The sequence below is a fragment of the Algicola sagamiensis DSM 14643 genome, from assembly GCF_000374485.1.
In the GTDB taxonomy this organism is placed as follows: domain Bacteria; phylum Pseudomonadota; class Gammaproteobacteria; order Enterobacterales; family Alteromonadaceae; genus Algicola; species Algicola sagamiensis.
This window is the reverse complement of sequence record NZ_KB894502.1, coordinates 57,672-155,304: the sequence shown is the minus strand read 5'-3', so window position 1 is coordinate 155,304 and position 97,633 is coordinate 57,672. Positions and strand designations below refer to the sequence as shown.

Below are 97,633 nucleotides of genomic sequence, written 5' to 3'. Positions count from 1 at the left end.
ATTCGAACGACAAATCCAATCGAGTCCGTGTTTGCGACGGTTCGTTTAAGAACCACGAAAAGTAAGCATGGTGGCAGTCGAAAAACGACACTGGCGATGGCTTATAAGCTGCTGGTAACCGCACAAAATAAATGGCGTCGATTGAGAGGCTACCGCCTTCTAGCTGATGTCATTGCAGGGATCGAATTCAAGGATGGAGAAAAAGTAACGTCGGATGATCAACAGGATGCTGCATGATCATGTCATACACCAGATTTGACTATAGCTCGCATTCACAGGTTTAATTACCCAATCTTTTTTCAGACTTGACTCTTAGATGCCTACATCTAGAAAATAAAACTTTTTCATTGGAAACGATACCCAGTATAATGCTATAGCTTTCTGGAAGTGAACCATTCGAGATTCTTGGTTTAGACAGGAAGCGTCAGTTTAATTTTATTATTGGTGGAAGTACGCTCTAGCTTTGCTTGCACCTACTCGTAACACAGAATGGCTTCGTCCATTCATTTTTAAACATGACAGGTTTTAAAATGAAATTCTCCCAAAAAAAACTGCTTTTAATCATCGCTGGCTCATTGGCTACAACTCCGGCTTTCTCAGCAGACTTAGATTACTTTGTTGGCGCTGACGTTGGTGTTCGTTTAGATGGGGACTTGGAAATATCCCGTAACGGGCAAGAGCAGAAAGAAGAAATGTCGACCTCTGCTGTACTTGGCTTTCATGGTGGATTTGTCTATGACGACAGCCATCGGGTCACAGTCGGCCTTGATTATCGTGGATTGAATGATGATGACAAGGATAGTGATAGCGATAGACAAGTGACGACACTATTTACCAAATATGATTATATGCTTCCTATCAAAAATGATCTTTACTGGACAGTGGGAACGAAACTTGGATATCAAAGACAAGATGGCGAGGATAAAATCAAGGACTTAAATGGTGGTATTGTTGGTGTTCAAACTGGTTTAGACTTTGCTTTTGACAGTTGGAAACTGGGGACAGAAGTTGCTTATTTACATCACTTAGAAGAAGCAAAAGGCTTTAATGGGGATGGGGAAGAAGTAAAATTTAATATTGGTGATGAAGTCCTTGTGATGTTCACATTCAACTATTATTTCTGATCGCTAGCAGCGTGATTTTAGAGCCCTCACATTGAGGGCTCTATTATTTTTCACATCAGTGATATCCGCCTAGAACCCACAAGCTGTAGATTCAACTGGGTTCGTACGAACCTCTTCTAACGCGTTATATCTGTTTTTAAAGTTTGCGAATTTTGTCTTATTCGTTCGGTTCGAAGTAAAAGCCTGCTGTAGACCTTCTTCCGCCCCAACAGCCAAGCCATTATTAGCACTTAAGTAACGGTACCAGTCATTTTCCGCTAGCTCAGCTTCTGTTTTTGATGCACCAAAGTAACTCCGCGTTTGTGGCAAATAAGAGACTTCTGCTGTTGCGATCTCAGGCCACTCTGCCAACTGCTCATTAAATAAAGGTGAGCAAGACTCACATGGCATCTGATTAATATACACAGTTAGCTCACCACCCGAGGTCAAATCGCCACTTAAAATATCTTGCTCAATTCGGCGCATCGCTTTGATCTCTGCATCATTTGCACGTGCATAAGAAGCAGCTCGAAAGTAACGCCCAGTTTGTGCATACTCTTCCTCTGTCATTTTTCCTGTTACAATGCGTTCGTTTTCTCCCATTTGTGCTTCAATGCGCGAAGCAAATGCACGTTTTTGTTCTTCACTCACGACACCTTTAAATGGGACGGGCGTTTCACCACTAAATGAGTGGTAAATTCGAGTCACTTCTTTGCCTCTTTGCAGATATCGGTATTCAAATCTCGCGATAGATTTTTTATTGATTTGTCGCAAAGCTGGGTCGACATTTGCTTTGACAAGAGTTCCACCAGTTGCCGAGAACTCTTCTCGATAAGCGGCACCGAATGAGTCTACAATTCGGTCAACTGTATGATTCAACTGGCCTGGTGCCAAACTAGTCAATTCAGTCACTTTGGTTAAATTGACCTGTGCTGCAAAACTAAAAGTAGAAACCCCAGATAGTAGTAACGTTGAAATAACACGTTTATAATTTTTCATTAGACTTCGCCCTTACTCAATCTCAGCAGTACAAATATTGGTTAAAAATGATTCTTGGCTTGCCGCCAGCTCTTCTTCTGTCCAAGCTTCTTCAGCCGCAAATTCTGCTGCACTTGAGCTGGTAAAAAATTCGACCGCTGCAAGGCCATCCATGACCAGCGCGATAGGCATCATGATCTCAAATAAATGAGCCAATACACCTTTTTGCTGGTAGTTATGTTGTGGGAGAGGAACAATCGCTTTTTCGTATTCGCTGGTATACCAAGACCATAGCCCTCTATCGGTCATATCAACGAAACACTGATGATTTGTATGTTGGGAGCCTACATACTCAAAATTGGTCGAGCATGGGACATTAAAAAAGTAGCCGAATCTATCTCGAAGTGCAGAAGAAAGGCGGGCAAGACGAAAATGAGTTCGAAGGTAGTTTTGATTTTGTGCGTAGGGTTTTACTTCAACCTTAATCGCACTGTCCAGAACCTGTGCGAGATACTCTCGATCACTTGGCCATATATTTTGCAATACATAAGTATTTCCCATAAAACGAGACAACACATCCATCCGGATCCCGTTTGCTTTCCATTGATCTTGGGGAATGGTCTCACTTCGATCACGCAAGATTTGCACAGCCAAAGCAAGCTTTGCCACTAAGGTATGAATATTCTCGCTATACCGATTACTTTCAGCCGCATAAATATCATAGGCTTTATGGAAAATGTCAGGGTCAACTTGTGCCTTGACGACACTCGCTCTGACCGCTTCATTATCCCGACGACTAAACGTCGCGCCATTGACATTGGGATTCAACTCTTGTTCCGTAAAACTTTGTGGTTTTGCTTTAGTAAAACCAGCTTCACGAGTGATCAGCTGATATGAATTGTTTTGGTTATTTGACACCTCATAGTACGCTTGAAAATCAGACCAGGCAGTTTGCCAAGCGATATCATTGAGCACCCAGGCGTTATCATTTTTCAGGTCAGAGTAATTCGAATCAGGCTCATTTAAAAACAATGTTTTGAGTTGATCATCGGAAAACTTTGCGCCTTTATCATGGTAATGAAGTGCCTTCGTAAAGGTATCTGCTTTTATATTTGATGCCTGAACTTCGCAATGAAACAGACTGATGACACTAAGCGCAATAACGGTTTTATTCATAGTACTTCTCATTTGAATGATTACAGGTAAATAAGGAGTAATCAAAATAATCCCATATAAATAAATATGCAACACTTATGATTGATTTTTATTTATTTTTTGGATAAAAAGTTACATATAAAATACTTTATGTTGAATTTTTGGAATCAAAAATACGCTTAAAAATAAGCTAAAATGGCTACATAAAAACATACAAATAATGAAGACAAAGGCCCCTCAGAACACTTGCAACTAAAGACTCAAGAGCAGAAACCCTTTGTAAAAAATAAATAAACTTGATTTTGAAAAAGAAATATTGAAAAGAATGGTTCTCTCTTAAAAACGCACCTATCGTAATTTTATCGCGACCTTAAAAACGGATACATTGAATTAGGAACACGCTCTTACCTATCACCTTAACTCTTTCGCAACATTTAACCCTACCACAGCCCCAAACCCAATAGGAATAAACATGCAAAATTTGTTTTCCTGTATTACTCTGCTGGCAGATTGAAAGTCAACCAAACTCAGTGAAAACATTCGGTGCCAGGGATTTTTGAGCCGGCATGGCATTATCCATATTTGCAATGCCCGTCCCATTTTTCGCAGAGAAAGTGATGTCGGATGTCATTGGTAACCAGCAAGAGGAAAGTATTGAAAAGCACAGGCAACGCTGCGCTTTTCATATGGATGTCATTTTGATTCGTTGATTTCCATCCAGCGACAAATCGATGAAGCAACTTCAGAGTGCTCATTTCTGAGGCCTTTGATCACTCCTTGCCTATCTTGTTGTGTCTTATTTTGACTGAGCTTCCAAGTTCCCTGAAGTGACTTAATATCGATCTCAATTCCTATCAATCCCTTTAGCTGAACCGCAATAAAATCACTGGGTGCATCAGATACTTGCCAAGGGTTCTGACGATTCTTTTCTTGTTGATTTGTCAACGCATTTAAGTGTGATAACTTCCAGTCATCCTCATGGAAAAATCTTAACGCTCCCCTTGCGTGAACTGTCATATAATTCCAAGTGGGAACCACTTTTTCGTGTTCAATTTTTGAGGGGTACCAACTGGGAGAAATATAATGGTGCATCCCTTGAAAGATCACTAGTATAGGCGCAAAGGGGGTCAGGTGTTTTTCAATCTTATTTCCCTTCGCAATATGACTCCTTAGTACGCCTTGGTCAGATAAATCACGGTGAAGCACAAAGGGCAAATGATCTGCAATAAGTTGCCCATCTTGCATAGAAACAAGGGTACCAAACGGGTTGTTTTTTATCATGTCATGCATGAATAACGTTCGTTCCTCACGGAATACTTTCGGTTGAAACATCGATAACTCCTTCAGTGGTCACCGCCACACTCAAATACCTAGCACAACATCACTTTTAGGACGTGCACAACACGGCAACACCTTTCCTTCATTGATAAATCCTGTGGGTTCATCAATATATTCAATACTGCCTTGTAACAATTCACACTCACATGCTCCACAACCCCCTACCCGGCAACTATGCTCTGCATTGATACCAATCTGTTCTGCTAACTCAAGCAATGTATTTGCTTGCTGGTTCCAAGTTGTTTCCTTTCCAGACTCTCTAAAATACACCTTATGCGCTAATTCATGATGGTGTTGACGAATAGAATTTTCGACTTGCTGCGCGCCAAATGATTCTGAAAAAATCTGTTCAGATGAAACGCCTAATTCATTGAAAAGATTTTTAATATCCGTCATCAATATCTGAGGGCCACAAATATAGACTTCATAATCATCTAGAGGGAGAAGTGTTTGAATCAATGCTCTGTCTATTTTTAGTTCACTATTGAATTGATTTTCTTGTCGGTCTTGTGGTCTTGGCTTCCGATAGATAATGTGTGTTTTAAAACGACCCGATGCATCTTTGGCTAATTGTTTCACTTCATCCTGAAACAAATGAGACGCCCCATCTAAGCATGCGTAAATCAACCATACTGGCCGCTTTGCTTTTAGTGCTTGATATAACATCGGGAGCAAAGGTGTGACACCAACACCTGCACCGACAAATACAATGGGCCGATTGGAATCAGACTGGATACAAAACTTTCCTTTTGGTCTTGATATAGCAACAGACATACCCACTTGCGCTTCTGAATGGAGCCAGTTGGACACAATGCCGTAGGATGGACCTTGTTCATTCATACGTTGCTCTCGTTTGACGGTCACTCGATAAATACCTAAATTATCAAGCTCTGGCGTATTCGATATCGAGTAACAGCGTTGTAAGGTTTGATCATTCATCTGTACTTTTAGAACAATATATTGACCAGCGATATAGCTCGGGAGTCGTTGTCCTTTCTCAGGTCGAAGCAGAAGAGAAACCACTGAATCATTTTCCTTTTGTTTTTCAACTATCTGAAAATCAACAAATTCATCCATTATTTTTTACCTCTCATATCCCAAACTATCGTTAGGCTTCGTATTGTATTGATCGGTAAGTCTGTTGATAGAACCAATTTTAAAAAAATGGTCAAACCAATATTTGGTGAGGTGATTTTTCAACAAAATCCATTACAGATAATTTAAACAAATCATCCATAGGTTTCGCTAAAAAGTTATCGGATCGTGGAGGTTAAAAAAAGCCGAAGTCAATGACTTCGGCTTTGAATTATCTTTTTCGACAAAACTCAACTTTTTCTGTCACTTGCTCAATGCCTTTTAATGGCTGTCGCATCCGATATTGCTTAGAATCAATAAATTCTTGCGCCTCGGATTGAGAGCTAAATCTTTTGGCCGCTTCAAGTGCACCATAACTGTTGCTTGATGCCGCATAACAACCTGTTGACCAACCTCTGCAATTTAACTTGATCACCCAGTTTGAAACAATTGCAGTTTCACTTTTCTCGAATGAAGGACAATAAACAGCAAGTGCACTGTTTGATAAAAAAAACATTAAAAGACAAATATATTTACTCACAACTGAACCTCTGCTCTCACTCTGTATCGTTCAAAATTAAAAACTGTAACTCGCATAGCCGGATTGCGATTGATGTTGGGTATTTTACATACAGTTTTCTGAACTGATACTGAATATAAACATTTTCCTATAACTTGAGACCCATTCCTCGTTGTTCAATCCAAATATGAGTCCAAAGGTAACGTTTTCAATTTGCGGAAGTGACCAAAGGTAAAAACAACTTCACGCCCAAGCCTGGCTGACAATCAAATAAAACCACTCGGCCATGATGCAAACTTGCGATTGCTTTGACCAGAGATAAACCCAGCCCTAGTCCGCCATCTGTTCTACTTTTATCAACACGATACATCCTTTCAAATACACGTTCCATTTCTGCTTCGGGAATACCGGGTCCATTATCGGAGATTTGCAGGCACAGCTCAGACGCATTCAGGGTGCCACATTGAATGACGATCTGACTGCCTTCAGGACAATAGCGAAGCGCATTTTCAATCAAGTTTGCCACTTGTTGCACCATCAGTTCTCTATCTCCCTGGATGAACAATTCGGCTTTTGGTCGTTCAACCGTTAACGCCATCCCTGCATCTTCTGCAACATCTGTATAAATCTCAGAAACCATACTCAGCACATCGGTAATATCCAGCTTGGTAAATCGGCTGCGACGCACGCCAGATTCAATTTGAGAAATACGTAGCAGCGCGTCAAATGTTGCAGCTAAACGCTGCGACTCCATCAGTGCTTGCTCTAGTTCATATCGTAAGCTTTGCTTTACTTGATCTTCCTTATCGATGCCCTCTTGCAGCACCAATAGGTTATGCTGAAGACGAGTGATTGGTGTTTTTAATTCATGGGCAATATTGGAAGAAATATCACGCATGGAAGCAACTGACCCCTCTAATCGAGAGAGCATTTCATCCATTGCAACAGAAATTCGGGCCAGATCATTATTGGAGGTTTGCTCCCCTGTTCTCGCTGACAGATCACCCTCTGAGACTTCATGGAGTACAGTTTCGATACGGGAAATTCGTTTTTGACTTAAGCGGCTGATCATTACAGCAGAGAGGGCCGTAAAAATAAAAACCAATACAAACGCCATGGTAAACCCAGATGCTAAGATACCCAGTATAAAGTCATCTTCAATTGGGTCATCGTCGGTAAACCCTTGTTTATCTTGACTGAGTTGTATGGATTCGTGATATATTTTTTCGTTTTGTTGGTCGAGTTCGTATTCAACATAAAAGTAAGTTACGCTTGCCATCAACAACAAACTCATTAAGGATATCAATCCAAACATCACACCTTGTTGAACGGCTGAGCTTTTCAGCCAAGTTGGAAGTCGAAAGATAGATTGGGCTCTTGTTAGAATAGAAAACTTCATTTGTCAGACAGCTCTTCTTTTACCTCTAACCGATATCCAGAACCACGAACCGTTTGGATAAGTCGATCTCCAAAGGGCTTTTCCAGTTTATTTCTTAGGCGGCTGATATGCGTTTCCACCACACTCGTTTGTGGATCAAAATGAATATCCCATACATGTTGAAGGAGCATTGTGCGGGTGATCATCCGTCCCGGATGGCGCATAAATAACTCAAGAATACGAAATTCTTTCGGTTGCAAATCAAGCGCCTTCCCTTGTCTCTTGGCCGAGTGTTCATAAAGGTTCAATACAATATCTGCATAAACGAGTTCATCTTGAGATTCGTTCGTTGTAAGATTTGATCGTCTGGACAGTGCGACAACACGCGCAAGTAATTCAGAAAAAGCAAATGGCTTCGTTAAATAATCATCGCCACCTGCTTCCAATCCTTCAACTCTGTCATCAACTCCACCTAGCGCTGTTAAAAATAAAATTGGCATTCCTATTTGTGCTGCCCGGAGTGATTTAACCAAAGACAAACCATCCAACCCAGGAAGCATTCTGTCCACAATTGCTACATCAAAATCCTCGGTCATACAAAGCGTCAATGCATATTTTCCATTATCAACAGCTTCGACTTGATGACCTGCTTCCCGCAGGCCTTTTTCCACAAATTGACTGAGACTCACATCATCTTCAATGAGCAATATTCGCATCATTCTCTCCGGTTATACCTTTATTTTATACTGCAACAGCGGGCTTATCTTCTTCCTTTGACTCACGAGTCGACTCAGCTTTTTCTTGCTGTTGATTACTTTTTTTTGTGAACAAGTAAGCAACACCACCTGCAAAAAAACATGCACCGAGTGAGACAATACTGGCCATAAAAATGGCGATCATGGTCACAACACTCATAGTGATAAAGACAGATGTCACAACGATTGAAGGAAAACGATCTCGCAGTTGCGTTAACTTTTTCATGATTGAGGTTTCTTTTGACTGACTCATACATTACTCCTATAAATCAATACCATTCAAGGTTATTCTGCTGCGCTTAACGTCACTTCTTGCTTGACGCCCATTGGAGTCCGCATTTCAATTTCATACACTGGCTGACCAAGCTCTTGGTCAATATCAACACTGATGATCCGTGTGCCGATTGGCATGTCAACCTTGCTGATGGCTTGTTCAAGAGTCAAGTACTTGCCCTGGTGAACAGCGGTGTACCACTGCGTATTTTCGAATCGCTCCTCTCGTTCATCATCTCTGTCATAAGGGATATTCTGGGTCAAAATGACATCACCAGTTCTGGCATGAACAACCACTTCAAACACCTTACTGTCTTCCTGAATCATCGTCACTTCATAGCGTGGCTCATTCATTTCGTATTCTAAATCAACCTCAATAGGCTCTGCATTGACTGATTTTTTCGCTGTCTGAATGGCATCTGTCGCTGTAATCCAATCTTTCGCATTTGTATGCCTTGGGTCAGCATATACAGCACCAACCAGACAAGCGGCTCCAAGTGTGAATGCAACCAATGCCGGGATATATTTTTTAAAATGTGTTTTACTTTTCATAATCAATACCTCTTTGAATGACTATATGCTCAATGCATTTTCGATGGGGCTATATTACAAAAAGAAAGTTGCCTGAAATTTTCCTGAAATATACATTTTTGTAAGGTTGGCCAAGCCACCATCACCATGCTGGCAAAACGAGCCACATGAATCAGAAATATTGAAACCACGTGGGAAGAGAACATGCCTCAATCCATCATGTTTTTTGCTTGCTGGAGCAGTAAGTCAAGTGCTGGATGCTTAATTTTTCTTTCAGGTGAAATGGCATAAAATCGCTCTGTTACTTCCGTGGTTTTGCCAATGACCTCAACTGAGAATTGTTCTTTGACATAATCTTCGATGCTTGTTGGGGAGCAAAAAATGCCGATTCCCTCTTTACCAAAAAGCTTCATCAGCGCAGAGTCTTCAAATTCACCGATAATATTTGGTGCAATTTCAAGGCTTTCAAACCAAGCAAGCAATAAGTTCTTCTGTACGGATTTATCTCCAGGGATCAAAAAAGGTTGATGATTTAAAGAGTAAGGAAAGTTAACTTTTAGCGCTTCTGCCCACCGCGGCTCTGCAAAGAATGAAAAACCTGACTCTCCTAGAAATTTGCTAAATACCTTCACACTAAACTCGGTGCCAACAGGTTGATCAGAAATAATCAAGTCAATGCGATTGAGTGCCATTTCAGCAATGAGCGTTGGCAAGTCACCCTCTCGACTGACAATCCGCATGGCTTGATACGTTTGAAAGCAAGGCTTTAAGATATCAAATGCCATCACTTTCGGGATGACATCAACAAAACCAATCGTTAACTTTTCAACTTTTTGAAGCGCTTCATGATGAAGGACTAGGCGTAACTCTTCACCTAAACTAAAAATATCTTGCGCATATTGATAAACGACTGTACCAACTTCATTCAATTGAAATTGCTTATGTAAGCGATCAAATAACGGCCTCCCTAAGTAATCTTCCATCGTTGCAATTTGGCTGCTAACTGTCTGAGAAGTCACATTTAACCGTAATGAAGCACGTTTAATGTTCCCTTCTTGAGCAACGACATAAAAATAGTAAAGATGATTGTAATTAATCCGTTTCATAATCAAGCATTTTGTCGAGTTTAAAAAACCATGATCATATTTTATCTGATCTTAGCGCAAAAACATTCGATTTTACCTGATAAAAACGCCTCACTATATTTTGTTTAATGAGCTTGTGAAAGAGTATCTGTCATGACCCATCGTTTTCGCCAAATGATCCAACACGACGCAACAGGTGGCGCTTTGCTCGCCTTTGCCGCATTGCTTGCATTAGTTTTTGCCAACTCTCCTATCAATGAATGGTACAGCCAGTTCTTAAATATTCCTGTAGTAGTGGCGATGGGCGCATTTGAAATAAATAAACCACTCCTGCTATGGGTCAACGATGGACTGATGGCTATCTTCTTTTTGCTGGTGGGTCTAGAAATTAAGAGAGAAATCCTCGATGGTCATCTCTCTTCAAAAGAACAAATTATTCTTCCAGCCATTGCAGCCGTCGCAGGGATCTTAGTACCCGCACTGATTTATGTTGCCTTTAATTACCAAGACCCAATCGCAAGAAATGGATGGGCGATTCCATCAGCAACCGATATTGCTTTCGCTTTAGGTGTATTTAGCTTATTTAGTCGTCACGTTCCGATTTCTTTGAAACTATTCCTACTGAGTGTTGCAATTTTCGATGATATTGGAGCGATCATGATTATTGCGCTTTTCTATTCCCAAGACCTGTCAGCGTTGTCGTTGGCGATAGCGGCAACAGGAATTGCCGCTCTGTTTTTCTTAAATAGAAAAAATGTGAACAGTCTTGGTATCTATCTACTCATTGGGTTGATTGTCTGGGCGTCTGTACTCAAATCCGGTGTACACGCAACCCTTGCAGGGTTTGTTATCGCTTGGTTTATTCCTCTCAAAGTTTTAGATGAAGACAACAAGCCGATGTTACCTCGGCTAGAACATAAGCTTCAGCCATGGGTTGCTTTTTTCATCTTACCTTTATTTGCTTTTGCCAATGCAGGCGTCTCATTCAGTGGACTTACATGGGAGACACTTTTAAATCCAGTCACTGTCGGTATTGCACTCGGACTATTTGTGGGTAAGCAAATTGGTATTTTTGGCTTCTGCTGGGCTGCCATCAAACTAAATCTTGCGACACTGCCTGATGGAGCTACATGGCGACAGTTCTATGGCGTGTGTCTATTATGCGGTATTGGCTTCACTATGAGCTTATTTATCGGAACGCTTGCATTCGAAGCACAAGGCCTAGCCTATCAATCAAATGTAAAACTTGGAGTCCTCATTGGTTCTCTAGGATCTGCATTCCTCGGAGCTTATTTACTTTATCAACCATCAAAAGCGATTTTACCATCCAAAATAGGAGAAACCTCATGAGATTTCTACAAGTCACTTTTACTGTGACCTTGCTGTCATTCAGTTTGGCCTCACAAGCACAGCAAAGTACTGTTGCCCAAAGTGTGTCTGTGAAAAACTTTGTGTATGGATTTATCGAAGGTGCACTGTTAACTGATGAGGCAATTATGAAAGCCAGTGAAAAAACTCAGCCAAATTCTAAGTTTATGCAACGTGTCTATGATACAAGGCTGAGTACAAAAACAGATGTGCCTTATACCTATTACGCGGATTTTTGCTTACCCAGCACACAATCGAAAGAGTTTGTTATTCAATCAGTAATTGAAGCACTTGATGCACAATCTTTAGAACCAAATGGCCTGAATGTATACAACGCACTGAAGCATCGCTTTCCGTGTCTAAAAAGATAGTGAATTCATCCTCAACCATAGGAGAAAATAGACTCATCGAGGCTGCCATCATTAGTGTAATCACTGTATGATGGCTGCCCTCTTTTAGTTATCAAACAGCGCTTTCAACTGCTTCACTTTTTCATTTGAATGTGCGTTAGACGTCACCCCTCAGGATGACATGATTTGGTAAAAGGGTTCTTCATATAGTAGATGAGAAGAAGTGCCGTCCCGATCACTACGGTGTTCGTTTCGATAAGAGATAAAGTGCCAATTAGCCGCAGAAACATCAGATTCCGGCTTCTCGCCTGGCGAAATTCCATTTTGGTTTAATACCATTTCAATCTCTTCGAGAAAATCTTTCACTTTTTTCAGCAATGTTGGCTCATACCCTGCTTCTTTATCCGCTTTTACATACAGTGTCATTTGCGCACCAACCGCGACTCGAGAATCAGAAGGACATCGGCTTAAATCAGTGACTTTCCATTTATCAATGGGGCTATCTTCCGATAACAGCAATGGTAGAATTTTATCCACACCTTCGGCTAACTCTGATTGCGCAAGGCTGATATGAATTTTATCCCCTAAGAACTCACGCGAGTCATTCTCTCGGTTTGCATGTATAAACACATCACCAAAGGGGATATTTGAAAGTCGGTATCCCGAGATGTGGTTTTTATAGCTATCTTTTGAGAAGTCTTGATAACCTTCTCGAACATCTGCCAACTGAAAATGTGATTTAGGTTGATTTTTAGTTTCTTGTATCAGTTGCGGCACATCTTCTTTTTTGACTTCTTTTGGCTGTTTCGGGACTTGCTGCACTGAGTTTTGTGGGAGCACTAACGGGGGTAAATTCAATTTTAATCTAGGCATATTCGTAACGAATAACAAAGAATAGTTTTAAAGTTTTAGATAAATAAAGTGTTAAATAAACAGCCCTGAAAGCTTGGGAATTTTTTTGTGCAGTTCTAAATCAATTTTCCTCTTACACAACGAGCCTCTTTGATCAGAGGCGCCTGTTGAGAACATCGAGAAATAATCACGCTAGATTTTGTCATCGCGCATACTGCTCTACTTTTGCTTAGTCAAAATACATACAACTTGAGGCTGGTTGACACCCCACATCCCTTCTCTTGGTCCTTCTTCATGCTCTTGCATCAGTGAAAATTGTTTTCCATGACGTTCTAAAAAGGCTTTGGCACAATATACTTTCTCTATATCAAATGGGTTGTCATTTGATGGGATCATCTCTCCAACGAGTGCCATTGCAGCAAGATCATCGATCGTCTGGCCATAAAACCTTGATGGGAGTACCTTTTGTTGCAACGTTGCTTGGTTGAACGAGTAGTGATGATTGAGGTCTGCTAAAAGCTCACCTTCTAGCATGAGTTGATTTCTAGCGCGATACAAAGCTCGCAATTGATTTGCCATCTGAGTTGAATGGTGCTGCCTGAAATAATCTACACCGACTTGACCTGCAAACCCTTTTTCTTGATCAGCATAAACAATAAATAACTTACCGCCAGGCTTTAATTGTTCGTATAAAAACCGAAAGAACTGCTTCAAATCAGCTGTTGGATCCGCGTTCGCATCTCGCCAATCAGTTAAATGGTAGATCATGTGGATCCCGAGAATAAGGTCACATGGCGTTTCCAAGTTGCGATGATACAAGTCTTGAATTGGGCATGAAAAAAACTCTCCTTTTCCCATCCCATATTTCTCCAGCCGTTGGATATAATCATTCAACATATCTTGATGCGGTTCTTCAACAGAGAGCTGCGTGCCTTTGGGAGCATATTGATGAATAGCAAGCTCTACGATTTCGCCATTACCACCGCCAATATCAAAAATATGTGGCTGTTGAGGTAATTGTTGAACGAACTGTCGAAGGGAAGGAATAAACTCTTTTCGCTGGTTATTTCCCAAGTATGGATCAGATGTTCCCCCCTGTTGATTAGGCATAAGTACACGTTTGCAGAATGCTTTTAAATACGCTTCGTTATTCGTGATGTTGGAAAATTCTTCTAAAATTTCAGTTGATAACATTGAGTACCTCTTTACACAGACAAAGTTGGCCAATGTACCCATTTCAACAACTCCAAACAACCGAGCAAAGGTGTGAAATCACTCCCTTCAACACGCCCTAAAGCGGCACCTGATACCGCCCTGTTTATCTTTTATTTGACAATTCGTTGAAGGAAGAAGTAACCTCAGTTTGGACCTAAATTGAGATCAACGTAAATAGGGTTGATATCATCATCTTATGAATAGGTGCTTCATATGACGACATTAGGGATCATTGGTGGGTTTGGGCCAGAATCAACCGCTCGTTTCTACTTAACGTTACAGAAATTACACCAACAATCATCACAGCCTCACCGGATGAAGACGCTCATTCATAGTGTACCTGTTCCCTATGAATGGGAGGAGACCGCACTGATTCAAAAGCATGATCTCGGGCGCTTTTTGCCTTTACTCGAACAAGCAGCAAAAGAGCTTGAAAGGGCTGGAGCCAATTTGATTGTGTTACCATGCAATACATTGCACACCTTTATCGATGCCATTCAAAGAGCCGTTTCCGTACAAGTACTCGATTTGTCAGCACTTGTTTTAAATGACATACAGTCTCATCATTTCAAATCAGTCGGATTGCTTGCGACTTCACAAACTGTTGCCGCTGGTGTCTACCATCGGAAGTTCTCACAATATAACATTCATTTGATTGAACCTGACACAGAGATCCAATGCCAGTTGGATGAGTATATCTATGATCGGGTCGCACATTTCATGGATGAACAAAAATCAAATGACAGTATCGCATTTTATGATAAAGCACTTTCAAACATCTTAAGTAAGCATGTTGACGTGGTTTTACTGGGCTGCACTGACTTGAGCGATATTTGGCAAAACCTTCGCATCCCGGTGATTGATACAACAAGTTTACTCGCAAAAGCAGTGTTAGACATCGCAACTGCAGATCATGAGCCCGCGTAAGCATCGAGTTTATTGTGATAAACCCAGATTATCTTTGAAAACGCGACGCTCACATTACCATGGTTCACACCGCACAAAAAATAAGTATATTTACTGGTGGTACCTTGTAGCGCTAAAATGAAAAAAGATGTATATCGTATATGAAGTTAATATGAATAAGTTTCTCCTCATCATTGTATTCATTTCTGCTGGTTGGCTCATTCTCAACAAAACAGGAGAAGTCTCAATAGGACCAGGCGTCTTCGCCGCGGATATGCCAGTACAAAATAACCTTGACTTCCCAAAACAATTCCAAAAAGGTGAATACACGATAACTGAGTTGGCGTCATTTGAAATCAAAGCCAAGATATTAGGAAAAAAGAATTATTTCACAGGACGAGAGTCTGATTTATCTCCCGTTGATTTGGCTCTTGGTTGGGGAAGGATGTCCGATGAAAGTGTCCTTGAGCATTTTGATATCACACAATCGGGAAGATGGTATCGTTGGAAAACAGATGCCTTTCCAATCCCTCGGCGCGAAGTCGAGTCATCCAGCGCAAATATGCATATGATACCTGCCGACAGTTCGGTCAAAGACCGTATTCAATCGACCAAAAAAGGTCAGATTATTCAACTGAGAGGCAGCTTAGTCAAAGTAAGTGCTGATGATGGGTGGTATTGGCGTAGCTCATTAACTCGAAATGATACCGGTGACGGCGCTTGTGAAATCATTTGGGTCACTGATTTTCAGATTATTACACCATAAATAGAATTCCGTATTCATCTATCCGAACAATTCAACGGCCAGCCCCTCATTTCCTACGTAGCTGGCCTCTCGGAGCGAAGACTGTGATGTCAAAAAAAGAACAAGAAACACTCAACCTATACCATAAATTTTACGCAAGTAGACAACTTGAGAAAGTCTCACTTTTTCAAGTTTTTCAGGAAAAAATCAATGCTAATTCTGTGATTTATCCAGGGAGCTTTGTCCATCTCTCCCCTGCTTTTGTTTTTCCAAATGTGGTATTGATTGACGCCAACCAAAATGCCAAACGATATTTTGAATCTGCCGACTATAAATCACTGATTGATAGAAATAAACGATACCCTCAAAAGTCCTCGTTTCAATTTTTCGGCCAGGACTATAAAACAATAATTGATTCATTGGTTGGTCAGTTTGACCTCATTTTATCATTTTATGCTGGCTATATATCTGGCCCATGTAAGTCATACATACGACAAGGTGGGTATTTGCTTGTCAATGATAGTCATGGTGATGCGGGTTTAGCCAACCTTGATCCTGATTATCAACTCGTTGCGACAATCAATGAATCCATGAATGAGTATGAGTGGAATGAATTGAATTTAAACAAATACTTTACACCAAAGAAACCACTTCCAATTAGCATGGACTATTTGCTGTCATTTGGAAAAGGTTTACAGTATCAAGAAATGGCAAGTTACTATCTCTTTCAATACTTAGGGTCTTAAAAAGTAAATAATCCGTCAACTTATCTCATCAAAATGAAAACAAACGTAAATTATTGATTTACTATACATTTCATTCAGCTAACGTTCATATTTTTCAGATTATCTTGCTTCATGAAATTAACATTTTCAAAACAACTTTATCAATTTCATAGTAACAAGAGAGATAAGCCATGAAAAAAGCACAACTTAAACATGTCGCACTGGCAACGATTGCTGCCCTTGCAACCTTCCAAACACAAGCAAACGAAGACAGTACAATCGGTGTGGATCACCTTGCATCCGGATCAAAGTCATATACATTTGACTTTGATCTTGAAAAGCCAGAAGTACGAGAGCGTCTTGCAAGTCACTTAGATCAACTTGATTACGAAGAAATCTGTGGTCACTCCAATGAGCCATTCTTTTGTTACTTTAACGAAGTCATTGATGATGATAACACTTCTTTCTCACTATCCTGTAAAGGCGAACGAGACAACAATGGTAAAGTCGTGCTAGGACAAAGTCGTGTGATTTTAAGTGATAGTGAAACCCGCGCGATCACTTTTCAATTCGAAAGAAAAAGACGCTGGAGAAAAAGCTCTTCATTTATAAAAAGAAACGTGTACTCGCCTCAAGTCGGTGATCAATGTTTCATTCAGGATATGTACGGCGACAACATCCTTAAAGTAGAAATCACTGATGGGACGGAGACACAACCCCAGAGCGATAAAACGCGTGTTTTATCAACCGATTTTTGGTTTTTCTACTCCAATGACCGCTCAGCGATGTATCAATACAAGTGGAAAAGACAAGGACGATTCCCATTTGCTTGGGTCACCTCCGAAGAATTGCCTTCATTTTGTCAGGACACATCCGCTATCAACTATATGGGAGAAAATCAGTGGGTTCCAGCGACAAAGGCTGATGCTGAAAAACTCGCAGGCAAAGAAAACTTCTTGCCTGAAGGGAATTACATGCTCAAAGAAGGTGTATTTTCAATGACAAAATCAGACAATGAAGTCACCTTACAAAAGGTCGAAGGAGAAGATTATGGTATCCCACTTTGTGCTTACTAGAGTCTGTTGATCTTTCATATGCAATGTGAGGCGGTTAACCGCCTCTTCATAAACCATCTCGCCATTAATTTGTATTTACTTGCGTTCGCTGAATATAAGAAATATGGCTATCATAAATTCGCTGATATTCTCCGGATTGCTCGATTTTGTCCAATCCTTCGTTAAATGCTTTTACAAAAGATTTGGATTGAGGGTGTTCCTTTGAAACAAGGATGGCAAGTTTATTTTTACTCAGGATTGGCCCTTCGATACGAAAATCATTCGATTTAAACCCTAACTTACTAATCGCTGACCAGCCTGCAATGGGGATACTCGCAAATAGATCTGCTTTTTTACCAAAAATTGCACGAAAACAAAGGTCACTGGCGCTTGGTTCGTATAGTTGAATCAACTTTTTATCTAGAAACCCTTGGATAGCACTCGGTGTCCACCCTTTTGGTAAACAGACAACTTTTCCGGATATATCTTTCTCAGTTTTAAATTGAATATCAGAATCATACCGAACAAAAAACTGCTCTTCAGAATGAAAAAGTGTCTTCGTTACCAGAAATATTTGCTGTCGTTCATCCGTGACAACCCAAGGGAATGTCCCCAATACTTTATGTTTTTGAACACCTTGATAGCTTCTTTCCCATGGCATATAAATCACCTTTATATCCTGGCCAACCGCTTGTAATGCAGCCCTCGCCAACTGAACGACAAGTCCACCTTGTGGCAAAGTTTTTCCCGTAAAAGGCTCCCAGTCCCCAGATGCGATGACATATTTTTCTTTCGACAATAAAGAAAAAGAAATGAGCGGTAGAATAATGAGCAATTGTTTCAAACACATACTAAGAACACCTCATTCGATTTTTAGATAAGGCTTTTCAAGTATAGTCACTCACCTTTCTTCAGGAGTAAGAAGGCCCTTTATAAAGGCCTTCTTCAATCACCAAATTTATTCTTCACTCTGACCAAAGCCGTATGGATAAACAATCTCGCCTAATCTTCCATCGGCTTTCAGAGATTTTATCGTCACAGGTAGGCGGCCTGTCGGCTTATACTTCCCAAAAAATAAATTGACGGCTTCTGGTAAAGCTGGACCTCGCAAGTGTCCTTTCTCCAGCCCATAATATCCATATGTTGCTACCGCAATATCGCTCTTGTCTTGATATCCTGAGATATCATAAGGCGATCGCATACTGATGAGTATTGTTCGTTTGTGCTGCGCTTTTGCATAATTCAATGCTTCATATGCAAAATCTTCATTGCGTAGCCGTGGTTGCGCATTTGCCCGTAACGCTTGAGGACCCATGCGAGAAGAGTCTTCAAATTTATCTTCGACTGTATGCGCAAATAAGGTCGTGATCGCTTGCGGCAGTTGGTTCAATTGATGATGATAAGGTTTTGTTGATCGCGTCCCAACAATGACTGTATCGGCCACATCCATCGCAGTTTTCTCTTGTTCTAAAGTCGTTTTGCTCATCTTCACAGAAGTGACATCATCTTCTGTAACTCCATGACTTATCAGTGCTTGCTTTAATGCCACGCCTTGTTCGCCCCAAGGGGTTAAAATATGGATTCGGCCCAAATCAGAAACTTCAAGAGGCAGCTGATCTAACCCCTTCAACACCGTGAGCGACTGTCGTGTGATTTTTTGTTCAATTGCTTTATTTTTTTGTGAACCAACCGTGTTACTAATTTGCTTTTTAATTGATGCAAAATCGATGGTTCTATTCCGATTGATGATAGAACGTTTTAATTTGGTTTGAATAATCCTAAGTACAGATGAATCCAGTTCTTTCTCATTCAAACGGCCTTCTTTAACTGCCTCCACTACTTCTGTGATGAGTGTTGTGACTTTCTCTCGGTGAGCTTTGGTGTCAAACTCCACTGGCATGAGCGCAATATCGACATCCGCCTCAAAAATTTTAATCACCATTTCAGTTGAGGATAAGTGGTCACGGATCCCTCGCATGTTTAACGCATCAGTGATGGTCAAGCCTTGATAACCCAACTCGCCACGAAGTATGTCGTGTTGGATTTTTCTTGAAATTGTTGCAGGAACAATTCTATCTTCCCCAGTTTTTGTTTTGAATGTCGTACTATCTAAGGCCGGGTATTGAATATGTGCCGTCATGATCATGTCCGGTGCTGTCCTTTGCTCGATAGCAAGTTTGTATGGTTTGAGATCAGTTTGATATGCAGCTTCTTTTTTCTTATGAACAATTGGTAGCCCAAGGTGAGAGTCCGTTGCGGTATCTCCATGGCCAGGAAAATGCTTAAACGCACCAATTACGTTATGCTCAGCCATTCCTTCCGTGATCCCTCCTGCCAATTTGGCAACCAGGTCAACACTCTCTCCGAATGCTCTGACATTAATCACAGGATTCAGTGGATTGCTTTGAACATCAACCAAAGGAGCAAAATTTACATTAAACCCAACAGCGGATACTTCACTGCCAATAACTCGGCCATAATCCAATGCTAGTGTTTCATCTTTTGTGCCAAGATAAGCTGCACCTAAAGCCATATTCCCAGGCATATTTGTTGCCTGACTTCTCGGTAAGCGAACAACATTGCCCCCTTCTTGGTCAACGGTCATGAATAAGCCGAGTGGTTGTTCATCCGGTACAGCATCTTGCATATCAAAAATAAGCTGAGCAATACTTTCTAATGAAAATTGATTGTCAGAAAAAAGAATGATTCCACCAATCTTGTCATCTTGGATCACCGACCGAACATGCGCATTCATTTTGGTCAACCCTTCCTGACAGTTTGGCTTCGTATCATCACACCAATAGCGAAAGCTCATCATGATTTTTTGCGCGACTTTTTCTTCTAAGGACATTCCCGCCAGGATGCGTTCAGCCTGATTGACTTGCTTACTGTTTGAAGCGCTGTCTTTATCATTACAAGCAGACAACATACTGCTAAGAACAACGATGGATAAAATCGATTTTTTAGAAAGGTACATTCAGACTCCGGCATCGATAAAATAAGTGAGAGTGGTTTGGAGAAAAATTTCCTATGATAATCATAGGCATATTAGATGAACCGAGGCTGAACGGGAGTCATTATGTATGAAGATAAATCATATTTATCATTTCGATTGATAGACGGTAGTTTATTTTTTACACAACCCCTGTTAAAATACACGCCGTTACATTGTTTATCCATTCATTCAGAAAACCGGAGTCGTAATGAAAAAGGCTTTTCTCTTTTTATTCATTCAGTTATTGATCATTCAACCAGCATTCGCAACCCCAAGCAACAGCGAAGAACGCCAACTGATCGAAGAACTCTTATTAATTATGAATTTGGATAAATATTACGACGAAATCATCGACCAATCTCTTTCGATGGCAAACGAGCAAATTTCGAAAGATCTCGACAAGAAAGAACTCTCAGAAAATATCCTCATAATTCATGAAAAATATCATGAAAAACAACGTGTAGAGATTTTAAATGCGTTTGCTTGGGAAAAGGTTAAGGAGCCGCTCATTGATATGTACCTTGAGCTTTTTAACAAAGAAGATATTCAAGGTTTAATTCGCTTTTACCAATCAGATTTAGGCAAAAAAGCGATGTCCACATTACCAGAAATTTCCCGGAAAACGTCGCTGCTCATGCAAAAGCAATCCAGTGAACTCATGCCAATCCTACGTACACTCAACATACAAAAGCATGATGAAATTGAGGCTGCTATCTCACAAGAAATCAAACAGAAGCAGTAGGTTATGATGGCCCAGTTCAATACGCTGGGCCTTAGGTTTCCTTTCAATTTAAGCCAATTCACCTTTCCATCACCTTAAAAATCAGCGATACCTCTTGAACTTTTAGTGAAAATCTATTGTCTCTTTCGTACCGATAAATTTATGAGTTGAGTATTATCATTGAAAGCTAAAAAACTAGTATTTGTGACTGTCACAGTCACTATAATCGCTGGATATTTTATCTGGAAGAACAACTTCTTTGAAATAGATAGTTGCTTGGATAAAGGTGGACATTGGAACAAAGTCCATCAACTGTGTGAGCCTAGCCAGAAATGGCAAAGCTGATAACTTCGAAAAATAGATGAAATCGTTAATCGAACATTAGCATTAGGAGTAACTTTCGCTGTTTCATATGGTTTTTGTCCTAAATTTGCCAAGATGTGGATAGCACAAGAAAATTGGCTCAAATTCAAGAATTGAAATCATCGCATTCTGAAGTAAATTACGCTAAGATATCCCTCGATAACAAGGAGTTACTGTGATTGAAGTGAATGATCTGTGCTTTAGCCGTCATGATGGTGGGAAAAAGCTCTCAATTTTAAATCAGCTTAATTTAACTGTTCCTGCTGGGCAACACTTGGCACTCCTCGGTGATAGTGGCTCTGGAAAAACGACCTTCTTGCATATCTTAGCGGGTCTGTTGCACGCTGACAGCGGATCGGTCAGTGTGAATAAAGAATTGCTCTCTTCACTCAATGAATATGAGCGGACATTGTATCGCCGTAAGATTGGACTCATTTTTCAAAACTACCAACTGCTGGATTGTTTGACCGTCAAACAAAATATCTTTTTTCAATACAAACTCAATTTCCCAAAACAAGAAAACAGCGAATTTGAATCCTTGATCAACGAGCTAGGACTTGAAGGTAAACTCAACTCACTTCCCTATCAACTCTCGGGTGGCGAACAACAAAGAGTGAGTATCGCAAGAGCACTATTCAATCAACCTCAGATCATTCTTGCAGACGAGCCAACGGGCAATCTTGATAAGCAACGCTCAATCCAAGTCGTCGAACTGCTGACTCAATTATGCCGTGTTCGCAAAATCAATCTGGTCATGGTGACCCACAGTCATCAATTAACCGAATATTTTGATCAGGTTAAAGAACTGAGAGATGGTCGCTTTGTATAACGAAGTCAAACTTATTACAGGAACACATCTCGCTTTTTATCGTAGACACCCGTGGCTGATGGCTTTATTTTTACTAGGATTTTGTCTCGGCAGCGCTCTACTCACTGCAATCACAGGTCTGAATCAAGAAGCCAAAAAACGCTACCAGCATTCTTCAGCATTGATTAAAAACCCTATCACCCATTTAATTCAACCCTTAACAGGCAAAGAATTCCTTGATGGCGAGATTTGGCTCCACTTACGCCAACAAGGAATTACAAATGCCCAGCCGGTCTTAAGAGGAAAGTTGAAAACCAATCAAGGGCGCTCCCTAGCGATTCAAGGTGTAGACACATTGATGTGGCTGAATAATCGTGCTTTCAAAAAAAGAGAAACAAGTCGAAAGAAAATACCTGAACAGCTTTCACTCTCGACACTATTGGTTGACTCACAATTTGCACAGCGCATTGATTCAACCAAAATGGATACATTTGAGCTAGAAGAAGAGATACAGCAGCCAGATATTCAATTTGTAGATGAACTCGGGCTTTGGGCGATCACGGATATCGCTCATGCGGATTATTTACTCGGCGCAAAGGGACAGCTCAGCTTCATCGAACTGACTCATTTAACCCAACAACAAATTGAACGAATCACATTATTAATTCAAGGGAAAGCGCAGCTTATTGACGTTGAAAAGCAATCGTTTGATGTCTTATCAGAAGCCTTCTTTTTTAACCTTACAGCGTTGGCCCTTCTTGGGTATATTGTCGCTGCGTTTTTAAGTTTTAATGCTATTAAACTCACTTTATCTGCTCGGAGAAAACTACTTTCTCAAATGCAACTGCTTGGCTGCACAAAGCAGCACATTCAGCTTAGCCTCATGATTGAGCTTGTCATTGTGAGTTTATTGACCGCACTGATTGGTGCCTCTGGCGGTTACTTGATTTCTAATGCCCTTGTGCTTGATGTAAATCGGACTTTGGTTGGTTTGTATCAGTTAGATAGAGCACTCACGATCCATTGGCAATGGTCAAATGTGTTATTGGGTTTTGCACTGAATATATTCGCACTCGCGTTCATCTTAATCTCACAAATCAATCAAGTTGCCAAAAAAGGACAAGCGATCTTTTACTTCTTATTCGCCATTGCGTTAGTAGGTACGCTTTGGTTACTGCACTATGCAGCGACTGAATTTGAAGCCTTATTGCTGTGCTTTTCCCTGCTCATGATTTTTATTCTAAGTGTGCCCAAAGCATTCTCTTATGCCGTGACAGTTCCTTTCCAAATCACGGCTCCACTTGGTCAATGGCTCCACGCAGATACGCGATTTCACATCAAAGAACTGCATATTGCCATCATTGCAATATTAGTCGCCCTAGGCAGTGCTATTGGTATGCAAATCATGGTCAAAAGCTTTAGCCATACGCTCAATGCGCACTTGGAAAAACAGTTAAGCGCAGACATCTATCTCCGTTCCAACCAACTGAACCCTGCATTAAGACAAGCACTTGGACAATTACCGGAAGTGAAGCAAATCAGTATTTATGTCCGCAGTGATGGCAAGGTCAACCAGATCCCAGCACAACTCAGCAGTTTTGGAGAAACCTCCGAGCATTACCAGCATATTTCGCTGATATCTGGGACTCCTGTGACGGAAGATAACTTTCAACTTCACGGCTGTTTAGCCAATGAGCAAAGCAAGATAAAGTACGGGTTAGCGCTTGGCGATAGAATTGAATTCTTACAAAACGAAACGCGCTATCCTTGTCGCATCACAGGCTTCTTTTATGATTATGGAAACCCCAGTATCCTACTGCTGACATTGGAAAAGAGACATCAGGCTTCCAAATTAAATCTAGAAAATATTGGATACTCAATCCAGCTCAATGATAACACTACGGTTGCTGAGTTTAGTGAACGCCTCGTCGATGAATTTAAACAAGGCAGTACGCGTATCTACCCAAACAAGCGTTTTAAACAGTTTGCCAATCAATTGTTCGATGATACGTTTGTGGTGACCAAGGCGCTTAATGGTTTTATTCTCGCGATAGCATTGTTAAGTCTGTGTACCAGCCTTCTCAGCTTAAGTGCAAATCAGCTCAAGCAATTGACGATCTTACGCAGTTTGGGCGTCACTAAACAGCAACTATTACGTATGAAGCTCATTCAAACCACTGGCGTGGTCTTTTTTACCGTTTTATTCGCTATTCCGCTTGGTTTTGCCCTCGGTTTTTCGTTATTAAAGTTTGTGATGCCAATCGCCTTTGGCTGGACTATTCACTTTTATCTCGACTTTAACGCATTACTCATCACCTGTATCACTTTGGTCTCTATATCCGCATTATGCGCCTACTTACCGATTCGAAAATTGACAAGCCTAGAAGCCAGGGAGTTGTGAGTATATGTTCAAAAAGCACTTTGTTATCGCTAACTTGATTCTCGGATTATGTGCTTGTCAGCCTTCTGTAAAACCCGAGCAAACTGCTGCTTATAAAATCACGAGTGGCAAACCTGTGACGAAAAACTCACCGCTCGTCTTTCCCAAAGATCATGGTATTCATGCTGAACAAGGGATAGAGTGGTGGTACCTCACAGCGAATTTACAAAGTGACTCTGGCGAAACCTTCGGGGTACAATGGACACTATTTCGAACATTGATGCCAAGCCATATTCAATCGAAGTGGTGGGATGATCATCTTTATTTTGCGCATTTCGCGATGCAACATGAGCAAAAACATGTCGCATTCGAGCGGTTTTCGCGTGCTAATCAAGCGAAAGTGGTGGCTTTTCCTTTTCACGCAAGCATTGATGATTGGCAACTTAGCAGTATTCATCAAAACTTCTTACCTTTAAAACTCACAGCGGCGAAAGACAACTATGCAATCTCACTCACCTTAAGCGACAGCCCAAGGATTTTACATGGAGAGAATGGCTATAGCCAGAAAACCCAAAGTGGTCACGCATCCTACTACTATAGCTACCCTTTTTTAAACGTCTCCGGAAAGCTCACTTTTGCCGGAGAAAAGTATCAAGTCACTGGCAATGCCTGGTATGACAGAGAGTGGTCTGCCAGTCTGCTCGATAAGCGTCAACTTGGCTGGGATTGGTTTAGCATCGTTGATTCAAAATCTAGTAAAAAAGGACTCATGTTATTCTGCATTCGAGGAGAAGGAAAAAGTTATGATTATTGCAGCGGGACACTTATCGCACCCAATGGTGAATCAACGCCTATTCCCCATCAAAACATCCAACTCTCTGTTGTCGAGACCGTTGTATTCGATAACCGTGAATATCCAAGCCAATGGCGAGTAAAATTGGCCGATAAACCAGACATCATTATCGACAGTATAACGAAAGACTCGCGCAACCAACTCACAATCCCCTACTGGGAAGGCCGAGTCAAAGCAACCGGCGGCTTTGAAGGCAAAGGATATGCTGAATTAACTGGGTATTGAGATTTCATTTTTTGACTCACAAATAACACCATATCATGGATCGTTTTTATCCGTTCCGGTTCAGTATCTGAAATTGAGATTGAAAATCTCTCTTCTAAATTCTCAATGAGCTCAATCTCGATATCATCATGTAGTGTGAGCAAATAGCTGAGATTGCCTTCAAAGCTATCTTCTGGCAATAAAAGAGAAGCATTCACTTGAAACGTCTCTGCCATCACATCCAGTACTTTCTCAATTGTACAGACCTGTATCCCCATGCCAAGAAAGTAACGCGTATATAGCCCCTCTGTGCTTCTACTCTTTCGGCCGGCAAAGATCCTATCGATTTGATTCGCATGTTTATACCGACTCCTCATCACACCAACACTCAGCAAAATAAGAAGGCCAAACAATGCAAGCTCAATCTTAATCAGCATCATATCAGGTAAAGCCTGGCAAATTTCAAACAAAACTTATGTCTCTCCATTACTCATCAATCAATGCAACCTTTTTAAATACAAATCTTGCACATGCTACTTGAAAAACGACAGAAATCAAATTGATGAAAAAATAACCAAAATGAAATTTATAATCAATAATTTACGATTTTTTCATGTTTTTATTTCAGGTTCAGTTTCAGTTCAGTTTGTTCCTTTATAATGCACATCACTTCGAAACTTGCTGAATCCGCCCAGTTACTTGTCTGCTCAGCAAGTTTTGAAGTAAAAAACGATAGCCGCTTCAGAGATCCCATGTTCTCTTGCTCTTCAATCTCCGTCGCGGCTCTCTTATAATAAGAATAAAAGTCCATGGCTATAACGTTTAATCTATAAAATAAAGTTTCATTTTTATCGCTCAAAGTTAAAAAAGCACCTTATTCGCTATCAATTGCATAGATTCCATTCACACTAAGAAATTATTTTCCTATTTTTAGCACCAATTCTTTGACCCCATAGCCATGAGTTGATAGCTTATTGCACGCGGTCCCATTTGTACTGTTCTACATACTCGGCCAAAGAGCATAGACACCCAAATGATCGTACCCTATAATACATCAGATAAAATAATAAACATATGAGATATCAGGAGAAGCAGTGGAACAGAGTATACAGCTGATCATATTTTTTGGTCTTACAGCATTAGTTGGACTCATTACCTATTTCAAATGCCGTCAAGCAAAGCATCATCAAAACGATAGTAAAGACTACTTTCTCGCAGGTGGTGGCCTGAGCTGGGTTGTTGTCGCTGGCTCCCTCATGATGACAAATATCAGTGCTGAACAAATCGTTGGTATGAATGGCGCACAAAGTTTACTTGTCGCTTGGTGGGAATTTGGTGCTGCTGTCGGCCTGATCATTCTCGCAAAATGGTTAATTCCGATTTACTACAAATATAACTGCACCACGACGACAGAGTTACTTGAGAAGAAATATAATGATAAAGGGATCCGGGCAATGGTTTCTGTGCTATTCATGCTTGGATATGCCTTCATTCTTCTTCCTGTCGTTCTATACACTGGCTCTCTTTTCATGAAATCCATGTTTAGCCTTGAGATTTCAGTCACTATGCTTGCCGTCATCTTCGCAATCGTCGGTTCTGTTTACGCCATCTTCGGTGGGCTTCGCGCCATTGCGATTTCTGATACACTCAATGGCGCAGGCTTATTAATTATGGGAATAATCGTCTCTGCATTAGCCATGAACGCGATCCATTGGGACTTATCTGGGATCCCCGCAGACCGACTTACCCTCATCGGTGATAGCCAATCTGATATTCCTTGGCATACCTTGCTCACAGGGATGGTATTTATTCATATTTTCTACTGGGGAACCAATATGGTCATCGCCCAGCGCGCATTAGCAGCCAAATCTGTCGAAGAAGCACAAAAAGGTCTTTATGCTGCGGTTGGAATGAAACTCCTGATCCCTGCGATTGTTTTTTTACCTGGTATCGTTGCCTACAAACTATATGGTGACATTGGTGATGTTGCCTATGGTCGTCTAGTTGGTGATATTTTGCCAAGTTGGCTGTCTGGTGCTTTTGCTGCAGTGATTGCTGGTGCTGTACTCAGCTCATTTAATTCTTGCTTGAACTCTGCCGCTGCACTGTATACATGTGATATTCACCTCAACCTGATCAACCCAAAAGCAGATGTGAAGAAAATTGGTATGCGCCTTTCTCTCGTCTTTGCGATTATCTCCGTCATACTTGTGCCTTATTTTGCAGAGTCCAAGAGCATTATTGACTTACTACAAAAGCTAAACGGCTTGTATTCGATGCCCGTTTTAGCTGCATTTATCTGTGCGATTGCTTTTAAAAATGTCCATGCAAATGCAATTAAGATTGGATTGGTATTTGGTGTTGCTTTGTATGCATTTTTTACCTTCGTTAACAGCCCCTTCCATTTTATTCACTTAATGGCAATTACGTTAGCATCAACCATTGTTGTAACTTTATTCTTAAGCCGTTTCGTGTTTCAAAAACAAGAAAACAAAATACTGCAATCTGCATCTGAGTAATATGACCCGAAGAGCAAGTAAAAGCTTGCTCTTCTCATTTCTTATTGATTTCTTGGCTATCCCTAGCAATTATTGATAGCATCCCGATTGATTGAGCCATTTCTTAATATCAATCTCAAAAACTTCCATCCAGCGCTTTGCTGCATCCTCTTCTTTCATCCCATCTCCAATGACTAACGCTGCAGCCTCTGCGAGCATATCTGATTTAAATTCAACGACTTTCAATAGTTGCATGACACACGCATGTTTTTTAATCCCAGGCCATGCTGCTTTCTTCAACCAGCCATTTTTGGGATTGCCACAATCGTATTTGAGATGTGGGTTGACTCCCCACTTCTGGTCAGTTTCACAATCAGGATGATAATCTGGAAACTCAACAAACTTTCCCGGGATCCGCGTATCTGTCCAGTTTGGCGTCCAGTTAATCGCCATAATGGGCGTCTTTTTCTCGGATGCTAATCTGATTTTTGTATTCAGTTCTTCTTGATCTTTTAAACGCATAATCGTGAAGTTTAAATTAAATGCGCGAATAATATCCGCATCATTATAGTCCCAGGGGCCAGTAAAATAGACGCCCTTCCCTCTTGAGTTGGGACGTTTAAAGATATGGGAGCAATTCAATAACGCTCGCCATTCCGGTAAACCAGGGCACCGTGCCTCGACATATTCAGGGTACCACCAGTCTTCACGCGTTTTTGCTGGATGCTCGCCCATATCGAGAATTTTCCCTTGCTCTACAAGAGGAACAAAACTTTTCTCCATAGATGCCTGCCATACTTCAATTTGCACATGTAGGTGACCTTTCGTCAGTCCGCCCCACTGATTTTGCACCGAGACTTTATGGTAAGTAGGTTGATAAGCGATTTGCTTCAGCATTTCTCCAAATACAATCGAAAGGACACGCTGACTCGTCCAATCATTCATCGTAATTTTGATTTCATTTATCTTTTCAAACTCAGATGCACCGCAGGGTAGTCCACCCAAAAGCATGAGTGTCATAAAAAAGCGATTCGCAGTATCCCTAACATATTTTCGTATTATGAAATTCATAAATCACGTCACTGGTAGCACACCTATAGCGGATAATACATGGGCTTACGTTCAAGTATATGCCGTTTTAACAGAAAGGATAAAATAACGCTTTGATATTAAATTACAATTAAATTCACTACTTATTGATGATTGTCTCATAGTAACTTCAAATTTAATATCAATGGCTTAAATAATAATAAGTAGAGGTGTGCCTATGTGCGGTATCCAACTCAATCCTATTGCAGCAAAGCTGCTTTTTCTCACAAGCTCTCTCACGCTCTTGCCCCTTGCTCAAGCCGATAATACAAAAGACTCCGAAGAAAGTGAGGATATAGAAAGAATAGAAATCACAGGCTCACGTATGAAACGACTCGGTGCAATTGCACCTACACCCGTGACCGTTATTTCCGGCGATGCCATTCGTAGTGCTGGCATCAATAACTTGGGGGATTTACTAAATAATATCCCTTCCTCAACGACCAGTATCTCTCCTGCAACAAGTAATAACTATATTTTTGCTAGCGGATTAAATATCACAAGCCTCCGTGGTTTAGGCTCAGATAGAACACTCGTGTTATTAAACGGGCGCCGTTTTATTAGCGGTTCACCAGGCTCAGGCGGTGTTGATTTGAATAACATTCCATCCGCACTCATCAAGCGCGTGGATATTGTGACGGGCGGTGCATCAGCGGTCTACGGTTCAGATGCCGTTGCGGGTGTCGTCAATATCATTACAAAAAAATCATATAATGGCGTAGAAGTTACTGGTTCAATGGTTGAGCCAGAACAGGACGGTGGCGAAGAAAGAGAGTTATCTTTTACTGTTGGTTCTGATTTCGCTGATGGAAAAGGCAATGCACTATTTAACATTAACTATGCTACCCAAGAAGAAATCGGTGATGACGACCGTGATTTTTTAAGAGACGGAGTCTACGCCATCGATAACCCTTCAGGGGGCAAACCAGGTCGAGTGACATTTACGGGCCGTCGTTTTTATACACTTTATAATAAGCAAGGTGTTTTTAATATTGGGGATAAAAAATACACATTCTCTCGAGATGGAAAGCTCAAAGCGTTTGATTTTGGCAGTGGTGTCATTCCTGGCTCAGCCTCCAATAATCGCTGGCACACTGGCAATGGGGATGGGAGTGACTTTCTTGAAGACGGCTTTGAAAAGACCCCACTTGATAGAACCGTCTACTCTTCTTATCTCACATACCAACTTCACGAAAACCACCAACTCTTCGTAGAAACAACCTATTCCACATCGACCGCACATGGTGAAAGCTCACCTGTGTTCCACAGAGGCAGCAGCGCGAAAACCATCAAGCTTGATAATGCATTTATTAATGCAGACATGTTTGAATTGATGCAGGCAAATAATCTTTCTGAAATCAGTTTACATCGTGCACATTCAGAGTTCGGTGCGCGAGAATATGCACAGGACAGAAAGCTATTTCGAGTTGCAGCAGGCTTTGAGGGTAATCTCACGGAAAATTGGGGTTACAGTCTTTATTATCAAAAAGGAAGAAATAAAAACACCACCAGTTGGCACAATCAGGTCGTGACGGAACGATTTGACCAGTCTTTAGATTCAATCATTTTGAATGGGAAAGCGGTTTGTAGAGATGAGGAAGCCAGAAAAAGTGGTTGCATTGCGTTTAATCCATTCGGACGAAATGTCACATCAACAGACTCAATTGATTGGGTTTCGACAGATGTCACTCGACTGGCGGAAGCCAAGCAGGAGTCTGCTGGCCTATTTATTGATGGTGATCTTATCGAGATCCCATCCGGCATGATCACCGCAGCATTCGGAGTAGAATGGCGTCAGGAGCAATCAGAAACAAAGCCTGACTATTTAATGATGAACAACCTGATTTTCGGGAATAAGTCAGCTGCAACCGTTGGTAAGACAAGTGTTCGCGAAGCCTCAATGGAACTCTCTGTTCCAGTCGTGAATGATGTTCAGTTCGTTGATGACTTAACCGCTGAACTTGCATACCGCATAATGGATTATAGTAACTCCGGCCGTGAAGATGCTTGGAAAATCGGTTTAAACTGGAGACTGAACGAGCAGTTGCGTTTTCGTCTTAATCGATCGAAGTCTGTTCGCGCACCCAATATTTCTGAGCTATTTAACCCAGGCGGACAAACCTTCAACTCTATCAGTGATCCATGCTCACAAAAACGTCTTGATGAAACTGGACCATTTAGGGCAAATTTCATCAAAAACTGTCGGGCTGATGGCATACCAGAAGGTTGGATCCCACCTCAAAGCTGGAGCAGCAGTGTGGCTGGAGAAATTACGGGGAACAAAGACCTTACGCCAGAAATTTCGAACGACTACACCATCGGATTTATTTACACACCCGACTGGATCAATGATTTGACCATCACATTCGATTACTGGAACTTTGATATCTCAAACGCGATCACATCATTTGGTGGCAACTCCATCGTCCGTAACTGCTATCGAAGCAACTCGCTCGCAAACTCTTTTTGCGGCCTGATGCGACGTGATCCGAACGATCATACAATTGAATATTTTAACTCTCGAGAGATCAACCTTGCCTCCTTCAAAACCTCAGGTGTGGATATTGAAATCAATCATACTCAGGAGTTTGGCAATTGGGGCTCACTGGAAACAAACTTCATTGCAACATATGTCGATGAGTGGTCAAGTAATGAATCAGGCTTCTCCAGTGATGTGAATGAAGACGCAGGTGAATATTCTGACCCGTATTGGAAAGGAAAATTGCAAGTTATCTGGCTTTATGAGGACTTACAATCAACTCTAGCGGCCAACTATCGCCATAGCGCAGTGACAGATTTTGGCGAATCACCGCAAACACAGAGTTACTATCACATCCCATCACATACAACCTGGGATGCGACTGGAAAGTATCACTGGGATGATACGATCAGTATGCGATTCGGAATATTAAACCTGCTTGATAAAGCACCACCAAGACATCCAACGGTTTATTACGGACGCGGATACTACGATATTATCGGCAGAAGACTCCTGCTTGGTTTTACGGTAAAACTTTAAGTATCCTCCATCCAAGTGGGCCAATTGAAGTGGATCAATGACTGGTCCACTTGCTTTTCTTGACAGTCAAAGAGCACGTTAGCATATTTTTTCATCAGAAATTGAATAATTTCGTGAGTTTAGCATGAACACCCCTTGAAAATTGTGTATGAAAAAATACACTTTTCAGAGCTTCAACGATCGGTCAACAAGTTAAGGAATAAAATTCATGATAAAGATCGACAAATTGACAAAACAATTTGGGGATTTTACTGCCGTCAACCAATTGTCGGTGGCGTTCTCACCCGGAGAAGTGATTGGTTTTTTAGGTCCTAATGGTGCTGGAAAGTCCACCACAATGAAAATGCTCACAGGATTTCTGGATGCCAGTGCTGGACACATCAGTATTTGTGGTCTCGATATTGATTCACAACTTGATGAAATCAAGCCATTGATTGGTTATTTACCAGAAGGAGCACCCTCCTATGGCGATATGACTGTCGCACATTTTTTAAATTTCATCGCTGAGATCAGAGGATTAAAAGGTCAAGACAAAAAGCAAAAACTTAAAAGTGTCATTGAAAGTGTCGAATTGCACGATGTACTAAATCGCCCCATTGATAACCTTTCCAAAGGCTATAAACGCCGGGTTGGCCTTGCACAAGCCATTGTTCATGATCCAAAGGTGCTTATTCTGGATGAACCAACAGATGGTCTTGATCCAAATCAGAAACACCAGGTACGTAAACTCATCCAAAATCTTTCGAAAGATAAAATTGTGATTATTTCTACTCACATCCTTGAAGAAGTTACGGCTGTTTGCAATCGCGCCATCATTATTAGCGAAGGAAAGATGCTCTTTGACGGGACACCAGATGAATTGGAGGCACGTTCTCGGCATCATCAGGCCGTCACGCTTGAGTTTTTAGGTGAGATCCCACCACTTAACACACTGGAGCAATTAAAGCAGGTGTCAGAAATTCAGATCAATGGAAAAAGGGCGACTGTGTTTCCAACTGAAGAGGATCATTTGTACCAACGTGTGATTGAAATGGCAGAAAAAGACGGCTGGTCCGTTGCTTCCATCTACGCAGAACGAGGTCGACTGGACGATGTTTTTCGCGATTTAACAATGACGGAGAGTGCATAAGATGAATGCGATTAAAATTTTATTTCGGCGTGAACTCAGCTCTTTCTTTTCGACGCCGGTTGCCTATGTATTTATTATCATTTTTTTGATCATGAGCGGCGTATTCACCTTTTATTTGGGGAATTTTTACGAACGAGGTCAAGCCGATCTGCTCCCATTTTTTAATTTCCATCCATGGTTATACTTGTTCCTTGTGCCAGCGATGGCCATGCGTTTATGGGCGGAAGAGCGTAAGTCAGGCACGATTGAGCTTCTGATGACTTTACCCATTACAACCATGCAAGCAATGGTTGCCAAGTTCCTTGCTGCGTGGAGTGTACTCGGCTTAGCCCTAATTTTAACATTCCCGCTTTGGATCACCGTCAATTACTTAGGCAACCCGGACAATGGGGTTATCTTTGCCGCTTATCTTGGTAGTTGGCTGATGTCTGGTGCATTCTTGGCTATCGGTATTTGTATGTCCGCGATGACGAAAAACCAAGTGATAGCCTTTATTCTGACCGTTGTTGTTTGCTTTCTATTTGTTTTAAGTGGTACATCTGTTGTCCTGCAAGCCTTTAAAGGTTGGGTGCCAAGCATTGTGCTCGATACGATTGCCAGCCTCAGCTTTATCGAACACTTTGATGCGATGGCAAAAGGTGTCATTTCCTTAAAAGATGTTGGTTATTTCATGATCTTAATTGTGTCTTGGCTATACGCAGGACTGGTTTTGATTGAACAGAAAAAAGCACAATAGGAGACAAACATGCAAAACAAAATCACGAATTCATTTGGTCTCCTCGCAATTGCTTTTGTCTTCCTTTGTGCAGCTTTACTGAATAACGTTTTATTCGATAAAGTCAGAGTCGACTTGACTGAGAACCAGATCTATACAGTCTCGAATGCAACCAAAAAGCTTCTTCAGGATATTGATGAGCCGATCAATCTGTATTTCTTTTTCTCCGATAAAACATCAGAAGGATATACTGGGATTCGAAACTACGCCTCACGTGTAAAATCCTTACTCGAAGAGTTCGAAGTTGCCTCAAATGGCCATATTAACCTGCAAATCATTGACCCTGAGCCATTCTCTGAATCAGAGGATAAAGCAGATGAATTTGGACTGAATGGCGTGAAGCTTAGTGCTGCGGGCGATAGTCTGTATTTTGGTCTTGGTGGCACGAACAGCTTAGATGACAGAGAAACGATTGCTTTCTTTGATCCACAACAGGAAAGTTTTCTTGAATATGAAATCGCAAAGCTCATTTATAAACTGAGCAATCCAAAACCCGTCCAGATTTCCTTTATTTCTGATTTACCGCTAGAGGGCGGACCAAATCGAATGACTGGCCGAATGGATCCCGCTTGGGCTATCTATGAACAACTTCAGCAGTTGTATCAGGTTGAGTTGCTCGAAAAAGAGAATGCAGCTATTCCTGAAAAAACAGATGTACTTGTCCTGGTTCACCCGAAGAATTACGACGAAGCACTTCAGTATGCAATCGATCAATATGTCCTCAAAGGTGGAAAAGTCATTGCATTTGTTGATCCCAATGCGGAATCATCACCAAGTGCGATGGGGATCTCCAGCCGTTCCAACCTCGCTCAACTCTTCAAAGTATGGGGCGTCGCTTACGACCCGGAAAAAATCGTTGTCGATGCTGAGTCAGGGCTGGAAATTCATCTTCCCAACGGCGGTTCTGGTCGTCATATCGGTTACTTAGGGCTGTCTGATAATAATATTGATAGAGAGGATGTCACTACCGCAAGTTTGGAATTGATCAATGGTGCGTCATTTGGCTCACTGTCGAAGCTTGAAGGTTCAAAAACAAACTTTGAACCTCTCGTCATGTCATCCGTTCACTCAAGCCTGATGGACAGCAGCAAGTACACAAGCTCTGCAAAAGATCCGCAAGCATTACTGACTGAGTTTCAGGATGCAAATACCCAGTATACCCTTGCCGCACGCGTGAGTGGGCCAATCAAATCTGCCTTCGAAAACCCGCCAGAGGGAATTGATCCTGCATCACATCAATCTGAAGCAGACAACTTCCAGGCAATTATCGTCGCGGATACGGATATTCTTTCAGATCGATTTTGGGTCAATCGGAATAACTTCTTCGGCTCCCCTATTCTGGTACCATTTGCAAATAATAGTGATTTAGTGACCAATATTGTGGAGAACTTAAGTGGCAGCGTTGCACTCATTAATATCCGCGCACGCGGACGATATGCAAGGCCATTTGAAGTTGTCGATCAGTTAACATTAGATGCGGAAGCGAAATTCCGACAAAAAGAGCAAGAACTACAAGCACGTTTAAAAGAAACCGAAAGTAAACTGAGCGACCTTCAGACCCAACAAGGAGAAGGGGCAGCTTTGGTACTTACACCAGAACAAGAGTCAACAATTGAGGCATTCCTGAAAGAAAAGATAGAGATCCGTAAAGAACTGCGTGAAGTGCGCCATCAGCTGGATAAAGATATCGATGCACTCGGGACTGTGCTGAAGTTTATCAATATCGCTTTCATGCCTTGCTTGTTGACATTACTTCTTATTTTTGTCGCACGTCAAATTCGCCACCGCCAGGTGATATAAGGAGATCATGATGAAGCAAAAAACGGTGCTTGGTCTTATCGTTGTTGGGGCTATTTTAGGTGGAACAGGCTTATTACTCACAAAGGAAAAGTCTGGTATCGAAAAATTAGCCCACCAGCAACTCTATCCAACGCTCAATCAAGCCTCAACCGATTTGACGAAGCTTAAAATTACGGGTGCAAATCAAGCGCTCGTCGTTGAAGCTGTGAAGGAAGGCGAAAACTGGTTGATCACGAATCTAGATAACTACCCCGCAGATAAAGAGACTTTAAGAAAATTCGTCAGTACAATCAAAGCCGCGAAAAAGGTTGAGCCAAAAACAGCGAAAAAACAGTACTTTGAAAAGCTCGGCCTTAGAGATATTCAAAACCCTCAAAGTCAGGGAATGCAAGTTGACTTATATCAAGGCAGTGAAGCATCCCCTCCGATTCTTCTGGGGTTGAATGCAAAAAACGGGAGCGGACAATATGTCCGATTTGCAAAAGAGCATCAAACCTGGCTCATTGATAAAGTGATACAGCGTCCGGAAAAGCCTGAAGACTGGATCGATAACACACCTTTTCATTTTGCTCTCAAGGATGTGAAATGGGTGAAGTCAGACAGTTTTGCTATCACCAAGCTATCAGATAAAGATAAGTTTGTATTGGATGGAATGGCAACGGGTATGAAGCTAAAATACGACAGTGTATTGGATGCACTCCCCCGGAACGTTGCAGATTTAAATTTTGATAAAATAGTGAAAAAGGAAGACAAAATCTGGGATAATGCGACATCCGTTAACCAGCTTGAACTTGGCTTGTTTGATGGTACTCGATTCCAAATCAAGTTGTTCCAAACAGAGGATGAAAAACAGCTTGCCCAGTTCGCGCTATTAACGGAAGGAAGTGGGGACTATAAAAGTCAAAGTCAGCTTTGGCAAAAGTGGGGATATGAACTCAGTAATTTTAATTTTTCGCAGCTAAATAAAAAGAAAGAAGACTTTATTGAGCCTTTAGAAGAAGCAAAAGAGTGATCAATTTTACCCACTGATAACAACGCCCTGCTTAAGCGGGGCTTACTCATAGAGACGTAAACAAAGAACTGAAATACCACATGAAAAAGAAACACGCCAATTCCAATGGACAAAGTAATGGCTTTTCCGATGCATTAAAAAGCTTCTTCCAACTGGAGTCTGCCTCAGGGATTTTACTCATGGCGATCGCAGTGATTGCGATCATTGCCGCAAATACTCCATTATCCACCTTATATGATAATTTTAACCAATTACTGGTTGCTGTTCAGATTGGCACATTCCAGATATCCAAACCATTGATTTTATGGGTAAATGATGGACTCATGGCTATCTTCTTCTTTTTAGTCGGGCTAGAACTGAAACGTGAAGTCATGGAAGGCGAACTATCCAAGCCCGAACAAGTCGTGATGCCAGGTATTGCGGCCGTTGGCGGGATGGCGATTCCAGCCGGGATTTATGTCGCTTTTAATTACAACGATCCCCAAGCGATCAATGGTTGGGCAATCCCAGCCGCAACTGATATTGCTTTTGCGCTTGGTATCTTAACGTTGCTTGGGCCAAAAGTGCCGATTCAACTCAAACTATTCTTAACATCACTTGCTATTTTTGATGATATTGGCGCAATTATTATCATCGCACTGTTTTATACCGACAAAATATCTGTGGTTGCACTCATCTCTGCAATCATTTGTCTTACATTCTTACTGTTTCTTAACCGAAGAAAAACCATGACAACCTCGCCCTATATCTTTGTTGGCGTCATCTTATGGGTTTCTCTTCTCAAGTCTGGTGTACATGCGACTTTAGCTGGTGTTTTACTCGCGATGTTTATTCCAATCAAAGATATACATCACCCCGATAGGTCTCCACTCAAAGAGTTAGAGCATAACCTACATGGTGTTGTTGCATTCGCGATATTACCTATCTTTGCTTTCGCCAATGCTGGTGTTGCTCTAAGCGGGGTTACAATAGACAGTTTGCTTCATCAGGTTCCACTTGGTATAGCGCTTGGTTTATTTCTCGGAAAACCAATTGGTATTTTTGGTTTTTGTTGGGTTGCCGTGAAATTGAAGCTAGCCCAATTACCCAAAAATATGAACTGGGGCAGTTTATTTGGTGTGAGCTTCCTCTGTGGTATTGGCTTTACGATGAGTTTATTTATTGCCAGTCTTGCCTTTGAGCAAACTGGAGATAACTTCTTATTCCAAGACAAACTTGGGATCTTAATGGGCTCAATTCTTTCTGGTATCGTGGGCTATCTCGTCTTAAGGCAAGCATTAAACAAAGAGATCAACTAACACAATTTCTGCTTATCGTTTAGAATCTTTCTGTAGATATCGTATTGATATCCTGATTGATTCTAAACGAGGAAGCATGTGAAGCTCTTCTTAATTCTAACCTGTATTCTGAGCCTGCCTGTATACGCCGCGATGGATGTCAAAGTCGGCGGCTACCTGTTTCCTCCTTACGTCGAACAATCGGACTCAGGTCATATCCAAGGGATCACTCCTGATCTCATTGCTCTACTCAACGAACACCAGAAAAAATATAATTTTCAATTCGTCTTTACATCCCCAAATCGTCGATATCGAGCACTCAAGCAAGGCCAGTTTGATATGATCTTTTTTGAAATGGCACGTTGGGGATGGGAGAAAGAATCTATTGTCACAACTCAGGTTTTCCACAAAGGTGGCGAAGTCTATATCACACTGGCAACCCCCGGGAAAAAGCAAAACTACTTCGACAACATGGCCACAAAGCGGATCATTGGGATACTCGGTTATCACTATGGCTTTGCCAACTTCAACAGTGATATCCAATTTCTAAAGAAGAATTTTAATATAGAAACAACAGCAAGCAATCGGGACAGTATCAACATGATATTAGCAAACCGCGGAGACATTGCTGTGGTGACTCAATCTTATCTCGAACGCTACAAAATGCGCCAACCACTTAAAGCCGAGAAGCTCATGGAGTCAAAAAAATACGATCAGGTTTATGAATTTACGATTCTGCTTCGGCCTGAATCGATTCCTGATGTAAAAACGATGAACCAGTTTATTGATGAGCTTACAACAACAGGTCAATTACAACTTTTATTGAAAAAGTACGGCATCACCAGCCCCAAAAAGGAATAGCAGACTTGAATAAATTCCGTTATTGTTCCTGATATAGAACCTATAACTTTCAATTTCTTAGGAAATCAATAATGAACAAGCACCCGTTCGTATCTTTACTTTTGCTAATACTCTCTGTATTTATGCTTCCCGCTCACTCGGAAGGCAATAAACTCAATGATGCACTGCATATGCTCGCCGGAAAATGGAAAGGTAAAGTTGAAGCCCGTGACGAAGCAGATAAGAAAAATCGGGTTCTTCGCCCCACCAGCCTCACTGTATCTCCCTCAATACTTGAGAACTTCTGGTCATTTAATTTCGTTTTTTTGGATGCAGTAAATGGTGCAGAAATGTTTGAACTTATTTCCCCAGAAGAAGATAAATTTCTATTTCATTTGACTCGTGTTCAAGGGCTATCCGTTAAAAAAGTGACCCGAGATGTCATCGCGCTCAGCGTTGAGCCAGAAAAAAAAGTCCTACGGATGCGACTGATTGAAGCCAGCCTTTTCGATGATAAACCCGCCATGATCCGATACCAAATCAATCGAGATCAAAATGCCCTCACCATCTATAAAGAAGTCAAGCCATATGGCAATAAAGCATTTCAAATTGAAGAAAAGTTTTTCTTTGAAAAATCTTCCTAATTTTTTGACTATAGTTTCAATATTAGTGACTACTGACTTTTCAAAATAAAATTAAGGATAAATCAATGAAAGGTATCGTGTTTAATATGTTAAATGAAATGGTTGAAGGCGTTTTTGGGTTTGAGTTTTGGGATGAAGTGATCACCGAAAATGATCTGGAGTCAGAAGGGATATACACTTCAGCGGGTACCTATAGTGATGAAGAAATTCTTCAGCTTGTCTCAACCATTTCTGAGAAAAAATCAATCCCCATCCCTGACCTGCTTTATCAATTCGGTTTATTTAGCTTCGACTACTTTAAAAATAATTATGAACACTTTTTTAAACAGGACTCCAGCAAAAAATTTTTAGAATCCGTCGATCCGATTATTCATGTTGAAGTGAAAAAGTTATATCCATCCGCTTTCGTCCCAGAGTTTCAATATCAATACCCTGACAGTAAAACAATGGTAATGACCTACACCTCACCCAGAAAGTTATTTGATTACGCTCATGGTTTAATTGATGCGACGATTAAGCACTTTCCTCAAGAAGCGAATGTTGAGCGAAAAGATGAAGAAAACTGTTGCCACTTCCATATTCGCTATCACTAATTGACTCTATGACCAGCCAAGAAACCATTCACCGTTTATTAGAACGGGAAAGAAAAGCAAGAAAGCACGCTGAGTCGTTGCTTGAAACAAAATCGACCGAGCTGTACGAAGCAAAAATTGCAATAGAAAAACGAAATGAAGAACTCGAAGCAACACTGAAAAAGCTCAAGGACACACAAAGCAGCCTCGTACAGGCTGAGAAAATGGCTTCCATTGGTCGCCTTGCTGCGGCAGTCGCCCATCAGATCAATACGCCGGTTGGCTATATGCAGAGTAATCTAGAATCATTGCAATCCTTCGTTGGTATACAAAATACCTTTTTCGAACTCACAAAATGTCTGTTAACTGATGCTGGTATCCAGGATTTCCAAAGCCAAAGATTTCGTCAACTATTCGTGGATGAAGACGCAGAATTTTTGATTGAAGATGCCCACGAGATGTTGCAAACGTGTCTACAAGGTAGTCAACGTATAGCTAAAATTACCAGCTCTTTGCTCAATCTCACCTCTGTTACAGAGCAAACCAAAGCAACCTTCAATCTTTATGAATATCTTTCACAGTTAATCGATAAATTCAGCCAATCTTATCACCCAGCATATACATTCAAGCTCATCACTAATAAACAGCCAATCATTCAGTGCCAAGAAGATGTTTTTTCTAATGCGCTCCTTGAGCTACTCAATAATGCTATTTACGCATGCAAAAACAGTGAGAAAAAAGAGATCCACTGTGTGATTGATACATCAGAAACGAGCGTTACCATCAGTGTCATCGATTCCGGTTGCGGGATCCACGATAGTGTCAGATCTCAATTATTCGAGCCTTTTGTAACCACAGCAACAACAGAAGATCAACTTGGCCTCGGGTTATGCTTGGTTGAAGCCTGTGCTCAATCACATCAGGGCAATATCTCCGTCGAAGAATCTGAAGGAAAAACGCGTTTTAGCATGACAATTCCCAAGTAATTTTTTTATAGAACAGTTTCGCTCCCACAAAAATCCTACTTGTTATAAAGATCAGAAACGCCTCAAGCTTGCAAATTGTTTTATAGAAAATCCCGTCTACTATTTACCTATATCGGGTAGGGTATATCTTGCCAATTGCATGAAATTCATTGTCTTTATTTGTCATTTAATCTACTTCTCTGGACGATATAAAGCTGCGGTAATGATTGTTGTATGCAACATGATTTACACCCTCAAAAACGCAAAAAATATGACGAGGATAGGCACATGGTATTCAAACCGAATGTTTTGAAGGAGTTATTTGGGGGAAGCGTAAGTTCCCAGAACTTACAACATATGCAGGAACTAGAAGCAAAAGTTTCTGCACTCAATGATTTGCAGACAGTGGTTGAGTTTAATCTCGATGGTACGGTGATCACAGCCAATGATAACTTCTTGAAGCTGATGGGATATCGTCTGGATGAAATTAAGAATAAGCATCATCGAATGTTTATCGATGCTGAATTTAAAAAAAGCGCTGAGTATCACGAGTTCTGGAAAAACCTCGCCCGCGGTGAAAGTACCTGCAAAAAGTCTCGATATGTCACAAAAGGTGGTAGAGAGTTATTTGTTCAAACATCCTATAAACCTATTCTAGATCATGTGGATGGTCGCCCAAACAAAGTCATTATGCATGGGTTGAATATTACAGAACAGGAAAACGAAAGCCGTGCCTATCACGGATTACTCAATGCCATCAATCACAGCCAGGCCGTGATCGAATTCAATATGGATGGCACAATTATTACCGCCAATGATAACTTCCTCAATGCCGTTGGTTATACGCTGGATGAAATCAAAGGTAAACATCACAAGATGTTTGTCAATCCAGAAGAAAGAGACAGCAATGATTACGCAGAATTCTGGAATAAGTTGAATCAAGGTGAATTCCAAAGTGCTGAATATCAAAGAGTGGCAAAAGGTGATCGCCCTATCTGGCTTCAAGCATCATATAACCCAATCTTGGATGATCACAAAGTTCCTCAAAAAGTTATTAAATTTGCCACATTAATCACGGAGCAAAAACAACAATCTGCCAATTTTATTTCCCAAATTGATGCGATTAGTAAATCCCAGGCTGTCATCGAATTTTATTTAGATGGCACGATTATCTCTGCAAACGAGAATTTCCTGAATGCGATGGGTTATACACTTGATGAAGTGAAAGGACAGCACCATCGCATGTTTGTCGATCCCCAATATGCAAACAGCCCAGAATACAAAAAATTCTGGGAAGACCTCAAGCAAGGAAAATTTGATAGTGGTGAATACCAGCGATTTGGGAAAGGAGGCAAAGAAATCTGGATCCAAGCCTCTTACAATCCTGTATTTGATATTCATGGTCGTCCATTTAAAGTCGTCAAATATGCATCCGATGTGACTGATCAAAAAATGCAACGTGCTAATTTTCAAGGACAACTTGATGCCATCAGTAAAGCCCAAGCCGTCATCGAGTTTAATATGGATGGCACGATCATTACAGCGAATGATAACTTCTTAAACGCTATGGGTTATTCACTTGTTGAAATTCAAGGTCATCACCACCGGATGTTTGTCGAAGAAAGTTACGGTAAAAGTCCGGAATATCAGGCGTTCTGGGATAAATTGAACCGTGGCGAATACATGACGAATGAGTTTCAACGCTACGGTAAAGGGAATAAAGAAATCTGGATACAGGCATCTTATAATCCGATTTTTGATATGAATGGAAAACCATTCAAAGTCGTCAAATATGCAACCGATATAACAGCTCAAAAGCTCGAAAATGCGAACACGTCAGGTCAAATCAATGCGATTAGTAAAGCACAAGCAGTCATCGAGTTTAATATGGATGGCACCATCATTACAGCAAACGAAAACTTCTTAAATGCGATGGGTTATACCTTGGAGGAAATTCAAGGGCAGCATCACCGGATGTTTGTCGATAGCAAGTATGGGAAGAGCCAAGAGTACAAGGCATTTTGGGATAAACTTGGCCGTGGTGAATATGAGGCAAACGAGTACCAACGTTTTGGTAAAGGCGGTAAAGAAATTTGGATCCAAGCTTCCTACAACCCTATTTTTGATCTCAATGGAAAGCCCTATAAAGTTGTCAAATACGCATCAGACATCACTGCTCAAAAGATGAGAAATGCGGATGTAGCTGGCCAGCTAGAAGCCATTGGGAAAGCTCAAGCTGTCATTGAATTTAATATGGACGGCACCATCCATGATGCCAATGAGAATTTCCTTAACGCGATGGGCTACTCGCTCGATGAAATCAAAGGACAACATCACCGGATGTTTGTCTCGTCTCGGGTTGCCAATAGCCCTGAATATAAGGCCTTTTGGGAAAGACTCAATCGCGGTGAATATGAGTCAAACGAGTACCAACGCTTTGGTAAGAATGGCAAAGAGATCTGGATCCAAGCATCCTACAACCCGATTCTAGACATAAATGGTAAACCCTATAAAGTCGTGAAATACGCAACGGACATCACCGCGCAAAAACTCCAATTCGCTGACTTTTCAGGTCAGATATCTGCCATTGATAAAGCACAAGCCGTCATTGAGTTTAATATGGACGGTACCATCGTCGATGCGAACGAGAACTTCTTAAGCACTGTCGGTTACACACTCGACGAAATCAAAGGTAAGCATCATCGGATGTTTGTGGATCCAAAATTTGCTGAAAGCGCTGAATATAAAGCTTTCTGGGAAAAGCTTGGACGTGGTGAATACGAAGCAGATGAGTACCGTAGATTTGGCAAAGGCAATCAGGAAATCTGGATACAAGCCTCTTACAATCCAATTCTTGATGTGAATGGTAGACCATTTAAAATCGTGAAGTATGCGACAGATGTCACCGCTCAGAAACTCCAATTTGCGGACTTCTCTGGCCAACTGGAAGCCATCGGCAAGGCGCAAGCGGTCATTGAGTTCAATATGGATGGTACCATTCTCACGGCCAATGAAAACTTCTTAAAAACCGTTGGTTACTCTCTCAAGGAAATTCAAGGTAAACACCACCGGATATTTGTCGAAGATGAGTTCGCAAATAGTGCTGAATACAAGGCATTCTGGGAGAAATTAAACCGGGGCGAATACGAATCAAACGAATATAAACGTGTTGGTAAAGGTGGCAATGAAATATGGATCCAAGCTTCATATAACCCGATTATGGATGTCAATGGAAAACCATTCAAAGTGGTCAAATATGCAACGGATATCACACAACAAAAACAGGAAGCAGCAGAAAGCCAGAAAGTTTCTCTAAGAGCAAATGCGCTGGCTGTCTGTCAGGCCAACGTGATGCTTGCCAACAACAATATGGAAATTGTTTATATCAATGAAGAAAACATGAAAATGCTCAAAAACCGTGAGCGTGAGCTGCAAAAAGTGTTGCCAAACTTTGATTCACAAAAACTCATTGGTACCAATGTAGATATCTTCCACAAAAACCCAAGCCACCAACGTCGTATGATTGGCAACCTCAACGATGTATTTAAAACGGAAATCAAGGTTGAAGAACTGACCTTCGGGCTGATCGCCACACCTTGGCTGGATATGAATGGTGAAAGAGTTGGGACCATCATCGAATGGAATGATCGTACCTCTGAAGTCATGATTGAGAAGCAGATTGATCACTTGGTCGAAAGTGCGAGTCGCGGTGACTTTACCCAAGCAATCGACTTATCGGATAAAGATGGATTCTTTAAAGTCCTCAGCCAGCGCTTAAACTCGCTGATGGAAACGACCAACGAAGGAATCAACGATGTCTTGAGAGTCCTTGGAGCCATGGCTCGCGGAGATTTAACCGAAAACATTACCCGGGATTATGAAGGTGCATTCGGGCAGTTAAAAACTGATGTGAATGATACCGTCAACAAACTGACTGATGTCATCGGTAAAATTCGAGAAGCATCCATCGGTATTCAAAGTAATGCAAATGAAATCGCATCTGGCTCCACCGACTTGAGCGCAAGAACAGAACAACAAGCTTCTTCACTAGAAGAAACAGCATCCAGCATGGAAGAAATGACCAGTACCGTCAAACAAAGTTCTGACAACGCACAGCATGCAAACAGCCTGTCCAAAGAAGCACAGGAAAAAGCAGCTGATGGCGGTACGGTTGTTGAACGAGCCATCAATGCAATGACTGAAATCAACGAAGCAAGTAAGAAAATCTCCGATATTATTGGCGTCATCGATGAAATTGCTTTCCAGACCAACCTTCTCGCACTCAATGCTGCGGTTGAGGCAGCAAGAGCTGGGGAGCAAGGACGTGGATTTGCCGTTGTCGCAGGTGAAGTTCGAAACCTCGCACAACGTTCTGCTTCAGCCGCAAAAGAGATTAAAGACTTGATCCGCGACTCTGTGAATAAAGTCGAAGACGGTTCTCGTTTGGTGAATGAGTCTGGCGAAACGCTCAATGAAATTGTTGATTCTGTGAAGAAAGTAAGTGAAATCATTGCTGAAGTCAGTCAAGCCGCTGAAGAACAAACGATGGGGATTGAGCAGGTTAACCAGGCCATTGCGCAAATGGATAATATGACCCAGCAAAACTCCGCTTTGGTTGAAGAAACAAGCGCAGCGACAGAAAATATGGCGCAAGAATCTCAAGGTATGGTGCAGTTGATGAGCTTCTTTAGTATTGGTCAGGGCCACACAAGCGCAGTGCCAACAGCACCACGAGCACCAGTCGCTTCCGCTCCAGAGCCAGCCATCTCAAAACCTGCAAAAGTAGCGACTAAGAAAGTTGCTCCACCAAAAGCAGAGCCAGCAAACAGTGGGGGCCTTGCCATGCCAGACTTTAATGATAATGATGAAGAGTGGGAAGATTTTTAACCAAAACTATCATTCATTCTTAATATAAACAAAAGGCCTGAAGAACACCCAGTTCACAGGCCTTTTTCTTATCCAGCAACTATTTTTAAAATCCGCTTGATCCTACCTGATGTCGCGATACTATTGTTCTACAAAAAAAGTGTTCTACAGAGAAAAACTAAGATGAGGCATTGCTGTGTCTAACGAAACAATTTTCACCAAAATTATTAATCGCGAAATCCCTGCGGATATCGTCTACGAAGATGAACTATCGCTCGCATTCAAGGATATTAACCCACAAGCACCCACACATTTATTGATCATTCCAAAGCAGCCAATTGCAACGATCAATGATATTACCGAAACGGATAGAGAGGTTGTTGGCCACCTCCATTTTGTTGCCGGGAAAATCGCAAAAGAACTGGGTGTAGACGCACAAGGCTACCGTGTTGTCATGAACTGCAATGAGTATGGCGGTCAAACAGTATTTCATATTCATTTACATTTTCTCGCTGGCAAACCAATGGGCTGGCCACCATATACAGAAAAATTAAAAGCCTAACCAAAGTAAGTCAGTGTGACATGGACAATCCGTGTCTAAACTGCAAAGCTTTCCGGCTAAGAAGCCGTTGAAAAAATTGTGAATGGGTGAGATGTGAGCCGCAGGGTACCCTGCGGCAAACTAAATTAGAACGTCCACCCATTTGGATACACCTTGTGGGTGAGTGACTCCCAAAAGTCTAAGAAGCCACCTTGTAGCCATGGGGTTGGCATAACGAAGTTTTGAAATACTCTTGAATTAGGTTTTATCCTTCTTGAACGATTCCATACATCATAACCTGGAATGTTTGGTCCCCCCATACACGGACCGACAGCAATTCCAACTGTCTCACCATCAAGCTCCATCACATCCGAGATTTGATCTGAAGGTATTCCTCCTTGAGATTCGGGCCTATCAAAACGTCCGAGTTGAATTAAAACCCAAGGAAGGATCTTTAGCGGGAATTCATCCTGAGAAGTAATATATCTTTTTTTGGTTTCCAAATAACTCCAAACGACCAAATGTGAGTTTTTATATTTAAAAAAGAAATCTTTATCATCTGGATCATGAAAGCTTGGGTACGTCCCCAGCAAATTAAATTCTTGTGGAATTTTTGTATGGTGAGTAATTTTTGGTATTTCAACTACATCTTCATTAATCATTGCCTATCCTTCTCCCACCGGTTTTATCACATTGAATATTTCAATTGCACCAGCTTCTTTTAGCTGGGACAACTTTAAGGGTGTATGATCCACATTGAAGGTCTCTACCACACCAAGGTCTTGATCGACATTGGGGTTATTATTTTTGGTTATTCCTGTACCAAGAAAGTCTTCATTCGCGCCCATATTTCCATAAATTGCCATTCTATTCCTGAACAATCCTTCTTCATCTTCAGAAAGATCATGCTCAATTACAAATGCAGCTAAACCTTTTTTATTCCACAATGCATCTTGATCATCTGAATTTCTGTAAAGTTCGCCGAACTCATCCTGATACTCGGGCGTCATTATTTCTTCTACAACACCTTCATCAAATTTATGTGCTAACTTGTTATCCGCAAATTCCACCATATTATCAAAGGTTGGAACGAAGCTGACTGTCCCTGATATTTCTTTTGATTTTTCTGTATCTACGATGAGAAGGCAATATTCTTGCTCAGGTTTGTAATCCAATCCAAGTTTCTTACAAATGATCTCTGGACAGGTATCTGCATCTTCAAGTTGGTCAAATGTTGTTGACCAGTAACGAACTCCTTGTTCTGTTTCTCCATTCAAATAAACAGGCCCGCCCATAAGGCCGCTCAACGGTTCATCAGGACTATCCCATTTGTTGACTAGGAACTCAGCTTCCATAAACCGAACATGATATCGCTCACTGGCGACATCACAGAAGGTGACTTGATGTTCTAGCTCTTCATCGGAGTATTTTGGGCTGTACCCTTCTGCTTTGATTTTCTCTCTTGACTGTGCAAGTTTTTGTTTCGCGTCTGTAAGGCCTGTCGGCTCAACCTTTTTTAGTTCCATTGCAGCGGTATTTACCGACGTGACGATCCCTTTTTCACCAATGATCACCGTCGTATTACCAACAAAGATCTTGCCGCCATGCTCTGTCGAGTCGCCCATTCTGGCAGCAGGCTTTCCATTGATAAAGACACCCGAGGAACCACTATTGATTGTATCTGGCGGGCCAACACAAACGACCTTATCGCCTTTACGCGCAGCAGGGAGACCTCCGATGGATACATCTGGCGAACCTTGTACGATTGGCCCACCGACATGGGGGACGGGTCCGGGTTCAACTTTGGGGCAAACGTGCATATGTGTGAGTGTTGCGGCGGGTTTTCCCATCTTATTCTGACCTCTTCCTTTTGATTTGAGGCCGTATTATTCCATTAAATCAATAAGCTGTGAAGATAAGTAAAAATCTTTTAACGAAATAGTAGTCGCTCTATCTCACAAAGTATCTTTCGATTTGTGCCATGGACAGAAAAAACCCCAGCAATCTGCTGAGGTTTTACCATGTCTTCTTAGTCTTCCATTAACATCTTCTCGAAATACTGATAAACAAGCGCTTCTTTATATGCATAATCCTGCGTATTCTGTCCAAGTGCGTGACCGCCATTTTCTGACTCGAAGAACCAGACTTCATGTCCTTTTGATTGGAGCAATGCCGTCATTTTTCTTGCATGCGCTGGTCCTACAACCACATCACTGGTTGAGCACATCATCAAGACTTTCGGATACGTCGCATCTTCACGAACATTGTGATATGGTGAGTAGGTTCGCATATAGTTCCAAATCTTTGCTGGGTTCCCAAACTCCCCATAATAACCGGCACCTTTCGCAATATACGGTGAACGCTTCATATCTAGCACAGGAACTAAGCTCGCCGCTGCACCATAAAGTTCTGGATGACGCATCAAGGTTGCTCCAACGAGAAGCCCGCCATTGCTTACACCTAAGATCCCAAGCTTACTCGCAGAAGTGATTTTTCTTTTGACTAGATCACGTGCAACAGACTCAAAATCTTCAAAAGACTTATGACGGTTCTTGACCCGTGCAGCATGATGCCATCGTGGCCCATACTCCCCACCACCCCGGATATTTGCAAGCACATAGACACCACCTTTTTCGAGCCAAGCTTTGCCTAGGTGCTTATGGTATTCAGGTAGTTTCGATTCCCCAAAACCGCCGTAACCATAGAGAACAGTCGGGTTTTGGCCATTCAGTGATGCATCCTTTTTCATCACCACAAAATAAGGAATCCGTGTGCCATCATTGGATGGTGTGAAGTGTTGCTCAATTTTATAAGCGGATGCATCGAATGCCGCAGGGAGCTGCTTCAGTAAATCATAACCACCATCCACTGTGTATCGATAGTATTTTCTTGGTGTCAGAAAATCTTCTTCGTAAAAGTAAAAATGATCGGCGTCCGTATTCGCAGTAATCGATGTACTATGTTTTTTATTGATGGTGTAGTGCTTATTTGCAGGTAGCCCTAGGCTTTTTGTTTCCCAGGTTGAAGTGCCAGCGTTCCATTTCAAATACTTCAGTTGCCCTTTCACATGTTCTAAGTAGTTAATCAATATGCCCTGATTGAAGTAACTCAACTGATAAATCGCTTGTGCATTTGTTGGTTTCCAGACGGAGTATACAGACTTGATTTGAGATGCATTATCCGGATTGAGTTGAACACTGACAATTTCTCCAGACTGATATGACTGTCCTAAAACTTCCCAGTTATCCTTCAACGACACAATAAACTGTCCAGACAAATGGCCTTCTATAAATGCACTTGTTGGTAGTGGTAGTTTTGTTTTTTCAAGTTTTACATTGAGCAAGTAATAATCACTTTGCTGGATGGTCGATAAATCCCTGATGAGCATGACTGGTTTCGCTGCTGTATTGATCCGAACAGGATGGCTCATTGCAGAACGTGCCCGACGATAAATATCCGTGGCAGAAGAAAGTGACTGTCCTCTTTCCCACTTTTGTACCGACAACGGGCACTTCGCGAAAGAGATATCTTCTTGACGAACCGTTGGAGAAACAAGTAATGTATTTTCATCAACCCAAGAAGCACGACTCATGGTTGCTTCCGGAATTTGAAAACCATTATCGACAACAAACTCACCTGTGTTTAAATCAAATTCACGAATAGCCGCTTTGTATCCACTGCCTTCTTGGCGAATGCTGAATAAGCATTTCGAAGTACCTTCTAGGCATTCCATTCGTATCAATTTTTGCTTTTTGCCCTCTTTGCGAGATAGCGCATCCATATCTAACACGGTTTCCCACTGAGGGGTTGTTGTCCGGTAACTTGCAATTGTTGTTTTTCTTAGCAAGCCTTGAATATGTTCACTTGAGTCAGTCCATAGGTTGTAAATATATCCTCCATGCTCTCTAGCAATGGTGAGATCTGACTTCATCACCTTTGCAAGATCATCTTTTAATGTTGTGAAATTTTCGCGTCCTTCGAAAAAGGTTTTGGTCAGTGTCGTTTGCTGGATTGCCCATCGGCGTGCATTCTCATCATTTGGAGATTCTAAGCAGCGAAATGGATCTTCTTCTGGCGGAGCCTCACAGATTGGAGTGCTTGCTTGCACATAGCTGATACTACAAAGCATGCCGAGTAGAATTGACCTTGATAGTCGTGTGGCAGTTGTCATGTTATTCATCATTTTTACTTTCTTCGTATTTTTATTATTGAGGTTTTTATCCATCAAAGTTATGAAAAAGAAAAAATTTTCATTCTTTAATGTGAAAAAACCGAATGATACTAAACACAGAAAAATGAACAGAAACTGAATCTAAATCAAAGAATGTTTAAAATACGAATTTGGTTGTATCAAAGGTTGAGACATTTGAATGAGAAATCTTCTCTTCAAATAAACAGTTGAAGACTACACCTGAAACAAGGCAACAGCGTTAGTGTCAAAAGTGAAAAAAGGTCAAGCATGAAAAGGTTAAGAATAATAAAGGCCAATTAATGGCCCCAAATTAAATGGAATGTCGTTGCTTAGCCAGGTGATTTCCCTGCGCCCATAGATTGGAGAACCATGCAGGTCGATGGAGCCAGTTTGCTTCAAATGATGTAAATGACTCAAATCCACCTGTTTTACGAACACACTCATCGATGGTATGAAAATCCTGATATTTGATAGCTTTCTTGTGGGGAAAAGCCCCCCAAAATCGCTCGAACGTTTGGAACCACTTTTCTTCAGTCTCACAGAATGGCTCTTCTATATGGCGAAACTGGTGCATTGTGGGATCGATCATCACTTTTTTCTGACCCAACTCAGCAATCACAACTATATGATTATCACCCCCATTGGTGATTTTGGTGAGTTCAACAGCAGGTGGCATGAGCATAAATCCACGATATTGATACGGTACTCCCAATTCTTTGAGGCATTCACCAACTACCTGAGCTGCATTACTACAATTGTCCTTTGGTTCTTCGATAAAGCGCTTTATTTTTGGATGTTGAAATATCAATTCTTTCAGAACAGAAATATCCTTTTTTGAGACAGTACCAACCTGTGAGACTTGTAGCGGATCCCCATGAGCTGATAAGAACTGACCTTGTGGAACACCCAGCTGTGGAGAGGTTTTCGATATACTTTTGACTGACCCATTTCCTGAGGAATTTAAGGGGGCCTGAACTTTTCGTGGTGAAACGGCTGTAACTGTTGGCATCATTTTTTTCTTATTGATTTTATTGAGTTAAATGTATTGCGTGTATGGAATGGACATGTCTATTTTAGAGACTGGCTTTGTTGATAAAGCAAATAGATCTGATTTGAGTTGTTTTAAGTGAGCAACAAGGTTTTCCAGAGCGATTGCATCGATGGCTTCAAGAGGAATGGATGCACCCAAGATCAAATTTTCACCACTTTGTCCGATCCAAGCCAAATTCATCCTTTCCCGATCTGCATTCATTTTCAACCAGTATTCCTGATCATCGGATTGAATATTCGTCAAAAGTGTTGTGAAAACAGTTAGTAGAGAGGCGTTCTCTGATATTTCGATTTGCCAATGATTCGATTCATGATCAGTAACTTGGATCGCATCAGCGTCAGCTGGTATTTCAACACCCCATCGTTGGGCTAACTCTTGAAAGATCACTTGAATCATCATTTGCACCTCAAAAAACAAATCAGTTCTCATTTGAGACCCCAAAAAAGAGACACAAACTCTATCATAGATTTGTTTGATTTGGATCAGTAAATTGAGAAATTAGTTAATGCTTCGTCACTTCCATGTGCCTTTAACGTAACTAATGAAATGAGTTTTCAGGTTGTTCACAAAATTGAATACGCTCTTCTGAATTTAAAATCGTTTGCAGACGCGTATCTAGCTCCTTCAATGGTCCATCTAAATCGATAGCCCCAGTCCATTGACGAAATCGAGTCTCAAACATAAAAAATGGCACTTCTACATGAGGGAAAGCATGCCAAACAACGGCTTCGCCTTTGGGGGGGGCTTTTTCATCATAATGTGCAAGAGACTCTTCCGTTTGCATCGCACCACAACCAACCCAAAGCAAAAAATCCTCACAAGAACACATGACACACCAGCCCCAATCCTCTGGAACAACATCCGCATCTGGATAATAGGCTTTCAACTTCTCACACAACCATTCAGCCAATACTTGTCCATAGCATCCAGGGTTGGTCTCCTGATCCTCACCCACCTTTATGTCAAACATCATAGACTGAAAGAAATAACCCGCTTCCATCACAACCTCCAATAATCAATTACACTCCTTCGCAACTCACTTCAAATTACTGAATCACTAGTGTGTTAGCTTTCCCTTACGGTGCGTAAAATGCATGACCTGTTGCGCGATTTCTCCCAAATCCCCCACAATATCAACAGCACCTGAGTTAATGGCTTCTTTTGGCATACCAAAAACTGTCGAGCTCTCTTCACTTTGCGCAATGTTGAAAGCACCTTCTTCTTTCATCTGTAACATCCCTTTTGCACCATCATTACCCATTCCCGTCAGGATCACGCCCATAGCATCTCGCCCCACTTCCTGCGCAACTGAGCGAAAAAGTACATCAACAGACGGCTTGTGCCGATTGACGAGCGGTCCATCATGTAGCTTTGTTTTAAAACTGTGACCTTGTCGCACAACCTGTAAATGTGTATGGCCTGGCGCAATATAGACCTGGCCCGGATAGATAGTTTCGTCACCTTTTGCTTCAATCACATGATGACTCAATACATGATTCAATCGATCTGCAAATGGGCTGGTAAAACGCTCCGGCATATGTTGAACAATAACAATCCCATAGCAATAGGCAGCAAGCTGTCTCAACAATACTTCTATCGCTTGTGTTCCTCCGGTTGAAGCGCCAATCACAATTAATTTTTCGGAAGGCATATTGGTAGGGAAAGGCGTAAAGTCTTTGGAACACCCCTTGTTATCTGTTGTCTCCGATTGTGAAGCTGTCTCTGATCGCTTCACTTCTTTTGACCCGGCTTTCTCCCCTGAAATAGACAGCTCTTTTTTCATGAGTTGGACTTTACTCGAAGCGGCTAACTTCACAGCATTGATCATTTGGCGGGATTGAGATTCGAAATACTCTCGAAGATCAAACTTCGGCTTACACATTACATCAACAGCACCCGCGGCCAGTGCTTCAAGTGAGGTCTCCGAGCCTCTTTCCGTTTCAGTAGAACAGACGATTGTCGGAATGGGCTTCTCTTTCATCAATTCTTTCAAGAACGTGATCCCATCCATTCTTGGCATATTGACATCAAGGATAATGACATCGACTTGAATTGCATCAAGTTTTCGCTTTGCGATGATTGGATCCTGTGCTTTTGCGACGACCTCAATCATCTCATCTTGAGTGAGCAAATCACCAAGCACTTGTCTGACAACCGCTGAGTCATCAACAATCATTACTTTAACTTTCTCAGCTTGCCCCATACATTCAATCGCTTCGCTTACGATAAATCCCTTTTCCAAGATGCTCCACGTCATCACCGCGTGCTTCAAGTATCTCGGAATGCCCCAAAAGCAATAACCCACCAGGTGCAAGGTGCTGCTTTACATTTTGTATCAGCATTTTTCGAATATCATCCGCAAAATAAATCAAAACATTTCTCAAGAGAATAATGTTGAATTGTCCAAGGTGAGAATTTGGGTTCATCAAATTGGCGACGGTAAAGGAGACATTGTCTCGTATTGAAGAGCTTATTTTGAAATGATCCCCTGTCGTTAATGTTCGACAATATTTATCAAAATAAAAAGAGGGCATTTGGCGGTTAGAAGCCAAGTTATATTCGCCTTTCTTTGCAGAAGAAATCACCCCCTCAGAAATATCACTCCCGACGACTTCCCATCCTGTATAGCCGATAATTTCTGACATGATCATCGCAATGGTATAGGTTTCTTCTCCTGTAGAACTCGCTGCACTCCATACACGAACTGGTTTTTGCCAACTCATGATTTCATCTCGCATTTCGAGCATTGTATCGAATTGATGTTTTTCACGGAAAAAGGAGGTTTCATGGGTGGTTAAACAGTCAACAAATTGGCTGACTTCAGTCCCATGTTTTTTGTCTTCTAAAAGAACCACATACTCAGTAAAGGTCGATAATCCAAAATGTCTTAACCGTTTACCAAGTCGAGAAACAATGAGTGCCTGTTTATCATCAGCTAAGTTGATCCCTGTTCTCTCAAAAAAAATCCGTCTTACTTCATGAAACTCAAAGTCACTGAGAACATAGGTTGGGCTCAAAGATATGTCTTGTGCTTGCTGCATCTATGGCAATACCTCTTTTCACTACTAATGAACGGATCCTGTTCATGAAAATACAAACGCCGAGTCATTCCGATTCGCCACTGTATTTAAGCTGGAGTTGTCATAAAGTCTAGTCGATGAATAGCTTGTTGTCCCAAAAGCAAAGGTAGTTTCAGCAAATAGAATGAGGTTCAGTGAAGCGGTGTTGGCCCGTTTGGACCAACATGGGTATGGGCCTATTCATCTTTAATCAATGTGGATTTTCGAAAGATCACTAACCCTAGCTTGCGAGTTGTTGCTTTATCAACGCCATAACTTGCTTGATTTCTTCATCATTTAGTTGTCCATCTTTGACGAATAGCACTTGGCCTTGACTATCCAATAGAACAATCGCAGAGCTTTTTGGCTCCAATTGCCAAGTCTTTGCAACAACACCATCTTCATCTAACACAATTGAAGACCAAGGAAACTCTTTTTTGCTGTCTTGTGCAGAAGAAGTCACAAAGCTGCCAGTCCCCCAAATTGCATCGTCTTTATTAATAATTGTTGTCGTTTGATAAGTCTCTTCTGGAAGTTTTGCAGCTTTAATTGCATCGATCATAGGCGCATTGAGTTCTTTCGCAGCAGAACGACCAGCGATATGTTGGATCAATCTGACTTTTCCTTGAAGAGATGCTGAGTCCCAAGCCTGAGTTTTAAAATCATCTTGTTCAATCACAATATCCCCACCATCTTGAATTGCGATTGTGGGTAATGATTTCCCCATTTGAATATTATGTGCCATAGCCAGTGTCGGTAAGCAGCTTAAGATAAATATGAGTGTACTGCGAAGCATAAATTTTAACCAGTTATTTCAATAAGAAAGACCCATATATACTGCATTTTTCGTAAATTGTTAAGCTTTCTCTATCGTATTCTGCTCGATCAACAAACTTCTCCCAGATTTTTTGTAACACTTTCCATCATCCTATGCTGCAATGGGCTTATATCACCATCCAAGGCTGCGACATGATTGAGCATTCGAATCATTGAATTGACTTGTGACTTCGTTAAGCTATTTTTAACGGGCGCAAGTATCTCCGCAGTTTCTTTATGGGGGTTCAACTCATCTCGGAGGAGGTAAACAGATGATGAAAAAAGTTCAACAGCTTTCGTTCCCGTCAAGTTAAACTCACCTTCAAAAATACGAATGATTTCTGCTTTTTGTTCACGCGAGATATCACGATCTAATTTTGCAGTGGCCACAACAAGCAATGCAGCGACTTCGAGTGAACTTTCTAAGCAGTGGATTGGTTTTGTCCCAACCTTTTTTGACCAGGCTCTTCGCCGAAACCACAAAAAAGGGTTCAAAGAATTGAGATCAAAGCCCGACTTTTGTAGGCGATTGAGCACGCAAACAAAACTCACAATTGCAGTAATTAACCCGATAAGAATATGCATAGATACCTCTGACACATCTCCACACAAACGCTAAAACAACACTTCCTGGCTGTGACATTGAAGGACAAAAATTGAGCGGGCAATACTACCATAGAAGGTGAATGAAGACACCTGAATAAGGTGAAATGATGGTGCTTTTGTTCGTGTAATGCTTTCGGTTGCCCTATTTTTTTGTTAGAAACAATCCTTATGGGGGACATAATTAGGGTCTGTTGAACTTTCGAAAATACATGCTGTTTCCGCTGAAAGATCAACAGACCCGAGTAAAAGTGAAGCCTAACTAGCTGGCTTCATGTTTACTCGTAATAGATAAATTAGTGGTTCTTATTGAAATTTTCCCAGTACTCTTTGACTGTTTCTTTCATTTCTTTGTGCAAGAGCAATATACCCAATAAGTTGGGCAGTGTCATAATGACAATCGCGACACTCGCGAGGTTCCATATCAGCGTTGTATCCGCAAATGAAGCCCAGAAGAAACCTGCAACGAAAAGAATACGGTATGGTAGAACACCACTTTCACCAACAAGGTAAATCATGGCTCGGTCACCATAATAAGACCAAGCAATCGTTGTTGAGAATGCAAAAAGTAGCAAACCAATCGCAACGATATATTGCCCCCATTCACCAAAGAACCCTTTCGTAAACGCTTTTGTTGTTAATTGTGCAGAATGGATCAATGACTTACCATGCACGTGAACTTCTTGTGCATTATCACCTTCACCCACAGTACGCTTCAGCTTACCGTTCACTACATTCAGCACACCACTGAATGGTACCTTCTTGGCACTATCATTTGGATCTACAACAACAAACTCGACATCTTCAGCAATAGAGCGCGCATTTAGTACGGTATATTCACCTTGTAATTGACCATTTTCAATACGTAGTACACCATTGGCTCCCTGTGCGCCAGACTCTCCGCCATTCAAGTATGCAACGATGGCTTGACGGTTGTCTTCGCTAGTATCGGTATATACACCAGAAATAATGTGCATATCCGCACCTTCGAAGTAGTTATCATACTTCTCTTTCCAAGCACCTGAAGAGAGGATCACAAGACCTGTTAGCGTACAAATGATAATCGTATCGATGAAAGGTTCAAGGATAGAAACCATCCCTTCTGAGACCGGCTCGTTTCCTTTTGCTGAGGCATGAGCAATTGGAGCAGAACCCTGTCCTGCTTCATTCGAGTAAAGGCCACGTGCAACCCCTTTCGTAAAAGCATAGGAGAAAGCAGCGCCTAAGAAACCACCAGAAGCAGCAGAACCTGTAAAGGCATCTTGGAAGATCGCGATGAAAGAAGGGAGAACATTTTCAATGTTGTAGAAAATAACCGCCAATGCACCCGCGATATAAAGTACGGACATAAATGGAACGACTTTTGATGTGATTGCAGCAATCCGCTTGATACCACCGATGATGACCAATGCAAGGATCACAGCAAGAATGCCACCAGTGACCATTGGATTCACACCAAAAGTCGCTTCCATTCCTTGTGCAATATTATTGATTTGAGGCAGATTACCCGTACCGAAAGAACAAACAACCGTTGCGATTGCAAATAAAATCGCAAGCCAGCGCATATTCAAACGACGGTCCATGAAGTACATCGGGCCACCAGCCATTGTGCCGTCTTCTGCTTTTACACGGTATTTATGCGAAAGCGTAACTTCTACAAACTTCGTTGTCATCCCGAAGAATGCCGTCATCCACATCCAAAATAGTGCAGCAGGGCCACCAATTGATAATGCAAGTGCAACACCACCGATATTACCCGTACCAACCGTTCCAGATAGCGCAGTAGATAAAGCTTGGAAGTGCGTTGTATCCCCTTCTGCATCCTTACTTGTATATTTACCTGTTACAACACGCCACGCATGACGGAAATAACGGATCTGAGGAAATTTTAAATAGAGAGTAAAAAAGATCCCCACGCCGAGTAGCACATAAGGAAACCAAAAGGCACTCCCTAAAAAGCTATCAATTAATAGTAGTATTTCGTTTAGTTTATCCACGAATCTTCCCTCTTATTATTATGTCTGAGTAATGATTGCTTATGCTCAATTTTTTACATTTTTTGTTTAATAACATGATTGACTGCAGCGAGAACATCACGCCCAAATTGCATGCTTCTTAAGTCGCTCCAACCATATTCAGCATCTGGTAAGTCCGCATTATCTTTAAATGGCATTTCGATTGTATACGCCAGACACCGAAACTGCTCCCCAACCCAGTTTGATGCAACCGTTAAATTTGCTTTGCCCGGCTCGTCTTTTGGATAACCATATTCATCCTGAAACTCCGGTGTAATTGTTAATAATGCTTGCTTAAATGCATTTTCCAATGAAGCAAGGCGATCATCATAAGATGGATTGCCCTCACAACCCGCGACAAAGTTATATGGCAATGCTTCATCGCCATGGATATCCAAATAAAGATCAACACCCGTTTCCAGCATCTTTTCTCGTACATGATAGACTTCGGGGCTCTTCTCCAAGCTTGGGGTCTGCCACTCACGATTGAGGTTCACACCGACTGCATTGGTTCTTAAGTGTCCACGAACACTTCCATCTGGATTCATGTTTGGCACAATGTAAAAAACCGTATCCTCAAGGACACGACGCGCAACACCATCTTCTTCGTCAAGCAAGCGCTCTAAAAAGCCTTCAACAAACCATTCAGCCATGGTTTCTCCAGGATGTTGCCTTGCTGTGATCCAGACTTTTCTCTTAGATTCACCTTCTTCACCCACTACGAGTAAAGCAATATCACGACCGTCGAGTGTGTCTCCTAAATCGTGGAGTTCGCAATGGTCTGAAAGTTGGGCTTGATGAATGAGAGATTGATGACGTTCGTAACTGTAGGGAGTGAAATAAGCGTAGTAAGTTGCGTTGAGTTCCGGGGTATGTGAAATAATCAGCTCGCCATTTTCGTACACTGTATCCACTCGAAACCAGTTTTCCCGGTCATAAGAGGCGACAGCCTGATAATCTTGCCACCCATCAGCATAAGCCGATTTCGAGGCATTGAGTATTCTAAATCGATGAGCTTTACCTGCTTCACTCTGAACGCGAAAGTGGAACCACTGAAAAAATTCTGATTGATGATCTAAGCGGATATTCAGCTGAACATCCCCAATACTGCTTTGGTCGATAACGTCGATATTACCGCTATCAAACTGACTCGTTATTTTCATCTTTATTTCGTATTCTGATAAGCGCAAAGCACCTAGCCTACCATAGATTCTTTCACGAAATCACTAGTCAATCCGTATTGATTCATACAGTTTACTTGATGGTTACAAGGCCATCGCACAAGAAACAAACTAGATTTTTTGTAATTATATGTTTTTCAATCGAAAAGTGATTTCACACACCATCCCATTTACTTTGTAAGTCTTGACAAAAACTTTCTTAGTTGATGATCATTTTGTCTTCCCACGAGCCGTATGGGTAGGTTGAGGAGTGATTCAGCGTATGAAAAATCCCTGCCTCTATACTAGAAAACTCAAACAGATAGAGCCTCCCTGTCACAAACTCTCCCACTCGACATGGATGCAGTCGATTGAACTTACCACAAAGATCATAACGGAAACGAACGTGAGTCGAATGATCGTTCAATTTAGCAGACTCAATAGAGCCATAACCAAATTGCAGAACTGCGATATAAAGCATATGTCCACCATGGTTTTTGGTTGTTTTCTGCTGCGCGGCATGAACATACTCCCAACCTTTATTGCTCGATCCCACTGCGTATACTTCATACATTGAAACGCCTTGTGCCACCGAAGTTGGGTATTCATTCGATCGTTCACCAATGACCTGTTCATCCATCAAAGTTTTGGTGTGATCAAATTTGATTGGGTACTTGAGCAAAAAGCCAGAGCGGTTTTCTGATTCATGGTAACCATCATGAACAATCCCAGCTTGAATTTCTGCAACAAGCGCATGAGCATGAAAGGAATAAAAAGAAATAACAACAGCGGCTAGAAAAGGCAGACACAGAATAATCATTACGGTTCGTCCTTGATGTGTATGTCGATGACTACGGGTCAGATTAAAAATTAAACGGGCGATTTTCAACCCGTTTATATGAATTTTTTATGACAATGCTCGCTAGTCTAATTTGCTATATCGCTGTCTCTACGACCTGAATACCTCAACCATGTTGACGATTTTTCTTCTGACTCGATGGTAAAAGCAGCAATTCGTTTTGGTGGATGAGCCAGACAGACATCAATATTCATCAATTCATCGCGACGGAAGACCGTAAGTTTGACTGTCTCGCCTACAGCATAGCGATCAAGCTTGCTTTGAATTGTATCCAGGCTCACTTTCAAGTCATCCAGCGCAATTAAGTTATCTCCAGCAGATAAACCGAGGTTAGCTCTGTCACCATGATTGAGAACATGGGTAATCGTGACGCCCATAGGCGCTGATTTCAGGCCTACCCCCAACCATGGATGCGTTATCGTGTCACTCGACTCACTTGGTTTTAACGCATTCGGTGCTGACTCCTCTACCCAATCAAAGCGAATCCCCATTGTTGAACATAAATCTGCGATTGGCACTTCACCATTGTTGTATAAGGTTTCTTCTAGAAACGCTGTGCAATCCCAACCTGTTACATCCAAAATTGTCTTCTGGAAATCATGATTTTCAGTCCCAGATTCATCACGCCCAAAGCGCTCCCAAAGCGCTCTCATCACATCATCTAAAGACTTTTTTCCTTGTGTATGGTGAAGAATTTTTAGATCTAACCCAAAAGCGATAATTGAACCTTTCGTATAATAAGAAACGATCGCATTGAGTGCATTTTCATCCTGTTTATAGAATTTTGTCCATGCATTAAAACTAGATTCAGCAACACTCTGGCGGTGCTGACCATGACCACGATAGACCCTGGAAATCGTTTTACCTAATGCCTTGAGGTACCTTTCGGCTGGGATCAACCCAGTGCGATACAGTGAAAAATCATCATAGTAAGATGTGATGCCTTCATAGGCCCACAGTTGTTCTGTATAAACTTCTTCTGATAATTGAAATGGGATGAATACTTTTGGACGCAGACGCTTCACGTTCCAAGTATGAAAATATTCATGACTGCATAGGCTGAGGAATGTTTGGTATCCTTCGCTCATTTCCTCAGGCTGATTTGGGTTTGGTAAATCATCTCGGCTACATAATAGTGCCGTAGAGTTTCGATGCTCCAAGCCACCAAAACCATCGCCAACCACTGTCGTCAGAAACCAGTATTCATCACAAGGCAGCTCACCGAATAAATCGATGTGATGCTCGCATAGCTTAGTGAGATCACGAGCACAGCGTGTGAGATCACCCCGATGCTTCCCTGTAATGACCAAATGATGCGGTACCCCTTTGACATCAAACGTTTTTAAATCAAACGTCCCCATCTCAACAGGACAGTCAATCAGCGTATCGTAGTCTTTTGCATAGTAGCGACCAAACCCGCAAAACTCAGTACCCGCATGTCGCTTCAAGCCCGTTGCAACTTGCCAGTTTTTAAAACGCTCAGGTCTCTGTATCAAAACTTCACAAGGAACCGACTTCATTTCCTCAACGCAAAGAAACACGCTACTACCATTAAAAAAACCATGTATCTGGTCAAGGTGTGCAGAGCGAACAGAAAGATCCCAAGCGTATACTTGATATCGGATTTGAATATCGCCCATCACATTTTCGATAGTCCATGTTTGTTTATCTACTTGTCGAATGGGAACATCTGAGCCATCTGATAATGACACTCCCCTCACCTCAATCAGATTTTTTGCAAAATCCCGGATCATGTAACTTCCTGGTAACCAGGCAGGCAAAGTGAGCGTTAAATGTGTATGTGATGTTTTTGGTATCTTCATCTCGACCGAAAACAAATGGCGTTCTGGCTCGCTAGGGCAAATTGAATATTGAATGTCTGAAGGCATGGGATTTTTGTTAAATTCATTGATTGAGAGAAAAAGTATATCGGCTATTACCAAGAAAAAGAATCACTTCAAGACGAATTATCGCGCAGAATACCCTGCATTTTTGTTTGCCTGAGCTAGACTATGCAATTGCAAATACTCGAAACGCATAAAATACATTCAATTTTAAAGAAAATTAACTTTTTAAATGAAAAAGGGGCTGTTACTCTTTGAAAGGATATGAAATGATGCATCTCACCTCGAGTGAGAAAAATGATAAAAAGGAGTGACTTTATTTTCTTCATTCATCATACAGTCAGTTAAAGCTGATTAAGATGCACATATATTTGAAACAAAAAGTGGCATCAATGTATTTGTAAGAGCATACAAATACAGAGGGAGTATGAGATGAATGGAGAAATTAGTTCAATCAGGCAACTCATTCAGTTTTGGGTGATCACCGCATTGTGCTCGGCAGGAGCGATGGCGCTCACTCTAGTATTTTTTAAAAACACAACGACAATTAATGAGGAAAACGTTATGAATAAATCAGAACTTGTCGCAAGCATTGCACAACAAGCTGATATTTCTAAGGCAGATGCTGGTCGAGCTCTGGATAGCTTAATGCAGACGACTCAGGATGCATTAGCAAAAGGGGATGATATTGTACTCGTTGGTTTTGGTACATTTACTGTATCTGAGCGTAATGCACGGAAAGGACGTAACCCTCAAACAGGTGAAGAAATCCAGATCCCTGCTAGCAAACTTCCTACTTTCAAAGCGGGTAAAGCATTGAAAGAAGCTGTGAATAAGTAAGCACTCTTTTCCAAGAGTTTGTCGCTGTTTGAAGTCTCGACAAACTCTTTCTCAACAAACCCTTTGTTTATTTCCAGATTAACCTATTCCAGATTCACCACAATATCACGAATTGCCTTGCAAAGCTGGCTCAACTCACTTTGTGTAATGACGTAAGGTGGCATGATGTAAATCAACTTACCAAATGGACGGATCCAAACTCCCGCTTCAACAAATCTCCGTTGAATCGCTTTGACATCGACTGTATGTCGCATTTCGACCACACCGATTGCACCCAGTACACGGATATCAGCAACTGTGCTCACTTCTCGTAGTGGCTGTAATTCAGATTTCAAGCAGCTTTCTATAAAACACACCTGTTCCTGCCAACTGGAGTCAATCAGCAAAGATAAACTGGCATTCGCTACGGCACACGCCAGCGGATTTCCCATAAACGTTGGTCCATGCATGAGCACACCAGCCTGCCCCTGACTGATCACTTCAGCCACCTCATTGGTACATAAAGTCGCAGCAAGAGAGAGGTATCCCCCTGTCATTGCCTTGCCTAAGCAAAGGATATCTGGCTCAATACGGGCATGCTCACAAGCAAATAATTTACCCGTTCGGCCAAAGCCAGTTGCGATTTCATCACAAATCAATAGCACTTGGTACTGTTCACATAATTGCTTCACACCACGTAAAAATTCCGGGTGGTAAATCCGCATTCCCCCAGCACCTTGAACTATCGGCTCCAAAATCACAGCTGCGATTTGGTTTTTATTTTCTTGAATTTTTGCTGCAAAGTCATCGAGATCACTTTGATCAAACGCTTCTTCAAATCGGCTTTGAGGTGCCTTTGCAAATAGATGCTGTGGCAGCACCCCTGCGTATAGGCTATGCATACTATTTTGTGGATCACAGACGGACATTGCACCAAATGTATCACCGTGATAACCATGTTCTATCGTGAGGAATTTATTTCGGTGGGGTTCATTGCGACTCATCCAGTATTGCAGCGCCATTTTTAATGCAACTTCAACTGAAACTGAGCCGGAGTCAGCAAGAAATACCTTCGTGAGTTGGCTTGGCGTCATTGCGACCAGTTTTTTTGCCAGAGAAACCGCAGGCTCATGGGTCAACCCACCGAACATCACATGGGACATTTGATCAACTTGGTTGTGTAAAGCCGTATTTAAGACTGGATGGTTGTATCCATGGATCACTGACCACCAGGATGACATTCCATCAATCAACTTCTCGCCTGTCTCTAAATGAATATAAACACCATCAGCATGTGATACCGGGTAGCAGGGCAGTGGTTCAATCATGGAAGTATATGGGTGCCATAGATGTTGCTGATCAAAATCCAGGTCGATTTTTGGCTGCATTGTAAACCTTTAAAACTGGTAAGCGTTGACAATAAAAATATGCGTCGTAGACTAACCAAAATTGAGAAAGACAACAAGAAAGAAAAGGTTATTTCATGTCATCAATGTCAGAAGTGCGTCACAACTGGTCTTACGAAGAAGTGAAGGCACTATTCGAACAACCCTTCAATGATCTGATTTTTCAGGCTCAATCGGTTCATAGACAACATTTTGATCCGAATCAAGTCCAAGTCAGTACCTTGTTGTCCATCAAAACCGGCGCTTGCCCGGAAGACTGCAAATACTGCCCACAAAGTGGAAAATATAAGACAGATGTTGAACGAGAGCGCCTACTTGAAGTTGAAAAAGTCGTTCATCAAGCAAAAGTCGCCAAAGAAAAAGGGGCAACTCGATTCTGTATGGGTGCCGCTTGGAGTAACCCAAAAGACCGAGACATGCCTTATGTCTTGGATATGGTTCAACAAGTCAAAGGGATGGGGCTAGAAACCTGCATGACTTTAGGAATGTTAACCAAGGACCAAGCTGAATCTTTAAAAGGCGCAGGGCTCGACTACTACAATCATAACCTGGATACCTCACCAGAGTACTACGGTCAGATCATCACAACCCGGACTTATCAGGACCGCTTAGACACCTTGCAACACGTTCGTGATGCAGGCATGAAAGTCTGCTGTGGTGGAATCATTGGCATGGGAGAGACCGAGCGTGATCGCATCGGCTTGCTTATTCAACTTGCGAATCTCCCAGCCCATCCGGAGAGTGTTCCAATTAACATGTTGGTGAAAGTCGCTGGCACCCCTTTAGAAAGCGTAGAAGATCTAGAACCTTTTACTTTTATTCGTATGATTGCAATTGCACGGATCATGCTACCAAAAAGCTATGTTCGTCTCTCTGCGGGCAGGACCAGTATGAATGAGCAAATGCAGTCTCTTTGCTTCTTTGCTGGTGCGAATTCTATTTTTTACGGTGAAAAACTATTGACCACGGATAATCCAGAAGCTGACGCCGATCAGCAGCTTTTTGAAAAACTGGGGATCCAGCCTGAGTCTCGTCAGGAACACTCGGATGAAAGTCAAACATCAGCCTTGATGGATGCAATTGTTCATCAGGAAATGGTAAAGCCGGGCGAAGATGATCTGTTTTATGATGCTGCTCAAGGGTAAGGACGTTGAAACAGCACCTCAATCGCCAGCAAAAACAAGCCGTTGAGCAAAGGCGTGGTACCCATCAATTCAGACAACGTCAGGTAATCAAACGTGACTCTGATTCTCCTCAGTACCTCTGGGTTGATGGGAAAAAATACCTTAATTTCTCTTCAAACGATTATCTCGGTTTTAGCTGCCACCCAGCGATTATTCAATCCTGGCAAAATGCTGCGATGTCTGAGGGCCTTGGCAGTGGTGGTTCACCCCTCATTACGGGATATCATGCTGCCCATGCGTCGTTAGAAGAAACGCTATGCGATTTTTTAAATGTCCAAGATGTCTTGTTGTTCAATTGTGGCTTTTCTGCAAACCAAGCTTTTATTAAAACGATGGTCTCAGCAGAAACAACACTGATCCAAGACAAGCTCAACCATGCTTCCATGATTGATGCCGGCATGGCACTGCCAGGACAAATGAAACGATTTCGTCACAATGACCTGGCTCATTTAAAGCAGCGGTTGTTACAATCTGGGTCAAACAAGCTGATCGCTACAGAAGGTGTATTCAGCATGGATGGGGACGTTGCACCAATCTCCGAAATTTTCGATTTGGCAGATGAGCATCAGGCGTGTGTGTACATCGATGATGCTCATGGCTTTGGTGTTCTCGGCCTTCAAGGTTGTGGAAGTATTTCTGCCGCAGGTAAACAAACTCATGAAGCAACCGGATATATGGCAACATTTGGTAAAGCGCTCGGAACATCCGGGGCATGTTTGGCGCTCCCCTCTGATGTGAAGGAATATTTTATTCAATTTTGCAGACCTTATATATACAGTACAGCCATGTCGATTCCTCAGGCTGCTGCGACACAAACTGCCATTGAAGTCTTGCAAAAAGAGTCCGAGCATCAACAAAAGCTCAGTGAAAATATCCAAACGTTTAGAAAACTCGCGAAACAGGCCGGTTTATCACTGATGAATGCAAGTTCAGCGATTCAGCCTGTGATTTTTCAAACGGATGAACAAGCAAAAACTGCGAGCCAAGTACTTAAACGAGCGGGTCTTTGGTGCCATGCCGTTTTACCACCAACGGTCCCTGCTGGAAGCGCGCGTTTACGCGTGACGATCACGGCTTCCCATCAAGAAGCAGACATTCAACAACTCATCTCCTTTTTATCCGAGGCTGTACATGACACTTTCTGCATTGGATAAGCAAATCATTTCCAATAGTTTTTCTGGCGCCGCCCACAGTTATGATAGTGCCGCGACTCTCCAGCGGTATGCCTGTGAAAAGTTACTCAACTTTCAGCCGACCAGCCCACAGGGTGTTTGGTTGGATATCGGTTGTGGCACTGGGACTAGCGCACAACAGTTGTATCAATCTAGCGCAAAGTGCATTGGTATTGATATGTCCTTTGAAATGCTCAAGCAGGCAAAATCAAACTCTAAGTCAGTATTACAGGGCGATGCAATGCACCTCCCCATTCAAAGCCAATCGATAGACGGTATTTTTTCCAGCCTCATGCTTCAATGGTGTCAGCCCTCAGCAACTGTTTTTAAAGAATTTGTCCGGGTGTTAAAACCTGGGGGAGACATGTACATCGCAACACTTCTGCCAGGAACACTTCGAGAACTGGCATCTGCATGGAAAACGGTTGATCCAGACTGGCAGGCTTTATTGTATGAACCAGCACCAAACCTGATCCAGGCATTAGAAGCATATGGATTTAAATACGACACTCAAACTGAACAAAAAACCCTGTATTTTGATTCAGTAAAGCAGCTTGCACGTGAGTTAAAACTACTCGGCGCAAATGTGATCCCTGGCCGGAAATCATCAGGTTTAATGGGAAAATCAAAGTGGTTGCAAATGGAGCAGGCCTATACACAGTTCTATTGTTCCGAGGGTTACCCAGCCAGCTATCAGCTCCTTTTTATTCGTGCGAGAAAAAAATAAGATGTCCTTTGGAGTATTTATTTCAGGTACAGATACAGATTGTGGAAAAACCAGGATCACATGCGGTTTACTGGAAAAACTTCAATCACAAGGAAAAACAGCAGTTGGATTGAAACCTATCTCCGCCGGATGTCAACAGACTAATCAAGGGCTAAGAAATACAGATGCATTAGCACTGATGGACGCATCATCCACCCCCCTTCCCTATGAAACAGTCAACCCATTGGCATTCGAGCCGCCGATTGCACCACATATCGCGGCAGAAGAACAGCAAGTGAAACTCAGTATTAGCTTGCTCAATCAATCAATTCAAGACTGGTCAAAAATTCCAGCTCAGTTTCAACTGATTGAAGGCGCTGGCGGCTGGCTGTTACCCCTCAATCAAGAAGAAACGCTCGCTGATTGGGTGGTAGCGCACCAGCTCCCGATTATACTCGTTGTTGGTATGAAGCTCGGATGCTTAAACCATGCGCTGCTGACTGTGTCGCATATCAAACAACAAGGCGGCATACTAATCGGATGGATTGCAAATCATATTGATCCACATATGCAGTACGCTGAGGAAAATTATCAGTTTTTAAAAAGTAGAATTGATGCCCCATGTTTGGGTCGGGTTCCTTATTTGAATCAAGATCAATCTGCAGCTGACTATATTCAATTTCCCGTTTGATCTGCTTTCGTCGCTTTTTTTGGAAAAGCGACGGATCACACTGCGTCCCCTATACCTTCCCTATAAAATCTTCCATAAAAAATCGAATTACATAACATTCTTTGATTTGAGTCCTTTCACCTTCAACACTTGGCAGACAAGCTTATATTGAGGCATAGGTAATGAAAAATAAATCAGTTTTGGCACAACATGTTCATTATTTTTTCCGAGCTGATTATTGAGTGCAAGCGCCGCGATCTCCCCAGCAATGTCCGCGTGTTCCTGCTCTGGTTCATAATTAAAGGCATCAAGCAACGTATCGAGATACTCGCGGATCGGTGAAGGTAGATACACATAAGTTTGTGCAATATCGAGCGGCTTGTTGGCAAGGTTTAATATCATAAAATGGAATTTCACCTGATCACATTGGAAAACAGTATTTTAACGAGCTTATACATAATAAAAAAGTTTATTCGCAGAAAGCTTGTTCTTCCGCCGAGATTTAATACAGAATGCTCACCTTCTAGTCATCCCGACGTACTCAAACATGGTTCGTTCTTTGATCTGTGATAAAACTTAGGGAAATTTCTATCGGTTAATGCCCCTGTCTTCGATAGAGTAAATGATTGATATATTGACACACTACGTACAATACAACACACGTTGCGATGATCAGCTCAAAGGTGGCCAAAGAACGGATTTGTTGGACATATTCATCACTTAGCCCTTGTGTTTTAACCCAATTTGCAAGTTTGAATAACGCTGTTGCGCCGATGACCATGGGGAAAGTAAATGCAGCATACGCTGGACTGAAAGGTAATCTCAGTAATTTGAAAAAAGCAACGTAGATACAAGCCGTCATCAACACTGCAATACCAAACAAGAGCGCAACGATAACAGGTGAAGGGGTCGCCGTGACGGTGAGGTAGCCAGCTAACGATAAACTTGCAGGTGCCGCCATAATCGCCATGGTCGGCTTTGCAACATCGGGGATTTCTTCATTAAACATCAAACGGTAAATCATGATTGGCAGCATGATAGCATAGGCAATGATACCAAAAATTAAAGTCCCATGTGCGATTGGTTCAAGAACTGGATTCCCCGCAAACGACACATCCGCAACGATTATCCCTACAGGAGGAACAAACCAACTGGGCACCATCTGATGCAGCGAAAAGTCTCTAACTCGGTGGTAAAAAAAACTGAGCAGGAAAACAATGTGAAGTATCACGGCAAGGAGCCACAACATATCCCCCGCCATCGCTAAAAATTGTCTGAGCGAATGAGAAACAACCATGAGCCCCATCGCAAACGTAGGAACCACACTTCCGACAACAGGGTGGGCTAAATCTTGCCTGAGCATGTGATGGTGAAACAGAAACTTCATCGCAAGAATGATGAGAAGAACACTCGCAATGCTTGCTGTCAGCCACTGCCCATACCCCTGCAAAGCAGCCGCATTTTCCCAACACCATCCCAAGCTCGCAATCCCAAGCGCCAAACCGGCCATCGGCGTTGGTACTCTTAACACTGTTGCTTTCGTTTTTTCAATCATGACCACCTCAAATACGACCACCACAAATACGACATTTGAGCAATATAAACGCTGTTTTCCTCTCACAACGTTTATAAATATGCATATAATTTGCGCCCCGAATGTCAACCCAAAGTTTTAGACACGATAATATTGAGAAACATTTTAGAGTTTGGGGTTGTGTTTTTGTTTAAGAAATTATTGTTTATCCCAACCATTCTATTGCACTCTGGTTTTGTTTTTCTCAAAGTCGATCAGATAAAAGCCTTTCGCAAAGGACAAATCATTGGCAATTCCACTTATCGTGTATCACCAGTCAGCTGCCTATCAACTTTGTCATGTGATACTCGACGTAGAATAGAGCCGTGCACCTAGACCTGATGTACGAAATGTTCTTGCAAAAGTGCCTTGTCTTAATGCCGATAAATCAGCATAAAGAGTGAATTTCTCTTTCGCCCGCGTGATGCCGGTGTAGATAAGTTCCTGTGTGATCACAGGTGAAAAATACTTCACTGGCGGAAGTAACATCACAGTATGCTCAAACTCACTTCCTTGGCTTTTATGAACGGTCATCGCATAAACCGTTTCATGAGCAGGCAATCGATTTGGTAAAATCGCTCTGATATCATCTTTCGACGTGATAAAAAATGCTTTCAAAATCCCTTCATCATCCTGATCTGGCAAAATGATGCCAATATCTCCATTAAACAGCCCTAATTGATAATCGTTTTGTGTGATCATCACAGGACGACCAGCATAAAAGACCTTGTCTAATGAAATGAAGCGTTGTTGTGCCAGACGTTTTTCGATTGCTCGATTTACGCCTTCAACACCGAAGTCTCCTTGTCGAGTCGCACAAAGTAGCTGATATCTTTGAAATTGCTGTAATACCACTCTCGGGGATAAATGACACAGTTGCCTCAGATATTTTGCATGACATTCCACGGCTTGTTCGATCATTTTTTGGTAGGTTTGTGTATTGAGTGGCTCACAACAAATATCGTCAAAATGATGCTCACCCTGATACAACTGCTGAATCGTCGACCAATCATGATGGTTCACCGCTCGCGCCAGTTGCCCTATTCCACTGTTCGCATCAAATCGGTGACTTTTTTGGAGCAAACAAAGGCCATTACTCACGTTGGCATTTGGTGCAAAGTGAGGCTCAAACGAGTTTGGAAAAATACTTGAAAGCTCATGGATAATTTCAGAAGAAAGTTGTAAACATGACTTTCCATTGACAACACGAATTCCAGCACAAATTTCCCCAAGTACACTCCCCGCTTCTACTGAAGCAAGCTGATCTTTATCACCCAGTAGGATCACCTTCGCATTTGCAGGCAAAGCAGTGAGTAATTTAGCCATTAAGGGCAAATCTATCATGGATGCTTCATCGATGATCAATACATCCAAATGTAGCGGATTACCTTCATGAAAATAAAATTGTCCCGTATTTCCTCTCACACGAAGTAACCGATGGATTGTGGATGCTTCATCAGGCATTTTACTTAGAATGATTGGATCACAGTCTAATCGAGATTTCGCTTGCCGGATTGATTCTGTCAACCGAGCGGCGGCTTTACCTGTTGGTGCAACAATGCGGATATTCAGGTGTGGTGCCTGTTCCAGCATTAAGGCAAGGATCTTGGCCACTGTTGTTGTCTTCCCAGTCCCAGGTCCCCCTGTGATCACTGAAAAATCACACATCATCGATAGCATCGCAGCAACTTTTTGCCAATCAATATCAGGTGTTGCTGGAAAAAGTGTTTCTAAACGTGACTTCATCTGGCTGGATAAAGGATGAATGCGCTGACTGCGCTTTTGTATCTGTGCAATCACTTTTGTTTCATATTGCCAATAACGTTCCAAGTACAACCGTTCTTTGAAAAACATAAGAGGTTGTCTGCTACCTGGATTGAAGTCGCTCTCTTCACTCTCATCCTGTCGAAAGCTCACCGTTGATGCACCTTGAAACACTTCAAGCCATCCTTCTTTGGTTTGAGGTAACGCACGCAATGAAAGATGATTTCGTGATAAATTCACCAGTTCATCCAACAGGATACAGGTATGTTGCTGTCCAAGCGCCTGGCTGACCCATGCAGCAGCAACACTCACAGGAATGCGATACTGTGACGAGTCGACCTGCGCAATAAAAAGACCTAAATGATGATCGATGGCGCGGATCAGATTTTCTTGATGGAGCCAGTCAAGCAGGTGCATATTTCTCCAGTACTTCGATGTATCGAAACGAAGAATTATACGCATCTATTGCACACTAAATCCAAAAAAATTCTTTTGAATAGATGAATATTAATAATCGAAGTATTGCGAATCATACCATGGTTTTATATTGCCCCTATAATGGGTCAACCTTCCTTCAGACTTATATCGCAACAGTAATTATCTTTGATATTTTTTTATTAAAAAATCTTATGAATGAGTAAGTTAAGTGAAAAGAAAGTATCGATTTGTGATTTTTTTATGGTATATCTATCAATTAGCTGTTCCTGTTTAAGAGAAAACAGGTCAGTGAAAGGAGGTGTTTATCTTTCACCGATTGAAATGAATTCATGAAAGCTAAACGTACCCTAGGGAACTCCCAAACCACAGTTAGGAAGAATAAAAATGAAAAAAACAATCATCAGTAGTTTAGTGGCGATTTTTGCCTCTTCTGCGCTGCAGGCAGCCGCTTTGAAACCAATCATTGTTGCAGATAAAATCGACGTGCAACCAGAAATAAGAGAAAACCTTTCGATCAACAAGCCACTTGTATTTTCGAAAGAAAAAGCATCATTTATTAAAGTTCACTTTAAAAATTTGGTCGTCCCACAAGGTATGGTTGTGGAAGTGTCCAACCCAGAAGGAACAGAAAAATATCATTATGGACCTGGGCTGAACACACCAAAAACCTATGATGCGAAAGCAGGTGATAACGGCGTAACAAGCTTCTCAAGTATGTCCATTACAGGGGATACTGCGATTGTACGCTTAATTGGTCAAAGCCGCCCTGGCGCAGAAGTCATGCCACGCATCGATGTCGACTATTACATGCAAGGTAAAAGTGACCAAGAGATTGATCGTTTGATCCGTGAAAATGGCATGGATGACGTCGGCCCAGAGTCGATTTGCGGCCAAGACAACAAAAAAGCAGTCGCATGTTACGCAGAGAGTGAACCTGAAGCATTCAAACGCACACAACCTGTTGTTCGCCTGCTATTTGGCAATGGCTTATGTACAGGTTGGCGTGTTGGTGGGGGGAACCACTTCTTTACCAACAACCACTGTATTTCTACACAAAACTCAACTGCAAATACAGAAGTCATGTACAACTACCAAAAAGATAGTTGTGATGGACAGCAAGCAACGCCTGTTAAAGTATCAGGTAAAGAGCTACTCGATACAAATGCAGGATTGGACTATACCCTCTTCTCCGTCAACAATCTGGAGCAAGTTGAGCAGTTTGGTTATCTTGGTCTTGATCCAAGAGCGCCTGTTGAAGGCGAAGAAATTTACATTGCCCAACATCCAGGTGGCCGCTTAAAAGAGCTGGGTATTGAAAACGACCAAAGCAACGACGGCAAATGTAAAATCGATGCAGCCAACATCAGGACCAATGACGCAGGTTACTATTGTGACACAGAGGGTGGTTCATCTGGCTCACCAGTATTCGCAAAAGATACCCATGGTGTTATCGCGCTTCACCACTATGGTGGTTGCCATAACTCTGGGGTTCGTATGGAGCTAATTTGGCCAAAAGTTGCCAGTTTCTTCAACAACCAGATCCCAGATGATAGCTTTGGCGGCACAGATAATCAAAAGCCAGTCGCTAAATTTGCATATCAGTGTAGTGAGCTTTCTTGTTCCTTCGATGCAAGTGCTTCTTCGGATGCTGACGGCACAATCGCAGCTTACAGCTGGGACTTCGGTGATGGCTCAACTGCTGAAGGCAAAATGGTCACGCATGATTTTGCTGCGGATGGCGATTATGAAGTCACATTAACGGTTAAAGACGATAAAGATGCGACGGGGACGAAAAAGAAAACTGTCCATGTTGGTCGCCGCCAAGATAATGAGCTTGAAAATGGTGTTCCAGTTACTGGCTTGAAAGGCAAACGCCGTGAAGCAACTTACTACACCATGTATGTGCCAGAAGGTGTTGATAAAGTGAAATTCACAATGCATGAAGGCACGGGCGATGCTGACCTGTATGTGAAGTTTGATGAGAAACCAACACGGAGCCGCTACAACTGCCGCTCATGGAATTCAAGTAACACAGAAAACTGTGTGATTGAAAATCCAAAAGCGGGAACTTACCATATCATGGTTTATGGCTGGAGAAGCTATAACGGCATGACTTTGATGGGCGAATACAGAAACCCTTCTGAATAAGAAAAGAACCTCAACCAAACGAAAGCCCCGGTTCGCTGGGGTTTTTTTTATGACGATTTCATGGTTCAGAAAAGCGACACACACATCGGAGATTGTGCAATCGGATCTTGGAAAATCTCTGCATCCAAATCAAATACAGACTTGAGTAACGATCGATTCATCACTGCTTCTGGCATACCTTGCGTGATCACTTTCCCGTCTTTCATCACGATAAGGTGGTCGCAATAACGACATGCCTGGTTCAAATCATGCAGAACTGTAACAACCGTTTTCCCTTGATTGTTCATTGCTCGGATCAGCTGCATTAAAGCCACTTGATGGGATAAATCTAAATAGGTTGTTGGTTCATCCAGCATGACGATTGGGGTGTCTTGTGCCAAGATCATCGCTATCCAGACGCGTTGCCTTTGTCCTCCAGAAAGCGCATCAACAAAGTGATCAGCGATAGCTTCCACACCAGCGTTTTTGATTGCATTTGTGACATGCTCATGGTCAACCTCAGATAACCGACCTAAAAAAGACAAGTATGGTGTGCGACCTAGCGTAACAAGTTTTCTCACTGTCATGCCTTCTGGTGCGTGGAGGACCTGTGGTAGTAATGATATTTTTTTTGCCAGTTGTTTCTCTGAATAATGCTGAAAAGACTTCCCATCCAATTCAATACTACCATGTTTTGGCTGAATGACTCGTGAGAGCGTTTTTAACAATGTTGACTTCCCACACCCATTTGGCCCAATGAAGGCAGTAACCTTATTTGATGGTATGTCAATTGATAGATCATTTAGAATTGTCCGGTCACCATAACCGACCGTTAGATTTTTCGCACTCAACATCATGCTCAAACTTTTCCACGCTGTAAAAGAAAAATAAAGTAAGGAGCACCGATGAGGGACGTCATGATGCCAGCGGGGATTTCCAGCGGTGGCTGAATTCCCCGAGCCAATAGATCTGCCATTAAAACCAATAACCCACCAATGAGCGCAGATGCTAGGACAATGACTCGAAAGTTCGACCGAAACATCAGCCGAGCAACATGCGGCGCGAGAAGTCCCACAAAACTCATTGTGCCACAGACGGAAATACTCAGACTCGATAAAATCACAACGATACCCAACGTAAACAGACGGAATTGTTGTGGCTTGATTCCGAGTGATACTGCGGCTTCATCACCCAGAGATATCGCTTCCATTTTCCAAGTAATCATCAGTGCAATCAATAGAAACACAAGAAGACTTCCCCATAAATAAGGAATGTGTTCCCAGCCCCTTCCCCATAAACTGCCAGTGAGCCAAATCATCGCCGCATTGATCTCGCCCGGATGAGTCATCACCAAAAAATCAATACAGCTTGCTAAAAATGCACTCAGCGCTACCCCAATCAACGCGAATTGTACCGTTTGTGCCGAAAATAGCTGAGCAAGAATAATGATCGCTCCGGCACCAACAAAGCCGCCAAAAATCGCCGCTATCATCAAAAATTCGTTCGATGATTCTGGATAAAATAGAACGACACTTGTTGCTGCGAGCCCAGCACCCGCACTCACGCCCATTAAATCAGGAGAAGCCAGAGGATTCCGAAACACCCCCTGAGTCAGCGCCCCCGCAACACCTAAGCCAGCCCCGACACCAATCGCTAACAATGCTCTTGGTATGCGGTATTCCCATATGACAGATGTGCTCCCTTCATTCGTAAAGACAAAAAATGCGATTTCATCTATCGAAATATTGGCGGCCCCGATGAAGCACCCCATACAGATACCCAACAATAACAACCCACTCAACATTGATAACTTAAGCAGAGGCATCATTTCGCCTTTTTAAAACAATTAAAAGAAAGCATGGCGTTCCTATCAGGGCGGTAATTAGCCCTACGGGCGTTTCGGTTGGATAGCTGACTCCCCTGGATATAGCATCTGCACATGTCAATAAACCAGCGCCAAGAATTGCACTCATTGGAAGTAAAAGAAGCAGCGAATGCCCAACGAGCTTTCTTGCAATATGCGGGATCAATAGCCCAACAAAACCAATAGGGCCAGCGACGGCAACACTGACAGCACTGAGGAGCAAAATACTCAAGCAAGCCAAGATCCGAAGCTGGATTAAATTCGTCCCAAGGGCTTGTGCCATTTTCTCCCCGAGCATGAGTAAATTTAGCTTTCTTACAATACTCAAAGCGAGAACCGATCCCGCCAAACTACAAGGCCATAGCATGGCCCAGTCATGCCAAGTTGTATTGGAGAGTGTTCCCGCTAGCCATTGCAACATGGAATAGGCTTGCTCATCGGATAAAATCACAGCGAATCGTGTCACCCCCATCAGAAACATCCCCATTGCAATACCTGCCAGTATTAAACGAAGCGGTGATGTATTGGGTTGAAAAATGCCTCCCAAAATCATGACTGCAACCCCAACAATTGCAGCCCCAACAAGTGCAGCGACGAGTACAGATATTTCACCAAAGATAGGGATCGAGAGGCTCGCTAAAGTGATCGCACAGGCAGCGCCTGCATTCACACCAAGAACCGACGGTGATGCAAGTGGATTTCGTGTCAATGCCTGCATCAAAACACCAGCGATTGCGAGATTGCTGCCAATGAGCAAACTGCATAATGTTCTTGGTGCTCTTAAATAGCGTAACACCTGTTGTGTCATGTCATGCGGATTGACTTCTTGCCAAAGGCGTAACAAATCATGGAGCTGAAAATGAAAGCTCGACCAGCCAGTCAGGGAAGCTAAAATTCCATATATACACAATCCAAAAGCCATGCAAAACATCAAGCTTATTTTCCCTTTTTGTCCCCATATTTCGATACTTTCCGTTCTTTGGCTCATGAAGATTTGCTGCTTATTTCCCACAACGAGACTCCAAAATTCGCCTCACATTCACAGCAATCTGCTCCGCAGCAATCATTCCTCGACTCAGTGACCATAACGATGCGTCAACATGAAGTAGTTGATGATATTTATTTGCTTTAAGAAACCGAGATAATTCACTTTTCTGCCATTGCACGAACATATTTCGTGGGTGATATTCACCAACCAACAGCCAATCAGGGTTGTAATAAAGCATGGATTCGAAATTGACTTGAAGATAAGCTGGCTGCGTGATCTTAGGAATTGGGCTTTTGAGTCCTAACTGATGAAGTACACCACCAGCATAGGACCCTGGTCCATGGAGCCAAACCCCATGCTCCGTCGCCACCGCAAATTGAAATGTTTCATGATTGTCACATTGAAGATCAATTGCTGCCATAAATCGTCTATGCTTGGCAATCCGGGTTTTCATTGCTTCTTCTTTTTGAATCGCTTTGCCAATGATGAGTGCAGATTGAAGATTTTCTTCGTATGACTCTCCTTTACTCTTCACAAATATTGTTTTTGCAATCTCAGACAGCCTTACTTCTACTGACCGGTGCCGCCCCGAATCAGCAATAATTAAATCGGGTTGTAACTGCGCGATCACTTCCAAGCTCGGTTGAGAGCGTAACCCAACTGACGTCCACGGCTGAATTCGCTCGCGAACAGCATCAATCATTTTTTCAGGTTTCTGATCATCTGCAATTCCAACTGGAGAAACCCCAACAGACGCCAATGCATCCACAAAGGAAAACTCAAGGGCAACAATCCGCATTGCCCTCTCTTCTGTGGCGGCAACCTGTGTAGACAGTGTCAAAATAAAAGCCGAAATGAATCCTAAAAGTAGGCGTTTCAACTCTCTTTTCCCACTGTGCTCGTCAAATCCCATGTAAAACAACCCGACACAATATTCTGATCGATAGCAGTAATTAAAAATCAATGGCATAACTGAGTGAGAATGTTCGACCACGGCCTGAGAAATAATAATGGTTATGTTGACGAACCTGACTGAAGTAGTTGATATACTGACGGTTCAACACATTTTGGATCCCAAAACTCAGTCTGCCATGCTGATTGAGGCTGAGATGTGCATTGATATCAAGAAGGCCATACCCATCGAAAGACTGAGCTTTTCCAGCATTGGAGGATGACTTGGATTTATCAAAGAGGTAGTTGTACTGAACTTGCCCTTGAAGCGCATCACTCAGCTGATGCTCAAAAGCAGCATATAAGCGATCAGGAGACATATTTCTCAAATCAATGTCAGCGTCTGTTTGACCATTCTGATTTGTATCCACTTCTCCATTCATATGGCTGAATAATGCATGAAATGATGTGCCTTCCACCCATGTGTACCTGAAGTTTGCTTCAACCCCTCGGATATCGGTGCGTTGACGTGTCACATCATAAGTGCCGCCTTCATTGAGTTGTAAATTGGCACCATCTTTCGCAATGGAAAGATAAGTACTCGCAGAGAACTGCCATTTATCCGTTAAATAATGGACACCAACTTCATAGTTGTCGGTAACCACTGGTGCAACGGCTGGCATCGAATGAAAGTCAATGGGGATATCTTTTATCGCCTCTGGGTTTTTATGACCAACCCACTTACCTCGAAGTGTACGGCCGATATCTGGCAAACCGAAGCCTTGGTTATAGGCTGCAAATGTACTCAAACGATCCGTCCATTCATAAATCAAACCTAAGTTATACACAGCCTGCAGAAATCGTTGTTTACCACCAATCACTGAGACCTGGTGTTGTCCAGCATTTCCGTAAGAATACAAAGTTTGACTATCCTGAACATCCACGAGAATACTTTCAAATCGAAGTCCTGCTGAGAATTGCAGATCATCAAAAAGCCTGAAGTCTCCTTGTATAAATGGCGCTATGCTTTGGTATGACATCCAAGGGGTGACATTCATCCCTGTTTGCAGGAGTGTCTGGGCAGTTTTATCTTTCAGTCCATCCAACCCAATGACCCACTCAGCATCAATGCTCATGAGTTCTTGGGCGTGATAGCTCATTTGAAAACCATGTTTTTGTGACTCGATTTGTCCCTGATCTGTTTTTTTATCCGCCATTGGCCACCAGCTAGCTTGCCCATAAATCGCATGAAACGCCTGCTGGAATAATTTAAGCTGGATTTCTCCACCAGCGAAATCCTCATGGCGATACCCAATGCTGTACGCTGTGACTTGGTTTTCGATTGCTTCACCATCTGGGTTGCCTACTCGAACACTCCCTGGTACTCCTGTTTTATAATTCCCAGGCACGCCCACATAATTTTCTTTACTTTTTAACTGATAGCGTGATGCAGAAAAATCAACAAATTGCGTATCAGTCATGTGGTAGCCCGCTTTTAAGAAAAAATCTTGAGAGGTCGAGTCCTGAATCTCTCCTTGAATCGAATTCATCCCGACAGCACGCCCTTCTCCATCGTAAAATAAGCCCTGATCTTGCCAAGCTGTAGAGAAGAGTACTTGATATTTTTCATCATATTGGCTGACTTTATAAAATAGCTTGGAACCATGACCATCATGCTTAAAGCTAGAACTCAAACGTGTTCCAATGGTTTGCTTCCAATGGTCACCTGGCTGTGCAGACTGCGTCACATAGTTAATGATCCCGCCTGTCGCCCCCATCCCATACAGTGCACTTGCACCTGCAATCACTTCAACACGTTCAATGCGCGTCCCGTCAAGTGGATAGCCATATCGATTTCCGTTTCGAAGCGGGTTATTTTGTGGCACACCGTCAACCAGAATTAGCGCTGTACGACCTCTTAGGTTTTCACCTTGATTCGATAACTTCTGACGACTTGGTGTCATGCCTGGTACAAGCTTCCCTAACAAATCGGAGACATCATCTGATATCGAGAACTGCTGTGCTAACTCTTCTTGTTGAATCACAGAAATTGCGCCAGGACTTTTATGTGGTTCTTTGGCATATCGCGTTGCAGTGACTTCAATTCTCTCGATTGACTCATTGGCTGATTGCGGCAATTCACTTGCATAGGCAGATTGAACGGAAAGAGCGAGAAGGCTTAGGTGAAATACGACGGGACGGAACAACATAACAACAACCCAAAATGTTAGCGAATCTAATTAATTTTTCGTATAGCCTACATGAAATACAAACTATTATCATTTATTTTTCTTAATAGATTAAGTTAAATGTAAATGCCTCTTATGACATTTTTGAGATAGCACTTAATAATCAGAGATTTAAAATGCTGACACTTTTTTACAAACAAGGTTTTAAAATTTCCATATAATACATCTGCTCAATTTTTAAACAGTTATGGTAGATGTATTCCTCATGAACATTCAACAATATTTGCAAAGCGAAGTCTCCAAAATTCAAAACCAACCAACGCTCCAAGAAAAATTCGAAAGCATTCAGAAAGTAGTGGATAGCATGAATCAACGATTTGAGCCTGTTCCTATAGAGAATATTCAAGACAAAGAGAAGCTGTTTGTCTCTTATGACAATAGCTATTATTACGCCTGGACAATGACTGTTGAACAATTAGCTTTTCAAACAACAGATCGAGAAGCGATGAATGAATATCTAGAAAAGCTAAGTCAAGAAAAAGATGTTTCCATCACCTTTAGTGATAAAGTATCTGGTGGATCCTATCACTATGATTTCAACCATACACCAATGACTTATTTAAGAAATGCGCTAATTGGCCTTGGGATAAGTCTTAGTGCTCTGTTACTCATACCACATTTAATTTCTTTTCTGATTGCTGGCGTGTTTTTACTTTTTGGCCTGAAAAACGCTATGAATTTGCTCAATTCAAAAGATATCTATTCTGATGACACAACAGTTCAAGAAGGTACGGACAAAAATACTTTCGCTGATGACACAACTCATCTCTGTTTATCTCAATATATTTCTCGAGGCAGCGATGGCAACGGTGAGAGTTACTATTACTCTGTTTATACTCTTCCCGGTAAGCGTGTTATCTATAACACTTCTTCTCGCAAAACAGTGAATCAATTGATACAAAACCTTTGTAAAACACACCAATTACAGATGGAGTATTCACGCAGTGTTTCTGTTCGATCGCTTGATTATAATTTGAATTCCCCGCCTATCTATTACATCAAAAATTTTATTCCTATTTGTTTTGTTGCAAGTATTTTCCTCATTGCAAATTATCCCTTCAATATTGAAGAAGACCGATACCTGCTGATTGCATGTTTCGGTATTCCAACAATTCCTCTCATTTTCTTTTTAAGAAGCTTGTATGTGCTATGCACGTTGAAAAAATAAGTCGCTATGTAGAGGAACTAGGGCCTCATCATGACTTTAAGATGATGTGTGGCCCTTTTACAAAAAGGACACACATTGAACTCATTTAAACATTTGACATTCAATCACTGAGTAAACTGAGCACAAGCACTTCCAAAGTAATTCATCAGACATAAAGTTAGACCACATATAAAAATACATCATCATATAAATCAAACAAACACAATAAAATCGCATTAAATTTCATTTTATTGCTTTAAAAACTAAAATTTGTTAGGGTTTTACACCATAAATTTAATTCGTTCTCTAAATATTTTTGCTAAAAAAAGCGAAACCAACATTCCTTGAACTCAAAAATGTATTGTGAACTAAAGTAAGTAGGTCTGCTTTTTATGGAAAATACAATTAAGAAATACAGTATTGAAACGACCGATTATCAGGTTGGTCAGGACAATATTCAAAAATGGGGATTTGATATCCACAACCCAGTATTTGGCGTCAGTGCGACATTGATACTTGTTTTTCTTTGTGCGCTTCTTTTGACTGATCCTACAGTGGCAAAAGAGTCCCTCAACAGCCTCAAAAGCAGCATCATGATGAACTTTGATAGCTTCTTTATGTGGGCAACAAACTTCTTTGTCCTATTCACGTTTGTGCTGATACTCTCGCCACTCGGCAAGGTTCGGATCGGTGGGAAAGATGCGAAACCAGAACATTCAACCTTATCTTGGCTATCGATGTTATTTGCGGCAGGAATGGGGATTGGATTATTATTCTGGAGTGTTGCAGAACCTACTGCCTATTTAACAAACTGGTATGGCACACCATTCAATGTGGAAGCGCATACCTCAGACGCAAAATCGTTAGCAATGGGCGCCACGATGTTCCACTGGGGGATCCATGGTTGGGCAATCTATGCCATAGTTGCCCTATCCCTTGCCTATTTTGCATTTAATAAAGGACTTCCGCTTTCTATTCGTTCCGTTTTCTATCCTATTTTTGGTGATCGCGCATGGGGTTGGCTTGGACATATCATTGATATCCTCGCTGTTCTTGCCACTTTATTTGGGTTGGCAACCTCACTAGGATTAGGCGCACAACAAGCAGCGAGTGGACTAAATCATGTCTTTGGTATTGATAGTGGTATTTCCACACAACTGATCGTGATTGCCTTTGTCACACTGATTGCTAGCTTCTCAGTCGCACGCGGGATCCATGGTGGTGTGAAAGTACTCAGTAACATGAATATGGTATTTGCTGCCCTACTTATCCTTTTCGTCATTGCTGTCAGTCTGGACATTGCATTCAGTTCAATCCCAGAAACACTTTTTGCGTATTTAGGAAACCTCATTCCGCTGAGTGTGCCACATGGTCGAGAAGACACCACTTGGATGCATGGCTGGACCGTCTTTTATTGGGCATGGTGGATCTCGTGGTCACCATTCGTCGGTATGTTTATTGCGCGCGTATCAAAGGGTAGAACTGTGCGCGAATTCCTCCTGTGCGTCGTTGCAGTCCCAACACTGATGACGCTCATCTGGATGTCTGTATTTGGTGGAATTGCACTAGATCAGGTCGTCAATCAAGTGGGCGAACTTGGCACTAAGGGGATCACTGACGTATCACTCACCCTATTCCATGTATATGACCAATTACCCATGAGCACATTGATTTCTGTGATCTCAATTGCATTGGTTCTTATCTTCTTTATCACATCTTCTGACTCCGGGTCTCTGGTTATCGACAGCATCACATCCGGCGGAAAAATGGATGTCCCTGTGCCACAACGGATATTCTGGGCAACAGTCGAAGGCGCCATTGCAGCAGTGATGCTATGGGTTGGGGGTAAAGAAGCCCTTCAGGCATTACAATCTGGTGTTGTCGCGACAGGTCTGCCATTCACTGTCGTCCTGCTGTTGATGTGTTTCAGCCTTATCAAGGGGTTGAGAACTGAACAAGCTTTGTATGAATAAAAAGTCATCCTGCCGATGCATTTCGTTTCGGCAGGATGTGTACATTTACTTCCCCAAAGCAGGGTGCTAAAGTCCCCGCCTAATCGAGTTGAGCTTTACGCCTATGGAAAGAGAATGGAACAAAAGAATACAAATCAAAACGAATCAAAAATATCGCCAACGAAATACGCCAATATCGTTTATGGTTTACAAGCGACATCATTCCTCATCCCCTTCACATTTCTCATCGCTGTAATCATCAATTACGTCAAGCAAAACGATGTGAGAAATACATTCGTTGAGTCGCATTTTCGCTGGCAAATCAGAACTTTTGGGGGTTCTCTGGTATGGTGTCTGTTCGGCTATGCCACTTTAATCATTGGTATTTTCTTTTGGGTTGGTAATCAAAAACCCAGCTCTGACTTCATGAATCACTTTAAATATCCATGAATTGAATAATGGCCTTGAGTCACCAAAGGAGCAATTCATTTTGGCTCGGTTTTACCACAGTTTTACCACCGGGTTTTCTGGTATTTGAAATGATGATTATAAGTGATTGAATTTGAAGTGTAAAACTGGTGCGTCCGAGTAGACTCGAACTACCGACCTCTGCCATGTCAAGGCAGCGCTCTAACCAACTGAGCTACGGACGCATCCTGAAGAATCTCTGAAGTACTATGCTTCAGATGCGGCGTATGTTAGCGATCCATCCTGTGGATTGCAATGTTTAAAATTAAAAAAGTTGTGATTTAAGAGTCGTTTGCTTGGAAAAGAACCAAAACGGTTTAATATTCATCATTTATTGCAGATCCTTTTCGTCCATTTCCTTTTCTTGTTACAATCACGCCTTTCTAACTCAGTATCAGGTAGCCAACATGCGTGTTCCACGAATATTTCATCCTGAATCAATTACGCTTCACACACCTTTCCAGCTCAGTGACGATGCTGCTGGACATGTTGGGCGTGTTCTTCGAATGACTGAAGGCCAGGAATTAACTCTCTTTTGTGGAGATGGGTTGGAATATCGTTGCACCATCCAGAATGCAGATAAGAAGAAAGTACTTGTTCAAGCGAATGAGTCCATCGAAAAAAATATTGAATCTCCCCTCTCGATCCATTTGGGCCAAGTGATCTCCCGCGGTGATCGCATGGATTTCACTTTGCAAAAATCTGTAGAGCTTGGGGTCACTACAATTACCCCGCTCTTTAGCGAACGATGTGGTGTAAAGCTCACTGGCGATCGTTTAGAGAAAAAGCACCAGCAGTGGCAAAAAATGGTCATTAGTGCTTGTGAACAATGCGGCAGAACGACCATCCCTGAGGTCAGATCTCCACAACAACTGAATGATTGGCTAGCTGAAGACACAAAAGAACTGAAATTAAACTTGCATCCGAGAGCAAGCGACTCCATTAAGACAATACCAACGCCAGAACATGGTGTCAGGCTCGTGATTGGTCCTGAGGGTGGTTTGTCATCGGATGAAATTTCTCAAGCGGCGGCTCATCAATTTCAGGATATTCTTATCGGGCCTCGTGTGTTACGAACAGAAACTGCTGCAATGACAGTGATCACCGCCCTGCAAGTCCAGTTTGGCGATCTCGGTTAATCTAAGGAGTTAAAGATGACGATTAAACTCGGTGTTGTCATGGATCCCATTCAAGACATCAACCTTAAAAAAGATTCTACATTTGCCATGCTCCTTGAAGCACAGCGCCGTGAATATGAAATTTATTATATGGAAATGGCTGATTTGTTTGTCGAGCAAGGCATTGCCAAGGCAACAGCCAAAAAGATCAGTTATCTCAAAGAAGACCCTGCGGACTGGTTTGGCTTAGAAGAAACACAAACGATTGAGCTTGGTGATTTACACACGATTTTTATGCGTAAAGATCCACCGTTTGATACCGAGTTTATTTACGCGACTTATATTCTTGAGCGGGCAGAAGCGGCTGGTAGCTTGATCGTAAATAAGCCTCAAAGTTTGCGAGATGCCAACGAAAAACTTTACACCGCTTGGTTTGCTGAATTCACTCCCAAAACGCTCGTCACGCGCAGCACATCACAGATTAAACGATTCTACGAAGAAAACCAGGATATCATTCTCAAGCCATTAGATGGTATGGGCGGTGCCTCAATTTTTCGAGTCAAACCGAATGATCCAAATCTCAACGTGATTATTGAAACTTTAACTGAACATGGACAACGTTATGCCATGGCACAGGAGTTCCTCCCAGATATCACCGAAGGAGATAAGCGCGTATTAGTCGTTGATGGTGAGCCAATTCCCTATACTTTGGCCCGCATTCCAGCCAAAGGGGAAACACGCGGCAATCTCGCCGCAGGGGGTTCTGGAGTAGCAATGCCGATCACTGAACAAGAACTAGCCGTGGCAAAGGCCGTTGGTCCTACATTAAAAGAAAAAGGATTAATTTTTGTGGGCTTGGATATGATCGGTGGCAAACTGACAGAAATTAATGTCACAAGCCCCACGTGTATTCGTGAAATTGAAGCCGCTTATGAAAATGCCCAGATTACCCACAAACTATTTGATGCGGTTGAATCAAAAATTTAGCATTTATTTGTAGCGCTTGTGAGTTGTGTGCTGGATCATTTGCATGAAACCAAGTGATCCAAATATTTACCTCTCTCATTCATGAAAGATCAACAACCCCTAATTTATACCGTAAATTTATCCACTAACGACTGCAAACTAGCAGATATTTCCGCTAACCCCACAGCTGCGCAGTCAATTCTCTCTGATGCATCACTTAATGCTCTAGAAGAATCTTTCACATGAGAAATATTTGAATTAATATTATCGCAGCTTACTTTTTGCTCCTCAGTGGCTGAGGCAACCGTCGAATTTATCGAGGCAAGCTCTTCAATACTATGGCTCAATTGATCAAGTGCCTCACTCACACCATTGACAAGTTCAATACCCGTATTGGCGGAACCACTGGCCTTCTCCATTGAGTTGACTGCCGAATTTGTCACACCAGTCAATCGAACGATTTTTTCTTGTATCTCTACGGTACTTTCTTGCGTCTTGGTCGCTAGCTGCCGAACCTCATCGGCAACAACGGCAAAACCGCGGCCATTTTCTCCGGCTCGTGCTGCTTCGATCGCTGCATTTAACGCAAGTAGATTGGTTTGGTCAGCGATATTGTTTATCACTTTCAATACATTATCAATATTGGAGACTTCCTCTTTCAATTGACCTAATGTCTCTGACGACTGCTTCACCTCTGTCACCAGTTGTGACATGTTATTTGCCGCTTCTTTCGCACGGTTCGCATTGTCATTTGCACTTACCTTACAATCTTGTGTGTAATCCGAGGCTGAAACTGTATTCTCAGCCACGGATTGCAGCGTTGAATTGAATTGACCGATTGACTCTGTGATATTTTCAGCCTGTATTCTTTGTTTATCAGCTGACTGACTTGATTCATCTGTGATGCCACTCAGCTCAACCGTGGACGTTTTGATCATTTCTGTGCTGAGTTTTACAGAGTCAATAATTTCCTTGATCTCTTCCATAAATTTATTAAAACCCGTTGATACTTCATCAAACTCTTGAATACCGGATAAAGAGACCCGATGGTTTAAATCCGCGTCACCTGAGTTCAACTCTGTAAATTGCTCAGACAAGCCCTGCAATGGTTTTAAGAGGTAATTCGTGATAAAAATTGCGAAAACAATACTGACCAATAACAATATCAACGTCACGATGGCACTTGAATACAATATTTTAGAAAATAGTGTTGCAGCTGGTTTAAACGCTTCTTCTTCATCGATTTCTGACATGATTGCCCAAGTCATTCCCCCCACCTTCACTGGCCCATACGCTGAAAGCACAGAAACACCGCGATAGTCATCAAAAATTGCAAAGTCGTTCTTTCCTGCGAGTGCATCTTGGACACCTTTTGTATCCACGGGTTGAAGAGAAATACTTGTGCCTTTTAATTCAATTTCATCCACTTCTTGCATGCCAACTTTCCGTAACAATTTCAGATATCCCTCTTTATCTTCAATGAGAAATCGACTTTCATTTCGAAGGGTATTATTATTCCCAACGAGATAGATTTCCCCTGATTCACCAAAACCCCTTTCGCGCCATTGATAGTCTTGTGTCATGATTTTATTGAGATCATCAATAGGCATCTGAAAAATTAAGACACCACTTACTTTTCCTTCATGAAATATCGGTGTCGACATAAAGCTTGCCGGGTTATTGTAAGATGGTAAGTATTTATCAAAATCCGTGAGATGTATTTTCCCTTTTTGAAGTGTCAAAGCAGCCTGAAATGCCCGCCCAATCCCAGTATTTGCATAAGGACCATGTTTTAGACTTGTCGCATAATCCAGCTCTTTGTACACACTATAAACAATATGTCCTTTATCAGGCTCGACGAGAAAGATGTCATAATAACCAAAAGTCTGTAAAAAAAGCCGGAATGTATCATGGTAAAGCGCATGAGTGATGCCGTATTCTGAAGGCGCTTCAAGTTGATACAATTTATCTTTATTCCCGAGAGGGTGTTGATTATTTGAAATAAAATCATACTGGAACATCAATGTTGTTTCGGATAGATTGTTCATCATCGTTGCAATATTTGGCTTATCCGCATTCATGGTACTGTACTGGCGGGTGAACTCTTCCTGATAGTATTTTTGTACACTGTTCCTTGCCTGTTCTAAATCAAGGAAACGTTCATCCTCGTAAAACTCAAATGCCCGATGAAAATCATTCATCGCTTGTTTCGTTGCGATATTATTTGCTAAAGAGATTATCTGCCCTTCTATTCGAGAGAAATACCCTTCAACTCTTGCTCTTACGAGTTCTTTTGACGCGATTAATTTATTCTTTGAGTCACTGAGTAATGACTCATCCATCGCTTTAGAGGATAAAATCGTATTGATTACCGAATTCGTAATGAGTGCGACTAATACCGATAAAGCAAGAGCGAGCGCAACACGAAGCTTTAGGGACATCTCTTTTCCTTGTTCTATTCAAATTTTTCATTCAAGAAAAAAAAGCATACTTCTGCTTTTTGCTAAACTGTCTAGATTTAGCGTAGCTGCTTTCTTATTTAAGTACTTAAAAAGTTCTTTCTTTTTTCTCTAGAGTCACTTGCCTTCTCGACCAATACACTCAATTTTTTGCTCATTTAAGAAAATAAGTGAAGAACAGATGATAAAATGCGACGAGAAACGGTGCTTTTTTTGGGGGGAGTACCTTTTTAGGAATGTTTAACTCATACCGTACTTTGTAGAGTCTAAAATAATAGTATAGGTTTTCTAAATGACGCATTGACAGGCGATTGATTCTTACATAGATTTGACTCTAGTTGTAGGAAGCTCGCTGAAAAAGCGTCTGGAATCAATTCCATGCAAAATTTGCAAGATCACTTTTTAATTGCCATGCCCGCTTTAAGGGATTCTTATTTTGAACGATCTGTGACTTATATTTGTGAACACAGTGAAGAAGGCGCCATGGGCCTTGTCATTAATCAACCTATCTCTTTAACGATCCGAGAATTGCTCACCCAGATTGAAATCGACAGCACAGATGAATTCAGTCAGGAAGAAAATAGCGTATTTGCTGGCGGACCTGTTCAAAATGACCGAGGGTTTGTTCTGCACTCACCAGGGGGTACCTGGAATAGTAGTATGCAACTCACTAAGGATGTGAGTATTACAACTTCAAAAGATATCTTAGAGGCCATCGGAAATAACCTGGCACCAGAAAAGTTCCTCGTCACTCTAGGCTATGCTGGCTGGAGTGAGGGTCAACTGGAACAAGAATTAATTGATAACACCTGGCTTACAATCCCCGCAGATGAAGAGATCCTCTTTGATGTTCCCATCCACTTGCGTTGGCAAAAAGCAGCTGAAAAGATCGGCATTGATGTCTGGCAGCTATCTAGCCAGATTGGTCACGCCTAAGTATTCATAAAGAAGTAACATGTATGACGAAAAATATTGGCGAGCGTACTGCGCTTGCATTTGATTTTGGAATGAAAAGTATCGGAATCGCTGTTGGGCAGGAAGTGACCGGTTCGGCACGCGGTATTACAGCAATCAAAGCCAAAGATGGGATCCCAAATTGGGACGATATTCAGAAAGTAATTGATGAGTGGCAGCCGGATATCCTGATTGTTGGCCTGCCATTAAATATGGATGGGACAAAGCAGCAAGTCACTTTCTCAGCACAAAAATTTGCCAATCGCCTGCACAATAAATTTCGCCTTCCTGTCGAAACCAAAGATGAGCGACTCACGACCGTGGATGCACGGGCAAGATTGTTTGAACAAGGCGGTTATCGTAACTTGAAAAAAGACAGTGTCGATGCAGAATCTGCAAAACTGATTTTAGAAAGTTGGTTTGAAGCGCAGTGGGACTAACCCCCCACTACGCACATGGCTTGATTTGGCTGACAGTTAAAACTGGTCTTCGTCTTTTGATAACCCTTCAACCGTTGCACCTTTCAGTAGGCTGGTCTCTTCAGAGCCTTCCTTACTTTCACTTCTCAGTTTGATCATCAAACGGAGGTCGTTCGGTGAATCAGCATGATGCAGCGCATCCGAATAACTGATCCGCCCCGCCTCGTAGTGATCAAACAGCGCTTGGTCAAACGTCTGCATGCCTAATTCACGAGATTTACTCATTGTTTCTTTAATTGAACTGATTTCGCCACGTTTGATTAGCTCTGAGACCATCGGTGAATTCAATAAGATCTCAATCGCAGCGGCACGCCCTTTTCCATCGACGGTCGGCACAAGTTGTTGTGCAACAATCGCGCGAAGGTTCAATGCCAAATCAAATTGTAATTTCGCATGTAGCTCTTTAGGCACTAGATGCAAGACACGGTCAATCGCTTGGTTTGCATTGTTCGCATGAAGTGTTGCAACGCACAAGTGACCGGTCTCTGCAAAGGAAAGCGCATATTCCATGATTTCCTGTGAACGGATCTCACCAATCAGAATAACGTCTGGCGCTTGACGAAGAGAGCTCTTTAGTGCCGCATCGAACGAATCGGTATCCAAACCAACTTCACGTTGGGTGATCAAGCTTTTGCCATGGTCATGTACAAATTCGATTGGATCCTCAATCGTAAGGATATGCCCTTTTGAATTATGGTTTCTATGACCTAATAAAGCAGCAAGTGATGTTGATTTACCCGTACCAGTAGCACCCACAAACAAAACGAGACCACGTTTGGACATGATGACGTCTTTGAGTACTGGTGGTAGACCAAGGCTATCTGCTTTTGGAATTTCCGTCACAATTCGACGACATACCATCCCAGCACGATCGCGTTGCCAAAAAGCAGAGACACGAAATCGACCAATATCATTTGCAATCGCAAAGTTACATTCCTTGGTTTCTTCAAATTCCTTGATCTGTTTTTCATTCATGGTGCTTTTGACCATGGCTATCGCGCCAGCATCATCAAGCACATTCTCATCAAGTGGTGTCATTTGGCCATCAATTTTTGCACTCGGTGCAAGACCGGAAGTAATAAACAAATCCGATGCGTCATGGTCGACCATTTTTTGGAAATAGGTGTTAATGTTACCTGACATCTTCAATCTCCTATCGCATCATTCCGCCACCCATGCCTCCACCCATACCGCCGCCCATGCCACCTCCAGCATTTTGGAACGCCGCTTTATCTTGAGCTTTCGCAGCAGCATCAGCCGCAGTGACTAGACCACGATTTAATAAATCTTGTAAGCATTGATCCATCGTTTGCATACCAATTGCAGAACCGGTTTGGATGGCAGAAACCATTTGTGCCACTTTATCTTCCCGGATCAAATTACGGATCGCATTCGTGCCGATCATGATTTCATGCGCAGCTACTCGTCCACCACCAACTTTCTTCAAGAGTGTTTGCGAGATAACAGCACGTAAAGATTCGGATAACATCGAGCGGATCATCGCTTTCTCTTCGCCAGGGAAAACGTCGATGATACGGTCAATGGTTTTTGGAGCGGAGGTTGTATGCAAGGTACCAAATACGAGGTGACCCGTTTCAGCTGCGGTCATTGCAAGTCGAATGGTTTCGAGGTCACGAAGCTCACCAACCAGGATGATATCAGGGTCTTCACGAAGTGCTGAGCGCAGTGCATTACTAAAACTGTGCGTGTCACGATGAACTTCACGCTGGTTGATTAAGCTCATTTTATTCTGATGCACAAATTCGATTGGGTCTTCGATAGTGAGGATATGATCATTTTTCGATTTGTTAATGTGATCAATCATCGCTGCCAATGTTGTACTTTTACCAGAACCTGTTGGCCCAGTCACGAGAACAAGTCCACGTGGGTAGGATGCAATACTCTGGAAAATACTTGGTGCACCGAGTTGTTCAAGTGATAAAACTTCGCTCGGGATGGTCCGGAATACTGCACCAGCACCACGATCATGCATGAAAGCATTGACCCGGAAACGTGCGAGATTTGGTACCTCAAAAGAAAAGTCCACTTCCAGATTTTCTTCGTATTCTTTCCGTTGCTTATCGTTCATAATATCGTACACAAGGGCATGTACTTCTTTATGTTCGAGCGTCGGTACATTAATTCGCCTGACATCACCATCAACACGGATCAGTGGTGGTTGGCCTGCAGAAAGGTGTAAATCTGATGCTTTATGTTGAACACTAAAGGATAACAGTTCTGTGATATCCATAAGCAGTATACTCCAGAGCTTATTTAACAAATTGTGAATAATATGAATAAAATAGCAGATCGACTACAATCCGCCTACGACAAAATAGGATTAATTTCACAAAAATACGGAAATAGTATTAGTAATATTAGACTAGTTGCGGTCAGTAAGACCAAACCTGTTGAAGATATACGCACCGCTTACGAGGCTGGACAACGTGCATTTGGTGAAAACTATGCTCAGGAAGCGCATGATAAGGCGAATCAACTGGCTGACTTCGAAGCAATTGAATGGCATTACATCGGGCCAATTCAATCCAATAAAACTAAAATACTCGCGAACTCGATGGATTGGGTGCAAACCATTGATCGAGAAAAAATTGCGCGACGACTCCATGAGCAACGAGACCCTCATCGTCAACCATTAAACGTCTTAATTCAAGTCAATTTGGATGAAGAAGAGAGTAAATCGGGTGTGTCTGATCAAGAAGTATTGCCATTAGCGCAAGCAATTATCCAATTGGAGCGATTGAAATTACGCGGGATCATGGCAATCCCTCAAAAATCTGAGTCTTTTGAGCAGCAAAGAAAATCTTTTGCAAAGGTTCAAGCTTGTTTTCAAGCGTTAAAATCCCAATATCCACAGGTAGATACTTTATCCATGGGTATGTCCGGTGATCTGGAAGCAGCAATTGCCGAAGGCGCTACAATGGTGCGCATTGGTTCTGCAATCTTTGGCCCAAGAAATTAATAAAGAAATAACATCATGAATCAACAACTCAATATTGCGTTTATTGGTGCTGGAAATATGAGCAGCAGCATCATTGGTGGGTTAATCCAAGGTGGATACCCAGCCAATCAGGTCATGGCCGCCAATCCTTCTCAGGGAAAATTGGAAGTATTAAAAGATAAGTTTGCGATTCAGACGACAAACGATAACCTCAAAGCAGCTCAATTTGCAGATGTACTCGTACTCGGCGTAAAACCGCAGATGATGGAAACAGTGTGCAACCAAATCTATACTATCCCTGGTTTATCCGATAAACTCATTGTCTCACTCGCAGTCGGAATGACCGTTGAGCGACTCAATGCTTTGCTCCGTTGCCAACCAGCCATGATCCGCTGCATGCCAAACACGCCTTCCCTGCTAGGCCTCGGTGTTTCTGGTCTTTTCGCTTCCAAAACATCTGACGCACAAAATCAGTTTGTCACACAAATGATGGAGAATACCGGCCAAGTCATTTGGCTTAAATCGGAGCCGGAGATTGATCGACTCGCGGCGATATCCGGCAGCGGTCCAGCTTATTATTTTCTATTTATGGAATCCATGATAGAAAAGGCAGTTGCACTTGGTTTTACACCAGAAACCGCCAAAATCATGGTTCAACAAACAGCCCTCGGTGCTGCTGAAATGGTGAAGGAAAATAATATCCCTGTATCGACACTGCGAGAAAATGTGACATCAAAAGGTGGGTCAACCGCAGAAGCATTACGCGTTTTCAATGAAAAACAATTAAAATCAATCATTGATGAAGCCGTCGATGCAGCCATCACACGCGCTAGTGAAATTTCAAAAACGATGTGAGGAACACAATGAATCCTTTTCAATACTTACTTGAAGTGCCATTTGATCTTTTTTTATTTTTTCTGATGCTTCGGATCTGGCTTCAAGCAGCAAAAGCTGATTTTTATAATCCAGTGAGTCAAATGGTTGTGAAATTGACTAGCCCTGTTTTAGCACCTCTTCGTCGGGTCATTCCAGGTCTTTGGGGCATTGATCTTGCAGGTATTTTACTGATGCTGCTCGTTGCATTCCTTAAAATATTTCTTGTTTTATTGATTTTCCAAGGGGAAATATCCATTCTCATCACGCTCATTTATACCGTAAAATCTATTTTTGTCGTTGCCTATTATCTGCTGTTTGTCGCTTTGATTGCGCGTGTGATCTTCAGCTTTGTCGATGCAGGATATAACCCTGTTAATATCCTGGTGCAACAATTAACTGAGCCATTGCTCCGTCCTATTCGACGTGTTGTTCCACCTGTCGCAGGGTTTGATTTTTCAGTGCTTATTGTTTTTATAGCCTTGAATTTCTTAAGCTTACTTGTTGCACAATACGTTTAACGCCCCCGTATCAACCATTCAAATAAAAGATGAAGCCATTGTGCTTCATCTTTAAGTTCAGGAAATTAGTGATTCCAAATGAGCGACGATCAACAAAGAGTGAAGGTTTTTCAGCTTGACGGATAAATCACAGGTGACATTCAATATTTGATACATCACAATACGCCTTAGGCTTCTTTGTGAGTGCCGCTAACAACTAAAATTGGATCATCAAGCCACTATGGCTAAGGAGAAGTGCAATGAAAACAACACGATTCAGCCTGTTATTTTCTGTACTCTTGTTATTTTCTTTCAATATTAATGCCGAACAGATGAAAAAACTCGGCACCTGGGAAGTCCATTACATTGCATTTGGGTCAACCTTCCTCACCCCTGAAATCGCGAAAGTCTATGGTATCGATCGTTCACGCTATTCTGGTTTGATTAATATTTCAGTTCTCGATACGAGTAAAGAAGGGAAGCCAGCGCAAGCTGTGAATATGAAAGGGGTTGCCAAGAACCTCCTTGGCCAACGTTACGATATTGATTTTCAAGAAATCCGTGAAGGAAAGTCGATCTATTACATCGCTCAAGTCAAGTACAGAAATGAAGAAACGTTTAACTTTGATATTCAAATTACGCAAGGGAGCCAAGCCCACCAGCTGAAGTTTTCTCAAAAATTTTATGTTGATTAGGGGGAAATGCCCCCTTACTTATTAGGGTCTGTTGATCTTTCTGTCATGAAAGGTCAACAGACCCTAATCGATTGCTGCATTCACTGAACCTACTTTTTAATGCCTTCAATATGCAGCGTTAAATCTACATGTGTTGAAGCAGGTCCCAGATTATATGAAATATTGTAATCTTTGAGGGCTATTGAAGTTGTCCCACTAAAGCCTGCACGGTATCCGCCCCATGGGTCTTTTCCTTCCCCTATTTTTTCAGCATCAATTTCGATTGATTTCGTCACACCATGAAGCATAAAATCACCAATAACTTTGAGTTTTCCATTCCCTTTATCGACAATCTTCGTACTTTTGAAAGATGACTTCGGATATTTTTTTACCTCAAGAAAGTCAGCATTTTTTAAGTGTTTATCACGCTCTGCGTGGTTAGAGTCAATACTTGTTGTATCAATATCGACAACGATGGAGGATTTCTCTATATCTTTTTCAAGATTAAATTCACCAGAAAACTTGTTAAAACGTCCCGTCAACCAGCTGTAACCCAAATGCTTAATTTTAAATTGAATCGATGCATGGGCTCCCTTTGTATCAATGACATACTTATCTGCAAAGGCAAGTGGAGAGGTGGTCATCGCCACAAATGCAGCGGCCAAAATTGTTTTTTTCATTCTATATTCCTCATTTAAATCAATTACTTTCCGAACATTCTAAGCAGTGTTCGGTCTTTCTGAATAAAGTGATGCTTGAATGCAGCAAGTGCATGGAAGAGAGCCAATCCAACGAGGCTGTACGCCAACCATTTGTGCAAAAAGCCGGATACATCTTCCTGGTTTTCAATTGGTAATGGATAAGCAGGAACCGAAAACCATTCAAATACTGAAATGGGACGTCCATCGGCAGTTGAGATAAAGTACCCCGTGACCAATACCAAGATAATAAGCAAATAGAGTAAAGCATGAGCCATTTTAGCCATCAAATTTTCCAGCTTGCTTTCTCCTAAAGGATGAGGCGTTGTTGTAAAAATTTTTAAAACGACACGGACTAACATAACCACTGCTAACAGGATCCCAACACTTTTGTGTATATCTGGCGCTGTACGATACCATTCACTGTAGTAATTTAACTCAACCATCCAAAAGCCAAGTCCAAATAGCCCAAAGACAGTCAATGCCACAAGCCAGTGGAGACTAATGCTAAACCATCCATAACGCTCTTTTGTATTGAAAAGCATCTTGATACCTCAATGGAGGATGAAAGTTTCCTCTAAGTCTGTCATAAGTCAGAGGAAATTGAAAAGGGCAATTCCGAAAGAAATATATGAAAATGTTATATAAAAATGAAATTTGAGTGTTTTTAGATATTAATGAGAAGATTGAATCGAAGAAAATAGGAAAATATAGCAGCTGCATGATAGACCCAGTGATAAACCGGGTCCAAGTCATCAGACGAATCGCTAAATGCGACGTATTAAACGGAATAAACCAAACAATAAGATAGAAAAAATCCCAAATGAACCATTATCATCGTTAATTGAGTTGACGCCATCTTTTCTTAGACGCTTGCCGCATGCTTTCACCGCGTCACTGTGCGTCATCCGAATAGACACTGTGGTTTCAACCTGAGTTTTCTTACCATTTGCATCCAGAATCAACTCACCACTGTCGTCCTTTCTATCAATAAGCTTGATTGCATTCGCAAGGATCACACCATCATTATTGATATCCACAGCATCAATGATCGTATACTGGGATTGTTGTTCACAAGATGTTGTTTCATCTAGGTTAGTAAGTTGTTTGTTTTCCATATCATAGAGGTATCCCCTGATTGGAATTGGTGTTTGGAAAGTCGTCTCTGCACGTCCAACAATTTGCTTTTGATTATTAATCGCATTGGCGTAAATATTTGTACGATTTGCAAAGGAAGGAAGAAATGAAACATCATCATCACCAATATGCGAGGCATTTAAGGTCATCGCATCATACACAAACGATTTCGTTCTCAGCACACCATCACCAACATCTTTTATGGCATATCCAACCATCAAGCCATTGTCATTAATATCAGTTGCTGTGGAGTTAAACCACTTTGTAGAATCTGACACACTGATGACTTGCCCATCACGAAATAGTGCCAAATGATTACGAATGACATCTCCATCTACAAAAGTATTAGCAACCCCTACAGCAACGCCACTTTGATTGACTGCGTATGGCTCTGAGAAAAAATAATTCGAGTTATCATCTTTACTTATTTTCGCAATTTCAGCTTCGCTCGCAGCGAGTCCAAGTGGTTTTGCATCCACAAGTGCACCATTTTGATAAGTCCACTGGTATGCCTCTGTTAGAAATAAAGCACGGTTACCATAGCTGGTATGAAAACAACCCAAGCGGCCTTTTGGTTCAAACTTAACACACTTCTCATCTTGGTTCGTCGTTTTCTTCTTTGCATACTCTGTCAGTTGTGTACTCATCGAGCCAACAACGGTGCCTGAGTTATTGATATCTGTAAAAGATGAATATCCGCCCGTCCCTGTTTCATCAGGTGTCAACGTGATCACCTTATCACCATCTGCAAGTAAAGCGCGTCTTCTGTATTGCTGTTGCCAAATATTGACGAGTTTATTCCCGCCATCCGTTGTATCGTAATCCAGATTCGTTATGAACTCATATGGTGCAGAGTGGAAGCCCACTGCAACACCTTGTTGATTCAAACCATTGAATTGGATCTTTGTACTTCGGTTTTTATCTTCCTCAATCGAGGTCTCTTTCAGAGCGTTTGCATTTTTGATCACAAACCCATACTGATCACCGACTTTTTGAAAATAATAGTTAGTTTTACGCCACGATAGAGATAGGTATTTCACCG

At 41.9% G+C, this 97,633-nt stretch carries 86 protein-coding genes, 1 tRNA gene and 2 pseudogenes (1 of these 89 running past the window's edge); 43 read left to right on the top strand and 46 right to left on the bottom strand.

The window, feature by feature from the left end:
- Nucleotides 1-237, top strand: a pseudogene (locus C505_RS24565) (IS256 family transposase); the annotation flags it as partial.
- 293 nt (nt 238-530) lie between these two features.
- On the top strand, nt 531-1,124 hold the full coding sequence (locus C505_RS0116280) for a hypothetical protein (RefSeq protein ID WP_026318036.1): 594 nt from the start codon (nt 531-533) through the stop codon (nt 1,122-1,124).
- Nucleotides 1,125-1,193: 69 nt separating this feature from the next.
- Here the strand turns inward: C505_RS0116280 and C505_RS0116275 are convergent, their stop codons facing one another.
- Together C505_RS0116275 and C505_RS0116270 are read right to left on the bottom strand one after the other, a co-directional pair.
- The gene (locus C505_RS0116275) at nt 1,194-2,102 is read right to left on the bottom strand and encodes a hypothetical protein (protein ID WP_018693698.1); all 909 of its coding nucleotides are present in this window, start codon (nt 2,100-2,102) and stop codon (nt 1,194-1,196) included.
- A 12-nt stretch (nt 2,103-2,114) separates the two neighbouring features.
- Nucleotides 2,115-3,257, bottom strand: coding sequence for a hypothetical protein (locus C505_RS0116270; RefSeq protein ID WP_018693697.1), 1,143 nt, complete (start codon nt 3,255-3,257; stop codon nt 2,115-2,117).
- A 545-nt stretch (nt 3,258-3,802) separates the two neighbouring features.
- Here C505_RS0116270 and C505_RS24435 point away from each other — a divergent pair.
- On the top strand, nt 3,803-3,946 hold the full coding sequence (locus C505_RS24435) for a hypothetical protein (RefSeq protein WP_018693696.1): 144 nt from the start codon (nt 3,803-3,805) through the stop codon (nt 3,944-3,946).
- Here the strand turns inward: C505_RS24435 and C505_RS0116260 are convergent.
- From C505_RS0116260 to C505_RS0116225, 8 genes are all read right to left on the bottom strand, one after another.
- A complete protein-coding gene (locus C505_RS0116260) occupies nt 3,930-4,568 on the bottom strand; it encodes an FMN-binding negative transcriptional regulator (RefSeq protein WP_018693695.1) in 639 nt (212 codons plus the stop codon). The genes C505_RS24435 and C505_RS0116260 overlap by 17 nt on opposite strands.
- A gap of 30 nt (nt 4,569-4,598) precedes the next feature.
- On the bottom strand, nt 4,599-5,651 hold the full coding sequence (locus C505_RS0116255) for a 2Fe-2S iron-sulfur cluster-binding protein (RefSeq protein WP_018693694.1): 1,053 nt from the start codon (nt 5,649-5,651) through the stop codon (nt 4,599-4,601).
- Between the two features lie 229 nt (nt 5,652-5,880).
- A complete protein-coding gene (locus C505_RS0116250) occupies nt 5,881-6,165 on the bottom strand; it encodes a hypothetical protein (RefSeq protein WP_018693693.1) in 285 nt (94 codons plus the stop codon).
- Between the two features lie 211 nt (nt 6,166-6,376).
- Nucleotides 6,377-7,567 (bottom strand): sensor histidine kinase, encoded by a 1,191-nt coding sequence (locus C505_RS0116245; protein WP_018693692.1) that lies wholly within the window; start codon nt 7,565-7,567, stop codon nt 6,377-6,379.
- The gene (locus tag C505_RS0116240; RefSeq protein WP_018693691.1) at nt 7,564-8,262 is read right to left on the bottom strand and encodes a response regulator transcription factor; all 699 of its coding nucleotides are present in this window, start codon (nt 8,260-8,262) and stop codon (nt 7,564-7,566) included. The genes C505_RS0116245 and C505_RS0116240 overlap by 4 nt, the downstream gene beginning before the upstream one ends.
- A 25-nt stretch (nt 8,263-8,287) precedes the next feature.
- Nucleotides 8,288-8,554, bottom strand: a complete 267-nt coding sequence (locus C505_RS0116235; protein WP_018693690.1) for a hypothetical protein — start codon at nt 8,552-8,554, stop codon at nt 8,288-8,290.
- A gap of 32 nt (nt 8,555-8,586) precedes the next feature.
- On the bottom strand, nt 8,587-9,126 hold the full coding sequence (locus tag C505_RS0116230) for a PepSY domain-containing protein (RefSeq protein WP_018693689.1): 540 nt from the start codon (nt 9,124-9,126) through the stop codon (nt 8,587-8,589).
- A gap of 188 nt (nt 9,127-9,314) precedes the next feature.
- Nucleotides 9,315-10,211: a LysR family transcriptional regulator gene (locus C505_RS0116225; RefSeq protein WP_018693688.1), complete on the bottom strand. Its 897-nt coding sequence runs from the start codon at nt 10,209-10,211 to the stop codon at nt 9,315-9,317.
- 132 nt (nt 10,212-10,343) lie between these two features.
- Between C505_RS0116225 and nhaA (C505_RS0116220) the strand changes: the two genes are divergently transcribed.
- Nucleotides 10,344-11,540, top strand: a complete 1,197-nt coding sequence (gene nhaA / locus C505_RS0116220) for a Na+/H+ antiporter NhaA (protein WP_018693687.1) — start codon at nt 10,344-10,346, stop codon at nt 11,538-11,540.
- Complete coding sequence (locus C505_RS0116215) at nt 11,537-11,929, top strand: hypothetical protein (RefSeq protein WP_018693686.1); 393 nt, start codon at nt 11,537-11,539, stop codon at nt 11,927-11,929. The genes nhaA (C505_RS0116220) and C505_RS0116215 overlap by 4 nt, the downstream gene beginning before the upstream one ends.
- Nucleotides 11,930-12,079: 150 nt before the next feature.
- Here the strand turns inward: C505_RS0116215 and ospF are convergent, their stop codons facing one another.
- Nucleotides 12,080-12,781: a type III secretion system effector phosphothreonine lyase gene (gene ospF / locus C505_RS0116210; RefSeq protein ID WP_026318035.1), complete on the bottom strand. Its 702-nt coding sequence runs from the start codon at nt 12,779-12,781 to the stop codon at nt 12,080-12,082.
- Nucleotides 12,782-12,979: 198 nt separating this feature from the next.
- Complete coding sequence (locus C505_RS0116205) at nt 12,980-13,954, bottom strand: class I SAM-dependent methyltransferase (protein WP_018693684.1); 975 nt, start codon at nt 13,952-13,954, stop codon at nt 12,980-12,982.
- 234 nt (nt 13,955-14,188) lie between these two features.
- Here C505_RS0116205 and C505_RS0116200 point away from each other — a divergent pair, with 234 nt between their 5' ends.
- The 4 genes from C505_RS0116200 (at nt 14,189) to C505_RS0116185 (ending at nt 17,427) form a co-directional block, all read left to right on the top strand.
- A complete protein-coding gene (locus tag C505_RS0116200) occupies nt 14,189-14,902 on the top strand; it encodes an aspartate/glutamate racemase family protein (RefSeq protein ID WP_018693683.1) in 714 nt (237 codons plus the stop codon).
- 151 nt (nt 14,903-15,053) lie between these two features.
- Nucleotides 15,054-15,647, top strand: coding sequence for a hypothetical protein (locus C505_RS0116195; RefSeq protein ID WP_040440174.1), 594 nt, complete (start codon nt 15,054-15,056; stop codon nt 15,645-15,647).
- 86 nt (nt 15,648-15,733) lie between these two features.
- A complete protein-coding gene (locus C505_RS0116190; RefSeq protein WP_018693681.1) occupies nt 15,734-16,372 on the top strand; it encodes a hypothetical protein in 639 nt (212 codons plus the stop codon).
- A 170-nt stretch (nt 16,373-16,542) separates the two neighbouring features.
- Nucleotides 16,543-17,427, top strand: a complete 885-nt coding sequence (locus tag C505_RS0116185) for a hypothetical protein (protein ID WP_018693680.1) — start codon at nt 16,543-16,545, stop codon at nt 17,425-17,427.
- Nucleotides 17,428-17,491: 64 nt separating this feature from the next.
- Here C505_RS0116185 and C505_RS0116180 read toward each other — a convergent pair whose 3' ends face one another.
- The gene (locus tag C505_RS0116180) at nt 17,492-18,256 is read right to left on the bottom strand and encodes a substrate-binding periplasmic protein (RefSeq protein ID WP_018693679.1); all 765 of its coding nucleotides are present in this window, start codon (nt 18,254-18,256) and stop codon (nt 17,492-17,494) included.
- Between the two features lie 108 nt (nt 18,257-18,364).
- Complete coding sequence (locus C505_RS0116175; RefSeq protein WP_026318033.1) at nt 18,365-20,383, bottom strand: glycoside hydrolase family 3 protein; 2,019 nt, start codon at nt 20,381-20,383, stop codon at nt 18,365-18,367.
- Nucleotides 20,384-20,609: 226 nt separating this feature from the next.
- Here C505_RS0116175 and C505_RS23845 point away from each other — a divergent pair, with 226 nt between their 5' ends.
- The 4 genes from C505_RS23845 (at nt 20,610) to C505_RS0116155 (ending at nt 25,751) form a co-directional block, all read left to right on the top strand.
- The gene (locus C505_RS23845) at nt 20,610-21,143 is read left to right on the top strand and encodes a DUF2059 domain-containing protein (RefSeq protein ID WP_018693677.1); all 534 of its coding nucleotides are present in this window, start codon (nt 20,610-20,612) and stop codon (nt 21,141-21,143) included.
- A gap of 517 nt (nt 21,144-21,660) precedes the next feature.
- A complete protein-coding gene (locus C505_RS0116165; RefSeq protein WP_018693676.1) occupies nt 21,661-22,314 on the top strand; it encodes an ABC transporter ATP-binding protein in 654 nt (217 codons plus the stop codon).
- Nucleotides 22,298-24,694, top strand: a complete 2,397-nt coding sequence (locus tag C505_RS0116160) for an ABC transporter permease (protein ID WP_018693675.1) — start codon at nt 22,298-22,300, stop codon at nt 24,692-24,694. The genes C505_RS0116165 and C505_RS0116160 overlap by 17 nt, the downstream gene beginning before the upstream one ends.
- 4 nt (nt 24,695-24,698) lie before the next feature.
- Nucleotides 24,699-25,751, top strand: a complete 1,053-nt coding sequence (locus C505_RS0116155) for a lipocalin-like domain-containing protein (protein WP_018693674.1) — start codon at nt 24,699-24,701, stop codon at nt 25,749-25,751.
- Here the strand turns inward: C505_RS0116155 and C505_RS0116150 are convergent.
- Complete coding sequence (locus C505_RS0116150) at nt 25,679-26,170, bottom strand: hypothetical protein (RefSeq protein WP_157369122.1); 492 nt, start codon at nt 26,168-26,170, stop codon at nt 25,679-25,681. The two genes, C505_RS0116155 and C505_RS0116150, sit on opposite strands and share 73 nt — an antisense overlap.
- A 654-nt stretch (nt 26,171-26,824) precedes the next feature.
- On the opposite strand from C505_RS0116150, the gene C505_RS0116140 reads away from it, so the two are divergent.
- Complete coding sequence (locus C505_RS0116140; RefSeq protein ID WP_018693672.1) at nt 26,825-28,249, top strand: solute:sodium symporter family transporter; 1,425 nt, start codon at nt 26,825-26,827, stop codon at nt 28,247-28,249.
- Between the two features lie 69 nt (nt 28,250-28,318).
- Here the strand turns inward: C505_RS0116140 and C505_RS0116135 are convergent, their stop codons facing one another.
- The gene (locus C505_RS0116135) at nt 28,319-29,248 is read right to left on the bottom strand and encodes an ABC transporter substrate-binding protein (protein ID WP_018693671.1); all 930 of its coding nucleotides are present in this window, start codon (nt 29,246-29,248) and stop codon (nt 28,319-28,321) included.
- 247 nt (nt 29,249-29,495) lie between these two features.
- Here C505_RS0116135 and C505_RS0116130 point away from each other — a divergent pair, with 247 nt between their 5' ends.
- The 12 genes from C505_RS0116130 (at nt 29,496) to C505_RS0116075 (ending at nt 46,778) form a co-directional block, all read left to right on the top strand.
- Complete coding sequence (locus C505_RS0116130; RefSeq protein ID WP_018693670.1) at nt 29,496-32,336, top strand: TonB-dependent receptor plug domain-containing protein; 2,841 nt, start codon at nt 29,496-29,498, stop codon at nt 32,334-32,336.
- Nucleotides 32,337-32,544: 208 nt separating this feature from the next.
- Nucleotides 32,545-33,465 (top strand): ABC transporter ATP-binding protein, encoded by a 921-nt coding sequence (locus tag C505_RS0116125; RefSeq protein WP_018693669.1) that lies wholly within the window; start codon nt 32,545-32,547, stop codon nt 33,463-33,465.
- Between the two features lies 1 nt (nt 33,466).
- Entirely contained in the window at nt 33,467-34,201 is a 735-nt protein-coding gene (locus C505_RS0116120) for an ABC transporter permease subunit (RefSeq protein ID WP_018693668.1), read from the top strand.
- Between the two features lie 9 nt (nt 34,202-34,210).
- Nucleotides 34,211-36,040: a GldG family protein gene (locus C505_RS0116115; RefSeq protein WP_018693667.1), complete on the top strand. Its 1,830-nt coding sequence runs from the start codon at nt 34,211-34,213 to the stop codon at nt 36,038-36,040.
- Between the two features lie 10 nt (nt 36,041-36,050).
- On the top strand, nt 36,051-37,052 hold the full coding sequence (locus C505_RS0116110; protein ID WP_211215089.1) for a DUF4340 domain-containing protein: 1,002 nt from the start codon (nt 36,051-36,053) through the stop codon (nt 37,050-37,052).
- An 80-nt stretch (nt 37,053-37,132) separates the two neighbouring features.
- A complete protein-coding gene (gene nhaA / locus C505_RS0116105; RefSeq protein ID WP_018693665.1) occupies nt 37,133-38,350 on the top strand; it encodes a Na+/H+ antiporter NhaA in 1,218 nt (405 codons plus the stop codon).
- Between the two features lie 78 nt (nt 38,351-38,428).
- Nucleotides 38,429-39,190, top strand: coding sequence for a substrate-binding periplasmic protein (locus tag C505_RS0116100; RefSeq protein WP_026318030.1), 762 nt, complete (start codon nt 38,429-38,431; stop codon nt 39,188-39,190).
- A gap of 71 nt (nt 39,191-39,261) precedes the next feature.
- Nucleotides 39,262-39,813, top strand: coding sequence for a hypothetical protein (locus C505_RS0116095; protein ID WP_018693663.1), 552 nt, complete (start codon nt 39,262-39,264; stop codon nt 39,811-39,813).
- A gap of 65 nt (nt 39,814-39,878) precedes the next feature.
- Complete coding sequence (locus C505_RS0116090; protein ID WP_018693662.1) at nt 39,879-40,406, top strand: heme NO-binding domain-containing protein; 528 nt, start codon at nt 39,879-39,881, stop codon at nt 40,404-40,406.
- A complete protein-coding gene (locus tag C505_RS0116085) occupies nt 40,379-41,371 on the top strand; it encodes a sensor histidine kinase (protein ID WP_018693661.1) in 993 nt (330 codons plus the stop codon). Before C505_RS0116090 ends, C505_RS0116085 begins: the two co-directional genes overlap by 28 nt.
- Before the next feature lie 267 nt (nt 41,372-41,638).
- Nucleotides 41,639-46,237 (top strand): methyl-accepting chemotaxis protein, encoded by a 4,599-nt coding sequence (locus tag C505_RS24790; RefSeq protein WP_281167134.1) that lies wholly within the window; start codon nt 41,639-41,641, stop codon nt 46,235-46,237.
- Nucleotides 46,238-46,412: 175 nt separating this feature from the next.
- On the top strand, nt 46,413-46,778 hold the full coding sequence (locus tag C505_RS0116075; protein WP_018693659.1) for a histidine triad nucleotide-binding protein: 366 nt from the start codon (nt 46,413-46,415) through the stop codon (nt 46,776-46,778).
- Between the two features lie 125 nt (nt 46,779-46,903).
- Here C505_RS0116075 and C505_RS0116070 read toward each other — a convergent pair whose 3' ends face one another.
- The 14 genes and pseudogenes from C505_RS0116070 to C505_RS22680 all read right to left on the bottom strand — a co-directional run bounded on the left by C505_RS0116070 (nt 46,904) and on the right by C505_RS22680 (nt 62,401).
- Nucleotides 46,904-47,419 carry a hypothetical protein gene (locus tag C505_RS0116070; protein ID WP_018693658.1) on the bottom strand — a complete coding sequence of 172 codons (516 nt, stop codon included), beginning with the start codon at nt 47,417-47,419 and terminating at the stop codon, nt 46,904-46,906.
- A 900-nt stretch (nt 47,420-48,319) separates the two neighbouring features.
- Nucleotides 48,320-48,607: pseudogene (locus C505_RS24905) on the bottom strand (PAAR domain-containing protein); the annotation flags it as partial.
- Nucleotides 48,608-48,786: 179 nt separating this feature from the next.
- Nucleotides 48,787-50,928 carry a prolyl oligopeptidase family serine peptidase gene (locus C505_RS22695; protein ID WP_169337056.1) on the bottom strand — a complete coding sequence of 714 codons (2,142 nt, stop codon included), beginning with the start codon at nt 50,926-50,928 and terminating at the stop codon, nt 48,787-48,789.
- 331 nt (nt 50,929-51,259) lie between these two features.
- Nucleotides 51,260-51,958 carry a hypothetical protein gene (locus C505_RS0116050; RefSeq protein WP_018693655.1) on the bottom strand — a complete coding sequence of 233 codons (699 nt, stop codon included), beginning with the start codon at nt 51,956-51,958 and terminating at the stop codon, nt 51,260-51,262.
- A 27-nt stretch (nt 51,959-51,985) separates the two neighbouring features.
- Nucleotides 51,986-52,396: a type III secretion system chaperone family protein gene (locus tag C505_RS0116045; protein ID WP_211215088.1), complete on the bottom strand. Its 411-nt coding sequence runs from the start codon at nt 52,394-52,396 to the stop codon at nt 51,986-51,988.
- Between the two features lie 142 nt (nt 52,397-52,538).
- On the bottom strand, nt 52,539-53,000 hold the full coding sequence (locus tag C505_RS23835; RefSeq protein ID WP_018693653.1) for a hypothetical protein: 462 nt from the start codon (nt 52,998-53,000) through the stop codon (nt 52,539-52,541).
- Between the two features lie 57 nt (nt 53,001-53,057).
- The gene (locus tag C505_RS0116035) at nt 53,058-54,257 is read right to left on the bottom strand and encodes a protein-glutamate methylesterase/protein-glutamine glutaminase (protein WP_245556373.1); all 1,200 of its coding nucleotides are present in this window, start codon (nt 54,255-54,257) and stop codon (nt 53,058-53,060) included.
- Nucleotides 54,208-55,041, bottom strand: coding sequence for a CheR family methyltransferase (locus tag C505_RS0116030; protein ID WP_018693651.1), 834 nt, complete (start codon nt 55,039-55,041; stop codon nt 54,208-54,210). Before C505_RS0116030 ends, C505_RS0116035 begins: the two co-directional genes overlap by 50 nt.
- 259 nt (nt 55,042-55,300) lie before the next feature.
- The gene (locus C505_RS0116025) at nt 55,301-55,855 is read right to left on the bottom strand and encodes a YtfJ family protein (RefSeq protein ID WP_018693650.1); all 555 of its coding nucleotides are present in this window, start codon (nt 55,853-55,855) and stop codon (nt 55,301-55,303) included.
- Nucleotides 55,856-55,944: 89 nt separating this feature from the next.
- Complete coding sequence (locus C505_RS0116020) at nt 55,945-56,460, bottom strand: tellurite resistance TerB family protein (protein ID WP_018693649.1); 516 nt, start codon at nt 56,458-56,460, stop codon at nt 55,945-55,947.
- Between the two features lie 314 nt (nt 56,461-56,774).
- On the bottom strand, nt 56,775-58,475 hold the full coding sequence (locus C505_RS0116015) for an alanine/glycine:cation symporter family protein (RefSeq protein ID WP_018693648.1): 1,701 nt from the start codon (nt 58,473-58,475) through the stop codon (nt 56,775-56,777).
- Nucleotides 58,476-58,528: 53 nt separating this feature from the next.
- Entirely contained in the window at nt 58,529-59,656 is a 1,128-nt protein-coding gene (locus tag C505_RS0116010; RefSeq protein WP_018693647.1) for a M14 family metallopeptidase, read from the bottom strand.
- A 217-nt stretch (nt 59,657-59,873) separates the two neighbouring features.
- The gene (locus tag C505_RS23830) at nt 59,874-60,473 is read right to left on the bottom strand and encodes a DUF4879 domain-containing protein (protein ID WP_018693646.1); all 600 of its coding nucleotides are present in this window, start codon (nt 60,471-60,473) and stop codon (nt 59,874-59,876) included.
- A gap of 107 nt (nt 60,474-60,580) precedes the next feature.
- On the bottom strand, nt 60,581-62,401 hold the full coding sequence (locus tag C505_RS22680; protein WP_018693645.1) for a M61 family metallopeptidase: 1,821 nt from the start codon (nt 62,399-62,401) through the stop codon (nt 60,581-60,583).
- Between the two features lie 462 nt (nt 62,402-62,863).
- Here C505_RS22680 and C505_RS0115995 point away from each other — a divergent pair, with 462 nt between their 5' ends.
- Complete coding sequence (locus C505_RS0115995; RefSeq protein ID WP_281167137.1) at nt 62,864-63,196, top strand: HU family DNA-binding protein; 333 nt, start codon at nt 62,864-62,866, stop codon at nt 63,194-63,196.
- Nucleotides 63,197-63,279: 83 nt separating this feature from the next.
- Here the strand turns inward: C505_RS0115995 and bioA are convergent, their stop codons facing one another.
- The gene (bioA, locus tag C505_RS0115990; RefSeq protein WP_018693643.1) at nt 63,280-64,563 is read right to left on the bottom strand and encodes an adenosylmethionine--8-amino-7-oxononanoate transaminase; all 1,284 of its coding nucleotides are present in this window, start codon (nt 64,561-64,563) and stop codon (nt 63,280-63,282) included.
- A 95-nt stretch (nt 64,564-64,658) separates the two neighbouring features.
- Between bioA and bioB the strand changes: the two genes are divergently transcribed.
- Genes bioB through bioD form a run of 4 tightly spaced genes read left to right on the top strand, consistent with a single transcriptional unit; the run spans nt 64,659 to nt 68,334 of the window.
- Nucleotides 64,659-65,726: a biotin synthase BioB gene (gene bioB / locus C505_RS0115985; protein ID WP_018693642.1), complete on the top strand. Its 1,068-nt coding sequence runs from the start codon at nt 64,659-64,661 to the stop codon at nt 65,724-65,726.
- Nucleotides 65,727-65,731: 5 nt separating this feature from the next.
- Nucleotides 65,732-66,919: an aminotransferase class I/II-fold pyridoxal phosphate-dependent enzyme gene (locus C505_RS0115980; RefSeq protein ID WP_018693641.1), complete on the top strand. Its 1,188-nt coding sequence runs from the start codon at nt 65,732-65,734 to the stop codon at nt 66,917-66,919.
- Entirely contained in the window at nt 66,897-67,664 is a 768-nt protein-coding gene (bioC, locus tag C505_RS22675) for a malonyl-ACP O-methyltransferase BioC (RefSeq protein ID WP_018693640.1), read from the top strand. The genes C505_RS0115980 and bioC overlap by 23 nt, the downstream gene beginning before the upstream one ends.
- A gap of 1 nt (nt 67,665) precedes the next feature.
- Nucleotides 67,666-68,334 (top strand): dethiobiotin synthase, encoded by a 669-nt coding sequence (gene bioD / locus C505_RS0115970; RefSeq protein ID WP_018693639.1) that lies wholly within the window; start codon nt 67,666-67,668, stop codon nt 68,332-68,334.
- Between the two features lie 87 nt (nt 68,335-68,421).
- On the opposite strand, the gene C505_RS0115965 is transcribed toward bioD, so the two are convergent.
- From C505_RS0115965 to recD, 3 genes are all read right to left on the bottom strand, one after another.
- Nucleotides 68,422-68,715 carry a hypothetical protein gene (locus C505_RS0115965; protein WP_018693638.1) on the bottom strand — a complete coding sequence of 98 codons (294 nt, stop codon included), beginning with the start codon at nt 68,713-68,715 and terminating at the stop codon, nt 68,422-68,424.
- A gap of 193 nt (nt 68,716-68,908) precedes the next feature.
- A complete protein-coding gene (locus tag C505_RS0115960; protein WP_018693637.1) occupies nt 68,909-69,868 on the bottom strand; it encodes a TDT family transporter in 960 nt (319 codons plus the stop codon).
- A 315-nt stretch (nt 69,869-70,183) separates the two neighbouring features.
- On the bottom strand, nt 70,184-72,112 hold the full coding sequence (recD, locus tag C505_RS0115955) for an exodeoxyribonuclease V subunit alpha (protein WP_083938370.1): 1,929 nt from the start codon (nt 72,110-72,112) through the stop codon (nt 70,184-70,186).
- 360 nt (nt 72,113-72,472) lie between these two features.
- On the opposite strand from recD, the gene C505_RS22670 reads away from it, so the two are divergent.
- Complete coding sequence (locus C505_RS22670; RefSeq protein WP_018693635.1) at nt 72,473-74,236, top strand: PKD domain-containing protein; 1,764 nt, start codon at nt 72,473-72,475, stop codon at nt 74,234-74,236.
- Nucleotides 74,237-74,301: 65 nt separating this feature from the next.
- Here C505_RS22670 and fecE read toward each other — a convergent pair whose 3' ends face one another.
- From fecE to C505_RS0115925, 5 genes are all read right to left on the bottom strand, one after another.
- Nucleotides 74,302-75,072, bottom strand: coding sequence for a Fe(3+) dicitrate ABC transporter ATP-binding protein FecE (gene fecE / locus C505_RS0115945; protein ID WP_018693634.1), 771 nt, complete (start codon nt 75,070-75,072; stop codon nt 74,302-74,304).
- A 2-nt stretch (nt 75,073-75,074) separates the two neighbouring features.
- Nucleotides 75,075-76,040: a FecCD family ABC transporter permease gene (locus C505_RS0115940; protein ID WP_169337057.1), complete on the bottom strand. Its 966-nt coding sequence runs from the start codon at nt 76,038-76,040 to the stop codon at nt 75,075-75,077.
- Nucleotides 76,027-77,067, bottom strand: a complete 1,041-nt coding sequence (locus C505_RS0115935) for a FecCD family ABC transporter permease (RefSeq protein ID WP_051090619.1) — start codon at nt 77,065-77,067, stop codon at nt 76,027-76,029. Before C505_RS0115935 ends, C505_RS0115940 begins: the two co-directional genes overlap by 14 nt.
- A 13-nt stretch (nt 77,068-77,080) precedes the next feature.
- Nucleotides 77,081-77,866 (bottom strand): Fe(3+) dicitrate ABC transporter substrate-binding protein, encoded by a 786-nt coding sequence (locus tag C505_RS0115930; protein WP_211215087.1) that lies wholly within the window; start codon nt 77,864-77,866, stop codon nt 77,081-77,083.
- A 154-nt stretch (nt 77,867-78,020) separates the two neighbouring features.
- Nucleotides 78,021-80,168, bottom strand: a complete 2,148-nt coding sequence (locus C505_RS0115925; protein ID WP_018693630.1) for a TonB-dependent receptor — start codon at nt 80,166-80,168, stop codon at nt 78,021-78,023.
- A gap of 244 nt (nt 80,169-80,412) precedes the next feature.
- Between C505_RS0115925 and C505_RS0115920 the strand changes: the two genes are divergently transcribed.
- The 3 genes from C505_RS0115920 to C505_RS24975 all read left to right on the top strand — a co-directional run bounded on the left by C505_RS0115920 (nt 80,413) and on the right by C505_RS24975 (nt 83,756).
- Nucleotides 80,413-81,375 (top strand): hypothetical protein, encoded by a 963-nt coding sequence (locus tag C505_RS0115920; protein WP_157369114.1) that lies wholly within the window; start codon nt 80,413-80,415, stop codon nt 81,373-81,375.
- Between the two features lie 371 nt (nt 81,376-81,746).
- Entirely contained in the window at nt 81,747-83,327 is a 1,581-nt protein-coding gene (locus C505_RS0115915) for a BCCT family transporter (protein WP_018693628.1), read from the top strand.
- Nucleotides 83,328-83,441: 114 nt separating this feature from the next.
- A complete protein-coding gene (locus C505_RS24975) occupies nt 83,442-83,756 on the top strand; it encodes a DUF4870 family protein (RefSeq protein WP_018693627.1) in 315 nt (104 codons plus the stop codon).
- A gap of 126 nt (nt 83,757-83,882) precedes the next feature.
- On the opposite strand, the gene C505_RS0115905 is transcribed toward C505_RS24975, so the two are convergent.
- A tRNA-Val gene (locus C505_RS0115905) sits at nt 83,883-83,959 on the bottom strand.
- Nucleotides 83,960-84,181: 222 nt separating this feature from the next.
- Here C505_RS0115905 and rsmE point away from each other — a divergent pair.
- Both rsmE and gshB read left to right on the top strand, forming a co-directional pair.
- Nucleotides 84,182-84,913 (top strand): 16S rRNA (uracil(1498)-N(3))-methyltransferase, encoded by a 732-nt coding sequence (gene rsmE / locus C505_RS0115900; protein ID WP_018693626.1) that lies wholly within the window; start codon nt 84,182-84,184, stop codon nt 84,911-84,913.
- A gap of 15 nt (nt 84,914-84,928) precedes the next feature.
- Nucleotides 84,929-85,879, top strand: coding sequence for a glutathione synthase (gene gshB, locus C505_RS0115895; RefSeq protein ID WP_018693625.1), 951 nt, complete (start codon nt 84,929-84,931; stop codon nt 85,877-85,879).
- 104 nt (nt 85,880-85,983) lie between these two features.
- Here the strand turns inward: gshB and C505_RS0115890 are convergent, their stop codons facing one another.
- The gene (locus C505_RS0115890; RefSeq protein ID WP_018693624.1) at nt 85,984-88,299 is read right to left on the bottom strand and encodes a methyl-accepting chemotaxis protein; all 2,316 of its coding nucleotides are present in this window, start codon (nt 88,297-88,299) and stop codon (nt 85,984-85,986) included.
- Between the two features lie 396 nt (nt 88,300-88,695).
- On the opposite strand from C505_RS0115890, the gene C505_RS0115885 reads away from it, so the two are divergent.
- Entirely contained in the window at nt 88,696-89,253 is a 558-nt protein-coding gene (locus tag C505_RS0115885; RefSeq protein ID WP_018693623.1) for a YqgE/AlgH family protein, read from the top strand.
- Nucleotides 89,254-89,276: 23 nt separating this feature from the next.
- Nucleotides 89,277-89,711 carry a Holliday junction resolvase RuvX gene (gene ruvX, locus C505_RS0115880; RefSeq protein ID WP_018693622.1) on the top strand — a complete coding sequence of 145 codons (435 nt, stop codon included), beginning with the start codon at nt 89,277-89,279 and terminating at the stop codon, nt 89,709-89,711.
- A gap of 36 nt (nt 89,712-89,747) precedes the next feature.
- Here the strand turns inward: ruvX and C505_RS0115875 are convergent, their stop codons facing one another.
- Nucleotides 89,748-90,893, bottom strand: coding sequence for a PilT/PilU family type 4a pilus ATPase (locus C505_RS0115875; protein ID WP_018693621.1), 1,146 nt, complete (start codon nt 90,891-90,893; stop codon nt 89,748-89,750).
- Nucleotides 90,894-90,903: 10 nt separating this feature from the next.
- On the bottom strand, nt 90,904-92,001 hold the full coding sequence (locus C505_RS0115870) for a type IV pilus twitching motility protein PilT (protein ID WP_018693620.1): 1,098 nt from the start codon (nt 91,999-92,001) through the stop codon (nt 90,904-90,906).
- A 42-nt stretch (nt 92,002-92,043) separates the two neighbouring features.
- On the opposite strand from C505_RS0115870, the gene C505_RS0115865 reads away from it, so the two are divergent.
- The 4 genes from C505_RS0115865 to C505_RS0115850 all read left to right on the top strand — a co-directional run bounded on the left by C505_RS0115865 (nt 92,044) and on the right by C505_RS0115850 (nt 94,777).
- Nucleotides 92,044-92,730 carry a YggS family pyridoxal phosphate-dependent enzyme gene (locus tag C505_RS0115865; protein ID WP_018693619.1) on the top strand — a complete coding sequence of 229 codons (687 nt, stop codon included), beginning with the start codon at nt 92,044-92,046 and terminating at the stop codon, nt 92,728-92,730.
- A gap of 15 nt (nt 92,731-92,745) precedes the next feature.
- Nucleotides 92,746-93,564: a pyrroline-5-carboxylate reductase gene (gene proC, locus C505_RS0115860; RefSeq protein ID WP_018693618.1), complete on the top strand. Its 819-nt coding sequence runs from the start codon at nt 92,746-92,748 to the stop codon at nt 93,562-93,564.
- Nucleotides 93,565-93,572: 8 nt separating this feature from the next.
- Nucleotides 93,573-94,103 carry a YggT family protein gene (locus C505_RS0115855; RefSeq protein WP_018693617.1) on the top strand — a complete coding sequence of 177 codons (531 nt, stop codon included), beginning with the start codon at nt 93,573-93,575 and terminating at the stop codon, nt 94,101-94,103.
- A gap of 239 nt (nt 94,104-94,342) precedes the next feature.
- Nucleotides 94,343-94,777, top strand: coding sequence for a DUF4426 domain-containing protein (locus tag C505_RS0115850; RefSeq protein ID WP_018693616.1), 435 nt, complete (start codon nt 94,343-94,345; stop codon nt 94,775-94,777).
- 89 nt (nt 94,778-94,866) lie between these two features.
- Here C505_RS0115850 and C505_RS0115845 read toward each other — a convergent pair whose 3' ends face one another.
- From C505_RS0115845 to C505_RS0115835, 3 genes are all read right to left on the bottom strand, one after another.
- Nucleotides 94,867-95,436 carry a YceI family protein gene (locus tag C505_RS0115845; RefSeq protein ID WP_018693615.1) on the bottom strand — a complete coding sequence of 190 codons (570 nt, stop codon included), beginning with the start codon at nt 95,434-95,436 and terminating at the stop codon, nt 94,867-94,869.
- Nucleotides 95,437-95,459: 23 nt separating this feature from the next.
- Nucleotides 95,460-95,999, bottom strand: a complete 540-nt coding sequence (locus C505_RS0115840; protein WP_018693614.1) for a cytochrome b — start codon at nt 95,997-95,999, stop codon at nt 95,460-95,462.
- Between the two features lie 222 nt (nt 96,000-96,221).
- Nucleotides 96,222-97,633, bottom strand: the 3' portion of a protein-coding gene (locus C505_RS0115835) for a DUF3466 family protein (protein ID WP_018693613.1). The gene runs 376 nt beyond the window's last position; only the last 1,412 of its 1,788 coding nucleotides appear in the window; the start codon falls outside the window, past its right edge; it ends in the stop codon at nt 96,222-96,224.

Excerpts from the sequence above, each read along its gene's own strand:
- C505_RS0116280 (WP_026318036.1), top strand. The coding sequence starts at position 531 with ATGAAATTCTCCCAAAAAAAACTGCTTTTAATCATCGCTGGCTCATTG.
- C505_RS0116275 (WP_018693698.1), bottom strand. The coding sequence starts at position 2,102 with ATGAAAAATTATAAACGTGTTATTTCAACGTTACTACTATCTGGGGTT.
- C505_RS0116270 (WP_018693697.1), bottom strand. The coding sequence starts at position 3,257 with ATGAATAAAACCGTTATTGCGCTTAGTGTCATCAGTCTGTTTCATTGC.
- C505_RS24435 (WP_018693696.1), top strand. The coding sequence starts at position 3,803 with ATGGCATTATCCATATTTGCAATGCCCGTCCCATTTTTCGCAGAGAAA.
- C505_RS0116260 (WP_018693695.1), bottom strand. The coding sequence starts at position 4,568 with ATGTTTCAACCGAAAGTATTCCGTGAGGAACGAACGTTATTCATGCAT.
- C505_RS0116255 (WP_018693694.1), bottom strand. The coding sequence starts at position 5,651 with ATGGATGAATTTGTTGATTTTCAGATAGTTGAAAAACAAAAGGAAAAT.
- C505_RS0116250 (WP_018693693.1), bottom strand. The coding sequence starts at position 6,165 with ATGTTTTTTTTATCAAACAGTGCACTTGCTGTTTATTGTCCTTCATTC.
- C505_RS0116245 (WP_018693692.1), bottom strand. The coding sequence starts at position 7,567 with ATGAAGTTTTCTATTCTAACAAGAGCCCAATCTATCTTTCGACTTCCA.
- C505_RS0116240 (WP_018693691.1), bottom strand. The coding sequence starts at position 8,262 with ATGCGAATATTGCTCATTGAAGATGATGTGAGTCTCAGTCAATTTGTG.
- C505_RS0116235 (WP_018693690.1), bottom strand. The coding sequence starts at position 8,554 with ATGAGTCAGTCAAAAGAAACCTCAATCATGAAAAAGTTAACGCAACTG.
- C505_RS0116230 (WP_018693689.1), bottom strand. The coding sequence starts at position 9,126 with ATGAAAAGTAAAACACATTTTAAAAAATATATCCCGGCATTGGTTGCA.
- C505_RS0116225 (WP_018693688.1), bottom strand. The coding sequence starts at position 10,211 with ATGAAACGGATTAATTACAATCATCTTTACTATTTTTATGTCGTTGCT.
- nhaA (WP_018693687.1), top strand. The coding sequence starts at position 10,344 with ATGACCCATCGTTTTCGCCAAATGATCCAACACGACGCAACAGGTGGC.
- C505_RS0116215 (WP_018693686.1), top strand. The coding sequence starts at position 11,537 with ATGAGATTTCTACAAGTCACTTTTACTGTGACCTTGCTGTCATTCAGT.
- ospF (WP_026318035.1), bottom strand. The coding sequence starts at position 12,781 with ATGCCTAGATTAAAATTGAATTTACCCCCGTTAGTGCTCCCACAAAAC.
- C505_RS0116205 (WP_018693684.1), bottom strand. The coding sequence starts at position 13,954 with ATGTTATCAACTGAAATTTTAGAAGAATTTTCCAACATCACGAATAAC.
- C505_RS0116200 (WP_018693683.1), top strand. The coding sequence starts at position 14,189 with ATGACGACATTAGGGATCATTGGTGGGTTTGGGCCAGAATCAACCGCT.
- C505_RS0116195 (WP_040440174.1), top strand. The coding sequence starts at position 15,054 with ATGAATAAGTTTCTCCTCATCATTGTATTCATTTCTGCTGGTTGGCTC.
- C505_RS0116190 (WP_018693681.1), top strand. The coding sequence starts at position 15,734 with ATGTCAAAAAAAGAACAAGAAACACTCAACCTATACCATAAATTTTAC.
- C505_RS0116185 (WP_018693680.1), top strand. The coding sequence starts at position 16,543 with ATGAAAAAAGCACAACTTAAACATGTCGCACTGGCAACGATTGCTGCC.
- C505_RS0116180 (WP_018693679.1), bottom strand. The coding sequence starts at position 18,256 with ATGTGTTTGAAACAATTGCTCATTATTCTACCGCTCATTTCTTTTTCT.
- C505_RS0116175 (WP_026318033.1), bottom strand. The coding sequence starts at position 20,383 with ATGTACCTTTCTAAAAAATCGATTTTATCCATCGTTGTTCTTAGCAGT.
- C505_RS23845 (WP_018693677.1), top strand. The coding sequence starts at position 20,610 with ATGAAAAAGGCTTTTCTCTTTTTATTCATTCAGTTATTGATCATTCAA.
- C505_RS0116160 (WP_018693675.1), top strand. The coding sequence starts at position 22,298 with ATGGTCGCTTTGTATAACGAAGTCAAACTTATTACAGGAACACATCTC.
- C505_RS0116155 (WP_018693674.1), top strand. The coding sequence starts at position 24,699 with ATGTTCAAAAAGCACTTTGTTATCGCTAACTTGATTCTCGGATTATGT.
- C505_RS0116150 (WP_157369122.1), bottom strand. The coding sequence starts at position 26,170 with ATGATGCTGATTAAGATTGAGCTTGCATTGTTTGGCCTTCTTATTTTG.
- C505_RS0116135 (WP_018693671.1), bottom strand. The coding sequence starts at position 29,248 with ATGACACTCATGCTTTTGGGTGGACTACCCTGCGGTGCATCTGAGTTT.
- C505_RS0116130 (WP_018693670.1), top strand. The coding sequence starts at position 29,496 with ATGTGCGGTATCCAACTCAATCCTATTGCAGCAAAGCTGCTTTTTCTC.
- C505_RS0116125 (WP_018693669.1), top strand. The coding sequence starts at position 32,545 with ATGATAAAGATCGACAAATTGACAAAACAATTTGGGGATTTTACTGCC.
- C505_RS0116120 (WP_018693668.1), top strand. The coding sequence starts at position 33,467 with ATGAATGCGATTAAAATTTTATTTCGGCGTGAACTCAGCTCTTTCTTT.
- C505_RS0116115 (WP_018693667.1), top strand. The coding sequence starts at position 34,211 with ATGCAAAACAAAATCACGAATTCATTTGGTCTCCTCGCAATTGCTTTT.
- C505_RS0116110 (WP_211215089.1), top strand. The coding sequence starts at position 36,051 with ATGAAGCAAAAAACGGTGCTTGGTCTTATCGTTGTTGGGGCTATTTTA.
- nhaA (WP_018693665.1), top strand. The coding sequence starts at position 37,133 with ATGAAAAAGAAACACGCCAATTCCAATGGACAAAGTAATGGCTTTTCC.
- C505_RS0116095 (WP_018693663.1), top strand. The coding sequence starts at position 39,262 with ATGAACAAGCACCCGTTCGTATCTTTACTTTTGCTAATACTCTCTGTA.
- C505_RS0116090 (WP_018693662.1), top strand. The coding sequence starts at position 39,879 with ATGAAAGGTATCGTGTTTAATATGTTAAATGAAATGGTTGAAGGCGTT.
- C505_RS24790 (WP_281167134.1), top strand. The coding sequence starts at position 41,639 with ATGGTATTCAAACCGAATGTTTTGAAGGAGTTATTTGGGGGAAGCGTA.
- C505_RS0116070 (WP_018693658.1), bottom strand. The coding sequence starts at position 47,419 with ATGATTAATGAAGATGTAGTTGAAATACCAAAAATTACTCACCATACA.
- C505_RS22695 (WP_169337056.1), bottom strand. The coding sequence starts at position 50,928 with ATGACAACTGCCACACGACTATCAAGGTCAATTCTACTCGGCATGCTT.
- C505_RS0116050 (WP_018693655.1), bottom strand. The coding sequence starts at position 51,958 with ATGCCAACAGTTACAGCCGTTTCACCACGAAAAGTTCAGGCCCCCTTA.
- C505_RS0116045 (WP_211215088.1), bottom strand. The coding sequence starts at position 52,396 with ATGATTCAAGTGATCTTTCAAGAGTTAGCCCAACGATGGGGTGTTGAA.
- C505_RS23835 (WP_018693653.1), bottom strand. The coding sequence starts at position 53,000 with ATGGAAGCGGGTTATTTCTTTCAGTCTATGATGTTTGACATAAAGGTG.
- C505_RS0116035 (WP_245556373.1), bottom strand. The coding sequence starts at position 54,257 with ATGACGTGGAGCATCTTGGAAAAGGGATTTATCGTAAGCGAAGCGATT.
- C505_RS0116030 (WP_018693651.1), bottom strand. The coding sequence starts at position 55,041 with ATGCAGCAAGCACAAGACATATCTTTGAGCCCAACCTATGTTCTCAGT.
- C505_RS0116025 (WP_018693650.1), bottom strand. The coding sequence starts at position 55,855 with ATGCTTCGCAGTACACTCATATTTATCTTAAGCTGCTTACCGACACTG.
- C505_RS0116020 (WP_018693649.1), bottom strand. The coding sequence starts at position 56,460 with ATGCATATTCTTATCGGGTTAATTACTGCAATTGTGAGTTTTGTTTGC.
- C505_RS0116010 (WP_018693647.1), bottom strand. The coding sequence starts at position 59,656 with ATGAAAATAACGAGTCAGTTTGATAGCGGTAATATCGACGTTATCGAC.
- C505_RS23830 (WP_018693646.1), bottom strand. The coding sequence starts at position 60,473 with ATGATTATTCTGTGTCTGCCTTTTCTAGCCGCTGTTGTTATTTCTTTT.
- C505_RS22680 (WP_018693645.1), bottom strand. The coding sequence starts at position 62,401 with ATGCCTTCAGACATTCAATATTCAATTTGCCCTAGCGAGCCAGAACGC.
- C505_RS0115995 (WP_281167137.1), top strand. The coding sequence starts at position 62,864 with ATGGCGCTCACTCTAGTATTTTTTAAAAACACAACGACAATTAATGAG.
- bioA (WP_018693643.1), bottom strand. The coding sequence starts at position 64,563 with ATGCAGCCAAAAATCGACCTGGATTTTGATCAGCAACATCTATGGCAC.
- bioB (WP_018693642.1), top strand. The coding sequence starts at position 64,659 with ATGTCATCAATGTCAGAAGTGCGTCACAACTGGTCTTACGAAGAAGTG.
- bioC (WP_018693640.1), top strand. The coding sequence starts at position 66,897 with ATGACACTTTCTGCATTGGATAAGCAAATCATTTCCAATAGTTTTTCT.
- bioD (WP_018693639.1), top strand. The coding sequence starts at position 67,666 with ATGTCCTTTGGAGTATTTATTTCAGGTACAGATACAGATTGTGGAAAA.
- C505_RS0115965 (WP_018693638.1), bottom strand. The coding sequence starts at position 68,715 with ATGATATTAAACCTTGCCAACAAGCCGCTCGATATTGCACAAACTTAT.
- C505_RS0115960 (WP_018693637.1), bottom strand. The coding sequence starts at position 69,868 with ATGATTGAAAAAACGAAAGCAACAGTGTTAAGAGTACCAACGCCGATG.
- recD (WP_083938370.1), bottom strand. The coding sequence starts at position 72,112 with ATGCGTATAATTCTTCGTTTCGATACATCGAAGTACTGGAGAAATATG.
- C505_RS22670 (WP_018693635.1), top strand. The coding sequence starts at position 72,473 with ATGAAAAAAACAATCATCAGTAGTTTAGTGGCGATTTTTGCCTCTTCT.
- fecE (WP_018693634.1), bottom strand. The coding sequence starts at position 75,072 with ATGATGTTGAGTGCGAAAAATCTAACGGTCGGTTATGGTGACCGGACA.
- C505_RS0115940 (WP_169337057.1), bottom strand. The coding sequence starts at position 76,040 with ATGCCTCTGCTTAAGTTATCAATGTTGAGTGGGTTGTTATTGTTGGGT.
- C505_RS0115935 (WP_051090619.1), bottom strand. The coding sequence starts at position 77,067 with ATGAGCCAAAGAACGGAAAGTATCGAAATATGGGGACAAAAAGGGAAA.
- C505_RS0115930 (WP_211215087.1), bottom strand. The coding sequence starts at position 77,866 with ATGCGGATTGTTGCCCTTGAGTTTTCCTTTGTGGATGCATTGGCGTCT.
- C505_RS0115925 (WP_018693630.1), bottom strand. The coding sequence starts at position 80,168 with ATGTTGTTCCGTCCCGTCGTATTTCACCTAAGCCTTCTCGCTCTTTCC.
- C505_RS0115920 (WP_157369114.1), top strand. The coding sequence starts at position 80,413 with ATGAACATTCAACAATATTTGCAAAGCGAAGTCTCCAAAATTCAAAAC.
- C505_RS0115915 (WP_018693628.1), top strand. The coding sequence starts at position 81,747 with ATGGAAAATACAATTAAGAAATACAGTATTGAAACGACCGATTATCAG.
- C505_RS24975 (WP_018693627.1), top strand. The coding sequence starts at position 83,442 with ATGGAACAAAAGAATACAAATCAAAACGAATCAAAAATATCGCCAACG.
- rsmE (WP_018693626.1), top strand. The coding sequence starts at position 84,182 with ATGCGTGTTCCACGAATATTTCATCCTGAATCAATTACGCTTCACACA.
- gshB (WP_018693625.1), top strand. The coding sequence starts at position 84,929 with ATGACGATTAAACTCGGTGTTGTCATGGATCCCATTCAAGACATCAAC.
- C505_RS0115890 (WP_018693624.1), bottom strand. The coding sequence starts at position 88,299 with ATGTCCCTAAAGCTTCGTGTTGCGCTCGCTCTTGCTTTATCGGTATTA.
- C505_RS0115885 (WP_018693623.1), top strand. The coding sequence starts at position 88,696 with ATGCAAAATTTGCAAGATCACTTTTTAATTGCCATGCCCGCTTTAAGG.
- ruvX (WP_018693622.1), top strand. The coding sequence starts at position 89,277 with ATGACGAAAAATATTGGCGAGCGTACTGCGCTTGCATTTGATTTTGGA.
- C505_RS0115875 (WP_018693621.1), bottom strand. The coding sequence starts at position 90,893 with ATGTCAGGTAACATTAACACCTATTTCCAAAAAATGGTCGACCATGAC.
- C505_RS0115870 (WP_018693620.1), bottom strand. The coding sequence starts at position 92,001 with ATGGATATCACAGAACTGTTATCCTTTAGTGTTCAACATAAAGCATCA.
- C505_RS0115865 (WP_018693619.1), top strand. The coding sequence starts at position 92,044 with ATGAATAAAATAGCAGATCGACTACAATCCGCCTACGACAAAATAGGA.
- proC (WP_018693618.1), top strand. The coding sequence starts at position 92,746 with ATGAATCAACAACTCAATATTGCGTTTATTGGTGCTGGAAATATGAGC.
- C505_RS0115855 (WP_018693617.1), top strand. The coding sequence starts at position 93,573 with ATGAATCCTTTTCAATACTTACTTGAAGTGCCATTTGATCTTTTTTTA.
- C505_RS0115850 (WP_018693616.1), top strand. The coding sequence starts at position 94,343 with ATGAAAACAACACGATTCAGCCTGTTATTTTCTGTACTCTTGTTATTT.
- C505_RS0115845 (WP_018693615.1), bottom strand. The coding sequence starts at position 95,436 with ATGAAAAAAACAATTTTGGCCGCTGCATTTGTGGCGATGACCACCTCT.
- C505_RS0115840 (WP_018693614.1), bottom strand. The coding sequence starts at position 95,999 with ATGCTTTTCAATACAAAAGAGCGTTATGGATGGTTTAGCATTAGTCTC.